Source organism: Blautia sp. OM06-15AC (genome assembly GCF_003481425.1).
In the GTDB taxonomy this organism is placed as follows: Bacteria; Bacillota; Clostridia; order Lachnospirales; family Lachnospiraceae; genus Fusicatenibacter; species Fusicatenibacter saccharivorans.
The window spans coordinates 1-89736 of record NZ_QULD01000014.1 but is presented as its reverse complement, the minus strand read 5'-3'; the positions used below and the strand labels follow the sequence as shown (position 1 = coordinate 89736).

The window sequence follows — 89736 nt, the reverse complement described above, 5'->3', positions numbered from 1 at the left end:
AGACCGCAAAAGCGGTCTGCTATTTGTCAAGGTATTCGTATTCTACCGTTTACATTTTTATGATAGCATTGATGATTCAATGCTAAAGTTTGCAGTTATTATTGCAAAACATAATGGAAAATGGGTATTCTGTAAGCATAGAGAAAGAAGTACATGGGAAGTGCCGGGAGGACATAGAGAACAAGGTGAGGATATTCTTGAAACAGCAAAGAGAGAATTGTATGAGGAAACAGGAGCCATTAATTTTGAGATAAATCCGATATGTATTTATTCTGTGACGGCGCCAGACAACTTTGATGGGAAAGAAACCTTTGGAAAGTTATTTTTCGCGGAGATACATACGTTTGAAAAAGATTTACATAGTGAGATAGAGAAAATAGCAATTATGAATGAACTACCGCTTAATTGGACATATCCGGAAATTCAACCAAGACTGCTAGAAGAAGCGAGACAAAGAGGATTTTTGCCTAAGAAGGATGAAATAAAATGGTTATTTTTTGATGTTGGTTCGACGCTGGTTGATGAAAGTAGAGTTTATGAAGATAGGATGAAAAAAATTGCTGAATTATCTAGTCTAACTTCGCAACAAATTTATGAACATGCGATATCATTATACAGGAGAAATAAAAAAGGTGATTTAGAGATAGCAAAACAATTGGGGATAGAACTACCTAAATGGGAATCACAATATGAAAAGCTGTATACAGATTCTGAAGATTGCCTGAAAAGGTTAAGCAGAAATTATGAAATTGGTATAATCGCAAACCAAACATTAGGAACTTCTGAAAGATTAGAAAATCTCGGAGCGCGAAAATATATTGATTTAGTCATTGCATCAGCAGAAGAAGGTGTTTCAAAACCGGACAGACGTATATTTGAAATTGCTTTGGAAAGAAGTGGCTGTAAGCCGGAAAATGCTGTAATGATTGGTGACCGCATTGATAATGATATTGTACCAGCAAAACAGTTAGGAATGAAAACGATATGGATAAAACAGGGATTTGGAAGTTTGTGGACTGTAATGGAAGAGAGTGAAAAAGCCGATATTGAAGTTAATAACCTATCTGACATTTTGAATTATCTATAGGAGGGAAAGTGAATGTTCAAGGTTGCCATACTACAAAAACGTGCCATTAATGCACAAATAGATAAGAATATTGAAACTATCATTATGGCAATGGAAGAGGCTTCGGAAAACCATGCAGATATTCTTTTATTGCCGGAATGCTTTATTACAGAATATGATTTACCTATGTCATATGAAAAAAGTATTTCCGATGATGATATAAGAATTGCAAAAATATGTAAGTATGCAAAAAAATATAAAATTGGAGTAGTACTAACTTCATTTACGAAAGGTAATAAGCAACCGCAGAACTCAGCATTTGTTATCAATAAATCGGGTGATATTTTGATGAAATATTCTAAGGTGCATACATGTGATTTTGCAGATGAAAGAAATGTTGAATCGGGGAAAGAGTTTAAGGTATGTGACTTTGAAGGAATAAAATTAGGCATTATGATTTGTTATGACAGAGAGTTCCCAGAAAGTGCAAGAATACTGATGTTAAAAGGAGCTGAGGTTATTCTTGTCCCAAATGATTGCGGTTCTATGCAACCAAGAATCAGGGCACTTTCGACAAGAGCTTATGAAAATATGGTTGCAGTCGCTATGGCAAATCCGAATGGAGATAATGCTGGATGTTCCTGCGCATATAGTCCAATTTGCTGGGATAGAAACGGAAAATGTGTTGATAACACAGTTTTGCTGGCTGATGATAAAACTGAGGGGATTTTTTATGCGGAGTTTGATATGGAAGCTATTAGAGAATACAGGAATCGGGAAATGTTAGGAAACACATTTCGTAAGGTAGAATCATATAGTCGGTTGTTAAGTAAAGAAATCAAGGAACCATTTATAAGGGATGGCCAGAATGGATAAATCAGAAGTAACAAGAGGAATATTTTATCGAGGTTCAGATGTAGAATGTCAATTGCTCTATGTAATGGGTGATATGGAGGCGGATATCAGAACACATCATATTCATATTGTAAAATGGAACGGAACTGAGTGAAAGAATTATATTCATTTCAGGGATTATCTTAATGCCAATGAGAATGTGGCATTGCAGTATGAAAAATTAAAGGAAGAACTTGAAAGTAAGTATGCAGATGACAGGGTTGCATACACGAATGGCAAACAGAATATGATAAACAAAATTTTAGGCAAATGAAAAAGGAGAAATTATGAAAAAGATAATTATATTAAGAGGTAACTCTGGAAGTGGAAAAACAACAGTAGCTAGAGCGTTACAAAAGAAATTTGGATACAATACAATGATGATTTCACAAGATGAGATTAGGAGAAATATCTTGTGGGTTAAAGATGGCGTTGATACTAAGGCATTACCACTTATGATAGAACTTATGAAATATGGGTATGAGCATTGTGATGTGGTTATTTTAGAGGGCATCATGTATGATGAGTGGTATAGTCCTTTGTTCAAAACGGCAAATGAATTGTATGGAATGGATATATATGCGTACTATTTTGATATACCATTTGAAGAGACGGTCAGGCGGCATAATACACGAGATAAAAAACAGGAATTTGGTGAAGAAGATATGCGTAGATGGTGGAGAGAAAAGGATTTTTCATCAGTTTTTAATGAAAAAATTATTACATCTGACATTGATGCAGACAGTATTGTTGAAATGATATATATAGCTATAAATGAGCAAATTTGAAAAAATGCACAAAACTACGCCACGACCTTTACAAAGGAGTCAAAACCAATGCATTCCCTCGCATATTGATAGAGGGTGAGATATTTTTCCATCTGGATTATGTCACTGATCTTGCGATACCCTGCTTCAAAAGGACAGACTTTGCCAGTTCCAACAACACACATATAGTGTGCAAATGACATAATCAACCAGTATCTTCGGATTCCCTGTGCAGAACGGATTTGATAGCTGTCCAGCGCCAGTTTATCCTTACATTGGCGGAAAAACACCTCAATTGGCCACCTGCATACGTAATTGTCCAGGATTTCATTTGTGGATAAAGACACATCCATGCAAAGGAAGGCCCTTAGTGCTTTCGGTTTTCCAAATGCTTTTTCGGGATAGGCTGTCGAATTATTTAATAATAATCCGGTGGGTACATTTGATGCAATACTTATGGATATTATGATGCCGGTAATGGATGGATTGACAGCGACTAAAGCAATTCGGGCATTAAATCGACCAGATGCAGGAATAATTCCGATTATTGCAATGACCGCCAATGCTTTTGCAGAAGATGTACAAAGATGTTTAGATTCAGGAATGAACGCACATTTAGCTAAACCTTTGGATATTGAAAAAGTGAAAAAAACGATTTGTGAACATACAATTGAATTATATAATAAAGAGTAAAAGAATGTAATTACTCTGTTAGCAAATTGACACAAGTTGGCTGTAGAGTATAATTATAGTAAAAGTACAGCAGAAGCTGTCGCAAAGATATTTATAAAAATGTTGTGGAGGTATTGAACATTAATGAATGTAAAATTAAAATCTGCAAGCAAGCAAGCGACTGTAGCCTGGAGGGTGGGAGAAAGATGAAGAAGTGCAAATTAGTACAGAATATAAGAAATTTCAAATTTTGTTATTTTATATTTTGCACAATGATATGTTTGGTTGTTTTTCCTGTTTCCACATCTGCCCAAGAAAATTCTGATCATGTTATCCGGGTAGGATCTTTTGAGGAAACTTATAATGTAGTCAATGAAAAGGGAGAAAGAAGCGGCTATGGTTATGAGTATCTTCAAGATATTGCAGGTTATGCAGGATGGACATATAAATACATAACAAGTGATTGGAAAAACTGCTTTACACAGTTGGAAAATGGAGAGATTGATATTCTTGGTGGCATTTCCTATACAGACGAACGTGCTGAAAATATGCTTTTTTCCGATATGCCTATGGGGGAAGAGAAATACTACATCTATACGGATGCATCCAATATGGATCTTACGGCAGGAAATTTGGATTCTTTTGAGGGAAAAAATATTGGTGTGTCTAAAGATAATATAGTGGAGGATGTGCTTAATGAATGGGAATCAAAATATGGTCTGCATACGAAGCATATCAATGTTTCTACAACCACAGAAATTATGGACAAACTGTCGAAACATGAAATTGACTGCTTCGTTTCGGTAGAAGAATCCCGTTGGGAAGAATCGGATATTTCACCGCTTACAAGTATTGGAGAGACAGAAATCTATTTCGCTATAAATCCAGAACGTCCGGATATCAAAGAAGCATTGGATAGTGCTATGCGCAGAATCAAGGATGACAACCCATTTTACACAGATGATCTCTACAGGCGTTATCTTTCTGCACAGAGCAGCTCGTTTCTTTCAAAAGAAGAAAGTGAGTGGATCGGGCAGCATGGTGCAATCCGGATAGGGTATCTGAATCAGGATGGAGGTATCAGCAGTGTAGATCCATCAACAGGTAAACTGACAGGTGTTATTACAGATTATGTGGATCTTGCAGAAAATTGTCTGCAAGGTCAGACTCTGGAATTTGAATTAAATGGATATGAGACAAGAAGTGAACTGCTTCAGGCATTGCAGGATGGAAAAATAGACCTGATTTTTCATGCAAACCAGAATCCATACTTTGCAGAAACAAATGGATTTGCTTTGTCGGATACGCTATTGACTCTCGATATGGCAGCAATTACGGCAAAGGATTCTTTTGATGAAAATAAAGAGAATATAGCTGCCGTTGAAGAAGATGATTTTGCATTGAAAGCATATCTTTCATACAATTATCCGCAATGGAAGGTTGTGGAATATGAAACATCAGATGCAGCAGTAAAAGCAATGCAGAAAGGGGAGACGGATTGTATTGTAAGCAATTCAGGTACTGTTTCAGACTATTTGAAAAATAATAAGCTTCATAGTGTTTTCCTGACAAAAGAAGCTGATGTTCCATTTGCTGTTCAGCAGGGAGAACCGGTTCTTTTGTCCATTCTGAATAAAACACTGACATCTATGCCTACAACTCAATTTTCAGGTGCAGTAGTTTCGTATAATGCTTCCTCACGAAAAGTTACAGCGAAGGATTTTATTCAGGACAATTTACTGACAGTATCACTTATCGCTGGAATTTCTTTTTTCGTTGTTCTGTGTATAATTCTTGATTCTTTGAAAAAATCAAAGCGTGCGGAAGAAAAATCCAAGAAGTCTGCTGAGCAGGCATTGAAGCTGAATCAGGAGCTTGAAGAAAAACAGCAGGAATTACAAAATGCACTTGTAGAAGCACAGAGTGCCAATAAGGCTAAGACTTCCTTTTTAAATAACATGTCTCATGACATCAGGACACCGATCAATGGCATTATGGGCATGCTTACAATTCTTGAAAAAAGCGGAAATGATGGTGAGCGGACAAAAGATTGCCTGAATAAAATAAATGAGTCTTCGAAACTGCTATTATCATTGGTAAATGATGTTTTGGATATGGCAAAGTTAGAATCGAATACCGTGGTTTTTAGTGATGAATCCATCAATCTGGATCAGGTATGTAAAGAAATCACGGAGTCGCTATACTTTCAGGCAGAAGAAAAAGGACTTCATGTTATAGGAGAACATGATGATTACAGTGGTATATATGTTTGGAGCAATGCAGTTCATCTGAAAAAAATATTGATGAATCTGTTTACAAACAGTATGAAGTACAATAAGGTGAATGGTTTTATTTACATGAGTATGAGAACGATTGAAAGATCAGAAGATCACATGACATGTGAATTTAAAATAAAAGATAATGGAATTGGAATGTCAGAAGAATTTATAAAAAATGAATTGTTTACTCCATTTGTACAGGCAGATAATTCCCCGCGTTCTGATTATAATGGGACAGGTCTGGGAATGCCTATTGTGAAACAACTTGTAGAAAAGATGGGCGGAACCATAACAGTTGAAAGCAAGCTTGGTGAAGGAAGTTGTTTTACTGTAATACTTCCATTTAAAATTGATACGAATGCACGGCCAGAAGAAAAAGAAGATTTTGATGCAGATATATCAGATATCCGGGTATTGCTGGTTGAAGATAATGAGCTGAATGTGGAAATAGCAGAATTTATGCTGACGGAAAATGGAGCTAAAGTAGAAACAGTGAACAATGGGTTAGAAGTTGTTCAGCATTTTGAAGCTTCCGAACCGGGAACATACGATGTTATTTTAATGGATGTTATGATGCCGGTGATGGATGGTCTTACTGCTACAAGAACAATAAGAGCTCTGGATCGGCAGGATGCAAAAACAATTCCTATCATTGCTATGACTGCAAATGCATTCAGGGAAGATGCCGAAAGGTGTATGGAAGCAGGAATGAACGCACATCTTGCAAAGCCGTTGGATGATGAAAAAATTAAGCAGACCATAAGCGAAGAGTTGAGAAAGCAAAATGCCTGTCATGAATGATTATGAGGCAACCGCAGCAATCAGGAGCCTTCTAGGTGCATGGGATAAGCAGACAGGAAACATAGAGAGAGGATTTGGTTATGACAGAACAGAAACTGTATCAGTTTTGTGATACAATGGCTGCATCTGAATACCGCTCGCTGATCCGTCCATTTCTGGATATCTCTACACTTTCAGCAAGATTGAAGGCGGAAGAATGCATTTCCACAGAATACCGTATGTGTGATGGCAGTTGGCACAGAATGCTTTTTACTGTAAAAAAAGGGATGAGTCTGGAAATGTAACCCATGTTTGTAAAATACGTGAAGAGTTGAGACGTTTTTGTATTAAATTAAAATTAGATAAAAGGCATGTGAAATACGATGATGAAAAATAACTATATAAAACAAAAAAGAAAAGATCAAAATCCGGTAAATCATTGGAAAATTTTTGAGGGACGGTTGGTATTCCTTCTGGCAATGGTGATTTTGGCTGTTGTCGCATATACTTTTATTTTACAACAAGCATATACCAAAACTGCTCTGAAAACAGAAATTGAACGAGATATTTCCAGTGCAGATGCGGTTCATAAGCTGGTAAATGACAGACTGGGACGAAAAGATTTTAATGAAATAAAAAGTAAAGCTGATGAGAATACAGAACTATTCAAGAATATGTCGACATATATGAATGAAATCAGAACGCTGAATTCTACGAGATATATTTACACAGCAACCAGAAATGAAGACGGTAGATTGATTTACGTTGTAGACGGACTGGATCCATCGGCTGGTGACGTCAGACATCCAGGAGATCCGATTGAAAAGGAGATGGTTCCTTATATAGAAAAAGCACTTTCTGGAAAAACAGTATATTCTCAGGATATTGTTGATACAACATGGGGACCTATTTTTACAGCCTGTTATCCTGTGACAGCGGAAGATGAATCTAATGAAGTGATAGGTGCTTTCTGCATAGAAATGGATATGCAGAAAGCATATGGAATGGTTGAGAAGACGAATAAGTTAAGTATTGTACTGGGATGCATTACAGCGTGTATTTTGGTAATATTATGTACCTGTGGATATTCTGTATATAAGAAGCAAAAAGAAAATGAGCAGAAACAGCAAAAACTGTTGCAGGAAGCTGCAAGACTGGCCGATTCAGCTAATAAAGCAAAATCAACATTTCTATTTAATATGTCTCATGATATTCGTACCCCTATGAATGCAATCATTGGATATGCAGAATTGGGAGAGAAACATTTAAAGGAGCCAACTATATTAGAGGATTACTTTGAAAAAATATTATTGTGCGGAAAGAAAATGCTGCATTTGATTGATAACATTCTTGAATTAGCACGAATCGAAAACAACCAGGCAACGCTGGATGAAACAATAACAGATGTTTCTAAAAACTTTGATTTATGTATTGATATGTTTAGAAAACCGATAGAAGAAAAACATCAAACACTGAAAGTCAATAAGAACATTCGATATCCATACCTGCATATGGATGATGCAAGATCATCTGAAATTACGATTAACATTTTGAGTAATGCTGTGAAATACACGGGTGAAGGCGGTAACATAAGCTGTACATTGAACCAATATCCCGGCGAAAAAGAAGGTTGGAGTGTATTAGAGCTTATCATAGCAGACAACGGAATCGGAATGTCAGAAGAATTCCAAAAACATATTTTTGAATCATTTTCACAGGAACGATCTTCGTCAGACAGCGGAATAGAAGGTAGCGGACTTGGCATGGGAATCGTGAAGAAACTGGTGGATTTAATGAATGGCAAGATCACAGTTCAGAGCAAACCGGGAGCAGGTTCTACTTTTACAATCACGCTTCCATTAAAAATAGCAAATGCGGAAGAAAGGAATCCGAAACATGCAGACGGTCAGTTGAATATCAAAAAACTGGAAGGAAAAAGGGTTCTTCTGGTAGAAGATAATGACTTGAATGCAGAAATTGCAACGGAACTTTTGACGGAAGAGGGAATCATGATAGAAAGAGCGGAGAACGGCGTTGCATGTATTGATATGTTTAACAAAGCAAAGCAAAATTACTACAGTCTGATTCTGATGGATATTCAGATGCCGATTATGAACGGATATGAAGCATCCAGGAGAATTCGAGAACTGAAAGACGGTAACAAATCGCAGATTCCAATTGTTGCAATGACAGCAAATGCGTTTGAAGAAGATAAGAAGATGGCTTTGGCAAGTGGCATGAATGATCATGTTGCAAAACCAATAGATATGAATGTATTATTGCCGACTATTATGAAATATATGTAAAGGAAGAAAGAAGGACACTGATTTTGTAGTCAGTGTTCTTCTTACATATCAGTCGACTAGAGAAAAACATTTTATCCAGTCCATTCTTTTTTGTCAGTCTTCTGCCGGCAAGTCAGAGAGCAGGATATTTCCGTTGACGGTACTTGCCTGAATGGTGAATGCAGAAATACCGGAGTGGGTGAATGTTTTTGTGTAGGAATCCGTTCTTCCATTGGAGACGAGGCGGATTTTTCCGGTTGTCGTGGATGCATGAATAGACGCATCGGCAAGGTCGTGCGGGAGATGGAGTTTCACGGAACCGTTGACGGATTTTGCTGTCAGGGACTCGGAACAGGTTCCCTCGAAGAGGACTTTGCCGTTGACACCGTTTAAAGCTGCGCGGGAGCAGTCGCCGGTGATTTCAAGTCTGCCGTTTGTGGCGGAAACATCGAGGCTGTCTGTGCGCAGACGGGTCAGGACGATCTTTCCGTTCGCAGCCTGTATGCGGCAGCTGGATGCGGAAAGGGAATCGCCGGTGATTTTGCCGTTTGTGGCGGAAATTTCGAGCGTAGTAAGGGAGAGGGTATCAAGCCCGGCCGCGCCGTTCAAAGAGCGGAGCGTCAGCTTCTGTACGGTGGACGGCACCTGGAAGGAGAACACCTCTTTCTGGTGATTATTGCAGAAAAGATGTTTCCAGAATACGGAAGGGATGAGCTTTTTCTCTCGCAGACAGAACGTATTGCCCTCAATGCCTGCTTCGAAGCGGTCCGGATCGAAGTCGCCGGAAAAGTCAAACTCAACCGAAGCGGAAGTGCCCGGAGCAAAGTCGGCAGAAGCGTTCCGCAGGGAGATTTCCATAGCGGTGATGGCGGTGGAAGGGTCGTACGGGTAGTTCGGATGTGTTTCTTCAGAATTGGAGTGGGTTTTCTCCTGTGGCAGCACGTTTGCAACAGGCTGCTCCGTTGTGGCATATTCCTGACGGAAAAATTCGAGGACATCGTCGACATTGCCGAGTTCCGCACAGATTTCCTCATCGGAGAGACCCTGGCTGCGGGCGTCGGCGAAATGGGATTCGAAATCGTTTAAAATTTCCTCTGCGGCGGCAGAATCAAAGGATGCAAGGCCCTGTTTCAATGCATTCATATAAGTTTCATACGTTGTATTCATCATGATTTTCCTTTCTATCGTCAGATCGTTTCATCTGAAATCAGTCGGTTGATCTGCTGGGTGAAATCCAGCCATTCCTGTTTTTTCTCCTGCTGATAAGCTGTTCCTGCTTCAGTCAGATGGTAATATTTCCGGGCAGGGCCGGATGCGGATTCCTGCAGATACGTTTCCACGTAACCGGCTTCCTTGAGTCGTTTTAAAATCATATAGAGCGTTCCTGCGGCGATGGACATTTCGCGGGAAATGGCGTCTGTCAGCTCATAGCCGTATTTGTCCTCTTTTGTCAGCTGGGAGAGGACACAGAGCTCGAGGACGCCCTTTTTGAGTTGTGGATTCATATGAACACCTCCTTGTTGAGTAGATCATAACACAGACTATATCATAATGCAATATAGCGAACCAAATTTTTATCCTGCCATGTGTTCGATTTTGTACATGGAAATGACTTGAAAAGAACCGCGGATTTCCGTATAATCAAGCAGAACCCTGAAATTTGACCGGAAAATACAGAAAAATAGAAAGATAGTAAGTTGGAAAGAAGAGGAAAAAATATGAGTGAAATGAATCAGAATAACAATGGCCCGGTAAAGGGCGCGATCCATTCGATCGAGAGCTTCGGATCCGTCGACGGACCTGGCGTACGCTACGTGATTTTCGTGAAGGGCTGCAACATGCGCTGCCAGTTCTGCCACAACCCGGATACCTGGACGATGAAAGATGCCGACTGGCAGACCGCAGATGAGGTGCTGAAAAAGGCGCTCCGCTACAAAAATTACTGGGGCGAAAAGGGCGGCATTACTGTAAGCGGCGGAGAACCGCTGCTGCAGATCGACTTCCTGATCGAGCTGTTCCGCAAGGCAAAAAAGAACGGCGTTCACACAACGCTGGATACCAGTGGAAATCCGTTCACAAGAGAGGAGCCGTATTTCAGCAAATTTAATGAGCTGATGAAATACACCGACCTGTTGCTGCTCGATATCAAGCTGATTGACGACAAGGCGCACAGAGAGCTGACCGGCTGCACCAACGAGAACATCCTCGATCTGGCGCGCTACCTTGACGAGATCGGCAAACCAGTCTGGATCCGCCACGTCCTCGTCCCGGAACGCAGCGACTACGATGAATACCTGATTCGCCTCGATGAGTTTTTACACAGCCTGCACAACGTACAGCGCGTAGAGGTTCTCCCATACCACACCCTCGGCGTATTCAAATGGGAAACCTTAGGAATCCCATACAAACTCGAAGGCATCAACCCGCCGACCAAGGAGCGCGTGGAAAACGCCAATAAACTGCTGCATACGGCGGAATATACGGGATATCTGAAATAAAAAGCAGAACAACAAGAAAAAAATGTGAAAAAGTAACAATTTTTATAAAAACTTTATAGTATTTCTGTTCAAAAACCAGAAGAAAAGGAGTATAATTTCTGTTATGGACGAGAGCATGGTTACAATGTGGCGGACATGACAGGGACGACAGCAAAAACACTACGAACCTTTTTGATTCGCCGCGGCAGTTGCTGCATCCACCAAAAATAAGAGCAAAAAGAAAGAAGGATTTACAATGTTTGGTTCAAAAGAGGCATCGGAAGACAAGCTGAAAAAAATGGTGGAAAAAGGAAAATGGGACAAATTAAGAAAACAGTATCTGGATTCGGACAAGACAACGCAGGTAGCGCTTGCAAAAGCCTGTGCAGCTTCGAGAAATGATGGTTCTGTTAATATTCTGACTTCTCTTCTGGAAGTAGACGATGTAGACGTAAAAATCGCGGCCGTTACGAGCCTTGGTGAGGTTGGAGACGATCACGTAACAGCACTGATCCGTCAGCTGGCCGTCAAGACACCGGCAGATCAGACGGAGCTGAAAGCAGCGATCACAAAAGCGCTGGAGAAGATTGTCGAAAGAGCATAAGAGCAGGATCAGTGAAAAAAAGGAAAGGCGAAGAAGTTTCTGTAAAAAGAAGCTCCTTCGTTTTTTTGTTGCAAGGCATATCAGAATCTGCTCCAGCGGATTGTTTTTGCCCGAACAGAAATCTTACAAAATCGTAATAATAATGCAGTTGTATCTATCCCGCAAAAAATGCTATAGTGAAAATAACACAGACACAAAAGCAGAACGCGGAGCGAAAAGCATCCGCAGAAAAAAGGGAGGAAACAAGATGGAATTTGTATTCGAACATGCAACTATGATTGCCGTGATCGCTGTTGTGGTGATCATTCTTGCCATTCTGGCGAGCGGTTATGTGAAGGCGCCGCCGGATACCGCATTTATTATTTCCGGTTTCCAAAAAGGCCAGCGGATCCTGATCGGTAAAGCCGGCATCAAGCTCCCATTCTTTGAGCGGCTGGACAAGCTGAGTCTGAAGCTGGTAGCGATTGATGTGAAGACGAGCGACGCCGTGCCGACCGCTGACTACATCAATATTCAGGTGGATGCAGCCGTCAACATCAAAGTCGGGGACGAACCGCAGAAGCTCCAGAAAGCATCCCAGAACTTCCTGAACCGCGACAGCGAATATATTGCCAAGGTTGCAAGAGAAGTCCTTGAAGGAAACATGCGTGAGATCGTTGGAAAGATGCGTCTGGAAGAGATGGTTTCCGACCGCCAGAAGTTTGCGGAGCTGGTCAAAGAAAATGCAGAACCGGACCTGGCTGCGATGGGACTTGACATCATCAGCTTCAACGTACAGAATTTCGTCGATTCCAATCAGGTCATTGAAAACCTCGGTATCGACAATATCGTAAAAATCAAGAAATCCGCGGCGATCGCCCGTGCCAATTCCGAGAAAGAAATCAAAATTGCCCAGGCGCGTGCAAATAAAGAGGCGAACGATGAGCGCGTTCTTGCCGAGACTGAGATCGCAAAGAAAAACAACGATCTGGCAATCAAGTCGGCAGAGCTGAAAAAAGAGTCCGATATCAAAAAGGCAGAGGCAGATGCAGCGTACAAGATTCAGGAAGAGCAGCAGAGAAAAGAGCTGGAAATCACTTCCGCGAATGCGAACATCGCCCGTCAGGAGCGCGAGGTTGAGCTCCGTGCCAGAGAAGTAGAAGTAACCGAGAAATCCCTCGAGGCAGAAGTCAAGAAGAAAGCCGAGGCCGAGCGTTACGCAAAACAGCAGCAGGCAGAGGCAGATTTGTACCGCCGTCAGAAAGACGCAGAGGCAGACCAGTTCGAAAAAATCCGCGAGGCGGAGGCAAAGAAAGCCCAGGCAGAAGCCCAGCGCTATGCGATGGAGCAGGAAGCACTCGGTATCAAGGCAAAAGGTGAGGCGGAAGCCGCATCTATCCGCGCCCAGGCACTTGCAGAGGCCGAAGGTATGGAGAAGAAAGCCGAGGCTTACCAGCGCTACAACAAAGCCGCAATGGCAGAGATGATGATCAAGGTTCTGCCGGAGATCGCCGGAAAGATCGCAGAGCCGCTCAGCCAGATCGACAAGATTACGATCATCGGCGGCGGAAGCGAGGACAACGGCATCGGCTCCGTAGCGGGCAATGTGCCGGTGGTGATGGCAAAGCTGTTTGAGTCGATGAAAGAGGCGACCGGTGTCGATCTCTCCGAAATCATGAGAGCCGATACGTACGATGCAAAAGTAAACCGCAACATTCAGATCTCCAGCCCGGAAGAGCTCAAAGAGTATCTGAAAGCAGAAGCCGGAAAGGCAGCAGCGGATGCAGAAAGCCCGGAAAAAGCGGAAGCATCCGAACCGGTGCAGAAAGACGGCAGCGAGCAGTAAATCCAGAACGGATCATAAAAACAGAAAAAGAGGCAGGGATCCAGAGAAATTTCTTGAGGATCCTGCCTCTTTTGACGTATAGATCGGAAAAAGTTATTCGGCGCCTTTTTCCAGCATGCTCATGAACTCTTTTGCCGCCTGCGGGATCGGCAGATGGGAGCTGTGGGCAACGACAAGCTGGCGCGGCGGAAGCTCCTCCACGAGGTCGAGCTGGAAGGCCGCCGTCTCTTTTACAAGGCAGTAGTCCGGCACAAACGCGATGCCAAGGCCGATACTCGCCAGGTCGATCAGAAGATCGTTGCTGCCAAGCTCAATTTCCGGCACGAGGTCGAGCTGGAACCGCTGAAACTGGCTGTGCAGGAACTCACTCGTCGTACTCTTGCGGTCGAGCATCAGAATCGGGTACTGCAGCAGCTCTTTTAAGTGAACCGGCCTGTTTTCCAGTTCCGGGTAATATTCGCCGTTTGCGATGAAGATATCGTGGAACGAATGAATCGGAATCGTGTGAAGACGGCTGGAAAGATGCGAGTTTGGATAATTGGTCACGATGAAATCCACCTGGCCGGATTCCAGCAGATCGACACACTGGGTCGAAGTCTGGTTTGTCACCTTGATGTGGACATTCGGAAAGGAGCGGTGGAAACGGTTCAGGTACGGAACAAGGAAATAGCGGCAGATTGTGTCGCTCGCGCCGATGCGGAGCTGGCCGCCGCCAAGCGTTCCCGCTTCCATAATCTGTGCTTCACCGCGCGCAATCAGGTTGATCGCAGGCTCTACGTGGCGCAGCAGCGTTTCTCCCTCCGGCGTTAACTGCACGCGCTTTGTACTGCGGATAAAGAGCGTGATTCCAAGCTTTTTCTCCAGTACCTTGATCGACTGGCTGACCGCCGACTGCGAGATAAAAAGCAGCTTGGAGGCCTCGGAAAAACTGAGTGTGGTGGCAACGTAATAGAAAACCTTATATAACTCGTAATTAATATCCAAAATAAGCACCTCTTATAAAATATGATATCTTCACTCTAGCACACTTCCCCGAAAGAATGCAAGAAAAAATCTGCCGGAACCGTGAACTTTTTCTCCTCTTTTTCGAGTAAGAGAAAATTCACGGTTCCGGCAGATAAGAAAGAGGAATCAGCCAAGCACTTTGGCGATGGTGGACAAAAGACTGTCGACCTCGATCGGCTTTGCGATATGGGCATTCATGCCGGCGGCAAAAGCCTTCTGCTTATCCTCATCAAACGCATTTGCCGTCATGGCGATGATCGGAATATTGGCAACATCGCCGTCGTCTGCAAGGCTGACGGAAAATACGGCGTTCGAAAGGAGCTCCATCGCGATTTCCTGTACCATATGGCTGACGCTGATCGCCATGCCAAGTCCCGTACCCTGAATGCCGCTGACCGTAGAAGTCTCCTCGCGTGTAAACGATTCAAAGAGGTGCTCCTGGAATTCCCGGCTCATGCCGATACCGTTGTCGCGGACGTGGAATTCGTAGAGCGCATACCCTTTTTTATAGTACGGTTTCTGAATAATACGGACAATGATGGTGCCGCCGTTCTGTGTGAATTTCGTGGCATTGCTCAGCAGATTCAGCAGAATCTGGTTCAGGCGGAAAAAGGTGCTGGCCGGAGGTGGAAATCTTGTTCAGGTATTCCTGCACCTGGTCCGGCTGATTGACGTGGGCGGCAGCAAGAGCGGCAAAGCCGATGATCGCATTCATCCGAAAAACAGATTTTGTTCCGAAATGAAAATAGGAAACAAAAGTTACTTTACATATAAAAGAGCAGAACAGGAAGAAACTTTGAAAAAAATTGAAGAAAATTACAAATTATTGTGGAATATGCGGAAAAAATATGGTAGGATGGGGGAGAAGAGAAAAGTGGTTTCAAAATGTTACTTAACGTTCAGTGAAAGTTCTATGGTTACAAAGAAAACAAAAAACAAGAGGAGAAGGAAAATGAAATTTTTACCAAAACCAAAAGAGGTAAAACTCCTGACGGGGGAACATGCACTCTGCTATGACGGCAGAATTGTACTGGATGGCAGACTGCTGGGAAATGGGGATACGTATGCGAAAGTGCTGCAGAAGGGAATCAAAAAGGAAACCGGAATGCAGTACGATATCGGATACGGCGTTCCGGGAAGAAAAGAGACCGGCGCGATTGTACTGGAACTGGATGAGACAAGGAAAAGCCAGCAGTATGTGCTGCAGGTGACAGAGGAGGAAATTCGCATCCAGGGCGGAGACGGAGCCGGCGTGCTCTACGGTGTGCAGACGCTGTGCCAGATGATGCACGAATACGGTGCACTGCTTCCTGCCGTGCGGATCGAGGATGAGCCGGATCTGCCGGTGCGCGGCTATTATCTCGATGAGACGAGAGGCCGTGTGCTGACACTTTCCTATTTAAAACAGGTGGCAGACCGCATGGCGTACTACAAGCTGAACCAGCTGCAGCTCTATGTGGAGCACACGTATCTGTTCTCCGGACTTTCCGAGATGTGGCGCGATGAGACGCCGCTTACGGCAGAGGAAATCCGCGAGCTGGATGCGTACTGCGCAAAGCTTCATATCGAACTGGTGCCGTCGATCGCAACGTTCGGCCATCTGTACATGCTGCTCTCCACAAAGAGCTATGGCGACCTCTGTGAATTCCCAGACAGCTGGAAAGAGCCGTTTTCCTTCTGGGACCGGATGCAGCATCACACGGTGGATGTCTCCGGCGGCAGAGCGATCGAGCTGATCAAGGCCATGATCGAGGAGTACATGGCGCTTTTTGCCACGGATAAATTCAACATCTGCGCGGACGAAACGTTCGACCTTGGAAAAGGAAAATCGAAACCGCTGGCAGACGAGAAAGGCGTTCACCGCCTGTATATCGACTATGTAAAAGAGCTCTGCGAGTTTCTCGTGGCAAAAGGCAAAAAGCCGATGTTCTGGGGCGATATCATCTGCGCACAGCCGGAGCTGATCAAAGAGCTGCCAGAGGAAACCGTCTGCCTGACCTGGGGCTATGCAGCCGAGCAGAGAGAGCATGAGGCAAAAGTGATGGCGGAAGCTGGTGCAAGACAGTATCTCTGTCCTGGGGTCGGCGGCTGGAACCAGTGGATGAACCTGGTGGAGAACAGCTACAAAAATATCGCACGGATGTGCGGCTATGCGAGAAAATACCATGCGGAAGGTGTTTTAAACACAGACTGGGGCGACTGCGGTCACATCAACCAGCCGGATTTCTCGCTTCCGGGCATGATCTACGGTGCAGTATTCTCCTGGGGAGAGGATACAGACCGTTTTGAGGAGCTGAATGAACAGATTTCCCGTCTTGCCTACGGCGACCGGAGTGGAAAATTTGTTTCCTATATGGCAAAAACCGCGGAATGCTCCATTTTCGACTGGTGGGATGCCAATGTGGTTTATGAGGAGAAAGTGCTCGGCCATCCGAACAATCGAAACGCGCTGTTCGACGCGAGAATCCAGGATGAGGCGAAGCGTGCGGCCGCTCATGAAACGATTGCGGCACTGAAAAAAGAACTGAAAAAGACAGCAGGAAAGCTGGAAGAATCCTGCCGTCCGATGGTTCCGGTGCTGGAACTTACGATGGACGCCATCGATCTCTGGAACGAGACGGGTGCGAGACTGTGTGACATCGAGCTTGGAAAAGAAAAAGATGAGGCAGCCTGCGCAGCACTTGCGGGCCGACTGGAAAGCTGGTTTATGAAGTACAAAGCATCCTGGAGAAGCATCAGCAAAGAAGGCGATCTGCATCACATTGCGGAAATTGTATTCTGGTATGCCGATATTCTGCGGGGAAGAAAACCGTACGAAAAATAAAAAAATCTGTTTGTGAACAAAATGAACAGAGAAAGAGAATAAATGAACGATAAAAAGTAACAAAGAAAACGAAAATTTACATAAAAGTGAACAAAAACACTTGACTTTTGCGCAGAAATGGACGAAGATAGAAGTATCGGATCGAAAGATCAAAAATGTCCGTATGGCGTGACAAGAGAGAAAGAAAAAATAATTTTCACAGGGGGAAACAATCATGAGTAAAATCATCGGAAACAATCTGCCGGATATGCCTTGGCAGGAAAAACCAGCAGGAGAGCACATGCCGGTATGGCGCTATGATCAGAACCCGATCATCGGCCGCTATGAGCAGAAACGTTCCAACAGTATCTTCAACAGCGCAGTCGTACCGTTCGAGGACGGATATGTAGGTGTATTCCGCTGCGACAGCCGTTCCATCAGTATGGATATTTTCGTTGGAAGAAGTAAAGACGGTATCCACTGGGAGATCGAGGATGAACCGATCAAATTTGAGGGCACTGACGAGGAGATTCTGACAAGAGAGTACCGTTATGACCCGCGTGTCTGCAAAATCGACGACAAATACTATGTAACCTGGTGCAACGGCTATCACGGCCCGACCATCGGCGTTGCTTACACCTACGATTTCAAGAAATTTGTTCAGCTTGAGAACGCATTCCTTCCGTTCAACCGTAACGGTGTGCTGTTCCCGAGAAAGATCAACGGCTACTACATGATGATGAGCCGTCCAAGCGACAACGGCCACACACCATTTGGCGATATCTTTGTCAGCCAGAGTAAAGATATGGAATTCTGGGGAAGACACCGCCATATGATGAGCCCGGTTCGCGGGGATGAGTCTGCATGGCAGTGCACCAAGATCGGCGCCGGCCCGGTTCCGATCGAGACAGATGAGGGATGGCTGCTGATTTACCACGGTGTTATCACAACCTGCAACGGATACGTATATCGTATGGGATGCGCACTGCTTGATATCGACGAGCCGTGGAAAGTAAAATACAGAACGAAAGACTACATTATGGCTCCGATCACCCAGTACGAGTGCATGGGTGATGTTCCGAACGTAGTATTCCCGTGCGCAACCTTAAGCGATGCAGCAACCGGAAGAATCACTATCTACTACGGATGCGCAGATACTGTAACCGGTATGGCATTCACAACCGTAGATGAGCTGCTGAACTATGTGAAAGAGAATAGCCTTTGATTTATAAGATAACTTAAAAAACGACAAGTCCGCCGGGCTTACGGGTGAAAGAAGCCTGCAGGTCCGGCGGACTTTCTTTTTAAAAATGACCCCATGGACAGTATAAGGAGGCACTATGAAATTTGTAAAAGAGCGTGTGAACGTGATCTGCCAGGAACTGGCAAGACTTTCGATTTCACAGAAAATTAAAATCACCGATATGCAGGTGAAAAATGGATGCTATATCACACCGGCAGAGGCCGATGCATCAAAAGAGCCGTGGACATCGTTTGATACGGTCAATGACCGCTGGTACGGACCGGACAAACATTACTGGTTCCGCACCACCATCACCATTCCGGAGAGCTTCGATGGAAAAAATCTCTGGATGAGAGTCCATGCAGGACTGGACGAATGGGATGACGGAAGAAACCCGCAGTTCCTGCTGTTTGCAAACGGCGAAGTGATCCAGGGTATGGATATCAACCACCGCGAAGTACTTGTAAGAGAAAACGCAAAGGCTGGTGAAAAAATCCAGCTCGACCTGCAGTCCTACACCGGAACGCTGCACAGCGAGTTCCGTCTGCTGGCAGACCTTGAGGAGCATGATGCGAAAATCGAGGAGATCTATTACGACCTCATCGTTCCGATGCAGGGCCTGAACCGTATGGACGAGGATAATAAAACGCGTCTGGATCTCGAAACCGCACTGACCAACACGATCAATCTGCTGGACCTGCGCAAGCCGTACAGTAAAGAGTTCTACGCTTCCATCGAAGAGGCAGAAAAATGCATCCAGGAAGAGATCTATGAAAAAATGGGCGGCTGGGACGAAGTTGTGGCAACGTGCATCGGCCACACCCACATTGATGTGGCATGGCTGTGGACGATTGACCAGGTTCGCCAGAAATCCTGCCGAAGCTTTGCAACGGTATTAAAACTGATGGAGGAGTATCCGAACTATCATTTCATGTCAAGCCAGCCGAAGCTCTACAGCTTTGTAAAGGAAAGACACCCGGAAGTATACGAGAAAATCCGTCAGAGAGTCAAAGAAGGACGCTGGGAGCCGGAAGGCGGCATGTGGGTTGAGGCAGACTGCAACTTGACTTCAGGAGAGTCCCTCGTGCGCCAGTTCCTGTTCGGAAAACGCTTTTTCAAAGAAGAGTTCGGCGTGGACAACAAGATCCTGTGGCTGCCGGATGTCTTCGGATACAGCGCAGCGATGCCGCAGATTCTGAAAAAATGCGGAATCGACTACTTCATGACGACAAAGCTGGCATGGAACGAGTTCAACAAAGTGCCGTACGATACGATGAACTGGGAAGGTATCGACGGAAGCAAAGTCTTCACCCATATGATCACAACGCTCGGCGTCGGCCAGCCGGAGACCAGCTTCTTTACGACATACAACGGTATGCTGCACCCGGACGCGATCATGGGCGGATGGGACCGCTACCAGAACAAGGACATCAACAACGATATCCTGATCAGCTACGGCTACGGAGACGGCGGCGGCGGTCCGACCAGAACGATGCTCGAGACATCCAAGCGTATGGAAAAAGGCATCAAAGGTGTGCCGAAAGTACGCCAGGCATTTGCGAGAACGTATTTCGACGAACTGCATGAGAAAGTAAAAGACAGCAAACGCCTCCCAACCTGGATCGGAGAGCTGTATTTTGAGTTCCACCGCGGAACGTACACTTCAATGGCACGCAACAAACGCGGCAACCGCAAGAGCGAGTACGCGATGATGGAATTAGAGCTTCTGTCCGTTCTGGCTGAAAACGCCGGAAAAGCATACCCGACCGAAGAACTGAACCGCATGTGGGAGACGATTCTGACGAATCAGTTCCACGATATTCTGCCGGGCTCCTCGATCCATGAGGTATATGAGCAGACAAAGAAAGAGTACGCAGAGATTGCAGAAACATCTGCAGAACTGATCAGTGAGCGTCTGAATGCACTCTGTGCGAAGAAGGACGAGAGCGTAACTGTATGGAACACGCTGGGGCACAGGAGAAACGATATCGTAGAGCTTGGCGCAAACAGCGCAGAGGCACTGACCGACGGAACGAACGTGTACCCGGTACAGCAGACGAAAGACGGAGCCGTTATTTATGCGGAAAACCTGCCGTCCAAGGGATATCAGGTGCTGCGTCCGGTAAGCGGGGCAGCTGTGGAAACACCGTTTGCCGTAACAGAAGCAGGAGAAGGCTATATGCTTGAGACACCGTTCTACACCATCAAGATCAATGCAAACGGCGAATTTACTTCCCTGTTTGACAAAGAGAATGACCGCGAAGTGCTGCAGAGCGGAAAAACCGGCAATGAGCTGCGCATCTATGAGGATAAACCGCTGCAGTACAGTGCATGGAACCTGGATATCTTCCACACCGAGAAATCCTGGAAGGTAGAGGGCGTGCGCCGCATGGAGTGGACAGAAAACGGTCCGGTCCGCGCAACTCTTGAAATCGAGCGTGAGGTCATGGATACCGTGATCCGCCAGCAGATCCACTTCTATGCAAAAGACCGCAGAATCGACTTCGAAACCTACGTTGACTGGAAATTTGCCGAGCATGTGCTCAAAGTTCACTTCCCGGCAGACGTTCACAGCGACGAGGCAACGTACGATATCCAGTTCGGTAATGTGACAAGAAAACTGCACACCAACACAAGCTGGGATCAGGCAAGATTCGAGGTATGCGGCCACAAATGGGCCGATCTCTCCGAGGGAGGCTACGGCGTCAGCCTGATGAACGACTGCAAGTACGGCTATTCCATGAAGGACCGTGTGATAACACAGACCCTGATCAAATCCGGAACCGAGCCGAATCTGACCGCAGACCAGGAAGAACATTTCTTTACCTACTCTCTGTATCCGCACGCAGGAACATGGCGCGAGGCAGGTACGGTACAGGAAGCACTGAACCTGAACGTGCCGGCAAAAGCTGTTTCCAGTGCGGCAGAAAAAGACCGTATGGAATTCCTGTCCGTGGACAAGCGCAACGTTGTGCTTGAGACCGTGAAAAAGGCAGAGGACGGCGATGGCATCATTGTGCGTCTGTATGAGGTGGAGAATGCGAGAACGAAAGTGACACTGTACTGCGCAGATGCGATTCTTTCCGCAGAGGAAACCAATCTGCTGGAGCAGCCGGCAGAGAGTGCCATCGATGTGAAAGAAAACGAGATTTCACTTACGATCAAACCGTACGAGATCCGTACCATCCGCATTCGCACGACAAAATAAGAAATCAGAACAGAAAATGCTTCCGGGAGCGCAGAACCAATGCGTTCCCGGAAAAAAGAAAACACAAAAAAGACACCGGATCCGAAATAAACGGAAGACGGTGTCTTTTCAAAAAGCAAAATTAGAAAAACGGTTGCATCAGTCGCCGGTGGAAGCGCGGTACAGAACTTTGGATTCCAGATACGTCACTTCATGCGGCGTGTGCGGATATTTGATCCGGTAAAGAATCTGAAGCGCCAGGCGGGAGCCGAGCTCCTCATTGAAGACCTGAACGGTAGTCAGATTTTCTGCCAGAAGATCCTCGATATTGTTGTCAAAGCCGGATACGGCAACGTCCTCCGGCACGCGCAGTCCCCGCTTTTCAAGAAGCTGCATCAGAATACAGGCAACGTAGTCGCTGGCGCAGACAAAAGCGTCCGGCATGCGGGAAAGGGAGGAAAGGAAAGAATCGATTTCCTCGCGGTAGGAGTCAATCCCAAGCGGTGTGGTCAGGCAAAGAGAAGGATTCGGTGTTTTTCCGGCATCCATCAGTGCCTGGCAGAAGCCCTCATAGCGTTCGCGGTTGGACTGTGCGTAGCCGATATCACCCATGAAGCCCGGAAGAGTGCGTCCTTTCTCGAGAAGATGGGCGGTGATATTGCGGACGCTGTTCCGGCTCTCCATCAGGAGAAGATCGCCGTTCAGTTCATCCGGGGATACGAGGGAGGAAGTGTCCAGGAACACTTTGGGAATCTGTGTCTCTGCGAGCAGACGCAGAAGACGTTCGTTGTACACGTTCAGAACAATGATGCCGTGGACGCTTCCGTTTGTAAGTGTGGGCGGGAGAAAATACGTTTTATCCGCCGAAGTCGGAAGATACGTGTAAACGAGATTGACATTGTGTGTTGAAAATACTTTTGCAATCTGGTGGATGATGGTCATCCAGAAAAGTGAGGTTTCCGGTCTGCAGACGGCAACTGCAATGTTGACCGGCGTGGTCTCCTCCGCGCTGGAAGGATATTGAAAATCTTCCGGGATGGCATAGCCAAGCTCCTGGGCTTTGGCGATGACCTTGGTGCGCAGGGAATCGGAGACACCTTCGTGTCCGCTGAACACCTTCCAGACGGTGGTCCGGGAGATGCCCAGGGAATTTGCAATTTCCTGTAAAGTGACTTTTTTCATAGTTTCAACCGATCCTGTTACAAATTTTAACTACTAACCGATATTATACGCTTAAAGTGTAATTTTTTCAACCTTTCCGTTGGAATACAGAAGGAGGAGATGTGCACGATCGGCACTCGGACAGGAAATCAGGTACGTACGGCTGGTGGTTTCAATGGTATATCCAAGATCTTTTACAGATTTATTCCAGTCGTTCGGTGCATACGCATCCAGCGTTTTCTGCAGTTCATCGAGGCTGCTGCTGTAGGAGCCGGTTGTCTCAAACAGAATATTTTCTGCGTAATACAGCTTGCGGAGCTCCCATTTGCGATACTCGTCCTCCGGAATGGTGCTGTCGCATGGAGCATCCTCGCGGTCCTCGGAGAAGAAGACGAAGGCCCACAGCTCCGGATAATGAATATTGATGACGCCGGTCGGAGCCCATACCCAGTTGTCTTCCGGGAGAACATTTCCGTTTTCATCGGTGCGTTTTACGTAAGTGTTGTCCTTGACATCCACATTCCACTGCACACGGGAGAAGTTCATACGGTAAAATTCTCCGTTTTTCGGTGCGCGGCGCTCTTTCTGGTATTCGTAGAGAGCGGAGAACGGAATCACAACCTCAACACTCCAGCCTTTGTTTTCAGCGGAAGGATCGTTGATTGAACCGTCCACATGGACAGCGGTGCGAAGGCCGTGCATATCGTAGCCATTGAGGCCGCTGCCGCCGTCGCGGTACGGCTCTGCGAGAAACAGATCCCATACCGTGTTCAGAACGTTCATTTCAAATTCATAGTAATGGTACGTATCGGAATCCGGGTCAACGAAGATCTCGAAATCGTTGTCAAAGTAGATGACAGAATCGCGTTCTGTTAAATGACCCCAGATTTCATCGCCGGCAAGGTCGGCAGCAACGTAAAGATTTTCATCATCCCAGAGCATTTTTGCGCGGGTGACAAAACGCGGAAGCGGCATGTGACTGCCCTGGATATCCAGAAATTCATCGGTATACGGTGCGTCCTCCCAGAATGGTTTGTTGATATTTCCGTCCAGATGGAACTCTTTTTTTGCGCGGTGGCAGGTATAAACTGGCGGTGCAAACGGGACAGCCGGAACCGGAATCGTGATGTTTTTGCTCATAAGTAAAAACCTCCCTTTGTAATTTGCAAAATTTAGTAGCGAAAGGTATCATAACACTAAAAGTAATAAATTTCAACATGAAAAATGAACAAAAATGAACGAAATATAACTTATTGTGGACAAAAGTAAAAAAATGAGATACAATAAAGCCGTTTCATAAGAGAATTTTGGGGGAAACAGATCAAAAATACACCGGCAGGAAGAAAACGGCCGGGCAGAAAGCATATAAGGAGGAAAATCAGATGGAAGCATATCAGAATGCGGCCTTTTCGCCGGAAGAGAGAGCGAAAGATCTTCTGGGAAGAATGACATTAAAAGAAAAAGTGGGACAGCTCAACCAGCGGCTGTACGGATTCCGCATCTATGAGCGGCAGGGAGAGGAATTTACCCTGACCGACGAATTCAAAGAAGAAGTAGAGCGCATGGGCGGACTGGGGGTTCTGTACGGCCTGTACCGTGCCGACCCGTGGGCAGATAAGGACGAGAAGACCGGAATCGTGCCGGAACTCTCCGCGAAAGCCTACAATATGGTACAGCACTACGTCATGGAACATTCCCGCCTCGGCATTCCGATGATGATGAGCAGCGAGTGCCCCCATGGCCATCAGGCACTCGGAGGAGGTCTGCTTCCGGTCAACCTGGCTGCCGGAGCAACGTTTGATCCGGCGCTTCTTTCGGAAGGCTACAAGGCATGCGGAAAGCAGTTAAAGAGCGGTCATGTGGAGCTGGCGCTGATGTCGGCACTTGATATGGCGCGTGATCCGAGATGGGGAAGAAGTGAAGAGTGCTACTCTGAGGACCCATGCCTTGCAGCCGCAATGGCAAAAGCAGCCGTGACCGGCATGCAGTCGACCGGCGTCGGCAGCGTGGCAAAACATTTCTGCGCCCAGGGCGAGACGACCGGAGGTGTGAATGCGAGTGCGGCGAGAATCGGGGAGCGTGAGCTGCGTGAAATCCATTTTCCGTCTGCAAAAGCGTGCTGCGAAGCCGGTGTGGAAGGAATCATGGCGGCGTATAACGAGATCGACGGCGTGTACTGCCACAGAAATGCATGGCTGCTTCGCGATGTACTGCGCGGTGAGATGGGCTTTGACGGCATTGTGATGGCAGACGGACTGGCTGTCGATTTCCTGAAAAACACAGAGGGGGATACGCTGCATGCAGCCGTTGCGGCAAGAAAGGCCGGTGTTGATGTGAGCCTGTGGGATGAAGCCTTTGGCCGTCTCGGTGAGGCGGTTGATCAGGGACTTCTGGAGGAGAGCCAGATCGATGAGGCGGTGCTCCGCGTTCTGAAACTGAAATTTGAAAAAGGTCTGTTCGAGCATCCTTATATGGAAGAAAACATGCTTTCCCCGGAAGAAGCCGGCATCCCGGAGGTATCTCTTGCACTGGCGCGGGAGTCTGCTGTGCTTCTGAAAAATGAAAAGACGGTGCTTCCGCTTGCAAAGAAATATAAAAAAGTAGCAGTGATCGGCTACCATGCGGCAGACCGTTACTGTATGCTCGGCGATTATACTCCGCCGGTGCCGGAAAGCGAGTGCGTCACGGTTCTGCAGGGCATGAAGCAGGAAGCACCGGATGGCGTGAAAGTCTCTTATGCGATGGGGTCCGGTTTTTCCGAGGCGGATGAGCATGAAAAAGCAAAAGCGATGGCACTTGCAGAAGAAAGCGATGTGATCGTGGCCGTTGTCGGCGGTTCCTCCTCACGGTTTGGAGGAGCTGTGTTCGATGCAAACGGAGCAGCCTCGAAGGGAACGGGCAGCCGTTCGATGGACTGCGGCGAGGGAATGGACACCGCGAAGGTTCACATTCCGGCCGCGCAGGAAGAACTGATTGCAGCACTTGCCCGCCTTGGCAAACCACTGGTAACGGTTGTAATTGCCGGAAGAGCATACTGTATCGAGAAGATCGAAAATGCTTCCGATGCCGTTTTATATGCATTCTACCCGGGACCGATGGGAGGCAGGGCAGTTGCTGAGCTTCTCTATGGAAGCAGCAATCCGTCCGGCCGTCTTCCGGTTTCTATGCCACGCCACGTGGGACAGATCCCGGTATGCTACAATTATCGGACTTCCGTTGCCCCGGCGTACTGTGATATGACAAGCCAGCCGCTGCATACCTTCGGAGAAGGAAGATCCTACACAACGTTTACCGGCAGTGATGTTTCCGTAACAAAAGAAGAAAATGGTATTTCTGTTTCCTTTACCGTGGAAAATACCGGAAATATGGCCGGAACTTCCGTTCCGTGCCTGTATGTGCGGAAACGTTCCGGCGGCGTTGTGGCAAGAATCAAAGAGCTGAAAGCCTTTACGAGAATTGCACTTGCACCGGGAGAGAAAAAAGAAGCTGTGTTCCATCTTACAAAAGAGGAGCTGAATTTTGTCCAGATTCCGGGAAAACCAGAGGTCATCTGCCATGAGTACGAGCTGATGCTTGAAGATGGAGCAGAGAAATGGTGGACTGGAAACGTGACGGAAATGTAAGAACGGACGAAAAAACATAAAAATATAATAAAAATGAACAAAGAAGGAAACTATATTACAAAATAAAGAAACATAGCTTCCTTCTTTTTGTTTGCAAAAAATGGATAAAAATATAAATGGATCGTATGCTCCGATGCCGTGAAACGAAAAACAAAGGGAAAAACAGGAGAATTTATGGGAAAAGTGCTTAAAAAGTATCGGTTTAAATTGCGTAAAAGTAACAAAATGATATTTGTGTTTAAAAATTAATTGACAAATAAGGAAACAAAATGTAAAATAAATTTATCAAAACAGTGTTGGATAAATCTTAAATAACAGATTTGATTGTGGCAGTTGCACAAAAAAGAAGCAGCATGCGAGGATGATGCGAAAGCAAAATGTTCAAAATGTTCACGACAAGGGATGCTCCAATCAAGGAAAACACGAAACCTTTAAAAGGGAGGACAAGAGAGAAATGAAAGAGAAACCAACAAAAGCAAAGAAAAAAGGCCGCACCATCCGCGCCTTTAAGAGAGACATCTCGCTTTGGCTTTTCTGTGTTCCGGGCGTAATCCTGACATTCATCTTCAGCTACATTCCGATGTATGGTGTACAGATCGCGTTCCGCCGCTTTAATGCGACAGCCGGAATCACAAAGAGCCCGTGGGTAGGCATGTACTACTTTGAGAGATTCTTCAACTCTCCATACTTTGCTTCCACCATCAAGAACACATTGATCCTGAGTCTGTACGGACTGGTTGTATCATTCCCGATTCCGATCATCCTGGCACTGATGCTGAACTCCTTCCGCCATAAGAGATACCGGAAAGTGATCCAGACCGTCACCTACGCGCCGAACTTCATTTCCACCGTAGTTATGTGTGGTATGATCATTCTGTTCCTGTCTCCGTCCGTCGGTGTTATCAACCACGTACTGGAAGCAATCGGAATTCCGGCGGTCAACTTCATGGCGAAAAAAGCCTACTGGAGACACATTTATGTGTGGACCGGCGTATGGCAGAGTACAGGATGGAGCTCTGTTATTTACTTCGCAGCACTCGCCGGCATCAGCCCGGAGCTGCATGAGGCGGCAAAGGTAGACGGCGCAACGAAATTACAGCTGATCCGTCACATCGACCTTCCGCTGATCATGCCGACCGCGACCATTCTTCTGATTATGAACTGCGGAAGCATTCTTTCCGTCGGCTTCGAAAAAGCCTTCCTTCTGCAGAACAACCTGAATGCCAGTGTATCCGAGATCATTTCCACCTACGTCTATAAGGTCGGTCTGATCAACAACGATATGTCGTATTCTTCAGCAATCGGTCTGTTCAACACCATCGTAAACATGGTTATGCTGATCATTGTCAATACGATATCTGATAAACTTTCGGGCAACAGCCTGTGGTAGGAGGAAACAAAAACATGAGTAAAGAAAATACCGCAGTGACAAAAAAGAAAATAAAACGCTGCAAAGAGGACGTCGTTTTTGACGCAGCCTGCTTCATTATCCTGACGCTGGTTCTGTTTGTTGTGGCATATCCGCTGTACTGGGTTATCATTTCATCCATCAGTGCGCCAAGCGCCGTATCGAGTGGTAAAGTACTGCTTCACCCGATCGGATTTACCCTGAAGGGCTACGCAGAAGTATTTAAAAACGACCAGGTTATGAGAGGCTTTTTAAACTCCCTGATCATCACCTTCTGCGGTGTCATGGTCAACCTGATCGTAACGCTTCCGACATCATATGCACTTTCCAGAAGCAATTTCTCCGGAAAGAAACCGATCACCATTTTTTACCTGATCACCATGTTCTTCGGCGGCGGTCTGATCCCTACCTATCTGGTTATTCAGAGACTGCAGATGCTGAACACGATCTGGGCACTGATTCTTCCGGGATGCTTAAGCGTATACAACATGATCGTGGCAAGAACCTTCTTCAAGTCGAACATTTCGGAAGAGCTGTATGAGGCAGCTGAAATTGACGGCTGCACCCAGGCGAGATTCTTTTTCCAGATTGCACTTCCGCTTTCCAAAGCGATCATCGCAATTCTGGTTCTGTACTATGGTGTCGGTCACTGGAACTCATACTTCTCAGCACTCGTTTATATTTCGGACAAAGCAAAGTATCCGTTGCAGCTGGTTCTGCGTAACATCCTGATCACGAACCAGACCGCGCTGTCCCAGACAGCAACAACTGCGGCAGCAAGAGCAGCACTGCAGGAAAAACAGCAGCTGATCGACGTTATGAAATACTCGCTGATCATCATCAGCAGTATCCCGGTTCTGGTTATGTACCCACTGGTGCAGAAGCACTTTGTAAAGGGTGTTATGATCGGATCCATGAAGGGTTGATTTACAAGAAGAAGTTTTTTTAACGATTTATCTGCCGCACGGGAAACGGCGGTATGTAAATAAAGAGTCCGGACAACGGACAGGCAAAAGCGCTTCCGGCGGGAAAATGCCGCCGGAACAACACAGGAGGGAAAAATCATGAAAAGAAAAGCAGTCGCAGCAGTTTTAACTGCAGTAATGGTGGCATCTATGTTTACCGGATGTGGAAGTGATAAGGGAAGCAGCTCGGCAAAGAGTGCTTCTGCAGCATCCGCAGCATCCGCAGCAAACGACACCGTGGATGAGGACGGAAAAGTAAACGGCATTATGTATCAGGAAGGTCTTCCGCTGGTAGACGAGGGAGATTACACCTTCTCCATCTTCTGCGATGATTCCAGCGAATCCGGCGAGTTTATCATGCTCGATGAGTTCAAAAAACAGACCAATGTAGACGTTGACCTGAAAATTTATCCATACGAAACAGCAACGGAGAGACTGAATCTGGATCTGAACTCCGGAGATTACGCGGATGTGATCGGCGGATGGACCTTAAGCGATAATGCAATCCTCACCTATGGTGTAAACCAGGGCGTATTCATTCCGCTGGAAGATTATTTTGAGAAATATTGCCCGAACATTTCTGCGATCCTGGATCTGCCGGGTGTAAGAGAAAAAATGACAGCACCGGACGGACACATCTACACAATTCCGTACGTATGTACCGATACAACCGTTGGATACAGCCCATACATCAATACGAAATGGCTGGAGAATGTTGGCATGAGCATGCCGACCACTACAGACGAGTTTGAGGCAGTCTTGAAAGCCTTCAAAGAGCAGGATGCAAACGGCAACGGTGACGCTTCCGATGAAATCCCGTTCTCTACCGACCCGAACAACAAACATATCGAGGCTATGGCCGGTTACTTCGGACTTCCGATGAACAAACTTGGTATTGCAATCCAGAATGAAAAGGTTGTTTACGGCGGTGTCAGCGATACATACCGTGAGTTCCTTTCCTGGTTCCACAAACTGTATGCAGAAGGACTCGTAGACGTAGAGCTTTACACACAGGACAGCTCCACATGGGAAGGTAAAGGAAATCAGGACCTGTACGGCGTTTCCATCGCATACGGAAGCAACGAGTTTACCGGAATCCCGGCTGCAGAGGAAAGAGGCGATTTCGACTCCATGCCTGTTCTGAACACAGACAAAGACGGAATCTGGCTGCGCGATACGGAAGGCTTCAGCGTATACAGAACCCAGGCTGTCATCACAAACAAGGCAGAGCATCCGGAAATCATCTGCCGCTGGTTTGACAATGCATTCGCACTGGAGAACGGCATCGGCTGCAACAGAGGACCGGTTGGTGTGATTGTAAACAAAGAGGATGACGGATACCATGCGATTGACACCACCACACTGTCTGAGGAAGATCAGGAAAAATATTCCTGGGGCAATCTGTGGCCGCAGTCTCTGCCGAAATATCTGCCGGTAGACTTCGAGTTTGTAGAAGAGCATCCGATGTATGATGAGAAAAAAGCAACAGAGGAAGCTTATGAGGCAAATCTGACCAAAGAAATTATTCCGTCCTACTGGATTGACTTGGATAAAATTGATACCTTCTCTGATACGAACACAGCAATCAAAGATTTCTTTGAGCAGCAGCAGGCGCAGTTCGTATGCGGCGAGCTTGACATTGACAACGATGCTGACTGGCAGGCTTATGTAGATGGTATGTACTCTCTGGGACTTGAGGACTGGGTAGCAACTCAGGGTATCGAGGAAATCGCGAAATAAACAGGAAAAGGTAACGATATTTCCTGTGGCGTGAAAAAAGGCATATTACAGTGTAAAACGGTAATATGCCTTTCTTTTTGGGCAAGAACTGATATAATGGGAAGAAACAATAAAGGGGTAATTAGATCGGATAAAAAAGCTATGCCCGGAGTCTTTTAATCCGGGAGTACAAAAAAAGGAGGAGCTGGAAGAGATGATGCAGGACTGGTTTCGGAACGCGAAGCTGGGCATTTTTATCCATTATGGGATTTATGCGGTGGGTGATGTGTCAGAGTCATGGTCGTTCCACAACGGAAATATTTCTTATGAAGATTACATGAAACAGTGTGAAGGCTTTACAGCATCGAAGTTTGATGCGAAAAAATGGGCGGAGCTGTTTCAAAAAGCAGGTGCGCAGTACGTGGTTATGACAGCGAAGCACCATGACGGCGTGGCACTGTTTGATACCGGATACAGTGATTTAAGTGTTGTGAAGAAAACACCGGCAGCGCGCGACCTTGTAAAAGAGTATACAGCTGCCATGCGTGAGGCAGGTCTGAAGGTCGGCCTTTATTATTCGCTGATCGACTGGTCGGATCCGCGGTACCGCACGGTTTACCCGGAAGGAATGAAAAAAGAAGACTGTCTGAACGATATCTATGGTTCTCCGGCCGGAAAAGAGGAGGAGCCGCAGAAATGGCAGGAGTTTCTGGAATTCAACAATCATCAGTTAAAAGAACTGATGTCGAATTACGGAACGGTGGATCTGTTATGGTTTGATGGTGACTGGGAACGGAGCGCGGCACAGTGGAAGATGCCGGAATTCAGGGAATATCTGCATACGCTGAATCCGAACGTTGTATTGAATTCGAGAATGCAGGGCTACGGAGATTATGAGACACCGGAGCAGGGAATTCCGCTGTACGGACCGAAAGGCGAGTGGGAATTCTGTACGACGATCAATGATTCCTGGGGATATCGTCCATCGGACAATGATTACAAGAGCAGCGGCCAGATCGTGCGTATGTTCTGCGACTGTATTACCCTCGGCGGAAGAATGCTGCTGGACATCGGACCGAAAGAGGACGGAACGCTCGATGAACGTCAGGAGCAGGTGCTGCTGGATCTCGGCGGATGGATTCATGACCACGAGGAAGCAGTATTTGGAACAGAAAAAGGACTGGATTACAATCATTTCCTCGGTGGAAGCACGATTTCGGCGGATCAGAAGACGATGTATCTTTTTGTCTATGATAAGCCGCAGGAGACGCTGTGCGTGAAAGGCATTAAAACACCGGTAAAAAGGGTGACGGTTCTGCATACGGGAGAGGAGCTCCGGTTCTCCTACACAGGTTCCCTTCCATGGAGCGGTATTCCGGGAACGCTCTGGATCTGGGCCGGAGAGATGAGCATTCATCCGTTTGCAACGGTTGTGAAGGTGGAGCTTGAGGATGAGATCACCTACAATCTGGGACACGGGGAAGTCGTAACCTTTAATGAGTAAAACGATTCGGACAGAGGAGCTTATGAGATGAAGAGAATAATTGGCTATGTAAATACGGCGGACTTAAATCATATGCGAGAAGAGGATGTGCGGGCACTTACCGTGATCAATATTGCATTTGGTCTGATCCGGGACGGAGAAGTTGTATGGGATGCAAAGGATGCACGGGATGGAATAGTATCCATTCGGAAAAGCAATCCGGAGCTGAAGATTGTATTGTCCGTAGGCGGCTGGGGAGCAGACGGCTTTTCCCAGGCTGCAAGAACAAAAGAGGGAAGAGAGCGGTTTGCTGCGAGTGCACTTGCAATTGTGAAGGAGTATGGTCTGGACGGCATTGACATTGACTGGGAGTATCCGGGCACATCACTGGCAGGAATTGCGTCGGACAGATCGGATAAAGAGAATTATACGCTGCTTCTGGCGGAGCTTCGGAAGACACTGGACACGTACAGAGAAGGCATGCTTGTAACGACAGCAGTCGGCGGAGATGTTTACTTTGCACTGCAGACAGATATGAAGGAGGCCTCCCGGTATCTGGATTATGTGCAGCTGATGACGTATGATCTGCAGGGCGGTTTCCAGAAGGTGACGGGACATCATGCGGCGCTGTATCACAGTGAGGGAAACCTGTTTGACGCATGTGTGGAGAAGGCAGTGAACGGTTTTGCAAATGCAGGCGTTCCAATGGAGAAGCTGATCCTTGGCGTACCGTTTTATTCCAGAAAATGGGATGGAGTAAAAGGCGCCGGATGCCGCAACGGGCTTGGAATGGAAGCAGAGACGGTCGGAGGATATGGCGGTGACTATGGCGAGCTCAAAGAGAGCTGGATCGGAAAGAGGGGATTTATCCGGTATTGGGATGAGCAGGCGAAGGTTCCGTATCTGTTTGACGGGGAGACATTTATCAGCTATGAGGACTGCGAGTCACTGGGTGTGAAAATTGCGTACCTGAAAGAAAAGGGTATGGGAGGCATTATGTTCTGGGAGTATAAATGCGATCCCAGCGGAGAATTACTTTCATTTATAAAGAAAAATATGTAGCGTAGTGACCCACAGCCGGTATGTGAAAAGGCTCCTCGCTCCGGTGTTCCTGAAAAATCGCAAGGAATCCTTTTTCGCATGGCGTCTGCCGCCGGTGGGCGGATGTACGTTGTGGAGACGGATAGGAAAAAAGAGAAAGGGATAGATAGAATCATGATCTCAGAAAATTTGAAAAAATATGCAACGGAAAAATTTGAGGGACGGAGAGAGCTTCTGGCTCCGGTGATGCCTGTTATCGAAGAAAAATTGAAACAGTGCAGTGAAGAAGAGGCTGTGCTGATGAAGTTTCTGTATGGTACGATGCCGGTAAGGGATGCGGGAGAATATGGATTTGATCTTTTTCTTTCGTACGTGAAGCATGCGCTGATGCTGCGGGAGAAGGTGGCATGGTGTAAGGAGCTGCCGGAGGATGTGTTTGTAAATTATGTGCTGTATGACCGGATCAATTCCGAGGATATTACGGACTGCAGACCGTTTTTTTACGAGCAGATTATGGGGCGTGTAGCCGGAATGAGTCTTTGGGAGGCAATTCTGGAGATTAATTACTGGTGTGCGGAGCATGCAACGTATGAGGCGACGGACAGCAGAACGGCATCTCCGATGACGATGTATCGGAGCGGAAAGGGACGCTGCGGCGAGGAGTCAACGTTTGCAGTTACGGCGTATCGGAGTGTCGGTATTGCGGCGCGGCAGGTCTATACACCAAGATGGGCGCACTGTGATGACAATCATGCATGGGTTGAGGTGTTTGTGGACGGCGAGTGGCATTTCCTTGGCGCCTGTGAGCCGGAAGAAGTGCTGGATACCGGCTGGTTCTCGGGTCCGGCGAATCGGGCAATTCTGATTCATACGCGGAACTTCTCGGATTATGTGAAGGAAAGTAACGAGGAGTATCTTGGAAAAGAAGGAGCGCTGTACTACTTTAACCATACAGATTTTTATGGCAGAACGAAGCTGGTGAAGATTCTTGTGAAGGATGAGAATGGAAAACCGGCTGCAGGAGCGCATATTGCGGTTGAAATCCTGAATATGGCAGAGTTTTTCCCGGCTGCAGTGATGATTGCGGATGCGGACGGAGAAGTTCAGATGACACTTGGCCTTGGCGATATCCGGGTACGGGCATTTGACGGAATACGCCGGGCAGAGGCAATGATGCGGATTGAGGAGGAGGATTCGCTGGAACTGGTGCTTCGTGAAGAGGCGGTTCCGGAAGCGGATGACAGGTGGCAGACGCTGGAAATCCGGGCACCGAAGGAGGTGCCGGTACGGAATGTCGTTGCCACAAAGGAGCAGAAGGAGCGCAATGCGGCACGGATGGCAGAGGCGGAACGGCTTCGGAAGGCACGGTTTGCAGCATGCTTTGATGAGAAAAAGGCTGCTGCGTATCCGGAAGCGGAAGAGATTTTCCACCGGGCAGGAGAGAATTTTGAGGAGGTTTATACATTCCTTTCCAAAGATGAAAATCCGAACCGGAAGAAGCTGCTGTTTTCGCTGGCTTTAAAGGATGCGAAGGACTTGAAGGCATCCGTTTTAGAGGATCATCTCGACTGCGAGCAGGGGGATCTGCCGGAGGAGATTTTCAGGAAGGATCTTCTTTGCCCGCGTATTTTCCTCGAGGAGCTGACGCCGTATCGGAGCATGATCCGCGGATTTTTTGAAGAGGAGACAAAACGTAGCTTTGTGGAGCAGCCGGAACGGATTCTGGATTATCTTAAGAAGAATATTACCTTCCATGCAGAAGAAGAGTATGACACGATCATGGCAACACCGGTCGGCGTCCTTACGATGAAACAGGGAAGTCCTCTGGCGCAGAAGATTCTGTTTGTGGCAATCTGCCGGAGTCTCAATGTAGCGGCAAGACTGAATCCGGTGACCCTGGAGCCGGAGTATTACCGTGATGGGGCATTCCACAGTGTGGAAACAGAAGCTGCTGTTTTGAAGGATGAAACGGAAAGTGCGGTTCTGACACTGAATGCGGAGGATGGAAGCGCATGGAAGTATTATCAGACGTGGACCATCGGAAAGTGGAACGGAACAGTGTTTGAGACGCTGAATTACGAAGAAACCGCATTCAATGGCAAAACACTGGCTCTGACCCTGGAGCCGGGCTGCTATCGTCTGATTACAAGTATGCGTATGCCGAACGGTGACCAGCATGCCGCATACCGCGTGTTTGAACTGAAGGCGGGAGAAGCAAAAGAGATTTATCTGGAAACCGTGAAAAAAGAGCTGGATGAGCTGTTAGAGCACATCGAACTGCCGGAGATCACGCTGGAGGATCTGGATGGAAAGGCGCATACCCTGAACGATCTCACCAAAGACGGCCCGATCCTTCTGGCCTTCCTCGGAACCGGAGAGGAGCCGACCGAGCATGTTCTGAATGAGCTGATCGAAATCGCAGAGAAGTGGAACGCAAAAGACGCTGCCATGGCAGCCGTGCTCCGCACGAAAGCCGACCTGGAAAACACGACTTTCCAGAAAGCCCGCGCAGCAATCCACAACATGTCCCTCTACCTCGACCCATCCGACGACGCCCCGGCGATTGCCGAAAAAATGGGAATCGACGCAGAAAAACTCCCACTGCTGATACTCGCATTGCCGGGAAACATCGGCGGACGCGCTTATGCCGGATATAACGTCGGCAGCGTCGGACTGATGCTGCGGCTGATGGAAGAGGCGGCGAAAGCGTAAGTTAATACTAAAAAAACAGGCTGACGCATGAATGCGGCAGCCTGTTTTTTAAAGAACGCCCAGTTTTTTCAACTGTGCCACGCCATCTTCATATCCCGTAAAATGAATTCCATGAATCCCTGCCTGCTCTGCGGCCTCGACGTTTGCTTTGGTGTCATCGAGGAATACGCAGCGGTCCGGGGTGAGGGAGAATTTCTGGATCAGGTACTGGTAGATCTCCGGTTCCGGTTTTGTTAAATGGCAGGTGTAGGAGAAGAGGGTTCCGTCCATGTAGGGGAGAAAGGGCATTTTCTCTTTGGTGCGCTCGAAGAGGTCTCCGGAGTAGTTGGAGAGGATGTAGAGGCGGTAGCCTTTTTCTTTTAAGGAGCGTACCCAGCTTTCTGCATACGGCAGCGGGGTGATGGTTTCCTCGCAGTGGGCGAAAACCTCTTTGATTTCTTCGGTGTATTCCGGGGCGAGGGAGCAGAATCCTTTTACAATCTCCGCCGGTGTGAGAATTCCGCGGTCGAACTGGCGCCAGTAAGGGCTTTCGAAGGTTGCGGCGGCGATTGCTTTCGTCTTTTCCGGACCGAAAGCAAAGCGTTTCAGATAGGACTCGTAGTCCCAGTTGACGAGTACGCGGCCTACATCAAAAATAATGGTATCAATCATGACTGTTTTTCTCCTTTGTCTGATTTGTCGTTCTCATCGCGGTGCGACAGAACCTTGGCAACCAGCATCATGGCATAGATGAGCACTGGTACGGTAATCGCACAGTAGAGGCAGACCGTCAGCGCCTTGTGTGCAAACGGCGTGTCGATAAACGCAAAAATCATGGCGCCAAGCCCGAATCCGATCAGGACCGCGATGGCGAGAAGGGCGCCGATCTGTTTGAGTCGTTTCATAGATGGGATTCTCCAATCAAAAAATAAATACATGGTATAGTGTAGCACAGCTTCCTTGAAACATCCATGAAAAATTGAAAAACTGTCTGCAGGAAAAAACAGAGCGTGTTTGAAAAATGCGACACTGCAAAATTTAAGGATTCTTTAGAAAAAATTAATGGCGCTTTCGATTGCTTTTTTCCCTCAAAAGGGATAGAGTATTGGCATATACTTTGAAAAAGGAGAAACGAGAACAAAATGGATAAACTGAAAGAAAAACTTTCCCGCCTGATGTACGGCCGCTACGGCATCGATCAGCTGGGCAATTTTATGATGTGGGCGGCAGTTGCCATGATGATTTTCGGGGCGGTTGTACGGAGCTCCCTTATCTACACCCTGGCACTCGTCCTGATCGTCTGGGCGGATGTGCGCATCATGTCCAAGAACCATTCCAAACGGTATGCGGAAAACCAGAAATTCCTGGAACTGAAAAACCGCGTCGTCGGATTCTTCCGAGGCGGAACCCGTGCATTCAAGGATAAAGAGCACTGCTACTTCCGCTGCCCGTCCTGCCATCAGCAGGTGCGTGTGCCGAAAGGAAAAGGGCACATCGAGATCCGCTGCCCGAAATGCGGAACAAAATTCATCAAAAACACCTGATAAAAAGGAGCAGTGCGATTCATGTTTGGTTATGTGACCATCCGAAAGGATGACCTGAAAGTCAAAGATTACAATAAATATCAGGCATACTACTGCGGTCTGTGTCAGGATATCAAAGAGGCGTATGGAAAAAAGGGTCAGGCGATGCTGACGTTTGATATGACATTTCTTTCCATCCTGCTGACCGGGCTTTATGAGTGTGAGACAAAAGAAGAGGAGCATTACTGCTTTCTTCATCCCGGCAAAAAACATAAATGCCTGCGGAACAAATACACAAAATACTGCGCAGACATGAACGTGCTGCTCGCCTATTACAATCTGCTGGATGACTGGGAGGACGAGAAAAACTACGCGGCGTTTACAGTGGCAAAGGCTTTGAAAAAATCTGTGACACGCATCGAGGCATCGTATCCGCGCCAGACGAAAGCAGTGCAGGATTACCTCGAAAAGCTGCATGCATGCGAGAAGGAAAACAATCCAGACCTCGATCTTGCGGCGGGCTATACCGGAGAGGTGATGGCGGAGATCTATATTCCGGAGGAGGACATCTGGAGCGATGATCTGCGCCAGGTCGGCTTTTACATCGGAAAATTCATTTACCTGATGGATGCGCTTGATGACGTGGAAAAAGATAAAAAGAGCGGAAACTACAACCCGTTTCTGTCCATCGCAGATCAGCCGGACTTCGAGGAAACCGCAGAAAAAATCCTGCTGATGATGACGGCGGAAGCGTCGCGTGCATTTGAAAAACTTCCGATCCTGGAAAATGTAGACATTCTGCGAAATATATTGTATGCTGGTATCTGGGAAAAATACGAAATGCGAAAAAGCGCAAAAGAGCGCCAAAAAGAGGAGAAATAAAGACTGATGACAGATCCATATGAGGTGCTGGGCGTGTCCCGCGGGGCTTCGGACGATGAAATCAAAAAAGCATACCGAAAACTCAGCCGGACGTATCACCCGGATGCCAATATCAATAATCCGAATAAAGCAGAAGCAGAAGAAAAATTCAAACAGGTGCAGCAGGCGTACAAACAGATCATGGATGAACGCGAGCACGGCACCTCGTACCAGAGCGGAGGTTCGTCGTATGGCGGAGATGCTTACGGCGGCTATGGCCCGTTCGGCGGCTTCGACCCATTCGGCGGCGCGTACGGAAACGGCGGCTCCGCACGGAATGATTATGGAAATTCCGAGCAGGAAATGCGGCTGCAGGCGGCAGCCAACTACATCAACAGCGGCCACTTCCGCGAGGCGATGAACGTGCTGAACGACATTTCCGACCGCAGCGGAAAATGGTATTTCCTGCATGCGATCGCAAATTCGCGCCTCGGCAACAACATCAATGCCGTGCAGGATGCCGAGATGGCAGTCAAATTAGAACCGCAGAATCTGCAGTACCAGCAGCTTTTAAGCCAACTCCGGGGCAGCGGCCAGTGGTATTCCGACATGGGAAGCGGCTATGGCTACGAGAGAAGTGCAGGTGATCTCGGAAAATGGTGCTGTGAATGTATGGCAATCAATGCCATCTGCAATTGCTGTTGCTGCGGCGGAAGAGGATTTTTCTGCTGTTGATCAAAAAATAATTACAAGAAATGTATAAAAGTGAACATTCAGGGGAGAATAACAGTGTCATCGAAATTCCCCTGTTCGATGATACAAAAGAAAAATAAGGAAATACTTATCCTCCCCTTAAAAGCCCCGCTGCAACCCAAAAAACGGTTCGCTGTGGGGCTTTTTTCTAACAGCCGAAAGTCCTTGTTTTTCCCATCAAAACAGATTATAATGAAAGAGATCGCAATTATGACCGGAGCAAAAAAATACGAACGGATCATAGAAAGAAAACAGAAAGAGAGAAAAGCTATGGAACGAAAAACAGCATGGAATGAGTACAAGAAAAAAGATATGAAAAAGCTGGAAAAATTAAACGCCGGCTACCGCGCATTCCTGGATCACGGAAAAACGGAGCGTGAGTGTGTAAAGGAAAGTGTACGTCAGGCAGAAGAGGCCGGATACGTAAGCCTCGACACCTATGTAAAAGAAAATCGTGCGTTAAAACCGGGTGACAAGGTTTATGCTGTATGCATGAAGAAGGCCATTGCCCTGTTCCAGATCGGAACAAAGCCTCTGACAGAGGGTATGAATATTCTCGGTGCGCACATCGATTCTCCGCGTCTTGACGTAAAACAGAATCCACTGTATGAGGACAACGGATTTACATATCTTGATACCCATTATTACGGTGGTATCAAAAAATGGCAGTGGGTAACGCTTCCGCTTGCAATCCACGGTGTTGTAGCCAAGAAGGATGGCGAAGTAGTGGATGTAGTCATCGGCGAGGATGATAACGATCCGGTATTCTGTGTGACAGATCTTCTGATTCACCTTTCCAGAGAGCAGCAGACCAAACCGGCAAGTACGGTAGTAGAGGGCGAGAACCTCGATCTTCTGATCGGAAGCCAGCCGCTGGAAGGAACAGAGAAAGATGCAGTGAAAGCCATGACCTTAAAGCTCTTAAACGACAAGTATGGCATCGAAGAAGAGGATTTCCTCTCCGCAGAGCTTGAAATTGTACCGGCAGGAAAAGCGCGTGAGCTTGGTATGGATGCCAGCATGATTCTTGCATACGGCCAGGATGACCGTGTATGCGCATACACTTCTCTTGTCGCAATGCTCGAGGTGGAAGCACCGGAGAAGACATCCTGCTGCCTGCTCGTAGACAAAGAGGAGATCGGAAGCGTCGGAGCAACCGGCATGCAGTCTCATTTCTTCGAAAACACCATGGCAGAGCTGCTTGCACTTGCAGGTGAGGGAACGGAGCTTGCACTTCGGAGATGTCTGGCTTCTTCCAGAATGCTTTCTTCCGATGTAAGTGCAGCGTTTGATCCGTTGTATGCAGCAGCATTTGAGAAGAAAAACGCTGCATTTTTCGGAAAAGGTATCGTAATTAACAAATTTACAGGAGCAGGCGGAAAGAGCGGCTCAAACGATGCCAATGCAGAGTACGTCGGAGCTCTTCGCGCTATCTTTGATGATGCAAAAGTAAATTGGCAGACAGCAGAACTTGGTAAAGTTGATGTCGGAGGCGGCGGAACCATCGCCTACATCATGTCTCTGTACGGTATGGAAGTGATTGACTCCGGTGTACCGGTTCTCAGCATGCATGCTCCATGGGAAGTAACCAGCAAAGCAGATGTTTACGAGGCCAAGAAGGCCTATGTGGCATTTTTGAAAAATGCATAAATAATATTGAGGAGGTTTGAAACGTTTGGACAGTGACATAGTCGGCAGTATTCTTTTGCAGGTCGTATTGATAGCGGTCAATGCGGTATTTGCCTGCGCGGAGATCGCTGTGGTCTCCTGCAACGACGCTAAACTGGAAAAAATGGCACAGGAGGGAAACAAAAGAGCGGCGAAGCTGTTTCATCTGACGGAACAGCCATCCCGTTTTCTTGCAACGATACAGGTGGTCATCACTCTGTCCGGTTTTCTTGGAAGTGCCTTTGCAGCAGAAAATTTTTCGGATCGAATCGTTTCCGCTCTTGTGGACGCGGGTATGAAGATTCCGGAAAAGACACTGGATGCGATTGCCGTTGTGCTGATTACGCTGCTTTTATCTTATATCACCCTGATCTTTGGCGAACTGGTGCCGAAAAGGATTGCAATGCAGAAGGCTGAGCAGATTGCGCTCGGGATTTCCGGTCTTGTAAGCGGTGCTTCGAAAGTGTTTGCACCGCTTGTGTGGCTGTTGACTGCATCGACAAACGGTATCCTGCGCCTTCTGGGGATCGATCCGGATGAGGACGACGATCAGGTGACGGAGGAAGAAATCCGAATGATGGTAGATGCCGGCAGCGAAAAAGGCGCGATCGACAATGAAGAAAAAGATATGATTCAGAACGTATTTGAGTTTGATGATCTGACCATTGATGAAATCTGCGTCCACAGAACCGATGTAGATCTTCTGTGGCTGGAAGACTCGATGGAGGAGTGGGAGCAGCTGATCCATGAAAGCCGCCATTCTTATTACCCGGTCTGTGGTGAAAATGTGGACGATATCATCGGCGTTCTGGACGCCAAGGATTATTTCCGGCTTCGCACCAAGGACCGCGATCATGTCATGAAAGAAGCAATCAAACAGCCTTATTTTGTTCCTGAAAACATCAAGGCTGCCACGCTGTTCCAGAACATGAAAAAGACCGGCAACTATTTTGCCGTGGTTCTGGATGAGTACGGCGGCATGGATGGAATTATCACCGTGCGTAACCTGATCGAGCAGCTTGTCGGGGACTTGAATGATGAGGCGGAGATCGGGCAGCCATCGGAAATTGAGCTGATTTCCACAGACACCTGGAAAATCATGGGAAGTGCCTCGTTGGATGATGTGGCGGAGGAACTGAAGATCAAACTGCCGGTCGATGAATATGAAACGTTCGGCGGCTACATTTTCGGCGAACTCGGTGCGGTTCCGGATGACGGCAGCCAGTTTGAACTCGAGACCGACGATCTCTGGATCAAGGTCATGCGGGTCAAAGAACACCGCGTGGAAAATACGGTGGTAAAGAAACTGCCTCCGAAAGAAAAAGGAGAGCAGGAGGAACGTAAGGAGAGGGAATGAAACGTGAACTGGATACAGCAGACCGGAAAATTGTGGAACTGCTGCAGGAAGATGCAAGGCTTCCGCTCAAAAGTATTGCAGACAAGGTAAGTCTCACTTCGCCGACGGTTTCGGCGAGAATCGACCGCCTGGAAAAGGACGGGGTGATCACCGGCTACCGTGCGAGTGTGAACCCGGAGGTTTTCGACTATCGGATCAAGGCATTCATCAATCTGGAGGTTGAGCCGGTGCGGAAAAAGGAATTCTATCCGTACATCACTGACTGCCCGAATGTGATCGAGTGCAACTGCGTGACCGGCGACTATTCGATGCTGATGGAGGTTGTGTTCCACACGACATCTGAGCTGGATCAGTTTATTGGCCAGCTTCAGCATTTTGGAAGAACGAAGACGCAGATCGTGTTCTCTACATCGGTGGAACACAGAGGAATTCCGCTCGGCGATACCAGAATCCCGATTCTGGAGCAGGAAGAAGAAAAAGGTTGATTTTCTGCGGACTTTCCGATATACTAAAGCGTGTTACAAAAACCGGAATCCCGCTAGGGGACGGCGCGAAAAAACGCGCTCAGAGAAACAGATAAAGGATGGATAATAACATGAGTTTATTACAGAATTGGCGTGATATCGCCTATAATCAGGAAGCAGACAAAAGACAGCTCCAGCAGTTCTGGACCAATTATTTCCTGATTGAGAAAAACATTTACGAGCAGCTTCTTTCCAACCCGGATGAAGTGGTAAAAGGAACCGTAAAAGAGCTGGCAGAGAAATACAAAGTGGACGTTATGACCATGGTTGGTTTCCTGGACGGCATCAACGACAGCCTTGTGATCCCGAACCCGATCGAGGAGATGGAAGAGGATACCGTTGTTACACTGGCTTACGATAAAGAGCTTCTGTACAAAAACATGGTAGACGCAAAAGCAGACTGGCTGTACAACCTGCCGATGTGGGATGAGATCTTCACAGAAGAGCAGAAGAAAACGCTTTACATGGAGCAGAAAAAATCCGGCACTGTAATCAAAGGCAAAAAAATCGGAAGAAACGATCCATGCCCGTGCGGAAGCGGAAAGAAATACAAATACTGCTGCGGTAAAAACGCATAAGAAAGAATTTTCGAGAAGAGACCGGGGAGCCGAAAGTTGAAAGGCTTCGCGGTCTCTTTTTCTATGAAGAGGGAGAAGCAGGATGCAGGAGACGGTAGTTTATCTGAAAAAAATTACACAGCCGGAGGGCGAAAAAAAAGAGCTGGAACGGGAACTCTCGCAGTGCGGATGGGAGCTGTTCCGGATGGGAATGCAGGAACAGTATGAGCTGGATGGAGAAAAGATAACGATCGAACGGAATGCGCACGGAAAACCGTACCTGCCAGGGCATCCGCAGATCTGTTTTAATATTTCTCATTCGGGGGAATACGCTGCCTGCGCTTTTGCTTCCATTCCGATCGGCATGGATCTGCAGCAGCACCGCCGCGCTGCCTGGGAGCGCATGGCAGAACGGTATTTTTCCGACGAAGACCAGAAACGCCTTGCCGCAGCGGAGAATGCTGAAACGCTGTTTTTCCGGATCTGGACCGAAGAGGAGAGCTACGGCAAGTGGAGGGGAACCGGTCTTTCGGGTTCTCTTGGAACGGAAAAGAAAGAGGGCTTCTGCATGCATTTCAGTCCGGAGAAAGGATATGAAGGCGCCGTCTGGGCAGCGGAGCCCGTGAAAATCTGCATGAAAAGAATAGAACCATAAAAATCGTGCATAACCTGTCCCGCCATCTCATATATATAACGATAAGAGGTGGTGAAGATGAAAAGGACAGGAAGACAAAAGGATATTGTTACGCCAGAGAAAAAACAGGAGCAAAGGGAACTTTTGCGCCTGTTTTCTGCGAATATACGGAAAATTCTGAAAAACACAGATCTGCTGGCCGATGACCTGCAGGAAATCCGTCTGCGGACCGGCGCGCCGCTTCTGGTGGTCGCAAAGGATCAGGAGTACTTTCTGACCCCGGACGGAGCACTGACCGGGGAGTGGGAGAAAGGTTATCCCGTCTCACCGACGGATATCCGCGATACGATGGATTACATAGGAAGTTTTTCCCTCTACGCCTACGAGGATGAACTGCGGCAGGGTTTTCTGACCGTTGAGGGCGGCCACCGGATCGGCATTGCCGGAAAGACGGTAATCGAAGGGGAAAAGGTGAAAGGCATCAGCCATATATCCTGCATCAACGTGCGGGTTGCTCATGAGAAAAAGGGCTGCGCGGACCGAGTGATGCCGTACCTTTGGGAAGACGGCCGTTTCCTGCACACCCTGATTGTCTCCGCACCCGGCTGCGGCAAAACGACGATGCTGCGCGATATCATCCGCCAGATTTCGGACGGGGAGTCGCCGTATCCGGGGCTGACCGTCGGTGTGGTCGATGAACGGAGCGAGATCGCAGGCTGCTATCTCGGCGTTGCGCAGAATGATGTCGGTATCCGCACCGATGTGCTCGACTGCTGTCCGAAGGCGGAGGGCATGATGATGCTGATCCGCGCCATGTCGCCCGATGTGGTGGCAGTCGATGAGATCGGAACGGGCGAGGACATCCGTGCGATCGAGTCCGTCGTTAACTGCGGGTGCAAGCTGCTCGCGACCGTGCATGGCAATTCCATGGAGGATATGAAGCAGAAGCCTCTCCTGAACCGCCTCGTGGAATCCCACGTTTTCGAGCGGTACATCGTGCTGGATGCGAAACCCCACGCCGGAAGCGTACAGGCTATTTTTGACGGAAGAGGAACGACACTGTACCGAAGGGAGGCGTTTCTGTGATGCGGCTTGCAGTTTTACTGGCGGCTTCTCTTGCCTGCGTCGGGATCGGCTTTGCAAAGAGTGCGGCGCTGTCGGCCCATGTGAAAGATCTGGAAACACTGCAGAAAATTATCCAGTATCTGCGTGGAGAGATTGTGACGGCGGCTTCCCCGCTGCCGGATGCGTTCTGGGAGACGGGAAAGCGGATGCGGGATCCGTACCGGGATTTTTTACAGGATATTTCCGAGGATATGCGCCGCCCGGACGGAAAGACACTGCCGGCGATTCTGGAAGAGAATACGGCAGTCCACCTGGCGGACACACGCCTTACAAAAGAAGAAAAAGAAGAGCTGCAGGAGGCCGGATGCAGCCTTGGCACCGGGGACCGCGCCATGCAGAAGGCGAATCTGGACCGGTATGAGGCACGCCTTGTGCAGCGGATCGCGGAACTGCAGAAAGGATTGCCGGAAAGGAAGAGGCTCTGTCAGAGTCTTGGAATCATGGGAGGCCTTTTTTTATTTTTGATTCTGGTTTAGGGCGTGTCTGAAAACGGAGGAGCAGGCGTGGAGGTCGGGATTCTATTTAAAATCGGGGCAGTCGGGATTCTGGTATCGGTCCTGTGCCAGGTATTAAAACACAGCGGCCGGGAAGAACAGGCATTTCTTGCAAGCCTTGCCGGTCTTGTGCTGGTGCTGTTCTGGATTCTTCCCTATATTTCCGCGCTGTTTGAGGACATCAAACAACTGTTTACAATTTAAGAGCAGGGAGAAAAAACGGAGGGGATCATATGGATATACTTCGGATCGCTGCGCTTGGCACGGCGGGCGTGCTGCTTGGAATCACAGTAAAGGGAGCAAAGCCGGAATTTGCCCTTCTTGTGACGGTCGGTGCCGGCCTCTGCATTCTTGCCGGGACCGTCGGAAAAATGCAGTATCTGCTCGGCATGCTCGCACAAATGAAATCGTATCTCCCGGTGGACTCATCGTATCTGAATACGCTGCTGAAAATGCTTGGGATCACGTATGTGGGGCAGTTTTCCGCCGGGATCTGTAAAGATGCGGGCTATTCTTCCATTGCAGGGCAGATTGAACTGTTCGCCCGCCTGGCGGTCCTTGCCGTCAGTATGCCAGTGCTGCTCGCTCTGCTGGAAACGGTTCATGATTTTCTGTAAAAAAGCCGGATGGGGCATGGCGCTGCTTTTTCTGTGTCTCATTTTCGGAACGGGAAGAACGCAGAAAATCGAAGCAGCGGTACAAAACGTGCCGGAGAGCCTGGAAGAAGAATCACGTTTGGACACCGTAGGAACAGATCAGGAGACGGAGCGTGCGGCGGTCAGAGAAAAGAAAGGACAGCAGGAGAAAGAAGCGGGGGATACCGAAACGGATCAGGCAGCAGCAGCGCAGGACGAACTTCTTGCAGAACTCGACTTCGATGCAATCCAGCAGGAAGTGGACAGCCTGCTGTCCAGCCAGCAGTTTTCTTTTGCCGGTACGGTGCGTTCTCTTTTGCAGGATGGCGATCCCTTCCGCATTTTCCGTGCCGGAAATGCCGTTCTCTCCTGTGCCAAAACAGCATTCCTTGCGCAGAAGGGGCTGATGAAGGAGCTGTTTCTCCTCGTTCTGGCAGGCGCGGTGCTCGGCAGTTTTTCCTCTCTCTTTGAAGGAAAACAGGTCAGGGACGCCAGTTTTTATATGGTCTATCTGCTTGCGCTTGCACTGATTCTGAAAAATTTCCAGTCGAGCGGGGAAAACCTGAAAGCTGTCATCACATCGCTGGTCGCTTTTATGCGGATCCTGACGCCATCCTACTATCTGGCGGCCGCGGCCGCCGGTGGTGCATCATCAGCCGTGATGTTTTATCAGATGCTCCTTCTAGTGATTCTGGCTGTCGAAAAGCTTCTGCTCGCCCTCGTCCTCCCGATGATCCATATCTATCTGCTCATCGCCCTTGTAAACGATCTTTCCGGCGAGGAGATTTTGTCCCATATGACAGAGCTGCTGGAAACCTGCGTGAACGGCCTTTTAAAATCGTCGCTCGGCGTACTTGTGGGAATGCAGATGATCCGGAATCTGATCGCACCGGCGCTCGATTCCCTGCGGCAGATGGCACTCTGGCGGACTGCCGGAATGATTCCCGGCATCGGAAATGCGGTGAATGCTGTAACCGAGTTGGTGGCAGGCTCCGCAGTGCTGATCCGCAACTGCTTTGGCGTGACGGCAATGCTGGTACTGCTCGCAGCAGGCATGGTCCCCGCCGTTCAGCTTCTCGTTTCGGGTCTTTCCTTCCGCCTTCTCGCCGCGGCGGCGCAGCCCGTCTCGGACAAGCGGATCGCGGGATGTCTTGCGGCGGCAGGAAAAGGATATGCGATGCTTCTGCGTCTCCTTCTGACCGTAGAAGTCCTGTTTCTGCTGACGATTGCAATCCTGGCGGGAACTTTTTCCTAGAGCGTGTCTGAAAAAGGCTTTTCGCAAACTGGGGCTTGCAGATTGCGGAAATGATTTTTCAGACATGCTCTAGCATGTAGTTGGGCAGGCAGCGGCGGGAGGCGGCATGGTAGAAGAGATTCTGCAGTGGCTTAAGAATATTTCAATTTTTCTGATTTTTATGACAACTGTGCTGAACCTGATCCCGGAGAAGGAGGACAAGAAGCCGGTTCAGTTTTTTCTTGGAATTGTGATGGTACTGATTTTTTTTCAGCCCGTGCTAAAAGCGGGAGGTTTGGAGCAGAAAATGGCGCAGACGCTCGACCGTCTGACGCTGGAAGAGGAGGCAGCAGCAATGGAAAATGTACAGATTCGTGCAGAAAGCTTTGAAAAACAGTATTACGTGGGCGCCTGGGAAAAAGAGACGGAGCGCCAGATCCGGATGTATCTGTCAGAGAGCGGCATTCCGGGGGCAGCCGTTTCGGTAACGCTGGAGCCGGGAAACACCGGTGAGGCAAAAGAGATCCGCATTGAAGCGCCGATGCGGCAGACGAGCATTTACCGCGAAGAACAGAAAAAACAGCGGGAAATGCTCGATGAAAAGCTGACAGAGATCAAAAGTGTTTTAAGTGAGGTCTACGGAACCGATCCGGCGCATATTATGGTAGAGATTTCGGAATAGGCCTATGAGGGAAAAGGCAGCGGCGTTTTTCCGGAAACAGAAAAAGGAGCAGTGGATGCTGTACTTCCTGCTGGCGGCAATCGGCGTTGTCCTGTTGCTGCCGACGGGAACAAAAAAGACCAGTGAGGAGACAGAACAGCCGCAGGAGACGGCTGCGCGTCCGGCGGGGGATGCGGGACTTTCGGTGCAGGAGGAGATGGAACAGCGCCTTTGTGACGCACTTTCCCAGATGGACGGTGTGGGCGCAGTGCACGTCGTGGTGACGCTGGAATCCACAGGAAAAAAGATTGTGGAAAAAGATGTCCCAACGCGGAGCACAACGGAGGAAAACAAGAAGGGAGAGGAGACCGGAAGCGTTACATCCTCGTCGCAGGATGAGGCAACTGTCTATGAAAAGACACAGAACGGAGCCGAGACACCGTATGTGGTTTCCGAGGAGTACCCGGCGGTGCGCGGCGTGCTCGTTATCGCAGAAGGCGGGGGAAACCCGGTGACGATACAGGAGATTCAGGAGGCCGTGATGGCATTATTTCAGGTGGGCGCAAATAAGATTAAAGTAGTCAAAATGAAGTAAAGGAGTCAAATGCGTGGAAAAATTAGAACAGGAAATGAATGCACCTGAGAAAATGGCAGAGACACCATCGCCGAAAAAGACGGCCGGGAAAAAGAAAAAATTCCGGAAAAATCAGGTCATCATCACCGCCCTTGCGATCATGATTGCCGTCGCCGGATACATCAACTATGCTGACAGTACCCTGTCCACGAAGGAGAAGGCAGACGGAACCACGGCGGATGCCAGCACCGTTTTAAAAGACATCTCCAGCCTGGACACCGACATCACCGACGAGGTGGATGCCGGCACAGCAGGGGACTCGTCGCGGACCGTCACCGAAACGCCGGGAGAGGCAGTCCTTGCCGGGGCATCTACATACATGGCCCAGGCCAGAATCGACCGCGAACAGATCCGTTCCCAGAACAAAGACACCTTAAATGAAATCATCAACAACACCAACCTCTCCGAAACCGAGCGCCAGAGCGCTGTCCAGAGCATGGTGGAAATGACGGAACTCGTAGAAAAAGAGTCAGCAACTGAACTCCTCCTCGAAGCCAAAGGCTTCACCGACGTCGTTGTAAACCTGACCGGCGAAACCGCCGACATCGTCGTTCCGATGAAAGAAGTAACCGAGGAACAGCGTGCCCAGATCGAAGACATCGTAACCCGCAAAACCGGAATCGGCGTAGAAAACATCGTCATCACCCCCATGAGCTCCGCCGCCGACACAGCCGCAGAGGAGAGTGCTCAGTAAATTTTGATATCCACGTAAAAAATCCGGAAACGCAAAATCATGCGTTCCCGGATTTTTTCACGTAATTCTATTTAATTTGCACCATGTGCTGTTCTTGCAACCGTCTGCAGTGCTTTCTTCACCGGCGGCAGCGAGATCAGAATCACCGTCAGCACACCTTCAGCCAGCAGATAGCTGTAGTTGTAAATAATCGGATACAGCGCCTTTAAAGACTGCGGGAAATTCTCCGGCATATAATCCATCCAGTACAGATACCCGCCTAACGTATGGAAAAATCCCCTCGCCAGCACAGCTACAATATACCCGATCAGCAGCCCGTTTTTCTTCTTTCCAAAGAATCCGGCCACACCCAGCGCCGCAAACGCAAACACATAATCACAGCACACCTGGAACAGCGACAGCACATACGGCCCCTGGATAAACTGCAGCAGTCCATAAGCAAAACCAACGAGAATACCCGTCTTCGCCCCATACCAGTTCGCAATCAGCACAATAAACAGCATCGAAAACAACGTAACCGATCCCCCGTACGGCAGCTCAAACACTTTCACATACGAAGTCACAAACGCCAGCGCCATCCCCATCGCACAAAACGCCAGCTTCCTTGCATCCATTCCCGTCCCCTTACTCTTCTGAGCAGAAAGAACCGAAGCAATCACCACCAGCGCCACCATCAGCACCACGCATCCAACATAACCGGCCGTCGTCAGTCCGCCGTCAGCAGTAACAAAAAAACTCATAAAAAAACCTCCTTCGCATTCCGCTTGGAGGGGCTCACATAAAAACACAGTCCCGAATCACCTCCGAAACCACGTTCCAGCTTCCCTACGCAGGAATTATCCCGTTCAGGTAGTGAGGGTCCGTGAGCTTATCCCTGTCCCACGTTCTCAGCCAAAGGCTCCCCTAGCGTCTTATTATTTTAACGTATTAAAGTATACCAACCTCCCCCTTATTTGTCAACCTACCCGTTTTTTCATCCAAATACATGTTGACAAGAAGTACATACAAGTGCTATATTACAATTAGTTCAATCATTAAACTAATTGTACGAAAGGAGCACCAACACAATGCAGATTCTGAAAGTAACAGACGAAGCATTCCGCCAGTACGGCAAAGTCATCAAAGACCTCGACGTCAGCGACATCATCACCGCCATGTCCGAGACCCCATGTCCCGACGACGTAGTCTACGAGCCTTCCATTGAAAGCCTCGAAGCCTGCAAAAGCGCCCAGTCCGTATCCGACAGCCTCTACGGCGGCATGCCGATCCAGATCGGCTACTGCAACGGCCACAACCATTTACTGAACGCCGTAGAATACCACCGCGACAGCGAAATCAACATCGCCGTAACCGACCTGATCCTGATCCTCGGAAAAGAACAGGACATCACCGAAGACCACACCTACGACTCATCCAAAATGGAGGCCTTCTTAATCCCGGCCGGAACCACCATTGAAGTCTACGCAACCACCCTCCACTACGCACCATGCAACGTGGCAGCCAGCGGCTTCAAATGCGTCGTAGTCCTTCCAAAAGGAACCAATACCGACATCACCCTGGAAGAAAAACACACCCCGGAAGACGATCTGCTCTTCGCCAGAAACAAATGGCTCTTAAGCCACCCGGATGCAAACATCGCTGGAAGCGTAGCAGGCATCAAAGGAGAAAACCTCTCGGTAAAATAAAACCAGAGACAAAACCAGAAATCAGAAACACTGCCCCAAAAGAGCAGTTCTGAACATAAAAAGAAACCAAAAACCAAGAAAACCAAAAAAAGGAGGATCTTCAAAAATGATCAACAATACACCGGAAATCAAATTAGGTATCGTTGCAGTAAGCCGTGACTGCTTCCCGAACAGCCTTTCCGAGAACAGAAGAAAAGCAGTCGTAAAAGCATACGACGGAGAAATCTACGAATGTCCAATCATCGTCGAGAATGAAATCGACATGATGAACGCACTCGAAGACCTGAAAAAAGCAGAGTGTGATGCACTTGTTGTATACCTTGGAAACTTCGGACCGGAGACCGAGGAAACCCTGCTTGTAAAATACTTCGACGGACCTTGCATGGTAGTAGCAGCAGCAGAAGAGACCGGCGACGACCTTGTAGGCGGACGCGGCGATGCATACTGCGGCGTTCTGAATGCAAGCTACAACCTGAAACTGCGCAACCTGCACGCATACATTCCGGAGTACCCGGTTGGCGATGCAGAAGACGTAGCAGCCATGATCAAAGATTTCGTACCGGTTGCAACTGCAGTTGTAGCTGTTAAGAACCTGAAAATCATCAGCTTCGGACCGCGTCCGGCCAACTTCCTGGCATGTAACGCACCGATCAAACAGCTGTACAACCTCGGCGTAGAAATCGAAGAGAACTCCGAGCTTGACCTGTTTGAAGCATTCAACAAACACGCAGGCGACGAGAGAATCCCGGCAGTCGTAGAAGATATGGCAAAAGAGCTCGGCGAAGGAAACCTGAAACCGGAAATCCTGCCGAAACTGGCTCAGTACGAGATCACCCTGTTAGACTGGATCGAAGCACACAAAGGCTCCAGAAAATACGTAACCCTGACCGGAAAATGCTGGCCGGCATTCCAGACACAGTTCGGATTCGTTCCTTGCTATGTCAACAGCCGTCTGACCAAGATGGGCATCCCGGTATCCTGTGAGGTAGATATCTACGGAACACTGTCCGAGTTCATCGGAACCGTTGTATCCAAAGACACCGTAACACTCCTCGACATCAACAACACCGTTCCGAAGGATATGTATGAGAGCGAAATAAAAGGCAAATTTGATTACACCTTAAAAGATACCTTCATGGGATTCCACTGCGGAAATACCGCTTCCACCAAACTGGCATTCTGCTCTATGAAATATCAGATGATCATGGCAAGAACCCTTCCGGAAGAAGTAACACAGGGTACCCTCGAGGGAGATATCGTTCCTGGAGACATCACCTTCTATCGTCTGCAGAGCACATCTGACGCAAAACTGCGCGGATACATCGCAGAGGGCGAGGTTCTTCCTGTAGCAACACGTTCCTTCGGAAGCATCGGTATCTTCGCTATTCCGGAGATGGGCAGATTCTACCGTCACGTACTGGTAGAGAAAAACTATCCGCATCACGGCGCAGTAGCATTCGGACACTTCGGAAAACCGTTATTCGAAGTATTCAAAATGCTCGGTGTTGAAGTAGATGAGATCGGCTACAACCAGCCGAAGGGTGTTCGTTACCCGACAGAGAATCCGTGGGGCTAATCCGTTACGGAAGATTCACTGAAAAATAAGAAAGATATGCAGTAACGCATAAGCAAAAGGGCGGAGCAGAGATCTAGGTCTGCTGCCGCCCTTTTTGAAAAAGAGTAGAAAAAGGAGATTCGACATGTATTTTATTGGTGTTGACCTTGGTACTTCCGCTGTCAAACTGCTTCTGATGGACGAGGAAGGCAAAATTGTAAATATTGTATCGAGAGAGTATCCGCTGTATTTCCCGCATCCAGGCTGGTCTGAGCAGAAACCGGAAGACTGGTGGGAGCAGAGCAAAGAGGGAATCCGCGAGCTGGTAAAAGACGTAGACAAATCCCAGGTAGCCGGCATCAGCTTCGGCGGCCAGATGCATGGCCTTGTCATCCTGGATGAGAACGATAACGTCATCCGCCCGGCGATCCTCTGGAACGACGGCCGTACCGCAAAACAGACCGATTATCTGAACACCGTAATCGGAAAAGAAAAACTCTCCGAGTACACCGCAAACATTGCATTTGCAGGCTTTACCGCACCGAAGATTCTCTGGGTGAAAGAAAATGAGCCGGATAACTTCGAAAAAATCTGCAAAATCATGCTTCCAAAAGATTACCTGGCATACCGTCTCTCCGGCGCATTCGTAAGCGACTACTCCGATGCATCGGGCATGCTTCTAATGGATGTCAAGAACAAATACTGGTCCAAAGAGATGGCAGAAATCTGCGGTATTTCCCTAGAGATGCTGCCGGAGCTCCATGAGAGCTTTGACGCTGTCGGAACCTTAAAACCGGAAGTAGCAGCAGAACTTGGACTGCCGGCGACCTGTAAAGTTGTAGCAGGAGCCGGAGACAACGCAGCAGCCGCAGTCGGAACCGGAACCGTAGGCGACGGCATGTGCAACGTTTCCCTTGGTACAAGCGGAACCGTATTCATTTCCAGCAACAAATTCGGCGTAGACAGCCACAATGCCCTGCACGCATTCGCACACGCAGACGGCCACTATCACCTGATGGGATGCATGCTGAGTGCAGCTTCCTGCAACAAATGGTGGATGGATGAAATCATCCGCACAAAAGAATATACAAAAGAGCAGGAGAACATCACAAAACTTGGCGAGAATAATGTCTTCTTCCTGCCGTATCTGATGGGCGAGCGTTCCCCGCACAACAACCCGGATGCAAGAGGAACCTTCATCGGCCTGACCATGGACACCACAAGAGAGGATATGACCCAGGCTGTTCTCGAGGGCGTTGCCTTTGCGATCCGCGATTCCTTTGAGGTAGCAAAATCCCTCGGCATCCAGATCGAGAGAACGAAAATCTGCGGAGGCGGTGCAAAGAGCCCGCTGTGGAGACGCATGATCGCAAACGTGCTGAACATCAAAGTGGACCGTATTGAGTCCGAGGAAGGCCCGGCACTTGGCGGAGCCATGCTGGCAGCCGTTGCCTGCGGTGTCTTTTCATCCGTAGAAGAGGCGGCAGAAAAAATTGTTCGTGTGACAGAGACCATCGAGCCGGAACCGGAACTGGTTGAGAAATATGAGCGCCAGTATCAGAAATTTGCAAAGATTTATCCGACCGTAAAAGATCTGTTTACAGAGCTGCTGTAATAAAAAGAGGTAAGAAATAAGATGAAGAAAGTGGAACATGGGAAAACATTTGACCGGAATGCAGCAAACCCGCCGGCGTTTGAAATCTTTCACAACACCGTGACAGAAGGCTATCCGAAGCACTGGCATACCGCAATTGAAATTATCATGCCGACCAGAGGCGAATATGAGGTTGTTGTCGGAAAAGACAGCTATAATCTCAAAGAGGGCGACATCATTATGATCAATTCCGGCGTTGTACACGGAATGAGATTCGTATCCCAGGGAGAACGGATTGTCATGCTGGTGGAACCGGGCTGTGTGGAGAATCAGGAAGAAATGGAAACGATTTTCCTGCGGCTTCCGGCCATCTACTTCAAAAAAGAGGATGAGGAAGATCCCTTCTATCTGTTTCTACGCAGCCAGATTCTGGAACTGGTGCGGGAATACGATAATGAGGGCGCAGTGATGACGCACAGAATCTGCACCGGCCTCAAAGAGCTTTTTTCAGAGTTTGGCCGCAAGGGCTTTTCGGATGCCAACGCGCAGAATACGTTCGGGGCAATGAAACAGCAGGAATATATAGAGGCTGTTTTAAGCGTCTGCCGTTATATCAATGTCCATTACATGGAGAATCTTTCTCTCGAGGAAGTAGCTACGGTCAGCGGATTTTCCAAGTTCCACTTTACCAGAATTTTCAAGCAGTACATGAACATGACATTCTATGAGTACCTCAATTCTAAACGCGTCAAACGCGCAGAGGAGCTTCTGTACGACAAAAAGATGAGTATCACGGATGTGGCGATGAATTCCGGATTCTCTTCTTTAAGTGCCTTCAACCGTACCTTCAAGACGGTAAAGGCCTGTTCGCCGAGCGATTACCGCAGACAGCGGGAGTCGATGGTACAGGCTTTGCTGATGCAGGGATAAAAGGACTTGTATTTCACACTTTACTGTGCTAAAATGGTAGTATTCCGAGTTATAAGAATGAGATGGGGACTTAATTTTCGTACAGGAGGGCTTGAAATGAACAAGAAACTTCATTCAGAAGCAGTAGACCAGCTTTTTGAGGCAATTTTGTGTCTGAAGAATAAGGAAGAATGCTATACTTTTTTTGAGGATGTATGCACCATCAATGAACTGCTTTCGCTGTCGCAGCGGTTTGAAGTGGCGAAAATGCTGCGGGAGAAGAGAACGTATCTGGAAATTTCCGAAAAGACGGGAGCATCCACGGCGACGATCAGCCGCGTGAACCGTTCCTTAAGCTATGGAAACGACGGATATGAGATGGTGTTTGAACGGATGGAAAAGAAAGAAAATGTGTAAAATCAAAAAAGACGGTGCGATTCCAACGCAGCCGTCTTTTTTGATTTTACACGTTTGTTCTTAATTTTTCTTTTTCGGATCAGAAGGCGCCGCGAGGGATGCCAGTTCATCCACCATGTGCTCGATCATCTGTTTTTTCAGATAGACATCGAAACTCAGCAGACAGATAAACGAAAAGAGCTGGAGAAATTCCCGGTCCTCCTCCGGTGAGCTGCCGAACATGGACTTGGATACATCCGCTTTTTTCAGAAGATCTTCTTTTACGGATGCAATTTCTTCTTTTTCCATCTGGAAAATTTCGTCGTAGATATCTTGGATGGAAAAGCCGCTCTCCGTGCCGAAATACCGATCGGTGATCGGGGCGAGCAGTGTCTGGATATCCGTGATCGAGAGGATGTTTTTAAAGTAGTAAATAAAAACCAGAAGCATCATGTGCTCCGGCGAATATTTCTTTTTGACCGGCGGCGGGAGCAGCTTGTTTTTTGCATAGTTGTTGATCATTGTTTTTGTCAGAACCTTATCGGACTCGAAGCGGCGCGAAGAAGCGAGCTGTGCGTCCATAAAGGTCGTGACCTGGTCCATATATAAAGCAATGTTCGGGATTTCCCCCGGGCGGATGCCTTCGAGAGAATCCAGTGAATTCAGTAAATCATGAAGAATTTTATCTGAGTCTATCGTCATTTGTTATCACCTCACGGTTCCCATTATATAGTTTTTAATACCAGATAGCAAGGACTTTGCGAAAAAAAGTTTCCATGATAAAAATGCAACGTATGTTCGTTCTTACTTGTAACCGGGGCGGATTTGTTATATACTGAGATGCATGTGAAAAGATTCGAAGCAGATGAAGGAGAAAGAACATGAATCAGACAGAAACAGGATTAAACCCGATGCAGATGGAAGCTGTGGAGCACACCGAAGGGCCGCTTCTGATCCTTGCAGGTGCCGGTTCGGGAAAGACGAGGGTACTGACGCACCGCATCGCCTCCCTGATCCGGGACAAAGGCGTCAATCCATGGAATATTATGGCGATCACCTTTACGAATAAGGCCGCCGGAGAAATGCGTGAGCGTGTCGATAAAATCGTGGGATACGGATCGGAGCGGATCTGGGTCAGCACCTTCCATTCCAGCTGCGTGCGGATTCTGCGCCGCCATGCTGAACGTCTGGGATACGCCAACAATTTTGCAATTTACGATACCGATGACCAGAAATCGCTGATCAAGGACATCATGAAACGGCTCCAGATGGATCCGAAACTGTACCGCGACCGTGCGATCATGGCGGCAATTTCGTCCGCAAAGGATGAGATGATCGAGCTGGACCAGTACCGGATTGACGCGGGAATCGACTGGAAGCTGCAGAAGTATGCGGCAGTTTATGCGGAGTATCAGGCAGAGTTAAAGAAAAACAATGCAATGGACTTCGATGATCTGCTGGTACAGACCGTAAAATTATTCCAGCAGTTCCCGGAAGTGCTCGACTATTATCAGGAGCAGTTCCGCTATATCATGGTCGATGAGTATCAGGATACCAACACGGTTCAGTTCCGCTTTGTGAGCCTTCTGGCGGCAAAATACCGCAATCTCTGCGTTGTCGGCGATGATGACCAGTCGATCTACAAATTCCGCGGGGCGAATATTGAAAATATTCTGAGCTTTGAGCATGTATTCCCGGATGCGAAGGTCATTAAACTGGAGCAGAATTACCGTTCCACGCAGAATATTCTGAATGCGGCAAATGAAGTGATTGCGAATAACCAGGGACGAAAAGCAAAACGCCTGTGGACAGAGAATCCGGAGGGTGACCTGATCGATCTGCGGCAGTTCCAGAGCGGTTTTGAGGAGGCGGAGTACGTGGCAGGAGAAATCACGCGCGGCGTCCGCACGGAGGGAAAGAAGTACCGTGATTATGCAATTCTCTACCGTACCAACGCACAGTCCCGCCTTTTTGAGGAGAAACTGCTGCTTGCAAATGTTCCATATAAAATCGTGGGCGGTGTCAACTTCTATGCGAGACGCGAGATCAAGGATCTGCTGGCGTATCTGCGTGTGATCGAGAACCCGGAGGATGACCTTGCGGTACTGCGTATCATCAACGTTCCGCGGCGCGGTATCGGAGCGGCGACGATCAACAAAGTGCAGGACTGGGAGGCAGAGCAGGGCATCCGTTTCTACGATGCGCTTCTCGAGGCCGAGTATGTGCCGGGGCTGATGCGGTCTTTAAATAAGATTAAATCCTTCACGTCCTTTTTACAGGTACTCCGCGCGAAAGCAGATTATCTGTCGGTCAAAGAGCTGCTGAATGAAATCATCGAGGAGACCGGCTATGTAGCAGATCTGCAGGCGGAGGGAACCGAAGAAGCGGCAGCCCGCATCGAGAACATCGACGAGCTGATTTCAAAGATTGCGGATTATGAGGAGAGCGCCGAACAGCCATCTCTCGGTGGTTTTCTGCAGGAGGTTGCGCTGGTGTCTGATATCGACTCGGTGGATGAGGAGAGCGATTACGTGCTGTTGATGACACTGCATTCTGCAAAAGGACTGGAGTTCCCGAACGTATTCCTTGCCGGCATGGAGGATGGTATTTTCCCAAGCTACATGACGATCACCGGGGATGATCCGTCGGAGCTGGAGGAGGAGCGCCGTCTCTGCTACGTGGGCATCACGCGTGCGATGCAGCATCTGACATTGACGTGTGCGCGCCAGAGAATGATCCGCGGCGAAGTGCAGTACAACAAGATGTCCCGTTTTGTCAAAGAGATTCCGCGGGAGCTGATTTCCCTGGAGCGGGAGCGCGGGGAGATCGAAGACCGGAAACCGAAGATGGACATTCCTACGAGAGGCAGCGTCTATGCGGCGATGAAGCAGGCATTCCGCGAGAAGCCGCAGCAGGCGAAAACCTTCAGCGCGCAGAAGGCGACGAAACTCGATTACGAAATCGGAGATACGGTGCGCCATATCAAGTTCGGTGTCGGCATTGTCACGGATATCGTGGACGGCGGAAGAGATTATGAAGTTACCGTCAACTTCGACCAGGCTGGTACGAAGAAAATGTTTGCTTCGTTTGCAAAACTGAAAAAGTTATAAGGAGAACGAGAGCGTGCCGGAAAATAAAATTCCGGCACGCTCTTTTTTCGACTGATGCGTCAGACGCTCAGGTGGTAATCAGGGTGGAATAGCCGTCGCGGCGCAGGCGGCGTTCCATCAGAATGGCATTTCCGAGCTGGCGGTAAGCGCCGACCTGGACTTTGAAAAAGCCGTCCTCGGCGAGAAGAAAAGCGGGATAGCCCTGGTCGAGAAGGTCGTAAAGCATACGGTCGGCATTCTGGCGGATGCGGAAAAGGCCGGTCTGGACACGGTAGAAGGTTTCCGGTGTATCGGAAGGATTTTCCTGTTCCGGCGGCGTGGGATGGGGCGAAGCGGAAGCAGTGACGGTATCCGCTGTTGAAACGGACGGACGGGCGGCCTCCGTTTCCGCAGCGCGCCGGTCAGCCTCCGTGACCGTCTCGAGATCCAGCGTTCCAAGCACTGCATCCGCGATGGCGCGGGCGATTTCTTCCAGCTTTTCATCGTAGAGCGTATTGTCCTGCTCATTGTTCAGAAAGCCGGTTTCAATCAGAAGAGCCGGCATTTTCGTCCGCCGCAGAACAACGAGCCCTGGCCGTGCCTTGACACCGAGATTCCGGAATCCCAGCTCCGAGAGCGCGCCGTTAATGTTTTCTGCCATTGTCTGTTTGATGCCGGAGTTGTCATAGACAAGCGTTTCCACGCCGGTATACTGGTTCGGTTCCTCCGAAGAATTCCGGTGAAAAGAAATAAAAAAGTCGGCATCCGCCTGATTGGCCATCTGCGCCTTTTCAAACGGCGTCTGATAAACATCGGTTGTGCGGGTATAAATGACAGAGACACCCTGCCGGGAAAGAAGCTCGCCGACCGCGATGGCGAGGGAAAGATTGTCATCCTTTTCCCTGCGTCCCTCATAGACAGCGCCCGGATCACTTCCCCCGTGTCCGGCATCGATTACGATAGTATAGGGCATAAGATCAAAGCTCCTGAAAATACGGTTCTACTTACGATATGAAGAAAGGACGAAAAAGGTTATACTTTTTTTAGTTTTATTTCATTGTATCGTATACGGGCGGTGTGTTAGAATAGGAGATAACATTAGGAAAGTGTGTCAAAAAATCTGCGGAGGATACAAAAGACACACAGATGAGAGTGAGGATTTCATGAGAATTACAATATTCAGTCTGGGGGGACTGCTTGGGCAGTATGTGACCAACACGGCGCTTCTTCACGGCGCACAGGTGACCGCCTACGTGCCGGATGCAAAAGCGATCTGGCCGAGAAAAAATCTGACCGTGATTGAGGGAAGCCTTCAGAACCGGGAACGCGTACTGGAGGCACTGCTGGAAGCGGATGCAGTCATCAGCGTGCTGACTCCGATGCGTGTGAAACATGTAAAAGAAGAGGAGACACCGCTGGCTGACGGAAACGCGATGATTCTCTCGGCCATGAAGCAGCTTGGAAAAACGCGGTTTGTGACGGTAGGCCATGTCTGCATTCATGCGTTTGGAGACTGCGAGGACAAATACCAGAGAATGAGTACGAAATTCCTGCAGATTTTCTGGCCAGGTGTCTATAAAGATATGCAGAAGATGGGACAGGTTCTGGCACGGAGCGATCTGAACTGGACACTGGTGCGGACGTGTCCGGGAAGAGACGGGAAAGTGAAAAAGGTAGGGCAGAACTGCAGTATTTCGCTGGACGGCAGCCAGTTCCGGCCTGGATACTCGAGAGAGGCCCTGGCGGAATTTCTGTACGAGGCGGCCGCCGATCAGCAGATGTACAGCAGAAAAATGCCCATTTTTTACAGAGAGGGGTAAGAATGGATTTTTCAATTTTATATGCACTGCAGCATCTTCACAATGCAGTGCTCGATCGGGTGATGGTGGGAATTACTTCACTTGGAAATGCGGGATGGATCTGGATTGCGCTGACCGCCGTTTTCTTAATCCTTCCGAAATACCGGAAATGCGGTGTAAGAATGGCGATCGCGCTGATTTTAGATTTGATTTTATGTAATCTGGTGTTAAAGCCGCTGGCAGCGCGCCCGCGTCCGTGCTGGATTGACGAGCAGGTAAAGCTGCTGGTTGCCGCTCCGAAGGACTATTCCTTCCCATCAGGCCATTCGGCAGCCTCGTTTGCGGCGGCAGTCTCTATTTTTGTGATGCACAAAAAAGAAGGGGCTGCCGCACTGATTCTGGCCTGCCTGATTGCATTTTCCAGACTGTATCTGTTTGTGCATTTCCCGACCGATGTCCTGGCGGGAATTGCGGTTGGTTTTATCTGTGCTTTTCTGGCTGCGAAGATCCAGAACGGTTTTCTTCTTCATTCTCGAGGTCGATAAAACGGAACGAAAGCATCAGATACAGAATTTCATCCGGGCTGGAAAGATCAGATTCTAAAATTTCCTTGATCTTTTCCAGGCGGTAGAGCAGGGTACTGCGGTGGATAAAAAGCTCACGCGCCGTCTGGACGACATTGCAGTGGTTGTCCAGATAGCAGCGGAGCGTCCGCATATAGTCACTGCCGGAGCTGTCGTCGTGCTCCTGCAGAAAGAGAAGTCTCTCATGGCACAGCATGTAGCCTGGGAGCTTTTTTGTTGCCTGATCGAGGATGTAGTCAAACGAGATATCGTTGAACGGATGCATCCGCTTGTCCGGGTATTTTCGCGTGCCGAACTGCAGGGCGATTTTTGCCTGGATATACTGGCGGCGCAGATTCATGTGGCCGTTCATGCAGCGCGAAAAGCCGGCATTTAAGGAGCTGTCCTCCACAAAGTGCACCATGCGTTCCATCAGATCGGTCATGGAAAAATCGGACAGCGTGAGGTTAAAGAACGCAACGATACCGCCGCCGTGCGGAAACGCGGAGCAGCCGGTCAGAATATTTTCCAGATAGGCGCAGACCGAGTTTGCCGTCAGGTTTTTCTGATCCATATCGGAGAGCTGCAGATAGAGGCAGCAGTAGGTGTGGCGGGAATGCCAGCCGAGCGCATCGAGAGCCTGGCTGACCGCAATATAGTCGGCCATCCGGTCGTCGAGGGCACGGAGCAGCACGGTGTGAAGCGACTGCGCCGGCGAGGTTTTCTGCATCACATTGTGCAGGAAGGCGTGATGGATCATTTCTGCAAGAAATTCAAGAAGAAAGCCTTCGGAATCAGAAAGATCCTTTTTTGTGTCGAGGAGCAGCAGGCGGTAGGCGCTCTGACCATGCTGCGTGATGTTGACGCAGAGGGAACCAAGTCCCGTTACGTGATCCGGAAAGCGGAACCATCCATCGAGATCGCGGACGGACGCGTATTCGCTGCTTTCTGTCAAGGAGAGCAGAAGCGGGCGCGTTGCATCGAGGGAGCCAAACACCTTCTCGGGAAAAAAGGAAGGTTCTTCGGACGCTGCGGCGATGATGGAAAAATCCATGCCGACCACCATCAGGGGGTGGGCAAAAACAGGCAGGGAGAGATTTAAAAGATGCTGGATCGATTTTCCGTCGAGCCGTGCCTGCATCAGCTCCTTCTGCCAGGAATCGTACGTCCAGAAAAGCTCCTGCAGGAACGAAAAAACAGCGGATACGCTGCTCTTAACGGCGATCGAAACCGGAGCCGGAAGTTCCTCCGGCAGTTCTTTGGTACAGAGAAGAAAAAGGGAGCTGCTTTCTTCCGGGAGGGAGGAAAGAGAGCCGATCTGTTCTTCTGTGCAGAGAAAGACACGGTGCGCAGTGGCTGCGGAGCCTGTCTGATAAAGAACAGGCAGCTCCAGTGTGCCGGAGAGCGGCAGGTTTTCCGGTGCAAGAACCGAAAAAGCGCTGCTTAGTTTATAAGCGAGAAATGCGGGGGAGAGCTTCATCGTATCATCCTCCCTGCGCGTGTCATATCGTAAAAATTCATAAAAACCTCCTCAGAAATGAGTGACGTTCTGCGGACGAAACCGCGGTACTTTTTATTTTAGCAGAACAAAAAGGTCTGTCAAGAAAGAAAAGACAGGGGTGCGGGAATTTTTACGGCGGCAACAAGTTAAGATTTTGTGAAGATAGTTGTGGTTTGCGGGGAAAACTGCTACAATATGGCTGATTTGGTTACTGTTCACTCAGCAGTGAAACACTTGTTGTTTCGCTGCGTAAGAACATGATTCAGGTGATTTGAAGTGGTTTTTTACAGAAGAAAAAGGAAGGTATGACTTTGATGTATCATATTATAGTAAATAAAAAATCGCGGTCGGGGCGCGGCGAGAAGCTGTGGCCGGTGATTGAGGGCGAGCTTGAGCGGCGCAGGACGGAATTTCGTGTATATCCGACAAAGTATCACGGAAGCGCACGGGAGACGGCAGCACGGCTGACCGCGAAAGGGGTATGGAATCCCGATGATGTCCTTCTGGCGATCGGCGGAGACGGTACGGCGAATGAGGCGGTCGATGGAATCACCAGCCTGTCGGATGTAAAGTTCGGTTATATTCCAACGGGAAGCGGCAACGATTTTGCGCGCGGTGCCGGAATTCCCTCCGATCCGCTGCAGGCGCTGGAAGCTGTGCTGAAAGGGGAGGAAAAGGAGATCAACATTGGAACGGCGCTTCTTGGCAGCCAAAAGCGGAGATTTCTCGTCAGCACCGGCATCGGTTTTGATGCAGGCATCTGCCACGAGGCGCTGGCATCAAAAATCAAGAATACGCTGAACCGGCTGCATCTGGGAAAACTTACGTATGTGATGATTGCACTGCGGCAGCTCTTTTATCTCGAACCGTTCACGCTGGATGCAGCTCTGGAAAACGGAGAACACCGTTCGTTTGAAAATGTTCTTTTTGCAGTGGCAATGAATTTTCCGTACGAAGGCGGCGGCTTCTGCTTCTGCCCGGAGGCGGACGGGACAGATGATCTGCTCGACGTGATGGTGGTTTCCAATCTTGCCAAATGGAAAGTCAGCTATCTTCTGCCGATGGCGCTGTTTGGACGCCACACAGGATTTCCTGAGGTACATATGGAGCGGTGCAGCAGCCTTTCCTTTCAGACAGACCGCGCGGAACCGGTCCACCTGGACGGAGAATCGGGCGGACACCGCACGGAGGAAAGGATCGGACTGGAAACGGAGCGTCTCCGCCTTTTGGGCGACTGGGTGAAAGAAGGGATGGAAAGATGATGTTCTGGATCATATTTTTTGCAGTGCTTGCCGTCCTGGCAGCAGGTTATTTCTTTTCCATTCTGCCGGCTACATCGAGACGGCAGGAATGTCTGAAATTTGCGGAATGGAATTATGCGCACCGCGGTCTGTGGAACGCGGCGGAGGGAGTTCCGGAGAATTCTCTTCCGGCTTTTGCCCGCGCGGCGGAGCAGGGATATGCCATCGAGCTGGATATTCAGATCACAAAGGATGGCCGGATTGTGGTGTTCCACGACGACACGATGAAGCGGATGTGTGGAAACGAGGGAAAAATCAGCGATTATACGTATGAGGAACTCCAGCAGTTCCATCTGGGCGACAGCACGGAAAAGATTCCGCTGCTTCGTGAGGTACTGCAGACGGTAGACGGCCGCGTGCCGCTTTTAATCGAAATCAAGATGCCGGGACTTTCCACGGCGGTCTGTGCGGGATTTCAGAAGGAGATGGAGGGGTACACCGGTATGTTCTGCATGGAATCCTTCAACAGCCTGGCCCTCCGCTGGTGCCGCCGCCACATGCCGCAGACGCTGCGCGGCCAGCTTTCCGGCCGTTTTTCAAAGGATGATAAGGTGCATCTGATCCTGCGGATAATGGCGCGTCATCTGATGCTGAATTTTATCGGGAAACCGGATTTTATCGCCTACGACCACCGCTATGCCGACTGCCCGGGCTTCCTGATCGACCGTATGCTGTTTCGGACACCGGCATTTGCATGGACGGTAAAAGATGAGCATGTATATAACCGGACACGGAAAAAATTCGATGCGGCGATCTTTGAACATTTCCATCCCAAGGACGGTTTTCAGAAACCGATGAATTGTTTCTTAAAAAATAATAAAGCTTATTGACTTCGGTTTTCGGTGTGCTATAATTTCAGCAGGTTGAAGAGAAAAACCTCGTCAGAAAAGTGGAGGGAAACTATGAAGATAATAAAAAAATATAAGCATTTTCTTCCGGTAGTGGTTTATGGTATTTTCTATCTGAAATGTTTTCAATATCTGGAAACGCACATTACGAAAGGATATCATCTGATTCATACTCCGTTTGATGATATGATTCCGTTCTGTGAGTTTTTTGTGATTCCTTATTTTATGTGGTTTGGATTTATTGCATGGTCTGTCCTTTATTTCGGACTCTGCAACAAGAACCGCAGAGAATATTATCAGCTGATTATCAACCTGGGAATCGGAATGACGGCGTTCCTCGTGATCTCCTATCTGTACCCGAATGGCCAGAACCTGCGCCCGACGGTATTCCCACGGGAGAACATTTTCACGGATCTGGTCAGAGGCCTTTACCTGACAGACACACCGACCAACGTATTCCCAAGTATTCACGTATATAATTCCGTAGCCGTAGCTGTTGCCGTAGAACACAGCGAGCAGCTCAAAAACCGCCCGGTATTCCGAAACGTCTGCCTGGGCCTGACGGTGCTGATTGTGTTTTCGACCATGTTTTTAAAACAGCACTCCGTATCGGATGTGTGCTGTGCGCTTGTTATGAATGCGGGAACCTGTATGCTGCTGTACCGGCCGGCAAAGGCGGGGAATGCACTGCGGACACGGGAGAAAAAAGCGAAATATAGAATGTAAAAACGGAAACGGACGGCCCGCGCACCAGAAAGTGCGCGGGCCTGACGGTTTAGGACGGGAGAGAATGGGTGATGAGTGGGATGGTAGTGCAGGAAAAATGAAATGCGTCCGTTTATTAAGAAACAAAACTTATAAAACATATAAGATATATTAATTTCATTTATAAAGATAAATATGCTATTCTGTAAGTAACGAAAGATTGTCCCGTTTTTGGGGGACTATGATTCAGACAAATGGAGGATAAAAATGAGTACAGTCAGACGCGTTTATGTGGAGAAAAAGCCGGAATTTGCGATTAAGGCGAAAGATCTGAAGCATGAAATCAAGCACTATCTGAACATCCAGACCGTAACCAACGTACGGGAGCTGATCCGGTACGATGTAGAAAATATCAGTGATGAGACATATGAGAAAGCATGTAAAGTAGTCTTTGCAGAGCCGCCGGTTGATATCTGCTATCAGGAAGATTTCCCGCGTGCAGAAGGTGCGAGAGTATTTTCCGTAGAATTCCTTCCGGGACAGTTTGATCAGAGAGCCGATTCTGCCGTACAGTGCGTGCAGTTCTTAAAAGAAGACGAGCAGCCGATCATCCGCTCCGCCGTTACGTATGTTATCGAAGGAGAGATGACTGATGAGCAGTTTGACGCAGTCAAAGCACACTGCATCAATCCGGTAGACTCCAGAGAGACAGGACTTGAAAAACCGGAAACCCTCGTGACAAAATTTGAAGAGCCGGCAGACGTCAAAATCTTCGACGGATTCATCGACATGCCGGAGGCAGAATTAAAAGCCCTGTACGATTCCCTCGGCCTTGCCATGACCTTCAAAGACTTCCTGCATATCCAGAACTACTTCCGCGGCGAAGAAAAACGCAATCCATCCATGACCGAGATCCGCGTACTCGATACCTACTGGTCCGATCACTGCCGCCATACCACCTTCTCCACCGAGCTTACCAACGTGACCTTCGGCGAAGGCGACTACTACGAGCCGATGAAAAAAAGCTACGACCGCTACTTAAGCGACCGTGAGGTACTCTACAAAGGCCGTGACGACAAATTCATCTGCCTTATGGACCTTGCCCTTCTGGCAATGAAAAAACTGAAATCCGAAGGAAAACTCGCAGATCAGGAAGAGTCTGATGAAATCAACGCATGCTCCATCGTCGTACCGGTAGATGTAGACGGAAAAGACGAAGAGTGGCTGATCAACTTCAAAAACGAGACCCACAACCACCCGACCGAGATCGAGCCGTTCGGTGGTGCAGCAACCTGCCTTGGCGGTGCAATCCGTGACCCGCTTTCCGGCAGAACCTACGTATATCAGGCAATGCGTGTGACCGGAGCCGCAGATCCGACCCGTCCGCAGAGCGAGACACTCGAAGGAAAACTTCCGCAGAAAAAACTCGTAAGAGAAGCAGCACACGGCTACAGTTCCTATGGAAACCAGATCGGTCTTGCAACCGGCTATGTCAAAGAAGTTTACCATCCGGACTACGTGGCAAAACGTATGGAGATCGGAGCTGTCCTTGGAGCAGCACCGCGCCGTGCCGTTGTCCGTGAAAATTCCGATCCGGGCGATATCATCATCCTGCTCGGCGGCCGTACCGGAAGAGACGGCTGCGGCGGTGCAACCGGTTCCTCCAAAGTACATACGACAGAATCCATCGAGACCTGCGGTGCAGAGGTACAGAAAGGAAACGCACCGACTGAGCGTAAACTGCAGAGACTGTTCCGCCGCGAGGAAGTCAGCCTTCTGATTAAAAAATGCAACGACTTCGGTGCAGGCGGAGTTTCCGTTGCCATCGGCGAGCTGGCACCGGGCCTTAAGATCAATCTGGACAAAGTACCGAAAAAATATGCCGGCCTCGACGGAACCGAGATCGCCATCTCCGAGTCCCAGGAGCGTATGGCCGTTGTCATCGACCCGAAAGACCGTGAGCAGTTCCTGAAATATGCCGCAGAAGAGAACCTGGAGGCAACCGAAGTTGCAGTCGTAACCGAGGACCCGCGTCTGGTACTCTCCTGGAGAGGAAAAGAGATCGTCAATATTTCCCGTGCATTCCTGGATACCAACGGAGCACATCAGGAGAATGATGTCTTCGTAGAGATTCCAAAAGCAGAGGACACCCCGTTAAAAAGAAGCGGTGACATTGCCGACGTGAAAGAAAAATGGCTGTCCACCCTGTCAGACCTCAACGCATGCTCCCAGAAAGGTCTTGTCGAGATGTTTGACTCCTCCATCGGAGCAGCCAGCGTGCTGATGCCGTACGGTGGAAAATATCAGCTGACTGAAACTCAGGCCATGGTTGCAAAAGTGCCGGTTCCGGATGGAAAAACCAACACCGTTACCATGATGAGCTACGGCTTTGATCCATACGTATCGAGCTGGAGCCCGTATCACGGAGCAGTCTATGCCGTAACCGAGTCCCTGTCCCGCATCGTGGCAGTCGGCGGCGATTACAGCAAAGTCCGCTTCACCTTCCAGGAATATTTCCGCAGAATGACTGAGGATCCGCACCGCTGGAGCCAGCCGTTCGCAGCACTTCTTGGTGCATACGACGCACAGATGGGCTACGGCCTGCCGTCTATCGGAGGAAAAGACAGTATGTCCGGTACCTTCAACCATATCGATGTACCGCCGACACTCGTATCCTTCGCGGTTGACGTTGCAAAATTAAAAGATGTAGTATCTCCGGAGCTGAAAAACACAGGAGACAAACTCGTGTGGATCCACCTTCCAGTCGACGCACATCTGCTTCCAGAGTACGAAGGCGTCATGGAAACCTACAGAAAACTGCATGAGGATATGCAGAACGGCCGTGTGAAAGCCGCTTATGTCGTAGACCGTCAGGGTATCGCAGCAGCTGTATCCAAGATGGCATTCGGTAATGCTCTCGGCGTAACCATCGAGCACAATGTAGACGAGAGAGATCTCTTTACTCCATATATTGCAGATCTGATCTGCGAAGTTCCGGCTGAAAAAGTCGGAGAGCTGGCAAGCACCTACACCGTCATCGGTGAAGTGACAGACAAACCGGTTCTTTCCTATAAAGACACCGAAATCACCATCCGCGAAGCCGTTTCCGCATGGAACAAACCGCTGGAAAAAGTATTCAAGACCGTATCCGGTGCAGAGCTTCCGGATGTAGATGCCCTGAATGTGGCAGCAGCAGACGAAAACGGAATTGTTGCAGACAGCTGCTATCAGGCAAAGAACATCCACGTATGCTCCCACAAGCTGGCACAGCCGACCGTATTCATTCCGGTCTTCCCGGGAACGAACTGTGAGTATGACAGCACCAGAGCTTTCGAGCGTGCCGGTGCAAAAGTTATCACTCAGGTATTCAGCAACCTTTCCGCAGAAGACATCCGCGGTTCTGTCGATGCCTTTGAAAAAGCCATCAACCAGGCGCAGATCATCATGTTCCCTGGCGGATTCTCCGCAGGTGATGAGCCGGATGGATCAGCAAAATTCTTTGCAACCGCATTCCAGAATGCGAAGATCAAAGAAGCTGTTACCAAACTGCTGAATGAGAGAGACGGACTTGCCCTTGGTATCTGCAACGGATTCCAGGCACTGATCAAACTGGGACTCGTTCCGTACGGTGAGATTCTCGGACAGACGGAGGATTCCCCGACTCTGACCTTCAACACCATCGGACGCCATATTTCCAAGATGGTTTACACGAAGGTTGTGACCAACAAATCCCCATGGCTGGCAGGCGCCGAGCTTGGCGGTGTTTACACCAACCCGGCATCCCACGGAGAGGGACGTTTCGTAGCATCGAAAGAGTGGATCGACAAGCTGATGGCAAACGGCCAGATTGCAACCCGCTACTGCGATGTCAACGGAAACCTGACCAACGACGAGTACTGGAATGTCAACGGTTCCTACTGCGGAATCGAGGGTATCACCAGCCCGGACGGCCGTGTCTTTGGTAAGATGGCACACGCAGAGCGCCGCGACAACGGCGTAGCAGTCAACATCTACGGAGAGCAGGATCTGAAGATCTTTGAGTCCGGTGTTGCTTACTTTAAATAAAATAAAACCAAAATAGAAGATTCCCGCAGAGAGGAAGAAAGCTCCTTTCTGCGGGAATTTTTTTGTCAGAAACAGTAATTTCTGATTTCGAAAGAAAAAATTTGATTATGCGCCGCGGTGCAGTTATAACGCAATATTTTGCTTTATTAACAAAAGTAATAAGGTCAAGTAGTAGAAATATTCTGAAAAAACGAAAGATTTCGATAGTCTCAACACATTACATATATGACGGGCCCGGAAGAGAAGGACAGCGAAATAACAGGAGGGAGAAAGAAGTGTATGAGACAAGAGGAGGAACGATTTTTTCAGATCATATTCGAGAAAAACAGTCATGTGCTGTTCCGTTATATCTGCGGTCAGTTGAACAATGACCGGGAGACGGCGAAGGATGTGCTGAACGATGTATGGGAGGTATTGGTGGTAAAATTTGAAACCGTTGCCGATCTCGAAGGAGAAGAGATGACGAAATGGCTGTTCTGTGTGGCAAAAAACAAGATCAAGAATCAGCGCAGAAAACATTATTATCAGAATGAAGTTTCCTATACACAGTATCAGAAAGAGAACAGAAATGAAGGGGAGGCGGGCGCGACAGCCGAGATTGAGGAACGAATGGTGATGCAGAACTGCATCCAGAACCTGAATCCGATGGATCAGCGCATTTTCTGGGGGAGAGCATATGGATTCAGCTACAAAGAGCTCAGCGGATTCTGCAAGAAAAGCGAGCAGGCGCTGCAGTGCCAGTACAGCCGCGCAATCAAGAAACTGCAGGGAATGATGAGTCAGGAAATCAGTCTGACGAGAGCGTAGAAAATGAAAATGGTATGCAGCGGAAACCTCAACTCTTACAATCTAAAAACAATAGAAATATCTAAAAAATTCTCTGCAGGAGAATATCCTGTGTCTAAAAATAAAGTGTTACCGTTTACATATCAAAAATCCGTTTTCCTCGTTGTCGTGGCGCGGAAATTGTGTTAAAATATTTTTAGAAAATTCACACGATGTGCGAGAAGGCAGAAAGGATGAAAACAACATGAAGGATGAGTACGTAGCCTATGTAGGCACTTATACCCATGGAAGCAGCATTGGTATTCATTTATATGATGTAAATGTAGAAGAAGGCACTCTGACAGAGCGAAAAGTCATACCGGTCAACAACTCTTCCCACATTGCCCGTTCCTTAAACGGCAAATACCTGTATTCGATTGCAGATGAAGGCGTTGCAGTGTTTGCAGTGGAGGATGACGGAGACCTGACCCCGATCAACAAAGTAGACATCGACGGCATGCGCGGCTGCTATCTGTCGGTGGACAAAACCGGAAGATACCTGTTCGTGGCAGGCTATCATGACGGAAAAGTAACCGTTGTACATACCCATAAGGACGGCCGCCTCGGAAGTCTGATGGACGGCGTGTTCCACAAGGGCCTTGGCAGTGTGGCAGAGCGTAACTTCCGCCCGCATGTCAGCTGTGTCGTTCCTACACCGGACAACAAATATGTCTGCGCAGTCGACAACGGCATTGACCAGATCAAAATGTACAAGCTGAACACACAGCGTGACCGCCTGAAACTGGTGGATATCCTGCGCTGTGAGCGTGAATCCGGTCCGAGAGAGATCGTTTTCAGTGAATCCGGAAAATACGCGTATGTTATTTACGAGCTGATGAACAAAGTCGATGTATTCAGCTACCGTGATACGGGAAACGGACCGGAATTTGAAAAACTGCAGTCGATCAGCACCACATCCGCGAACGTGGACCAGGCGCACGACGCTGCATCCGGCATGTGCCTTTCCCCGGATCACCACTACCTGTTTACTTCTACAGCCGGAGACAATACCGTAGCAATGTTCCATATCGACCCGGAGACCGGCTGCCTGGAGAAGAAGTTTGCACTTCCGATCAGCGGCGAATATCCAAAGGATATTGCAATGTTCCCGGACGGAAAACATATCGCAGTGGCAAACCATGAGTCCAACACGATCACAACATTTACCGTTGATTATGAGAAAAACGTGCTGGTTCAGAAAGGCCGCCCGATGAAAGTGGAGACGCCGAACTGTATTCTGATTACGAAAAAAGGCGTTCACTAAAAAAATAACGCAAAAATGCCTGCAGGAAGAACTGTATCCCGCAGGCATTTTTTGTGTTGAAGCCAGAAAGAAGCAGTCCGGCCTTTATTTCTCGTCCAGAGCCCAGACTTTCTTTACATTGTCCAGTTTGGCGCTCATGCCGACGAGCAGTGCGTCCGCCAGGACAAGAGCGGTCATGCATTCCACGACAACAACGGCGCGTGCAACGATGATCGGGTCGTGGCGGCCTTTGATTTCGATGGCAATGTTTTCACCATCTTTGTTGATGGTCTGCTGGGAAGCAGCAACGGACGGGGTCGGTTTGAAACCAGCCCGGACAACGATATCGCTTCCGTCGCTGATACCGCCTAAAATACCGCCGGCGTGGTTGGTCAGCTTGACAATGGAGCCGTCCGCATTTACATGGAAGGCATCGTTATTGGTAAGCCCGGTAGCTGTGCAGACCGAGAAACCGTCTCCGATTTCCACGCCTTTTACGGCGCCGATGGAGACGAGTGCTTTTGCAAGGTTGGCATCGAGCTTTTCAAACACCGGATCGCCGACACCGGCCGGCATATGGTGAACGACACATTCGACCACACCGCCGACGGAATTTTTTTCCGCCATGGCTTTTGTTAAAAGCCCGGAAGCCTTTTCGGCAGCCTCTGCATCCGGCATATTCAGGGCGTTATTCGCGATTTCAGCGGCATCAAAAGACTGGATTTCCACGTCACCGATGGAGCGGGTGTAGGCGGAAACGGTGATGCCAAGCTCAGAGAGCATTTTTAAGGCAATGGCACCTGCAGCCACGCGTGCGATCGTCTCGCGTCCTGAGGAGCGTCCGCCGCCGCGGTAGTCGCGGAAACCGTATTTTGCATCAAACGTATAGTCGGCGTGGCCCGGTCTGTAATAGGAAGCAATGTCGCTGTAATCTTTGGAATGCTGATCCTCATTCCATACCACCATGGAAATCGGGGTACCGGTCGTTTTTCCTTCGAAAGTGCCGGATAAAATCTGAACGGTATCGGATTCTTTCCGTTTTGTGGTAAAGCGGTTCTGTCCCGGCTTCCTGCGGTCGAGGTAAACCTGAATATCCTCCTCGGAAAGCGAAAGGCCGGCCGGCACTCCGTCCACAACAACGCCCACGCCTTTTCCATGAGACTCTCCCCAGGTGGTCAGTCTGAAGATGGTACCAAATGATGATCCTGCCATATATAAAGTCCTCCTGAATTTTTTCGTATATTTATAAAATAACTGGAAAAGATTTCTAATAAATTATACCGGAAAGTAAAACATTCGTAAAGCTCTTTTTCAGAGACGAAATTCACCGTTATACCGTTTGACAAACGAAAAGGCAGCACGTATAATGAGAATGTATTTTCGGGCAGTGAAAGCCGGTGAAATAAAACAAACAAAAAGGAAGAGTGTGCATGAATTTTTTAGACAAAATGGAGCGAAAATATGGGAGATATGCGTTAAGCCATCTGACGATGTACATTATCGTAACGTACATTGCGGGATATATCATTGCGCTTGCGGCTCCCATCATGAGACAGTATCTGACGCTGGAACCATACTATATTCTGCATGGCCAGATCTGGCGTCTGGTGAGCTGGATTCTGATTCCGCCGAGCAGTCTCGACATCTTTACGATTATTATGCTGTTTTTCTACTACTCAATCGGAACGAGTCTTGAAAGAGCCTGGGGAGATTTCAAATATAACGTTTATATCTTTTCGGGTATTCTGATGACGATCCTCGGTTCCTTCCTGCTGTATGGAATCGAGTACGCAGTGAATGGGTATCCGGCGCTGATGGGAACTGCATTCAGCACCTATTATATCAGCCTTTCTATTTTCCTTGGCTTTGCGATCAGTTTTCCGGATATGCAGGTGCTTCTGTACTTTATTATCCCGATCAAGATCAAATGGCTGGCGTATCTTGACGTAGCGCTTCTTGCTTATAGCATGATTACCAGCATTCTGAGCGGAAACTGGGCAGGATGTGTTGTTATTTTGTGTTCCTTGGCAAACGTCCTGGTGTTTTTCCTGATGACAAGAAAAGGAAAACATAACTCTTTCCGGCAGAACAGACGCAGGAAAGAATTTAAAAAAGCCGTATCAAGAGGAGAAGCCGAATACCGCAATCCAAATGGAATCACAAAACACAAATGTGCGATTTGCGGGCGGACTGAAAAGGATGATCCGAATCTGGAGTTCCGTTTCTGCTCCAGATGCAACGGAAATTATGAATACTGCCAGGATCACCTGTTTACGCATGAACATGTAAAATAAAGAAGGAGAGAAAGTATGAGAAGAACGAAAATTGTCTGCACCATGGGACCAAATACCAACTCCCGTGACCTGATGAAAAAACTGATTGAAACCGGAATGGATGTTGCTCGTTTTAATTTTTCTCATGGAGACCACGATGAGCAGAAAATGCGTATGGATATGCTGAAAGAGCTTCGAAAAGAGCTGAAAACTCCTGTGGCAATCCTTCTGGATACCAAAGGACCGGAAATCCGTACCGGCGTTTTGAAAGATGGCAAAAAAGTAAATCTGGTAACCGGACAGACTTTTACCCTGACAACCGTTCAGGAGACCGGAGATGAAAATCACTGTTCGGTCAGCTACACCGGCCTTACCGACGATATCAAAGAGGGAGACACAATTCTGATCGATGATGGTCTGATCGGCCTGCGCGTAGAAAAAGTAAATGCACCGGAAATTGTCTGTACCGTAGTAAACGGCGGCGAGCTCGGAGAGAAGAAGGGTGTGAATGTACCAAACGTTTCGATCAATCTTCCGAACCTCACGGAGAAAGACAAAGGAGATCTTCTCTTTGGTATTGAACAGGATATTGATTTTGTAGCGGCTTCTTTTATCCGAAATGCAGAGGCAATTAACGAAATCCGTGAGTTCCTTGTGGCAAACGGAGGAGAGCGTATTGATATCATTGCCAAGATCGAAAATGCGGAGGGTGTGCAGAACATCGACAGCATCATCGATGCGGCAGATGGTGTGATGGTTGCAAGGGGAGACCTTGGTGTAGAGATTCCGGCGTGCCAGGTACCGCATGTACAGAAAATCATCATTGAAAAATGCAATCATAAATACAAACCGGTTATCACAGCAACCCAGATGCTGGATTCCATGATCCGGAACCCGCGCCCGACCCGTGCAGAGGTAGCCGATGTTGCGAATGCAATTTATGATGGAACGGATGCAATCATGCTCTCCGGCGAAACAGCAGCCGGAAAATATCCGATCGAGGCAGTTACCATGATGGGAGAGATTGCCGAGCAGACAGAGCGCTATCTGAAATTCGAAGATTACCGCGATGGAAAAGCGCTGGAAGGAAAGCTGAATGTTTCCGCAGCAGTCGGAAGTGCAGCCGTTTCTATGGTAGAACACATCAAAGCAGCCTGCATTGTGACCCCGACTATGTCTGGTCAGACCGCAAGACTGATCTCCAACCTTCGTCCGAGCGTACCGATTTACGGCGTTACCCCATATGAATGGGCAAGAAGAAAAATGCAGCTCTACTGGGGCGTTCGTCCGGTGACCGGATACGAGGAAGATTCTACGGAGAACATCATTTCCCATGCTATGTATATGGTGCGCCGTGAGGAGCTCGTAGAACGTGGCGATATGGTTATTTTTACGGCCGGAGACCCTGCTACTAACGAGGTGACGGGTGAAGGATATATGACAAACATGCTTCACATTATTCAGGCAAAATAAGCAGAAGAAGGAGACAAAAGAGAATGACGAAGAAGCCTTTTGTAACAAAAGAAAAACTGGAAGAAATCGCAGCAGCAGTACCAACTCCGTTTCACATTTACGATGAAAAAGGAATTCGTGAGAATGCGAAAGCAGTAAAGGAAGCTTTTTCCTGGAATCCGGGATTTCGTGAGTATTTTGCTGTAAAAGCGAACCCAAACCCGACACTGATCAAAATGCTGGGTGAATATGACTGCGGATGCGACTGCTCTTCTTACACGGAGCTGATGCTTTCCGATGCGATGGGATTTGAGAAAGATAAAATCATGTTTTCATCCAACGTAACACCGGCTGCAGAGTATCAACTGGCTGCAGAGCTTGGTGCGATCATTAACCTTGATGATATTACGCATATTGATTTTCTTGAGAAAACATTGGGTTACATTCCGAAGAAAATCTGCTGCCGTTATAACCCGGGCGGACTGTTTAAAATCAGCACCGACATCATGGATAATCCGGGAGATGCCAAATACGGTATGACAACCGAGCAGATTTTTGAGGCATTCCGCATTCTGAAGGCAAAAGGGGCAGAAGAGTTCGGCATCCATTCCTTCCTTGCAAGTAATACCGTAACCAACGATTACTACCCGGTTCTGGCAAAAACACTGTTTGAGCTGGCTGTAAAGCTGCAGAAAGAGACAGGCGTAAAAATCAAATTCATCAATCTTTCCGGCGGTGTCGGAATCCCGTACAAACCAGGTCAGGAAGGCAATGACATCCGCGTGATTGGTGAGGGTGTACATAAAGTGTACGATGAAGTCCTCGTTCCGGCCGGCATGGGCGATGTTGCAATTTACACGGAGATGGGCCGTTTCATGATGGGACCGTACGGCGGACTCGTTACCCGCGCCATCCATCAGAAACACATTTACAAAGAGTATATCGGCTGTGATGCATGCGCGGTCAATCTGATGCGGCCGGCAATGTACGGCGCTTACCACCACATCACGGTGATGGGAAAAGAAGATCAGCCGTGCGACCACAAATATGACGTAACAGGTTCCCTGTGCGAAAACAACGATAAATTCGCGATCGACCGCATGCTTCCGGAAGTGGAAGTCGGAGACCTCCTCTTCATCCACGACACCGGCGCACATGGATTTTCCATGGGATACAACTACAACGGAAAATTAAAATCTGCAGAGGTTCTGTTAAAAGAGGACGGCAGCTTTGAAGTCATCCGCCGCGCAGAAACCCCGAAGGATTACTTCGCTACACTGGATGGAACACCGGAATATGAAAAGATGTTTGGAAATAAATAAGAGATAACAACAGTAAAACCCCTTTCAAAAAGAACCATGCGGCAGATGGCCGGTTCTTCGAAAGGGGTTTTCTTTCTTTCAAAAGCTGTTTTTTTGAAGGGAAGACAATAAAAAAAGATCTGCATCAACGTTCGTTTTTGCAGATCTTTTTTAGCTATGCCGCTGGCCGGACTCGAACCGGCACGGTTATTCACCGCTTGATTTTGAGTCAAGTGCGTCTACCAATTCCGCCACAGCGGCAGTGTTCGTAATCAGAACAAGATATATTTTACCATAAAAACAAGAAGGACGCAAGAGAAAAAAATGGAATAATTATCATAAAAACTTTCTAAAAAAGATTGACGAAAGGAAAAAATAGAAGTATAGTGTAGATAGTTTAGTACCATACTAAATTTTACATCATAAGTTCAAATAACGATTTATCGAAAACGCCATCGTTAGATGGTCCACAGTGTGTGGAACGAAAACTGTTGTCTTCATGGACAGCAGTTTTTTTGTTGTCTAAAATTAGAAATGAAACATGGTTATGATTCAGTACCGTGGGAACAGCAAGAACCAGGAAGTAGAATTGTTGAAAATAGGAAAGAAAAGATGTAAAAAATCAAAATATATGGTAAAATTAGATAAAATGTAGAAAATGGAGGAAAGAACAGATGAAAGGGGAATATTATCTCGGACTTGATATGGGAAGCAGTTCGGTTGGATGGGCTGTGACAAATGAGAAGTACGAAATTTTGCGCGCACATGGAAAAACACTTTGGGGTGCACGGCTATTTGACAGTGCACAGACTGCAGAAGAGAGAAGAGGGTTTCGGACAGCAAAACGAAGATTGGATCGTCGTAATTGGAGAATAGAATTGCTGCAGAAAATTTTTGCGGAAGAAGTAGAAAAGATAGATGATGGATTTTTTCGCAGAATGAAAGAGAGTCGTTACTGGCCAGAGGATAAGCGTGACAGGCAGGGAAAGTGTCCGGAACTTCCCTATGCATTGTTTGCGGATGATGATTACACAGACAAAGAATATCATAAACAGTTTCCAACCATCTATCATCTGAGAAAATGGTTAATGGAAACTGACGAAACGCTTGATATTCGCCTGATATATCTTGCTCTGCATCATATGATGAAACACAGAGGCCATTTTCTATTAAACGGAAATATCGAACAGGTAAGAGAATTTCAGACAACATTTGAACAGTTCCTTGAAGCAGTGAGGGCAGAAGAACTTGGCTTTTCTTCCGAGATTGGAGTGGAAAGAAGCAAGGAAATAGAGGCAATTTTAAAAGACCGAACATTGACCAAATCTGCGAAAAAGACAAAAGCAGTAAAAGCAATGCGGGCAGAAACATCCTGTGAAAAAGAGTGGCTGGGATTGATTACCGGTGGAACAGCAAAACTGGGAAATCTGTTTGGGGAAAAACAGATGGATACACTGGAACGGCCAAAACTTTGCTTCGCAGATGCAGGTTATGAAGAATACGCTGGAGAGATCGAAGCAGAGCTGGGAGAAAAATATGTATTAATTGAACACGCAAAAGCAGTGTACGATTGGGCTGTTCTGGCTGATATTTTGCAGAACTATTCTTCTCTTTCAGAGGCAAAAGTGGCACTTTATGAAAAGCATAAAAAAGATCTGAAAGATCTGAAAAAGCTGGTCAGAGAGAATCTTTCAAGGGAAGAATATCAGAGACTGTTTGCAAAAAAGGATGAAAAAGCTAATTATTATGCGTATATCAAGGCACCAAAACAATGTAGTCAGGAAGACTTTTACGGTTATCTGAAAAAGAATATTCTGGGCAAGATATCAGATGTGACGAAAGCATCCTGCATGCAGAAGGAAATGGAAATGGGAACGTTTCTTCCGAAACAGACTGTAAAAGACAACAGTGTCATTCCATATCAGATTCATTTATATGAATTAAATGCAATCCTGAAAAATCTGGAAGATAAAGTTCCGCTACTGAAAGAGAATGGAGAGAAGATTCAAAAGATTTTCACATTCCGCATTCCGTACTACGTAGGACCCTTAAACGGAATTCGAAAAAAAGGGGAGAAGAGTAACTGGGCGGTACGAAAAGAAGGCAAAATATATCCATGGAACTTCGATGAGATGGTAGATTTGGAAGCAAGTGCAGAGCAGTTTATTCGAAGAATGACGAATAAATGTACTTATCTGCCAAGTGAAGATGTTTTACCAAAGTATTCTCTGCTGTACAGCAAATACGAAGTTTTAAATGAATTAAATAATCTGCGTTTGGATGGAGAAAAGATATCTGTAGAGCAGAAACAGAAAATATATGAAGAAGTATTCCAGAAAAGCAGAAAAGTTACACAGAAAAAACTGAAAAACTATTTAGTGAAAGAAGGAATTACCGGAAAAGAAGTTGAAATTACCGGAATTGATGGTGATTTCAAGAGTTCTCTTACGGCATACCATGACTTTAAAGAGAAATTAACAAATTTGTCACTGAACCAGGCGGAAAAAGAATGCATCATCCTGAACGTAACGCTGTTTGGAGATGATAAAGCGATACTGAAACAGAGATTAAAGAAACTGTTTCCGGAGTTGACAGAAAAACAAAGAGACAGCATAAGTAAACTGCCGTATCGTGGTTGGGGAAGACTCTCAAAAGTGTTTTTGGAAGAGACGGAAGCACCGGCACCGGAAACGGGAGAGGCATGGTCTATTATTCGGGCTTTGTGGGAGACGAATGACAATCTGATGCAACTGCTTAGCGAAAAATATTTGTTTGCATCGGCAATCGAAGAAAAGAATGGAAACGAACAGAAAAAACGGGATATTTCGTATGAATTAGTCGAGGAACTTTACGTATCACCGGCAGTGAAGCGGCAGATTTGGCAGAGCCTTTTGATTGTAAAGGAAATCTGTAAAGTGATGGGAAACCCACCGAAACGTGTTTTTATAGAAATGGCAAGAGAAAAAAACGATCAGGGAAGAACATCTTCAAGAAAAAAGAAACTGCTGGAACTCTATAAAAAATGTAAAGTGGAAGAAAAAGACTGGATAGATGAGATTGAAAAACGTTCCGATGCGGAAATGAGAAGAGACAAGCTGTATTTGTATTATACGCAAAAAGGAAAATGCATGTATTCCGGTGAAACAATTGAACTGGAGGAATTGTGGGATAATCAGAAGTATGACATTGATCATATTTTTCCACAGTCCAAAGTGATGGATGATAGCCTGGATAACCGGGTACTTGTAAAGAAAAAGTGTAATCAGATGAAAGAGGATAAATATCCGATCGATGAAACAGTTCGGAAAAAAATGCAGCCATTCTGGAAATCTTTAGTGGATGCCGGATTGATCAGTGAAGAAAAATATAAACGGCTGATAAGAGGAAATGGATTTGAACCGTCTGAATTGGCTGGATTTATTTCCAGGCAGCTGGTGGAAACTCGTCAGAGTACAAAAGCGGCAGCAAGTATTCTGCAGCAGGTGATCCCGGATACACAGATTGTTTATGTAAAAGCGCCAACCGTTTCAAAGTTCCGTAAGGATTTTAAATTTCTGAAGGTACGGGAGATGAATGATTATCATCATGCGAAGGATGCTTATTTGAATATTGTTGTTGGCAACGCATATTTTGTAAAATTCACATCAAATCCGATTCACTTCATTAAGGAAAATCCGGGAAGAAGTTATAACCTGAAGAAGATGTTTGAACAGGAAAAAATTGAACGAAACGGAGAAATTGCCTGGGAAAGCGGGAACGGAACCATTGCGACAGTCCGAAATTTTATGGAAAAAAACAACATTCTTGTGACGCGAAGATCGTATGAGGCAACAGGTGCATTGTTTGACCAGCAGATTGTCAAAAAAGGAAAAGGTCAGGTTCCGATCAAGAGCAGTGATGAACGGCTTTGTGATATACAGAAGTATGGAGGATATAACAAAGAGGCGGGAGCTTACTTTGTACTGGCAGAATCGGAGGGCAAAAAGGGAAAGAAAATACGAACAATCGAGTATGTGCCGATTCGTCTGAAAAAGGAAATTCAGAAGTCAGAAGAAAATATAATTCGGTATCTGGAAGAGGAAAGACAGTTAAAGAATCCGCGAGTGCTGGTGCCGGAAATCAAAATAGATACTCTGTTTTGTGTGGACGGATTTTATATGTGGGTTTCCGGAAGATCAGGAGATCAGCTATTGATGCAAGGTGCAAATCAGCTGGTACTTTCCCAGGAAGAAACAGAAATACTGAAAAAAATAGTACAGTACGTGGAACGTAAAAAACAGAATAAAGAACTGAAAATTTACGATTCCGACCATTTAGAAGAAAAGAAGGTGGTGATGCTGTATGAAACCTTTTTAAATAAATTAACAAATACGGTATATGCAAAAAAACTTGGAGCACAGGCAAAGACATTAACGGAAAAAAGAGAAAAATTTAAAGAATTATGCATAGAAGAAAAGTGTATCGTTTTGTATGAAATTTTACATTTTTTCCAGTGCCAGAGTGCTGCCGCTGATTTGAAATTAATTGGAGGATCTGGAAGAGCAGGAATTTTGTATCTCAACAAAAATATAACCGATTGCAGTCGAATCGAAATGATTCATCAATCGCCAACCGGTATTTACGAGCAGGCAGTAGACCTGAATGCATTATGAGCTGGCGGATTGTGGTTATTTCCAAACGGGCAAAGCTGGACTATCAGCTTGGTTATCTTGTGGTACGAAATGAAGAAGTAACAAAAATACATTTAAGTGAAATCTCAACCATTCTGATTGAGTCAACAGCAGCAACAGTCACAACAAGTCTGCTGGCAGAGCTGACCAAAAAGAAAATAAAAGTGATTTTTTGCGATGAAAAGAGAAATCCATCGTCGGAACTGGTTGGGTATTACGGAAGTCATGATACCAGCAATAAAATCAGAAAGCAGATTCAGTGGAGCCGGCACAGTAAAGAAGCGATCTGGACAGAGATTGTGACGGAAAAAATACGAAAACAGAAGGAACTGTTAAAAAATCTGGGAAAGGAAGAAGCGGGTCTGTTAGAATCATATTTACAGGAGATTGGCTGGAACGATGAGACAAACCGGGAAGGGCATGCGGCAAAGGTATATTTCAATGCGTTGTTCGGCATGACATTTACCAGAACTGCGGATTGTCCGGAAAATGCAGCGCTGAATTACGGATATAGCATTTTGTTGTCTGCGTTTGCGAGAGAAATTGTAGCGAGCGGTTATATTACACAGCTCGGACTCTTTCATGATAATATGTTTAATCAGTTTAATCTGGCGTCCGATTTGATGGAACCGTTCCGTGTTCTGATTGACCGGGAAGTAATCCAAATGCAGAGGAAAGAATTTACGCATGAGGAAAAAATACAGTTGGTCAATGTATTAAACAACGAAGTCATGATAGACGGGAAAACACAGTATGTGAATAATGCCATAAAAATTTACTGTAAAAGTGTATTTGATGCCTTAAATGAGAATGACAGTGCATTGATCCGGTTTTACGGCCTATGAGTTATCGTTTTATGAGAGTATTGGTACTGTTTGATCTTCCGGTGCTGACGGGCGATCAGAGAAGAGAATATGCGAGATTTCGAAAGTTTTTATTGAAAAGCGGATTCCTGATGCTCCAGGAATCCGTATACTGTAAGCTTGCGTTAAATACAACTGCAGTGAATGGAATCGTGGATCAGATTCATAAAAATAAGCCGGAAGAAGGCCTGGTACAGCTTTTAACGGTGACTGAGAAGCAGTATGCGAAAATGGATCTGATTGTTGGGAACGTAAAGAGCGAAGTGTTGAATACGGATGAAAGGCTGGTGATTTTATGAAACTGGTACATGTGGACTTGGAAAAACCTATTGCGATTCATCGGAACTGTCCCACGGAATGGATTATAGAATCACCGGAGCTGTTTTTAAAATATGTGGAGCAGCTGCAAAAACAAAATCAGGGAGAGGAGGGAAATTTCGTACTTTCTAAAGCTGACACAGAGCTGAATATGAAAAGAGATGTGGAATTGGTATTAACGCCCTTTTCTCTTGATTTTGCGGATCACAGAATACAAAAACGGTTATTTACAGAGCTGGTCAAAAGTGCGCAAAATGAAGAAATGTTTCTGGAAACACAGAGAATTATTGCGGAACTGAAGAAATACATCTATCAATTGGAAGCTGTCAGTGGGTACGAATTGGAACAAAATGAGGAAATCGATTTGAGCGCACTCCTAAAATTGATGGGAGTTCAGACAGAAACCGAAAAAGAGATGGGACTTCTGGAAAAATTAACGCAATATATCAAAGTTATGGCCGAACTTCTCCAAAAAGAACTGGTGATTTTAGTCAATATTCGATCCTATCTGAACGAAACACAAATAAACAAACTCTCCCAAATGGCATGCTACTATGAAATATCCTTGCTTTTCATAGAAAATATACAAAGGGACTTTTCGAATCAGAGAGAATATTATATAATTGACAAAGATGGATGTGATGTCTATTAATATCCATCGGATGTTTGAGTACCTGTTTTGTGCAGATGAAAGCAGTTCATTTTTAAATTTGAGGTTTGAGAATGATGTAAAAATGTATGGTACTCAAACTTCTTCTAATTTTGACACTTATAACATGTCGTTTGAGAATGATGTAAAAATGTATGGTACTCAAACTACTGCCAAGCATTGTATCTCTGGCGTCCTGTTTGAGAATGATGTAAAAATGTATGGTACTCAAACTCTTCTGAACGGCGGAGAATTGCCAACACAGTTTGAGAATGATGTAAAAATGTATGGTACTCAAACGTGTTGATCGTCGGTGAGTTGAACAGTGTGGTTTGAGAATGATGTAAAAATGTATGGTACTCAAACGTTGCGTTCAGTAAAACAAAGGCTACTGCTGTTTGAGAATGATGTAAAAATGTATGGTACTCAAACGACCAGAACTGCGATAGCCATCGCAGGAGCGTTTGAGAATGATGTAAAAATGTATGGTACTCAAACTCTCCAACGTCCTTCCCTGTCGTGTCCATGGTTTGAGAATGATGTAAAAATGTATGGTACTCAAACTTCGGATCTTTTTTCCGATCCGGCGGGTCAGTTTGAGAATGATGTAAAAATGTATGGTACTCAAACCCGCGTTCCCCATTCATCGATGATAGGCACGTTTGAGAATGATGTAAAAATGTGTGGTACTCAAACGCCGATCATTGTATTTTGCGGCTTCTTTTCGTTTGAGAATGATGTAAAAATGTATAGTACTCAAACAAATACTGAGCTACTTTTACAGAACCTTCGTTTGAGAATGATGTAAAATTTATTTTTGTGAACAACAAGAATAGATAATTCAAAATGAAATATTCAGAAGACAGTATGAAATCGACTTAATTGTCTTTTTCTTGCTGTCTTTTTCCTTGTCTCAAAGCGCCGCACCATGTATAATAAAACCACAAGAATTTCATTTCATAGTTTTTACAGGAGGAACCTGAATCATGATCCTTGCAATAGACATCGGCAACACGAACATCGTCCTTGGGTGTGTGGAAGGGAAAAAAACATACTTCATCGAAAGACTCTCCACGGACAAGGCAAAAACAGAGCTGGAATACGCAGTCAGCTTGAAAAATGTACTGGAACTGTATGAGATTCCGGTGGAGCAGATCGAAGGAGGTATCATCTCTTCCGTTGTTCCGCAGGTGACAGAGCTCTGCCGGAGTGCGGCAGAAAAAGTGATTAAAAAGCCGGTCAAAGTTGTCGGCCCCGGTGTGAAGACCGGACTTAATATCAAACTGGACGACCCCGCAACGGCAGGAAGCGATCTTGTTGTAGTAGCAGTAGCAGCGCTGAATGAATACACATGTCCGCAGATTGTTATCGATATGGGAACTGCCACGACGATGAGTGTACTTGATCAGAAAGGAAGCTTCATCGGAGGCGTGATTCTTCCGGGACTTCGTACTTCGCTGGATGCTCTCGTATCAAATGCCGCGCAGCTTAGCCAGACCAGTCTGACAGCACCGAAAAAAGTCATTGGCAAAAATACGCTGGACTGTATGAAAGGCGGTATGATTTATGGAAACGCTGCCAGCATCGACGGCATGATCGAACGGATGGAAGAAGAACTTGGCTGCAAATGCACGATTGTGGCTACCGGAGGTCTGGCGAAAGCTGTGATTCCGCACTGCAGACATGACATCATCATCGATGAGAATCTGCTCCTGAAAGGTCTTCAGATCATCTACGAGAAAAACAGGTAGGGAAACCGTTTGTTGACAAAGTCTGCGAATTGTTATAACATATGTATAACAAAACGATACGAGAAAGCAGGGTGTAACTATGTATTATGAGACAATACAGATCGATTTCAACAGCGATGAAGCGATCTATATCCAGCTGAGAAATCAGATTATTCTGGGTATTGCCACTTCCAGAATTCAGGAAGGAGATACTCTACCTTCGGTAAGACAGCTCGCAGACAATATCGGAATCAACATGCATACCGTAAATAAGGCCTACAGCGTACTCCGGCAGGAGGGGCTTCTTTCGATTGACCGAAGAAAAGGAGCCGTTATCTCTATCGATGCGGATAAACTGTATGCCATGCAGGAACTGCGCGAAGATCTGCAGGTGATTCTTGCAAAAGCCGTCTGCAAAAATATATCAAAAGAAGAAGTACATCAGCTTGTAGATGAAATTTACAGCAATTACGCAGACGAAACATGAAGGAGACAATAGTATTATGAGAGAAGGATATACCAGTCAGGCAAAAAAAGCACTGGCATATGCGGTTAGGACAGCTGAAAAATGTGGACATAATTACGTAGGAACCGAACACCTTCTGATCGGACTTCTGAACGTGGAGGATGGCACAGCAGGCATGGTGCTTTCTGAGTTTCACGTAGATGCCGGACAGCTTACCGAACTGATTGACCGTCTGATTGCACCAGGCGGAAACACCGTGACCGAATCCCGACCGGGCTATACTCCGCGGGTACGCAGAGTGCTTGAAAATGCAGAAGCGGAGGCAGCGCGTTTTAAGAGCAGAGCTGTGGGAACCGAGCATCTGCTGATTGCAATCTTAAAAGAAAGTGACTGTGTTGCTACCCGTTTGCTTTTTACCATGGGGATCAACATTCAGAAACTATATGGAGCAATCCTTACTGCCATGGGCGAGGCACCGCTGCAGGGCGGTGCAAGCGGAAATACAAACACCGGCCGCGGACCGCAGACAAGAGGTGGAGCGCAGACCAGCGAAACGCCGGCACTGGATCAGTACAGCCGGGATCTGACGGAGCTTGCGCGTGAAGGAAAACTCGATCCGGTTGTCGGCCGTGGGCAGGAAATTGAGCGTGTCATTCAGATCTTAAGTCGCCGGACAAAAAACAACCCGTGTCTGATCGGAGAGCCGGGTGTCGGAAAAACGGCGATTGCGGAAGGTCTGGCGCAGCGGATTGCCCTTGGCATCGTGCCGGAAACGATCCGCGATAAGCGAGTTGTTGTCCTTGACCTTTCCGGAATGGTAGCCGGAAGCAAATACCGCGGTGAATTTGAGGAGCGTATCAAACGCGTTGTCAAAGAAGTCACGGAAAATGAAAATATTCTGCTGTTCATCGATGAACTTCACACCATCATCGGGGCCGGCGGTGCAGAGGGAGCACTCGATGCATCCAATATCTTAAAACCGTCCCTTTCCCGCGGAGAAATTCAGCTCATCGGTGCAACAACATTGGAAGAATACCGTAAATACATCGAAAAAGATGCCGCATTGGAGCGCCGTTTCCAGCCGGTCAAAGTAGAAGAACCGACGGAAAGCGAAGCACTTGATATCTTAAAAGGCCTGCGCCCATACTACGAACGCCACCACGGCGTGGAAATCACCGATGAAGCACTGGAAGCAGCCGTAAAAATGAGCGTCCGCTACATCAACGACCGTTTCCTGCCGGATAAAGCCATCGATCTGATCGATGAGGCATCCGCAGGCGTACAGCTCGCCGGCTACCAGGTGCCGGACAACATGGCAAAAGAGGAGCAGACACTGTTCGAAGTACAGAAAGAAAAAGAATCCGCGATCAGTGCCGGCGATTTTGAGCAGGCAAAAGAACTGCAGGCGCGCCAGCAGGAGCTCGAAAAAGATCTGGAGCAGATCCGAAAACGCTTTGAACGCCGTTGCAAAAACAAAAAACTGCAGGTAACAGAAGAAGAAATCGCAAAAACCGTATCCACCTGGACGAAAATTCCGGTACAGCGTCTCGCGGAAGGAGAATCGAAACGTCTGGCAAGACTGGAGCAGACACTCCATAAACGCGTTGTCGGCCAGGAAGAAGCCGTGACAGCTGTGGCAAAAGCCGTAAAACGAGGCAGAGTCGGATTAAAAGACCCGAACCGTCCGACAGGATCCTTCCTGTTTCTTGGACCGACCGGTGTCGGAAAAACAGAACTTTCCAAAGCACTCGCCGAGGCAGTTTTCGGTACAGAGCAGGCCCTGATCCGCGTTGATATGTCGGAATACATGGAGAAACACAGCGTTTCCAAGCTGATCGGTTCCCCTCCGGGATACGTTGGCTACGAGGAAGGCGGCCAGCTCTCTGAAAAAGTGCGCCGCAACCCGTACAGTGTGATCCTGTTCGATGAGATCGAGAAAGCTCACCCGGATGTGTTCAACATTCTGCTGCAGGTACTTGATGATGGCCATATCACCGACGCGCAGGGCAGAAAAGTTGATTTCAAACAGACCTGCATTATCATGACATCCAATGCCGGAGCACAGAACATTGTAGCGCCGAAACGCCTTGGATTCCTTTCGACAGAAGATGAGCGGAAAGACTACGAATACATGAAGGGCCAGGTGATGGAAGAAGTCAAACGGATGTTTAAGCCGGAATTCCTGAACCGAATCGACGAGATTATTGTATTCCATCAGCTTACCAAGGCGGATATGAAGAAGATTCTGCAGATTCTGCTCAAAGATCTGGAGCGCCGCTGCAAGGAGCAGATGGACATTGAATTGAAAGTCCGTGACACCGTGAAAGAATATCTCGTGGAAAACAGCTTCGACAGCAAGTACGGTGCCCGCCCGTTAAAACGCGCGATCCAGAGCAAAATTGAGGATCCGCTCGCAGAAGCCATCCTGAACGGAGAAGTGAAAAAAGGCGATACCGTTGCGGCTGGAATGAATAAGAAAGAGATTACATTTAAGGTTCTTGAGAAAAAATAATATAAAATTCCATAAATTATATGGTAAAATCTTTTTGATTATGGTATGATTTTCACAAACAAACGAAACACCACAAAAGACAAGACCAGGAGGGCATTTACAAATGTCAGTAGTAAAAGAATTAATCCGCACAGAGGCAGACGGAGGCATCAGCTTCGGAGATTATGAGCTTGCGGCAAAGGCAAAAAAATCTGATTTTGAGCACAGAGGAGATCTGTATAAAGTAAAAACCTTTAAGGAAATCACAAAGCTGGAGAAAAACGGACTGTTCGTATACGAATCCGTTCCGGGAACCGCAGTTACCGATCTGAACGTATTCGACGGCGGCATGACCTTCAAAGTAGAAGGACCGGAGGATGCACAGATCACCGTTGAAATGGAAGCAGAGACCGAATACAAGGTGCTGCTCGACGGTGTAAACGTTGGCCACATGACCACAAACCTCGGCGGAAAACTTTCCTTCAGCGTAGAGCTGGAAAAAGCAGAGAATGTAGCAGTAGAAATCGTAAAAGCATGATGAAATAAGAAAAGAAGGCTGTCGCAGAACGTGTGCGGCAGCTTTTTTTGACAATTATAAGGGAGACACAACTATGGCAAAAGCAAAAAAAACAGCCTTTTTCTGCCAGAACTGCGGCTATGAGTCAGCAAAATGGATGGGCCAGTGTCCGGCGTGCAGAGAATGGAATACGTTTGTGGAGGAACCGACGGCGGCCAAAACACCGGCGGGAAACCAGGGGATCGGAAGCCACAGCGCAGCGGGCAGAAAGCCGGTGCATCTGACGGAAATTTCAACAGGAAAAGAAGAGCGTATCCCGACGGGAATCGGAGAACTCGACCGGGTGCTCGGCGGAGGAATCGTGCCGGGTTCCCTGACACTGGTCGGCGGCGATCCGGGAATTGGAAAATCCACACTCCTTCTGCAGGTGTGCCGCATGCTGTCCACAGCAGGACATCAGGTTTTATACATTTCCGGCGAGGAGTCCCTGCGCCAGATCAAACTGCGCGCCGTGCGGATCGGAGAATTTAATGAAAATCTGTCCCTGCTCTGTGAGACGAATCTTGACATCATCCGCGCCGTCATGGAAAAAGAGAAGCCGGAGATTGCCGTCATCGACTCGATCCAGACCATGTACAACGAGGAGGTCAGCTCCGCGCCGGGCAGTGTATCCCAGGTCCGGGAATCGACGAATGTGCTGATGCAGATTGCAAAGGGAATGGGAATTTCGATCTTTATCGTCGGTCATGTGACAAAAGACGGTAATGTGGCCGGCCCACGTGTGCTGGAACACATGGTAGATACCGTGCTGTACTTCGAGGGCGACCGTCATGCGTCCTACCGGATTCTACGCGGCGTCAAAAACCGTTTTGGTTCTACAAATGAGATCGGCGTCTTCGAAATGCAGACAGAGGGACTCGTGGAAGTGAAAAATCCATCGGAGTACATGCTGAACGGACGGCCGGAGGGAGCTTCCGGTTCGGTTGTCGCATGCTCCATGGAGGGAACGCGCCCGATCCTGATCGAGATTCAGGCACTGGTCTGCCACAGTAATTTCGGAATCCCGCGCCGCACCGCAGCAGGATGCGATTTCAACCGTGTGAACCTGCTGATGGCAGTGCTGGAAAAACGCGCAAGAGTCAATCTTTCGACAAGCGATGCCTACGTCAACATCGCAGGCGGAATCAAGATGAATGAGCCGGCGATCGATCTTGGCATCGCACTTGCCGTCGTATCGAGCTACAAAGATCAGGTGATCGATGAGAAAACGGTCGTATTTGGCGAGGTCGGCTTAAGCGGTGAGGTCCGCGCCGTCAGCATGGCGGAACAGCGTGTACTGGAAGCAAAAAAACTGGGCTTCGAGCGGGTGATTTTACCTGCTGTCTGCATGAAGCCCGTGGAGAAAATCGGTGGAATCGCACTGATTCCGGTGGAAAATATTCAGGATGCGATTCTGCGCGTGGGGAAAAATTAGAAGGAAGTTGTGGAAAAAGGACCGGCGTGTGATGCGTACGGTCTTTTTTAAAAAATTCAGATAAAATATAAAATATGCAGAATTAACTATATTTTTCTAAAAATAAGAAAATTCGAAAAAAG

At 47.7% G+C, this 89736-nt stretch carries 78 protein-coding genes, 1 tRNA gene, 2 pseudogenes, 1 CRISPR repeat array and 1 riboswitch; of the genes and pseudogenes, 65 read left to right on the top strand and 16 right to left on the bottom strand.

From position 1 onward, the window contains the following. Positions 1–79: 79 nt before the first annotated feature. The 5 genes from DXB83_RS14820 to DXB83_RS14805 are packed head-to-tail and all read left to right on the top strand — an operon-like array spanning position 80 to position 2748. Positions 80–1087 (top strand): HAD-IA family hydrolase, encoded by a 1008-nt coding sequence (locus DXB83_RS14820; RefSeq protein ID WP_118697802.1) that lies wholly within the window; start codon positions 80–82, stop codon positions 1085–1087. Positions 1088–1099: 12 nt separating this feature from the next. Continuing rightward, positions 1100–1942, top strand: a complete 843-nt coding sequence (locus DXB83_RS14815) for a carbon-nitrogen hydrolase family protein (protein WP_118697800.1) — start codon at positions 1100–1102, stop codon at positions 1940–1942. Beyond that, a complete protein-coding gene (locus DXB83_RS16600; RefSeq protein WP_158581119.1) occupies positions 1935–2075 on the top strand; it encodes a hypothetical protein in 141 nt (46 codons plus the stop codon). Before DXB83_RS14815 ends, DXB83_RS16600 begins: the two co-directional genes overlap by 8 nt. Before the next feature lie 9 nt (positions 2076–2084). Next, positions 2085–2234: a GrpB family protein gene (locus DXB83_RS17425; RefSeq protein ID WP_080515324.1), complete on the top strand. Its 150-nt coding sequence runs from the start codon at positions 2085–2087 to the stop codon at positions 2232–2234. 13 nt (positions 2235–2247) lie between these two features. After that, a complete protein-coding gene (locus tag DXB83_RS14805) occupies positions 2248–2748 on the top strand; it encodes a kinase (RefSeq protein ID WP_118697799.1) in 501 nt (166 codons plus the stop codon). Positions 2749–2762: 14 nt separating this feature from the next. On the opposite strand, the gene DXB83_RS14800 is transcribed toward DXB83_RS14805, so the two are convergent. After that, complete coding sequence (locus DXB83_RS14800; protein ID WP_243108936.1) at positions 2763–3080, bottom strand: hypothetical protein; 318 nt, start codon at positions 3078–3080, stop codon at positions 2763–2765. 52 nt (positions 3081–3132) lie between these two features. Here DXB83_RS14800 and DXB83_RS14795 point away from each other — a divergent pair. From DXB83_RS14795 to DXB83_RS14780, 4 genes and pseudogenes are all read left to right on the top strand, one after another. Continuing rightward, positions 3133–3420 (top strand): annotated as a pseudogene (locus DXB83_RS14795) (response regulator); the annotation flags it as partial. A 185-nt stretch (positions 3421–3605) separates the two neighbouring features. After that, positions 3606–6479, top strand: a complete 2874-nt coding sequence (locus DXB83_RS14790; protein ID WP_118697797.1) for a response regulator — start codon at positions 3606–3608, stop codon at positions 6477–6479. Positions 6480–6559: 80 nt separating this feature from the next. Continuing rightward, the gene (locus DXB83_RS14785; protein WP_022462380.1) at positions 6560–6763 is read left to right on the top strand and encodes a hypothetical protein; all 204 of its coding nucleotides are present in this window, start codon (positions 6560–6562) and stop codon (positions 6761–6763) included. A 78-nt stretch (positions 6764–6841) separates the two neighbouring features. Further along, on the top strand, positions 6842–8764 hold the full coding sequence (locus DXB83_RS14780) for a hybrid sensor histidine kinase/response regulator (protein WP_055221365.1): 1923 nt from the start codon (positions 6842–6844) through the stop codon (positions 8762–8764). Between the two features lie 93 nt (positions 8765–8857). Here DXB83_RS14780 and DXB83_RS14775 read toward each other — a convergent pair whose 3' ends face one another. Both DXB83_RS14775 and DXB83_RS14770 read right to left on the bottom strand, forming a co-directional pair. Continuing rightward, positions 8858–9913: a DUF4097 family beta strand repeat-containing protein gene (locus DXB83_RS14775; protein WP_118697796.1), complete on the bottom strand. Its 1056-nt coding sequence runs from the start codon at positions 9911–9913 to the stop codon at positions 8858–8860. Between the two features lie 17 nt (positions 9914–9930). After that, positions 9931–10248 (bottom strand): PadR family transcriptional regulator, encoded by a 318-nt coding sequence (locus DXB83_RS14770; RefSeq protein ID WP_022463160.1) that lies wholly within the window; start codon positions 10246–10248, stop codon positions 9931–9933. A 213-nt stretch (positions 10249–10461) separates the two neighbouring features. Here DXB83_RS14770 and pflA point away from each other — a divergent pair, with 213 nt between their 5' ends. The 3 genes from pflA (at position 10462) to DXB83_RS14755 (ending at position 13649) form a co-directional block, all read left to right on the top strand. After that, the gene (pflA, locus tag DXB83_RS14765) at positions 10462–11241 is read left to right on the top strand and encodes a pyruvate formate-lyase-activating protein (protein WP_330411471.1); all 780 of its coding nucleotides are present in this window, start codon (positions 10462–10464) and stop codon (positions 11239–11241) included. 235 nt (positions 11242–11476) lie between these two features. Further along, positions 11477–11824 (top strand): HEAT repeat domain-containing protein, encoded by a 348-nt coding sequence (locus tag DXB83_RS14760; RefSeq protein WP_022463162.1) that lies wholly within the window; start codon positions 11477–11479, stop codon positions 11822–11824. Positions 11825–12071: 247 nt separating this feature from the next. Further along, on the top strand, positions 12072–13649 hold the full coding sequence (locus DXB83_RS14755) for a flotillin family protein (protein ID WP_226906392.1): 1578 nt from the start codon (positions 12072–12074) through the stop codon (positions 13647–13649). Between the two features lie 93 nt (positions 13650–13742). Here DXB83_RS14755 and DXB83_RS14750 read toward each other — a convergent pair whose 3' ends face one another. From DXB83_RS14750 to DXB83_RS17220, 3 genes are all read right to left on the bottom strand, one after another. Next, positions 13743–14633: a LysR family transcriptional regulator gene (locus DXB83_RS14750; protein WP_022463164.1), complete on the bottom strand. Its 891-nt coding sequence runs from the start codon at positions 14631–14633 to the stop codon at positions 13743–13745. A 147-nt stretch (positions 14634–14780) separates the two neighbouring features. Beyond that, positions 14781–15233 carry a response regulator gene (locus DXB83_RS14745; protein WP_330426729.1) on the bottom strand — a complete coding sequence of 151 codons (453 nt, stop codon included), beginning with the start codon at positions 15231–15233 and terminating at the stop codon, positions 14781–14783. After that, complete coding sequence (locus DXB83_RS17220) at positions 15160–15369, bottom strand: hypothetical protein (RefSeq protein ID WP_330426727.1); 210 nt, start codon at positions 15367–15369, stop codon at positions 15160–15162. The genes DXB83_RS14745 and DXB83_RS17220 overlap by 74 nt, the downstream gene beginning before the upstream one ends. Before the next feature lie 237 nt (positions 15370–15606). Between DXB83_RS17220 and DXB83_RS14740 the strand changes: the two genes are divergently transcribed. The 3 genes from DXB83_RS14740 to DXB83_RS14730 all read left to right on the top strand — a co-directional run bounded on the left by DXB83_RS14740 (position 15607) and on the right by DXB83_RS14730 (position 21908). Continuing rightward, positions 15607–17478, top strand: a complete 1872-nt coding sequence (locus tag DXB83_RS14740) for a beta-N-acetylhexosaminidase (protein WP_118697795.1) — start codon at positions 15607–15609, stop codon at positions 17476–17478. Between the two features lie 214 nt (positions 17479–17692). Beyond that, complete coding sequence (locus DXB83_RS14735) at positions 17693–18682, top strand: glycoside hydrolase family 130 protein (RefSeq protein WP_118697794.1); 990 nt, start codon at positions 17693–17695, stop codon at positions 18680–18682. 115 nt (positions 18683–18797) lie between these two features. Next, positions 18798–21908: an alpha-mannosidase gene (locus tag DXB83_RS14730; RefSeq protein ID WP_118697793.1), complete on the top strand. Its 3111-nt coding sequence runs from the start codon at positions 18798–18800 to the stop codon at positions 21906–21908. A 138-nt stretch (positions 21909–22046) separates the two neighbouring features. Here the strand turns inward: DXB83_RS14730 and DXB83_RS14725 are convergent, their stop codons facing one another. Then, a complete protein-coding gene (locus DXB83_RS14725) occupies positions 22047–23069 on the bottom strand; it encodes a LacI family DNA-binding transcriptional regulator (protein WP_117510268.1) in 1023 nt (340 codons plus the stop codon). A 51-nt stretch (positions 23070–23120) separates the two neighbouring features. Beyond that, positions 23121–24188 carry a carbohydrate-binding family 9-like protein gene (locus tag DXB83_RS14720; protein ID WP_055221380.1) on the bottom strand — a complete coding sequence of 356 codons (1068 nt, stop codon included), beginning with the start codon at positions 24186–24188 and terminating at the stop codon, positions 23121–23123. Positions 24189–24430: 242 nt separating this feature from the next. Between DXB83_RS14720 and DXB83_RS14715 the strand changes: the two genes are divergently transcribed. The 7 genes from DXB83_RS14715 (at position 24431) to DXB83_RS14685 (ending at position 35999) form a co-directional block, all read left to right on the top strand. Then, entirely contained in the window at positions 24431–26671 is a 2241-nt protein-coding gene (locus DXB83_RS14715; protein ID WP_147399382.1) for a glycoside hydrolase family 3 N-terminal domain-containing protein, read from the top strand. A 454-nt stretch (positions 26672–27125) separates the two neighbouring features. Next, on the top strand, positions 27126–28061 hold the full coding sequence (locus DXB83_RS14710; protein WP_022463174.1) for an ABC transporter permease: 936 nt from the start codon (positions 27126–27128) through the stop codon (positions 28059–28061). Between the two features lie 14 nt (positions 28062–28075). Further along, positions 28076–29005 (top strand): carbohydrate ABC transporter permease, encoded by a 930-nt coding sequence (locus DXB83_RS14705; protein ID WP_022463175.1) that lies wholly within the window; start codon positions 28076–28078, stop codon positions 29003–29005. A gap of 138 nt (positions 29006–29143) precedes the next feature. After that, complete coding sequence (locus tag DXB83_RS14700) at positions 29144–30784, top strand: extracellular solute-binding protein (protein ID WP_055228497.1); 1641 nt, start codon at positions 29144–29146, stop codon at positions 30782–30784. Positions 30785–30914: 130 nt separating this feature from the next. Continuing rightward, complete coding sequence (locus DXB83_RS14695) at positions 30915–32267, top strand: alpha-L-fucosidase (RefSeq protein ID WP_330426827.1); 1353 nt, start codon at positions 30915–30917, stop codon at positions 32265–32267. A gap of 27 nt (positions 32268–32294) precedes the next feature. Then, positions 32295–33308 carry a glycoside hydrolase family 18 protein gene (locus DXB83_RS14690; RefSeq protein WP_118697790.1) on the top strand — a complete coding sequence of 338 codons (1014 nt, stop codon included), beginning with the start codon at positions 32295–32297 and terminating at the stop codon, positions 33306–33308. Positions 33309–33461: 153 nt separating this feature from the next. Then, positions 33462–35999 (top strand): transglutaminase domain-containing protein, encoded by a 2538-nt coding sequence (locus DXB83_RS14685; protein ID WP_118697801.1) that lies wholly within the window; start codon positions 33462–33464, stop codon positions 35997–35999. 48 nt (positions 36000–36047) lie between these two features. On the opposite strand, the gene DXB83_RS14680 is transcribed toward DXB83_RS14685, so the two are convergent. Further along, on the bottom strand, positions 36048–36650 hold the full coding sequence (locus DXB83_RS14680; RefSeq protein ID WP_117814265.1) for an HAD family hydrolase: 603 nt from the start codon (positions 36648–36650) through the stop codon (positions 36048–36050). Then, complete coding sequence (locus DXB83_RS14675; protein ID WP_022463181.1) at positions 36647–36883, bottom strand: hypothetical protein; 237 nt, start codon at positions 36881–36883, stop codon at positions 36647–36649. The genes DXB83_RS14680 and DXB83_RS14675 overlap by 4 nt, the downstream gene beginning before the upstream one ends. 237 nt (positions 36884–37120) lie before the next feature. Between DXB83_RS14675 and DXB83_RS14670 the strand changes: the two genes are divergently transcribed. The 17 genes and pseudogenes from DXB83_RS14670 (at position 37121) to DXB83_RS14595 (ending at position 49332) form a co-directional block, all read left to right on the top strand. Further along, positions 37121–37522, top strand: a complete 402-nt coding sequence (locus tag DXB83_RS14670; protein ID WP_022463182.1) for a hypothetical protein — start codon at positions 37121–37123, stop codon at positions 37520–37522. 21 nt (positions 37523–37543) lie between these two features. Then, the gene (locus tag DXB83_RS14665) at positions 37544–38383 is read left to right on the top strand and encodes a DUF5685 family protein (RefSeq protein WP_022463183.1); all 840 of its coding nucleotides are present in this window, start codon (positions 37544–37546) and stop codon (positions 38381–38383) included. A gap of 6 nt (positions 38384–38389) precedes the next feature. Further along, on the top strand, positions 38390–39097 hold the full coding sequence (locus tag DXB83_RS14660) for a J domain-containing protein (protein WP_022463184.1): 708 nt from the start codon (positions 38390–38392) through the stop codon (positions 39095–39097). A gap of 288 nt (positions 39098–39385) precedes the next feature. After that, positions 39386–40765 carry an aminopeptidase gene (locus DXB83_RS14655; protein ID WP_055221450.1) on the top strand — a complete coding sequence of 460 codons (1380 nt, stop codon included), beginning with the start codon at positions 39386–39388 and terminating at the stop codon, positions 40763–40765. 25 nt (positions 40766–40790) lie between these two features. Next, the gene (locus tag DXB83_RS14650) at positions 40791–42140 is read left to right on the top strand and encodes a hemolysin family protein (protein ID WP_022463186.1); all 1350 of its coding nucleotides are present in this window, start codon (positions 40791–40793) and stop codon (positions 42138–42140) included. A gap of 8 nt (positions 42141–42148) precedes the next feature. Further along, positions 42149–42625, top strand: coding sequence for an Lrp/AsnC family transcriptional regulator (locus DXB83_RS14645; protein ID WP_055221452.1), 477 nt, complete (start codon positions 42149–42151; stop codon positions 42623–42625). 110 nt (positions 42626–42735) lie between these two features. Next, on the top strand, positions 42736–43242 hold the full coding sequence (locus DXB83_RS14640) for an SEC-C metal-binding domain-containing protein (protein WP_022463188.1): 507 nt from the start codon (positions 42736–42738) through the stop codon (positions 43240–43242). An 82-nt stretch (positions 43243–43324) separates the two neighbouring features. Beyond that, entirely contained in the window at positions 43325–43876 is a 552-nt protein-coding gene (locus DXB83_RS14635; RefSeq protein WP_118697789.1) for a 4'-phosphopantetheinyl transferase family protein, read from the top strand. Between the two features lie 57 nt (positions 43877–43933). Further along, the gene (gene spoIIIAA, locus DXB83_RS14630) at positions 43934–44941 is read left to right on the top strand and encodes a stage III sporulation protein AA (RefSeq protein WP_055228503.1); all 1008 of its coding nucleotides are present in this window, start codon (positions 43934–43936) and stop codon (positions 44939–44941) included. After that, positions 44941–45456 carry a stage III sporulation protein AB gene (locus DXB83_RS14625; RefSeq protein ID WP_118697788.1) on the top strand — a complete coding sequence of 172 codons (516 nt, stop codon included), beginning with the start codon at positions 44941–44943 and terminating at the stop codon, positions 45454–45456. Before spoIIIAA ends, DXB83_RS14625 begins: the two co-directional genes overlap by 1 nt. A gap of 27 nt (positions 45457–45483) precedes the next feature. After that, a complete protein-coding gene (gene spoIIIAC, locus DXB83_RS14620; RefSeq protein WP_022463192.1) occupies positions 45484–45678 on the top strand; it encodes a stage III sporulation protein AC in 195 nt (64 codons plus the stop codon). A 29-nt stretch (positions 45679–45707) separates the two neighbouring features. Continuing rightward, a complete protein-coding gene (locus DXB83_RS14615) occupies positions 45708–46091 on the top strand; it encodes a SpoIIIAC/SpoIIIAD family protein (protein ID WP_055221401.1) in 384 nt (127 codons plus the stop codon). Beyond that, positions 46078–47364: a stage III sporulation protein AE gene (locus DXB83_RS14610; protein WP_158565909.1), complete on the top strand. Its 1287-nt coding sequence runs from the start codon at positions 46078–46080 to the stop codon at positions 47362–47364. The genes DXB83_RS14615 and DXB83_RS14610 overlap by 14 nt, the downstream gene beginning before the upstream one ends. A 23-nt stretch (positions 47365–47387) precedes the next feature. Then, positions 47388–47444 (top strand): annotated as a pseudogene (locus tag DXB83_RS17420) (DUF6783 domain-containing protein); the annotation flags it as partial. A 26-nt stretch (positions 47445–47470) separates the two neighbouring features. Next, positions 47471–48025: a stage III sporulation protein AF gene (locus tag DXB83_RS14605; RefSeq protein ID WP_022463195.1), complete on the top strand. Its 555-nt coding sequence runs from the start codon at positions 47471–47473 to the stop codon at positions 48023–48025. Between the two features lie 4 nt (positions 48026–48029). Further along, positions 48030–48599, top strand: a complete 570-nt coding sequence (locus tag DXB83_RS14600) for a hypothetical protein (protein ID WP_055228505.1) — start codon at positions 48030–48032, stop codon at positions 48597–48599. Between the two features lie 13 nt (positions 48600–48612). Next, complete coding sequence (locus DXB83_RS14595) at positions 48613–49332, top strand: SpoIIIAH-like family protein (RefSeq protein WP_238033485.1); 720 nt, start codon at positions 48613–48615, stop codon at positions 49330–49332. A gap of 71 nt (positions 49333–49403) precedes the next feature. On the opposite strand, the gene DXB83_RS14590 is transcribed toward DXB83_RS14595, so the two are convergent. Further along, on the bottom strand, positions 49404–50072 hold the full coding sequence (locus DXB83_RS14590; protein WP_055221407.1) for an energy-coupled thiamine transporter ThiT: 669 nt from the start codon (positions 50070–50072) through the stop codon (positions 49404–49406). 65 nt (positions 50073–50137) lie between these two features. Beyond that, positions 50138–50247: riboswitch (TPP riboswitch) on the bottom strand. Between the two features lie 152 nt (positions 50248–50399). On the opposite strand from DXB83_RS14590, the gene DXB83_RS14585 reads away from it, so the two are divergent. The 5 genes from DXB83_RS14585 to DXB83_RS14565 all read left to right on the top strand — a co-directional run bounded on the left by DXB83_RS14585 (position 50400) and on the right by DXB83_RS14565 (position 55492). Then, positions 50400–51017, top strand: coding sequence for a DUF4867 family protein (locus tag DXB83_RS14585; RefSeq protein ID WP_055221409.1), 618 nt, complete (start codon positions 50400–50402; stop codon positions 51015–51017). A gap of 109 nt (positions 51018–51126) precedes the next feature. Beyond that, positions 51127–52593, top strand: a complete 1467-nt coding sequence (locus DXB83_RS14580; protein ID WP_118595540.1) for an L-fucose/L-arabinose isomerase family protein — start codon at positions 51127–51129, stop codon at positions 52591–52593. 124 nt (positions 52594–52717) lie between these two features. Further along, entirely contained in the window at positions 52718–54187 is a 1470-nt protein-coding gene (gene xylB / locus DXB83_RS14575; RefSeq protein WP_118697787.1) for a xylulokinase, read from the top strand. 21 nt (positions 54188–54208) lie between these two features. Continuing rightward, positions 54209–55096 carry an AraC family transcriptional regulator gene (locus DXB83_RS14570; protein ID WP_118697786.1) on the top strand — a complete coding sequence of 296 codons (888 nt, stop codon included), beginning with the start codon at positions 54209–54211 and terminating at the stop codon, positions 55094–55096. A gap of 96 nt (positions 55097–55192) precedes the next feature. Then, complete coding sequence (locus DXB83_RS14565; RefSeq protein ID WP_022463203.1) at positions 55193–55492, top strand: YerC/YecD family TrpR-related protein; 300 nt, start codon at positions 55193–55195, stop codon at positions 55490–55492. Positions 55493–55552: 60 nt separating this feature from the next. On the opposite strand, the gene DXB83_RS14560 is transcribed toward DXB83_RS14565, so the two are convergent. Further along, the gene (locus tag DXB83_RS14560) at positions 55553–56173 is read right to left on the bottom strand and encodes a DUF1836 domain-containing protein (protein WP_117510256.1); all 621 of its coding nucleotides are present in this window, start codon (positions 56171–56173) and stop codon (positions 55553–55555) included. Between the two features lie 179 nt (positions 56174–56352). Here DXB83_RS14560 and pcrA point away from each other — a divergent pair, with 179 nt between their 5' ends. After that, a complete protein-coding gene (gene pcrA / locus DXB83_RS14555; RefSeq protein WP_118697785.1) occupies positions 56353–58581 on the top strand; it encodes a DNA helicase PcrA in 2229 nt (742 codons plus the stop codon). Between the two features lie 67 nt (positions 58582–58648). Here the strand turns inward: pcrA and DXB83_RS14550 are convergent, their stop codons facing one another. After that, positions 58649–59533 (bottom strand): N-acetylmuramoyl-L-alanine amidase, encoded by an 885-nt coding sequence (locus DXB83_RS14550; RefSeq protein WP_117805007.1) that lies wholly within the window; start codon positions 59531–59533, stop codon positions 58649–58651. A gap of 190 nt (positions 59534–59723) precedes the next feature. On the opposite strand from DXB83_RS14550, the gene DXB83_RS14545 reads away from it, so the two are divergent. Both DXB83_RS14545 and DXB83_RS14540 read left to right on the top strand, forming a co-directional pair. After that, complete coding sequence (locus DXB83_RS14545) at positions 59724–60380, top strand: NAD(P)-dependent oxidoreductase (RefSeq protein ID WP_147399381.1); 657 nt, start codon at positions 59724–59726, stop codon at positions 60378–60380. A gap of 2 nt (positions 60381–60382) precedes the next feature. Then, entirely contained in the window at positions 60383–60904 is a 522-nt protein-coding gene (locus DXB83_RS14540) for a phosphatase PAP2 family protein (RefSeq protein ID WP_055221420.1), read from the top strand. Here DXB83_RS14540 and DXB83_RS14535 read toward each other — a convergent pair. Then, the gene (locus DXB83_RS14535; RefSeq protein WP_118697783.1) at positions 60840–62402 is read right to left on the bottom strand and encodes a PucR family transcriptional regulator; all 1563 of its coding nucleotides are present in this window, start codon (positions 62400–62402) and stop codon (positions 60840–60842) included. The genes DXB83_RS14540 and DXB83_RS14535 overlap by 65 nt on opposite strands. Positions 62403–62737: 335 nt before the next feature. Here DXB83_RS14535 and DXB83_RS14530 point away from each other — a divergent pair, with 335 nt between their 5' ends. The 6 genes from DXB83_RS14530 (at position 62738) to DXB83_RS14505 (ending at position 71431) form a co-directional block, all read left to right on the top strand. Then, the gene (locus DXB83_RS14530; protein WP_055228514.1) at positions 62738–63685 is read left to right on the top strand and encodes a diacylglycerol/lipid kinase family protein; all 948 of its coding nucleotides are present in this window, start codon (positions 62738–62740) and stop codon (positions 63683–63685) included. Continuing rightward, positions 63682–64554 carry a glycerophosphodiester phosphodiesterase family protein gene (locus tag DXB83_RS14525; RefSeq protein ID WP_022463211.1) on the top strand — a complete coding sequence of 291 codons (873 nt, stop codon included), beginning with the start codon at positions 63682–63684 and terminating at the stop codon, positions 64552–64554. The genes DXB83_RS14530 and DXB83_RS14525 overlap by 4 nt, the downstream gene beginning before the upstream one ends. Before the next feature lie 72 nt (positions 64555–64626). After that, positions 64627–65298 carry a phosphatase PAP2 family protein gene (locus DXB83_RS14520; RefSeq protein ID WP_118660440.1) on the top strand — a complete coding sequence of 224 codons (672 nt, stop codon included), beginning with the start codon at positions 64627–64629 and terminating at the stop codon, positions 65296–65298. Positions 65299–65544: 246 nt separating this feature from the next. After that, complete coding sequence (locus tag DXB83_RS14515) at positions 65545–69342, top strand: phosphoribosylformylglycinamidine synthase (protein WP_118697782.1); 3798 nt, start codon at positions 65545–65547, stop codon at positions 69340–69342. 279 nt (positions 69343–69621) lie between these two features. Then, entirely contained in the window at positions 69622–70149 is a 528-nt protein-coding gene (locus tag DXB83_RS14510; protein WP_055228517.1) for an RNA polymerase sigma factor, read from the top strand. 223 nt (positions 70150–70372) lie between these two features. Further along, on the top strand, positions 70373–71431 hold the full coding sequence (locus DXB83_RS14505) for a lactonase family protein (RefSeq protein WP_022463215.1): 1059 nt from the start codon (positions 70373–70375) through the stop codon (positions 71429–71431). Positions 71432–71515: 84 nt separating this feature from the next. Here DXB83_RS14505 and aroC read toward each other — a convergent pair whose 3' ends face one another. Beyond that, positions 71516–72622 carry a chorismate synthase gene (gene aroC, locus DXB83_RS14500; RefSeq protein ID WP_118697781.1) on the bottom strand — a complete coding sequence of 369 codons (1107 nt, stop codon included), beginning with the start codon at positions 72620–72622 and terminating at the stop codon, positions 71516–71518. A 218-nt stretch (positions 72623–72840) separates the two neighbouring features. Between aroC and DXB83_RS14495 the strand changes: the two genes are divergently transcribed. From DXB83_RS14495 to DXB83_RS14485, 3 genes are read left to right on the top strand one after another with little or no spacing between them, the layout of a single operon-like run. Next, on the top strand, positions 72841–73704 hold the full coding sequence (locus DXB83_RS14495) for a hypothetical protein (protein WP_118640962.1): 864 nt from the start codon (positions 72841–72843) through the stop codon (positions 73702–73704). Positions 73705–73719: 15 nt separating this feature from the next. Next, on the top strand, positions 73720–75156 hold the full coding sequence (gene pyk, locus DXB83_RS14490; protein WP_118595511.1) for a pyruvate kinase: 1437 nt from the start codon (positions 73720–73722) through the stop codon (positions 75154–75156). A 23-nt stretch (positions 75157–75179) separates the two neighbouring features. Then, complete coding sequence (locus tag DXB83_RS14485) at positions 75180–76457, top strand: diaminopimelate decarboxylase (RefSeq protein WP_117510246.1); 1278 nt, start codon at positions 75180–75182, stop codon at positions 76455–76457. A 157-nt stretch (positions 76458–76614) separates the two neighbouring features. Here DXB83_RS14485 and DXB83_RS14480 read toward each other — a convergent pair. Next, a tRNA-Leu gene (locus tag DXB83_RS14480) sits at positions 76615–76697 on the bottom strand. A 413-nt stretch (positions 76698–77110) separates the two neighbouring features. Here DXB83_RS14480 and cas9 point away from each other — a divergent pair. From cas9 to radA, 9 genes are all read left to right on the top strand, one after another. After that, positions 77111–81088, top strand: a complete 3978-nt coding sequence (cas9, locus tag DXB83_RS14475; protein WP_118697780.1) for a type II CRISPR RNA-guided endonuclease Cas9 — start codon at positions 77111–77113, stop codon at positions 81086–81088. After that, on the top strand, positions 81085–81951 hold the full coding sequence (cas1, locus tag DXB83_RS14470) for a type II CRISPR-associated endonuclease Cas1 (protein WP_117802499.1): 867 nt from the start codon (positions 81085–81087) through the stop codon (positions 81949–81951). The genes cas9 and cas1 overlap by 4 nt, the downstream gene beginning before the upstream one ends. 11 nt (positions 81952–81962) lie before the next feature. Further along, positions 81963–82268 carry a CRISPR-associated endonuclease Cas2 gene (gene cas2 / locus DXB83_RS14465; protein WP_117510243.1) on the top strand — a complete coding sequence of 102 codons (306 nt, stop codon included), beginning with the start codon at positions 81963–81965 and terminating at the stop codon, positions 82266–82268. Further along, entirely contained in the window at positions 82265–82939 is a 675-nt protein-coding gene (gene csn2 / locus DXB83_RS14460) for a type II-A CRISPR-associated protein Csn2 (protein ID WP_117510242.1), read from the top strand. Before cas2 ends, csn2 begins: the two co-directional genes overlap by 4 nt. 63 nt (positions 82940–83002) lie before the next feature. Beyond that, positions 83003–83698: a CRISPR direct-repeat array (repeat unit 36 nt; unit sequence GTTTGAGAATGATGTAAAAATGTATGGTACTCAAAC). A gap of 224 nt (positions 83699–83922) precedes the next feature. Then, on the top strand, positions 83923–84687 hold the full coding sequence (locus tag DXB83_RS14455) for a type III pantothenate kinase (RefSeq protein WP_117510241.1): 765 nt from the start codon (positions 83923–83925) through the stop codon (positions 84685–84687). Positions 84688–84766: 79 nt separating this feature from the next. After that, positions 84767–85153 carry a GntR family transcriptional regulator gene (locus tag DXB83_RS14450; protein WP_117510240.1) on the top strand — a complete coding sequence of 129 codons (387 nt, stop codon included), beginning with the start codon at positions 84767–84769 and terminating at the stop codon, positions 85151–85153. Positions 85154–85169: 16 nt separating this feature from the next. After that, positions 85170–87644 carry an ATP-dependent Clp protease ATP-binding subunit gene (locus DXB83_RS14445; RefSeq protein WP_117804997.1) on the top strand — a complete coding sequence of 825 codons (2475 nt, stop codon included), beginning with the start codon at positions 85170–85172 and terminating at the stop codon, positions 87642–87644. 103 nt (positions 87645–87747) lie between these two features. Further along, a complete protein-coding gene (locus DXB83_RS14440; RefSeq protein WP_117804996.1) occupies positions 87748–88161 on the top strand; it encodes an endosialidase in 414 nt (137 codons plus the stop codon). A gap of 73 nt (positions 88162–88234) precedes the next feature. After that, on the top strand, positions 88235–89614 hold the full coding sequence (gene radA, locus DXB83_RS14435) for a DNA repair protein RadA (protein ID WP_117804995.1): 1380 nt from the start codon (positions 88235–88237) through the stop codon (positions 89612–89614). Positions 89615–89736 lie beyond the last annotated feature (122 nt).

Bases quoted from the DNA above. Each gene is read 5' to 3' on its own strand.
- DXB83_RS14820 (WP_118697802.1), top strand. From the start codon at position 80: ATGCTAAAGTTTGCAGTTATTATTGCAAAACATAATGGAAAATGGGTA.
- DXB83_RS14815 (WP_118697800.1), top strand. From the start codon at position 1,100: ATGTTCAAGGTTGCCATACTACAAAAACGTGCCATTAATGCACAAATA.
- DXB83_RS16600 (WP_158581119.1), top strand. From the start codon at position 1,935: ATGGATAAATCAGAAGTAACAAGAGGAATATTTTATCGAGGTTCAGAT.
- DXB83_RS14805 (WP_118697799.1), top strand. From the start codon at position 2,248: ATGAAAAAGATAATTATATTAAGAGGTAACTCTGGAAGTGGAAAAACA.
- DXB83_RS14800 (WP_243108936.1), bottom strand. From the start codon at position 3,080: ATGGATGTGTCTTTATCCACAAATGAAATCCTGGACAATTACGTATGC.
- DXB83_RS14790 (WP_118697797.1), top strand. From the start codon at position 3,606: ATGAAGAAGTGCAAATTAGTACAGAATATAAGAAATTTCAAATTTTGT.
- DXB83_RS14785 (WP_022462380.1), top strand. From the start codon at position 6,560: ATGACAGAACAGAAACTGTATCAGTTTTGTGATACAATGGCTGCATCT.
- DXB83_RS14780 (WP_055221365.1), top strand. From the start codon at position 6,842: ATGATGAAAAATAACTATATAAAACAAAAAAGAAAAGATCAAAATCCG.
- DXB83_RS14775 (WP_118697796.1), bottom strand. From the start codon at position 9,913: ATGATGAATACAACGTATGAAACTTATATGAATGCATTGAAACAGGGC.
- DXB83_RS14770 (WP_022463160.1), bottom strand. From the start codon at position 10,248: ATGAATCCACAACTCAAAAAGGGCGTCCTCGAGCTCTGTGTCCTCTCC.
- pflA (WP_330411471.1), top strand. From the start codon at position 10,462: ATGAGTGAAATGAATCAGAATAACAATGGCCCGGTAAAGGGCGCGATC.
- DXB83_RS14760 (WP_022463162.1), top strand. From the start codon at position 11,477: ATGTTTGGTTCAAAAGAGGCATCGGAAGACAAGCTGAAAAAAATGGTG.
- DXB83_RS14755 (WP_226906392.1), top strand. From the start codon at position 12,072: ATGGAATTTGTATTCGAACATGCAACTATGATTGCCGTGATCGCTGTT.
- DXB83_RS17220 (WP_330426727.1), bottom strand. From the start codon at position 15,369: ATGAATGCGATCATCGGCTTTGCCGCTCTTGCTGCCGCCCACGTCAAT.
- DXB83_RS14740 (WP_118697795.1), top strand. From the start codon at position 15,607: ATGAAATTTTTACCAAAACCAAAAGAGGTAAAACTCCTGACGGGGGAA.
- DXB83_RS14735 (WP_118697794.1), top strand. From the start codon at position 17,693: ATGAGTAAAATCATCGGAAACAATCTGCCGGATATGCCTTGGCAGGAA.
- DXB83_RS14730 (WP_118697793.1), top strand. From the start codon at position 18,798: ATGAAATTTGTAAAAGAGCGTGTGAACGTGATCTGCCAGGAACTGGCA.
- DXB83_RS14725 (WP_117510268.1), bottom strand. From the start codon at position 23,069: ATGAAAAAAGTCACTTTACAGGAAATTGCAAATTCCCTGGGCATCTCC.
- DXB83_RS14720 (WP_055221380.1), bottom strand. From the start codon at position 24,188: ATGAGCAAAAACATCACGATTCCGGTTCCGGCTGTCCCGTTTGCACCG.
- DXB83_RS14715 (WP_147399382.1), top strand. From the start codon at position 24,431: ATGGAAGCATATCAGAATGCGGCCTTTTCGCCGGAAGAGAGAGCGAAA.
- DXB83_RS14710 (WP_022463174.1), top strand. From the start codon at position 27,126: ATGAAAGAGAAACCAACAAAAGCAAAGAAAAAAGGCCGCACCATCCGC.
- DXB83_RS14705 (WP_022463175.1), top strand. From the start codon at position 28,076: ATGAGTAAAGAAAATACCGCAGTGACAAAAAAGAAAATAAAACGCTGC.
- DXB83_RS14700 (WP_055228497.1), top strand. From the start codon at position 29,144: ATGAAAAGAAAAGCAGTCGCAGCAGTTTTAACTGCAGTAATGGTGGCA.
- DXB83_RS14690 (WP_118697790.1), top strand. From the start codon at position 32,295: ATGAAGAGAATAATTGGCTATGTAAATACGGCGGACTTAAATCATATG.
- DXB83_RS14685 (WP_118697801.1), top strand. From the start codon at position 33,462: ATGATCTCAGAAAATTTGAAAAAATATGCAACGGAAAAATTTGAGGGA.
- DXB83_RS14680 (WP_117814265.1), bottom strand. From the start codon at position 36,650: ATGATTGATACCATTATTTTTGATGTAGGCCGCGTACTCGTCAACTGG.
- DXB83_RS14675 (WP_022463181.1), bottom strand. From the start codon at position 36,883: ATGAAACGACTCAAACAGATCGGCGCCCTTCTCGCCATCGCGGTCCTG.
- DXB83_RS14670 (WP_022463182.1), top strand. From the start codon at position 37,121: ATGGATAAACTGAAAGAAAAACTTTCCCGCCTGATGTACGGCCGCTAC.
- DXB83_RS14665 (WP_022463183.1), top strand. From the start codon at position 37,544: ATGTTTGGTTATGTGACCATCCGAAAGGATGACCTGAAAGTCAAAGAT.
- DXB83_RS14660 (WP_022463184.1), top strand. From the start codon at position 38,390: ATGACAGATCCATATGAGGTGCTGGGCGTGTCCCGCGGGGCTTCGGAC.
- DXB83_RS14655 (WP_055221450.1), top strand. From the start codon at position 39,386: ATGGAACGAAAAACAGCATGGAATGAGTACAAGAAAAAAGATATGAAA.
- DXB83_RS14640 (WP_022463188.1), top strand. From the start codon at position 42,736: ATGAGTTTATTACAGAATTGGCGTGATATCGCCTATAATCAGGAAGCA.
- DXB83_RS14635 (WP_118697789.1), top strand. From the start codon at position 43,325: ATGCAGGAGACGGTAGTTTATCTGAAAAAAATTACACAGCCGGAGGGC.
- spoIIIAA (WP_055228503.1), top strand. From the start codon at position 43,934: ATGAAAAGGACAGGAAGACAAAAGGATATTGTTACGCCAGAGAAAAAA.
- DXB83_RS14625 (WP_118697788.1), top strand. From the start codon at position 44,941: ATGCGGCTTGCAGTTTTACTGGCGGCTTCTCTTGCCTGCGTCGGGATC.
- DXB83_RS14615 (WP_055221401.1), top strand. From the start codon at position 45,708: ATGGATATACTTCGGATCGCTGCGCTTGGCACGGCGGGCGTGCTGCTT.
- DXB83_RS14610 (WP_158565909.1), top strand. From the start codon at position 46,078: ATGATTTTCTGTAAAAAAGCCGGATGGGGCATGGCGCTGCTTTTTCTG.
- DXB83_RS14605 (WP_022463195.1), top strand. From the start codon at position 47,471: ATGGTAGAAGAGATTCTGCAGTGGCTTAAGAATATTTCAATTTTTCTG.
- DXB83_RS14600 (WP_055228505.1), top strand. From the start codon at position 48,030: ATGAGGGAAAAGGCAGCGGCGTTTTTCCGGAAACAGAAAAAGGAGCAG.
- DXB83_RS14590 (WP_055221407.1), bottom strand. From the start codon at position 50,072: ATGAGTTTTTTTGTTACTGCTGACGGCGGACTGACGACGGCCGGTTAT.
- DXB83_RS14585 (WP_055221409.1), top strand. From the start codon at position 50,400: ATGCAGATTCTGAAAGTAACAGACGAAGCATTCCGCCAGTACGGCAAA.
- xylB (WP_118697787.1), top strand. From the start codon at position 52,718: ATGTATTTTATTGGTGTTGACCTTGGTACTTCCGCTGTCAAACTGCTT.
- DXB83_RS14570 (WP_118697786.1), top strand. From the start codon at position 54,209: ATGAAGAAAGTGGAACATGGGAAAACATTTGACCGGAATGCAGCAAAC.
- DXB83_RS14565 (WP_022463203.1), top strand. From the start codon at position 55,193: ATGAACAAGAAACTTCATTCAGAAGCAGTAGACCAGCTTTTTGAGGCA.
- DXB83_RS14560 (WP_117510256.1), bottom strand. From the start codon at position 56,173: ATGACGATAGACTCAGATAAAATTCTTCATGATTTACTGAATTCACTG.
- pcrA (WP_118697785.1), top strand. From the start codon at position 56,353: ATGAATCAGACAGAAACAGGATTAAACCCGATGCAGATGGAAGCTGTG.
- DXB83_RS14550 (WP_117805007.1), bottom strand. From the start codon at position 59,533: ATGCCCTATACTATCGTAATCGATGCCGGACACGGGGGAAGTGATCCG.
- DXB83_RS14545 (WP_147399381.1), top strand. From the start codon at position 59,724: ATGAGAATTACAATATTCAGTCTGGGGGGACTGCTTGGGCAGTATGTG.
- DXB83_RS14540 (WP_055221420.1), top strand. From the start codon at position 60,383: ATGGATTTTTCAATTTTATATGCACTGCAGCATCTTCACAATGCAGTG.
- DXB83_RS14535 (WP_118697783.1), bottom strand. From the start codon at position 62,402: ATGAAGCTCTCCCCCGCATTTCTCGCTTATAAACTAAGCAGCGCTTTT.
- DXB83_RS14530 (WP_055228514.1), top strand. From the start codon at position 62,738: ATGTATCATATTATAGTAAATAAAAAATCGCGGTCGGGGCGCGGCGAG.
- DXB83_RS14525 (WP_022463211.1), top strand. From the start codon at position 63,682: ATGATGTTCTGGATCATATTTTTTGCAGTGCTTGCCGTCCTGGCAGCA.
- DXB83_RS14520 (WP_118660440.1), top strand. From the start codon at position 64,627: ATGAAGATAATAAAAAAATATAAGCATTTTCTTCCGGTAGTGGTTTAT.
- DXB83_RS14515 (WP_118697782.1), top strand. From the start codon at position 65,545: ATGAGTACAGTCAGACGCGTTTATGTGGAGAAAAAGCCGGAATTTGCG.
- DXB83_RS14510 (WP_055228517.1), top strand. From the start codon at position 69,622: ATGAGACAAGAGGAGGAACGATTTTTTCAGATCATATTCGAGAAAAAC.
- DXB83_RS14505 (WP_022463215.1), top strand. From the start codon at position 70,373: ATGAAGGATGAGTACGTAGCCTATGTAGGCACTTATACCCATGGAAGC.
- aroC (WP_118697781.1), bottom strand. From the start codon at position 72,622: ATGGCAGGATCATCATTTGGTACCATCTTCAGACTGACCACCTGGGGA.
- DXB83_RS14495 (WP_118640962.1), top strand. From the start codon at position 72,841: ATGAATTTTTTAGACAAAATGGAGCGAAAATATGGGAGATATGCGTTA.
- pyk (WP_118595511.1), top strand. From the start codon at position 73,720: ATGAGAAGAACGAAAATTGTCTGCACCATGGGACCAAATACCAACTCC.
- DXB83_RS14485 (WP_117510246.1), top strand. From the start codon at position 75,180: ATGACGAAGAAGCCTTTTGTAACAAAAGAAAAACTGGAAGAAATCGCA.
- cas9 (WP_118697780.1), top strand. From the start codon at position 77,111: ATGAAAGGGGAATATTATCTCGGACTTGATATGGGAAGCAGTTCGGTT.
- cas1 (WP_117802499.1), top strand. From the start codon at position 81,085: ATGAGCTGGCGGATTGTGGTTATTTCCAAACGGGCAAAGCTGGACTAT.
- cas2 (WP_117510243.1), top strand. From the start codon at position 81,963: ATGAGAGTATTGGTACTGTTTGATCTTCCGGTGCTGACGGGCGATCAG.
- csn2 (WP_117510242.1), top strand. From the start codon at position 82,265: ATGAAACTGGTACATGTGGACTTGGAAAAACCTATTGCGATTCATCGG.
- DXB83_RS14455 (WP_117510241.1), top strand. From the start codon at position 83,923: ATGATCCTTGCAATAGACATCGGCAACACGAACATCGTCCTTGGGTGT.
- DXB83_RS14450 (WP_117510240.1), top strand. From the start codon at position 84,767: ATGTATTATGAGACAATACAGATCGATTTCAACAGCGATGAAGCGATC.
- DXB83_RS14445 (WP_117804997.1), top strand. From the start codon at position 85,170: ATGAGAGAAGGATATACCAGTCAGGCAAAAAAAGCACTGGCATATGCG.
- DXB83_RS14440 (WP_117804996.1), top strand. From the start codon at position 87,748: ATGTCAGTAGTAAAAGAATTAATCCGCACAGAGGCAGACGGAGGCATC.
- radA (WP_117804995.1), top strand. From the start codon at position 88,235: ATGGCAAAAGCAAAAAAAACAGCCTTTTTCTGCCAGAACTGCGGCTAT.